Source organism: Corynebacterium sp. AOP40-9SA-29 (assembly GCF_052377405.1).
Taxonomy (GTDB): domain Bacteria; phylum Actinomycetota; class Actinomycetes; order Mycobacteriales; family Mycobacteriaceae; genus Corynebacterium.
Genome location: NZ_JBQSWR010000002.1, coordinates 229,910 through 345,252 on the forward strand (window position 1 = coordinate 229,910; position 115,343 = coordinate 345,252).

104 protein-coding genes and 1 tRNA gene (2 of these 105 running past the window's edge) are annotated in these 115,343 nt (G+C 67.4%); 77 read left to right on the forward strand and 28 right to left on the reverse strand.

The genetic code is table 11. The annotated features are described in order from the left end of the window. The 38 genes from aspS to ACT3SZ_RS05780 form a co-directional block, all read left to right on the forward strand. On the forward strand, nucleotides 1-1,153 hold the 3' portion of the coding sequence (gene aspS / locus ACT3SZ_RS05595; protein WP_444617331.1) for an aspartate--tRNA ligase. The gene continues 632 nt to the left of window position 1, outside the view; the window shows 1,153 of its 1,785 coding nt (coding positions 633-1,785); its start codon lies off the left edge, out of view; it ends in the stop codon at nucleotides 1,151-1,153. 41 nt (nucleotides 1,154-1,194) lie between these two features. Continuing rightward, nucleotides 1,195-2,385: a phosphotransferase family protein gene (locus ACT3SZ_RS05600; protein WP_444617333.1), complete on the forward strand. Its 1,191-nt coding sequence runs from the start codon at nucleotides 1,195-1,197 to the stop codon at nucleotides 2,383-2,385. Beyond that, a complete protein-coding gene (locus tag ACT3SZ_RS05605) occupies nucleotides 2,382-3,797 on the forward strand; it encodes a replication-associated recombination protein A (RefSeq protein ID WP_444617335.1) in 1,416 nt (471 codons plus the stop codon). The genes ACT3SZ_RS05600 and ACT3SZ_RS05605 overlap by 4 nt, the downstream gene beginning before the upstream one ends. 87 nt (nucleotides 3,798-3,884) lie before the next feature. Next, entirely contained in the window at nucleotides 3,885-6,581 is a 2,697-nt protein-coding gene (gene alaS, locus ACT3SZ_RS05610) for an alanine--tRNA ligase (RefSeq protein ID WP_444617336.1), read from the forward strand. After that, entirely contained in the window at nucleotides 6,581-7,090 is a 510-nt protein-coding gene (ruvX, locus tag ACT3SZ_RS05615; RefSeq protein WP_444617338.1) for a Holliday junction resolvase RuvX, read from the forward strand. The genes alaS and ruvX overlap by 1 nt, the downstream gene beginning before the upstream one ends. 141 nt (nucleotides 7,091-7,231) lie before the next feature. Beyond that, a complete protein-coding gene (gene mltG, locus ACT3SZ_RS05620) occupies nucleotides 7,232-8,416 on the forward strand; it encodes an endolytic transglycosylase MltG (RefSeq protein WP_444617340.1) in 1,185 nt (394 codons plus the stop codon). 59 nt (nucleotides 8,417-8,475) lie between these two features. Continuing rightward, a complete protein-coding gene (locus ACT3SZ_RS05625) occupies nucleotides 8,476-9,483 on the forward strand; it encodes a shikimate dehydrogenase (RefSeq protein ID WP_444617342.1) in 1,008 nt (335 codons plus the stop codon). A gap of 41 nt (nucleotides 9,484-9,524) precedes the next feature. Continuing rightward, entirely contained in the window at nucleotides 9,525-9,986 is a 462-nt protein-coding gene (locus tag ACT3SZ_RS05630; RefSeq protein WP_444617344.1) for a prepilin peptidase, read from the forward strand. Between the two features lie 57 nt (nucleotides 9,987-10,043). Further along, nucleotides 10,044-11,270 (forward strand): chorismate synthase, encoded by a 1,227-nt coding sequence (gene aroC, locus ACT3SZ_RS05635; RefSeq protein WP_444617346.1) that lies wholly within the window; start codon nucleotides 10,044-10,046, stop codon nucleotides 11,268-11,270. Further along, nucleotides 11,270-11,878: a shikimate kinase gene (locus tag ACT3SZ_RS05640; RefSeq protein WP_444617348.1), complete on the forward strand. Its 609-nt coding sequence runs from the start codon at nucleotides 11,270-11,272 to the stop codon at nucleotides 11,876-11,878. Before aroC ends, ACT3SZ_RS05640 begins: the two co-directional genes overlap by 1 nt. Further along, nucleotides 11,875-12,975 carry a 3-dehydroquinate synthase gene (aroB, locus tag ACT3SZ_RS05645; protein ID WP_444617350.1) on the forward strand — a complete coding sequence of 367 codons (1,101 nt, stop codon included), beginning with the start codon at nucleotides 11,875-11,877 and terminating at the stop codon, nucleotides 12,973-12,975. Before ACT3SZ_RS05640 ends, aroB begins: the two co-directional genes overlap by 4 nt. A gap of 33 nt (nucleotides 12,976-13,008) precedes the next feature. After that, nucleotides 13,009-13,440 (forward strand): type II 3-dehydroquinate dehydratase, encoded by a 432-nt coding sequence (aroQ, locus tag ACT3SZ_RS05650; RefSeq protein ID WP_444617352.1) that lies wholly within the window; start codon nucleotides 13,009-13,011, stop codon nucleotides 13,438-13,440. A 45-nt stretch (nucleotides 13,441-13,485) separates the two neighbouring features. Then, on the forward strand, nucleotides 13,486-14,550 hold the full coding sequence (locus tag ACT3SZ_RS05655; RefSeq protein ID WP_444617354.1) for a M24 family metallopeptidase: 1,065 nt from the start codon (nucleotides 13,486-13,488) through the stop codon (nucleotides 14,548-14,550). A 59-nt stretch (nucleotides 14,551-14,609) separates the two neighbouring features. Continuing rightward, on the forward strand, nucleotides 14,610-15,173 hold the full coding sequence (efp, locus tag ACT3SZ_RS05660) for an elongation factor P (RefSeq protein WP_444617356.1): 564 nt from the start codon (nucleotides 14,610-14,612) through the stop codon (nucleotides 15,171-15,173). 5 nt (nucleotides 15,174-15,178) lie between these two features. After that, nucleotides 15,179-15,826, forward strand: coding sequence for a transcription antitermination factor NusB (gene nusB, locus ACT3SZ_RS05665; protein ID WP_444617358.1), 648 nt, complete (start codon nucleotides 15,179-15,181; stop codon nucleotides 15,824-15,826). Nucleotides 15,827-15,932: 106 nt separating this feature from the next. Then, a complete protein-coding gene (gene pyrR / locus ACT3SZ_RS05670) occupies nucleotides 15,933-16,529 on the forward strand; it encodes a bifunctional pyr operon transcriptional regulator/uracil phosphoribosyltransferase PyrR (RefSeq protein ID WP_444617360.1) in 597 nt (198 codons plus the stop codon). Further along, nucleotides 16,526-17,509: an aspartate carbamoyltransferase catalytic subunit gene (locus ACT3SZ_RS05675; protein ID WP_444617362.1), complete on the forward strand. Its 984-nt coding sequence runs from the start codon at nucleotides 16,526-16,528 to the stop codon at nucleotides 17,507-17,509. Before pyrR ends, ACT3SZ_RS05675 begins: the two co-directional genes overlap by 4 nt. Further along, the gene (locus ACT3SZ_RS05680) at nucleotides 17,506-18,921 is read left to right on the forward strand and encodes a dihydroorotase (protein WP_444617364.1); all 1,416 of its coding nucleotides are present in this window, start codon (nucleotides 17,506-17,508) and stop codon (nucleotides 18,919-18,921) included. The genes ACT3SZ_RS05675 and ACT3SZ_RS05680 overlap by 4 nt, the downstream gene beginning before the upstream one ends. Next, entirely contained in the window at nucleotides 18,918-20,087 is a 1,170-nt protein-coding gene (gene carA / locus ACT3SZ_RS05685; RefSeq protein WP_444617366.1) for a glutamine-hydrolyzing carbamoyl-phosphate synthase small subunit, read from the forward strand. Before ACT3SZ_RS05680 ends, carA begins: the two co-directional genes overlap by 4 nt. Next, nucleotides 20,088-23,438, forward strand: a complete 3,351-nt coding sequence (gene carB / locus ACT3SZ_RS05690; RefSeq protein WP_444617368.1) for a carbamoyl-phosphate synthase large subunit — start codon at nucleotides 20,088-20,090, stop codon at nucleotides 23,436-23,438. Then, nucleotides 23,425-24,267, forward strand: a complete 843-nt coding sequence (gene pyrF, locus ACT3SZ_RS05695) for an orotidine-5'-phosphate decarboxylase (RefSeq protein WP_444617370.1) — start codon at nucleotides 23,425-23,427, stop codon at nucleotides 24,265-24,267. Before carB ends, pyrF begins: the two co-directional genes overlap by 14 nt. A 274-nt stretch (nucleotides 24,268-24,541) precedes the next feature. Beyond that, nucleotides 24,542-24,862 (forward strand): integration host factor, actinobacterial type, encoded by a 321-nt coding sequence (gene mihF, locus ACT3SZ_RS05700; protein ID WP_038548495.1) that lies wholly within the window; start codon nucleotides 24,542-24,544, stop codon nucleotides 24,860-24,862. A 29-nt stretch (nucleotides 24,863-24,891) separates the two neighbouring features. Then, on the forward strand, nucleotides 24,892-25,473 hold the full coding sequence (gmk, locus tag ACT3SZ_RS05705; RefSeq protein WP_444617656.1) for a guanylate kinase: 582 nt from the start codon (nucleotides 24,892-24,894) through the stop codon (nucleotides 25,471-25,473). 50 nt (nucleotides 25,474-25,523) lie between these two features. Beyond that, on the forward strand, nucleotides 25,524-25,796 hold the full coding sequence (gene rpoZ, locus ACT3SZ_RS05710) for a DNA-directed RNA polymerase subunit omega (protein ID WP_038548496.1): 273 nt from the start codon (nucleotides 25,524-25,526) through the stop codon (nucleotides 25,794-25,796). Nucleotides 25,797-25,959: 163 nt separating this feature from the next. Next, on the forward strand, nucleotides 25,960-27,216 hold the full coding sequence (gene coaBC / locus ACT3SZ_RS05715; RefSeq protein WP_444617372.1) for a bifunctional phosphopantothenoylcysteine decarboxylase/phosphopantothenate--cysteine ligase CoaBC: 1,257 nt from the start codon (nucleotides 25,960-25,962) through the stop codon (nucleotides 27,214-27,216). 185 nt (nucleotides 27,217-27,401) lie between these two features. Continuing rightward, nucleotides 27,402-28,676: a methionine adenosyltransferase gene (gene metK, locus ACT3SZ_RS05720; protein WP_444617374.1), complete on the forward strand. Its 1,275-nt coding sequence runs from the start codon at nucleotides 27,402-27,404 to the stop codon at nucleotides 28,674-28,676. A gap of 82 nt (nucleotides 28,677-28,758) precedes the next feature. After that, nucleotides 28,759-30,780, forward strand: a complete 2,022-nt coding sequence (locus tag ACT3SZ_RS05725) for a primosomal protein N' (RefSeq protein WP_444617658.1) — start codon at nucleotides 28,759-28,761, stop codon at nucleotides 30,778-30,780. Nucleotides 30,781-30,807: 27 nt separating this feature from the next. Then, on the forward strand, nucleotides 30,808-31,311 hold the full coding sequence (gene def, locus ACT3SZ_RS05730) for a peptide deformylase (protein WP_444617376.1): 504 nt from the start codon (nucleotides 30,808-30,810) through the stop codon (nucleotides 31,309-31,311). Next, complete coding sequence (gene fmt, locus ACT3SZ_RS05735) at nucleotides 31,308-32,345, forward strand: methionyl-tRNA formyltransferase (protein ID WP_444617378.1); 1,038 nt, start codon at nucleotides 31,308-31,310, stop codon at nucleotides 32,343-32,345. Before def ends, fmt begins: the two co-directional genes overlap by 4 nt. Then, entirely contained in the window at nucleotides 32,345-33,910 is a 1,566-nt protein-coding gene (locus ACT3SZ_RS05740) for an RsmB/NOP family class I SAM-dependent RNA methyltransferase (protein ID WP_444617380.1), read from the forward strand. Before fmt ends, ACT3SZ_RS05740 begins: the two co-directional genes overlap by 1 nt. A 47-nt stretch (nucleotides 33,911-33,957) precedes the next feature. Then, complete coding sequence (gene rpe / locus ACT3SZ_RS05745) at nucleotides 33,958-34,644, forward strand: ribulose-phosphate 3-epimerase (RefSeq protein WP_444617381.1); 687 nt, start codon at nucleotides 33,958-33,960, stop codon at nucleotides 34,642-34,644. Then, the gene (ribD, locus tag ACT3SZ_RS05750; RefSeq protein ID WP_444617382.1) at nucleotides 34,641-35,762 is read left to right on the forward strand and encodes a bifunctional diaminohydroxyphosphoribosylaminopyrimidine deaminase/5-amino-6-(5-phosphoribosylamino)uracil reductase RibD; all 1,122 of its coding nucleotides are present in this window, start codon (nucleotides 34,641-34,643) and stop codon (nucleotides 35,760-35,762) included. The genes rpe and ribD overlap by 4 nt, the downstream gene beginning before the upstream one ends. Nucleotides 35,763-35,938: 176 nt before the next feature. Further along, a complete protein-coding gene (locus ACT3SZ_RS05755; RefSeq protein WP_444617383.1) occupies nucleotides 35,939-36,154 on the forward strand; it encodes a hypothetical protein in 216 nt (71 codons plus the stop codon). A gap of 136 nt (nucleotides 36,155-36,290) precedes the next feature. Beyond that, entirely contained in the window at nucleotides 36,291-36,704 is a 414-nt protein-coding gene (locus tag ACT3SZ_RS05760) for a hypothetical protein (protein ID WP_444617384.1), read from the forward strand. Between the two features lie 282 nt (nucleotides 36,705-36,986). Further along, the gene (locus ACT3SZ_RS05765; RefSeq protein WP_444617385.1) at nucleotides 36,987-38,192 is read left to right on the forward strand and encodes an RHS repeat-associated core domain-containing protein; all 1,206 of its coding nucleotides are present in this window, start codon (nucleotides 36,987-36,989) and stop codon (nucleotides 38,190-38,192) included. A gap of 15 nt (nucleotides 38,193-38,207) precedes the next feature. Next, nucleotides 38,208-38,798, forward strand: a complete 591-nt coding sequence (locus tag ACT3SZ_RS05770) for a hypothetical protein (protein ID WP_444617386.1) — start codon at nucleotides 38,208-38,210, stop codon at nucleotides 38,796-38,798. A 670-nt stretch (nucleotides 38,799-39,468) separates the two neighbouring features. Then, nucleotides 39,469-40,233 (forward strand): RHS repeat-associated core domain-containing protein, encoded by a 765-nt coding sequence (locus ACT3SZ_RS05775; protein WP_444617387.1) that lies wholly within the window; start codon nucleotides 39,469-39,471, stop codon nucleotides 40,231-40,233. Between the two features lie 468 nt (nucleotides 40,234-40,701). Continuing rightward, the gene (locus tag ACT3SZ_RS05780) at nucleotides 40,702-41,145 is read left to right on the forward strand and encodes a hypothetical protein (protein ID WP_444617388.1); all 444 of its coding nucleotides are present in this window, start codon (nucleotides 40,702-40,704) and stop codon (nucleotides 41,143-41,145) included. Between the two features lie 1,064 nt (nucleotides 41,146-42,209). Here ACT3SZ_RS05780 and ACT3SZ_RS05785 read toward each other — a convergent pair. After that, the gene (locus ACT3SZ_RS05785) at nucleotides 42,210-42,344 is read right to left on the reverse strand and encodes a hypothetical protein (RefSeq protein ID WP_444617389.1); all 135 of its coding nucleotides are present in this window, start codon (nucleotides 42,342-42,344) and stop codon (nucleotides 42,210-42,212) included. A 1,672-nt stretch (nucleotides 42,345-44,016) separates the two neighbouring features. Between ACT3SZ_RS05785 and ACT3SZ_RS05790 the strand changes: the two genes are divergently transcribed. From ACT3SZ_RS05790 to secG, 14 genes are all read left to right on the forward strand, one after another. Next, nucleotides 44,017-44,442: a hypothetical protein gene (locus tag ACT3SZ_RS05790; RefSeq protein WP_444617390.1), complete on the forward strand. Its 426-nt coding sequence runs from the start codon at nucleotides 44,017-44,019 to the stop codon at nucleotides 44,440-44,442. Between the two features lie 434 nt (nucleotides 44,443-44,876). After that, nucleotides 44,877-45,497 carry a riboflavin synthase gene (locus tag ACT3SZ_RS05795; RefSeq protein ID WP_444617391.1) on the forward strand — a complete coding sequence of 207 codons (621 nt, stop codon included), beginning with the start codon at nucleotides 44,877-44,879 and terminating at the stop codon, nucleotides 45,495-45,497. 74 nt (nucleotides 45,498-45,571) lie between these two features. Continuing rightward, the gene (locus ACT3SZ_RS05800; RefSeq protein ID WP_444617660.1) at nucleotides 45,572-46,813 is read left to right on the forward strand and encodes a bifunctional 3,4-dihydroxy-2-butanone-4-phosphate synthase/GTP cyclohydrolase II; all 1,242 of its coding nucleotides are present in this window, start codon (nucleotides 45,572-45,574) and stop codon (nucleotides 46,811-46,813) included. A gap of 38 nt (nucleotides 46,814-46,851) precedes the next feature. Beyond that, nucleotides 46,852-47,334: a 6,7-dimethyl-8-ribityllumazine synthase gene (gene ribH / locus ACT3SZ_RS05805; protein WP_444617393.1), complete on the forward strand. Its 483-nt coding sequence runs from the start codon at nucleotides 46,852-46,854 to the stop codon at nucleotides 47,332-47,334. A 45-nt stretch (nucleotides 47,335-47,379) separates the two neighbouring features. Continuing rightward, entirely contained in the window at nucleotides 47,380-47,913 is a 534-nt protein-coding gene (locus tag ACT3SZ_RS05810; protein WP_444617395.1) for a PH domain-containing protein, read from the forward strand. A gap of 19 nt (nucleotides 47,914-47,932) precedes the next feature. After that, complete coding sequence (uvrC, locus tag ACT3SZ_RS05815; protein ID WP_444617397.1) at nucleotides 47,933-50,026, forward strand: excinuclease ABC subunit UvrC; 2,094 nt, start codon at nucleotides 47,933-47,935, stop codon at nucleotides 50,024-50,026. A 9-nt stretch (nucleotides 50,027-50,035) separates the two neighbouring features. Then, nucleotides 50,036-50,980, forward strand: coding sequence for an RNase adapter RapZ (gene rapZ / locus ACT3SZ_RS05820; RefSeq protein ID WP_301442875.1), 945 nt, complete (start codon nucleotides 50,036-50,038; stop codon nucleotides 50,978-50,980). Next, entirely contained in the window at nucleotides 50,977-52,059 is a 1,083-nt protein-coding gene (locus ACT3SZ_RS05825) for a gluconeogenesis factor YvcK family protein (RefSeq protein WP_444617398.1), read from the forward strand. Before rapZ ends, ACT3SZ_RS05825 begins: the two co-directional genes overlap by 4 nt. Continuing rightward, complete coding sequence (gene whiA / locus ACT3SZ_RS05830) at nucleotides 52,043-53,116, forward strand: DNA-binding protein WhiA (RefSeq protein ID WP_444617400.1); 1,074 nt, start codon at nucleotides 52,043-52,045, stop codon at nucleotides 53,114-53,116. Before ACT3SZ_RS05825 ends, whiA begins: the two co-directional genes overlap by 17 nt. A 77-nt stretch (nucleotides 53,117-53,193) precedes the next feature. Then, nucleotides 53,194-54,201, forward strand: a complete 1,008-nt coding sequence (gene gap / locus ACT3SZ_RS05835; protein ID WP_301442878.1) for a type I glyceraldehyde-3-phosphate dehydrogenase — start codon at nucleotides 53,194-53,196, stop codon at nucleotides 54,199-54,201. A 173-nt stretch (nucleotides 54,202-54,374) separates the two neighbouring features. Beyond that, the gene (locus ACT3SZ_RS05840) at nucleotides 54,375-55,586 is read left to right on the forward strand and encodes a phosphoglycerate kinase (RefSeq protein ID WP_444617402.1); all 1,212 of its coding nucleotides are present in this window, start codon (nucleotides 54,375-54,377) and stop codon (nucleotides 55,584-55,586) included. A 12-nt stretch (nucleotides 55,587-55,598) separates the two neighbouring features. Then, nucleotides 55,599-56,381, forward strand: a complete 783-nt coding sequence (tpiA, locus tag ACT3SZ_RS05845) for a triose-phosphate isomerase (protein WP_444617404.1) — start codon at nucleotides 55,599-55,601, stop codon at nucleotides 56,379-56,381. Between the two features lie 99 nt (nucleotides 56,382-56,480). After that, nucleotides 56,481-59,234: a phosphoenolpyruvate carboxylase gene (gene ppc / locus ACT3SZ_RS05850; RefSeq protein ID WP_444617662.1), complete on the forward strand. Its 2,754-nt coding sequence runs from the start codon at nucleotides 56,481-56,483 to the stop codon at nucleotides 59,232-59,234. A gap of 114 nt (nucleotides 59,235-59,348) precedes the next feature. Next, the gene (secG, locus tag ACT3SZ_RS05855; RefSeq protein ID WP_301442881.1) at nucleotides 59,349-59,588 is read left to right on the forward strand and encodes a preprotein translocase subunit SecG; all 240 of its coding nucleotides are present in this window, start codon (nucleotides 59,349-59,351) and stop codon (nucleotides 59,586-59,588) included. 73 nt (nucleotides 59,589-59,661) lie between these two features. Here secG and ACT3SZ_RS05860 read toward each other — a convergent pair whose 3' ends face one another. The 6 genes from ACT3SZ_RS05860 to tkt form a co-directional block, all read right to left on the reverse strand. Then, nucleotides 59,662-60,945, reverse strand: a complete 1,284-nt coding sequence (locus ACT3SZ_RS05860; RefSeq protein ID WP_444617406.1) for an HNH endonuclease signature motif containing protein — start codon at nucleotides 60,943-60,945, stop codon at nucleotides 59,662-59,664. Nucleotides 60,946-61,085: 140 nt separating this feature from the next. Beyond that, nucleotides 61,086-61,889 (reverse strand): 6-phosphogluconolactonase, encoded by an 804-nt coding sequence (gene pgl / locus ACT3SZ_RS05865; protein WP_444617408.1) that lies wholly within the window; start codon nucleotides 61,887-61,889, stop codon nucleotides 61,086-61,088. Next, entirely contained in the window at nucleotides 61,886-62,938 is a 1,053-nt protein-coding gene (locus ACT3SZ_RS05870) for a glucose-6-phosphate dehydrogenase assembly protein OpcA (RefSeq protein WP_444617410.1), read from the reverse strand. Before ACT3SZ_RS05870 ends, pgl begins: the two co-directional genes overlap by 4 nt. Next, a complete protein-coding gene (gene zwf, locus ACT3SZ_RS05875; RefSeq protein ID WP_444617412.1) occupies nucleotides 62,938-64,473 on the reverse strand; it encodes a glucose-6-phosphate dehydrogenase in 1,536 nt (511 codons plus the stop codon). The genes ACT3SZ_RS05870 and zwf overlap by 1 nt, the downstream gene beginning before the upstream one ends. Then, complete coding sequence (gene tal / locus ACT3SZ_RS05880) at nucleotides 64,470-65,564, reverse strand: transaldolase (RefSeq protein ID WP_444617413.1); 1,095 nt, start codon at nucleotides 65,562-65,564, stop codon at nucleotides 64,470-64,472. Before tal ends, zwf begins: the two co-directional genes overlap by 4 nt. Nucleotides 65,565-65,627: 63 nt before the next feature. Beyond that, the gene (gene tkt / locus ACT3SZ_RS05885) at nucleotides 65,628-67,709 is read right to left on the reverse strand and encodes a transketolase (protein ID WP_444617415.1); all 2,082 of its coding nucleotides are present in this window, start codon (nucleotides 67,707-67,709) and stop codon (nucleotides 65,628-65,630) included. 289 nt (nucleotides 67,710-67,998) lie between these two features. Here tkt and ACT3SZ_RS05890 point away from each other — a divergent pair, with 289 nt between their 5' ends. Beyond that, nucleotides 67,999-68,925 (forward strand): heme o synthase, encoded by a 927-nt coding sequence (locus ACT3SZ_RS05890; RefSeq protein WP_444617416.1) that lies wholly within the window; start codon nucleotides 67,999-68,001, stop codon nucleotides 68,923-68,925. A 268-nt stretch (nucleotides 68,926-69,193) separates the two neighbouring features. Here ACT3SZ_RS05890 and ACT3SZ_RS05895 read toward each other — a convergent pair whose 3' ends face one another. The 4 genes from ACT3SZ_RS05895 to mptB all read right to left on the reverse strand — a co-directional run bounded on the left by ACT3SZ_RS05895 (nucleotide 69,194) and on the right by mptB (nucleotide 73,881). After that, on the reverse strand, nucleotides 69,194-70,249 hold the full coding sequence (locus tag ACT3SZ_RS05895; RefSeq protein ID WP_444617664.1) for a COX15/CtaA family protein: 1,056 nt from the start codon (nucleotides 70,247-70,249) through the stop codon (nucleotides 69,194-69,196). A gap of 154 nt (nucleotides 70,250-70,403) precedes the next feature. Continuing rightward, nucleotides 70,404-71,204 (reverse strand): ABC transporter permease, encoded by an 801-nt coding sequence (locus ACT3SZ_RS05900; RefSeq protein WP_301443552.1) that lies wholly within the window; start codon nucleotides 71,202-71,204, stop codon nucleotides 70,404-70,406. Beyond that, complete coding sequence (locus ACT3SZ_RS05905; RefSeq protein ID WP_444617418.1) at nucleotides 71,201-72,148, reverse strand: ABC transporter ATP-binding protein; 948 nt, start codon at nucleotides 72,146-72,148, stop codon at nucleotides 71,201-71,203. The genes ACT3SZ_RS05900 and ACT3SZ_RS05905 overlap by 4 nt, the downstream gene beginning before the upstream one ends. A gap of 11 nt (nucleotides 72,149-72,159) precedes the next feature. Then, nucleotides 72,160-73,881 carry a polyprenol phosphomannose-dependent alpha 1,6 mannosyltransferase MptB gene (gene mptB / locus ACT3SZ_RS05910; RefSeq protein ID WP_444617420.1) on the reverse strand — a complete coding sequence of 574 codons (1,722 nt, stop codon included), beginning with the start codon at nucleotides 73,879-73,881 and terminating at the stop codon, nucleotides 72,160-72,162. Between the two features lie 190 nt (nucleotides 73,882-74,071). Here mptB and ACT3SZ_RS05915 point away from each other — a divergent pair, with 190 nt between their 5' ends. The 7 genes from ACT3SZ_RS05915 to ACT3SZ_RS05945 are packed head-to-tail and all read left to right on the forward strand — an operon-like array spanning nucleotide 74,072 to nucleotide 80,408. Then, nucleotides 74,072-74,743, forward strand: a complete 672-nt coding sequence (locus ACT3SZ_RS05915; protein WP_444617421.1) for a helix-turn-helix transcriptional regulator — start codon at nucleotides 74,072-74,074, stop codon at nucleotides 74,741-74,743. Between the two features lies 1 nt (nucleotide 74,744). Then, entirely contained in the window at nucleotides 74,745-76,211 is a 1,467-nt protein-coding gene (sufB, locus tag ACT3SZ_RS05920; protein WP_444617422.1) for a Fe-S cluster assembly protein SufB, read from the forward strand. A 3-nt stretch (nucleotides 76,212-76,214) separates the two neighbouring features. After that, complete coding sequence (sufD, locus tag ACT3SZ_RS05925) at nucleotides 76,215-77,417, forward strand: Fe-S cluster assembly protein SufD (RefSeq protein WP_444617423.1); 1,203 nt, start codon at nucleotides 76,215-76,217, stop codon at nucleotides 77,415-77,417. Nucleotides 77,418-77,453: 36 nt separating this feature from the next. Next, entirely contained in the window at nucleotides 77,454-78,218 is a 765-nt protein-coding gene (sufC, locus tag ACT3SZ_RS05930; RefSeq protein ID WP_444617425.1) for a Fe-S cluster assembly ATPase SufC, read from the forward strand. Nucleotides 78,219-78,224: 6 nt separating this feature from the next. Next, on the forward strand, nucleotides 78,225-79,520 hold the full coding sequence (locus ACT3SZ_RS05935) for a cysteine desulfurase (RefSeq protein WP_444617427.1): 1,296 nt from the start codon (nucleotides 78,225-78,227) through the stop codon (nucleotides 79,518-79,520). Beyond that, on the forward strand, nucleotides 79,517-79,960 hold the full coding sequence (gene sufU, locus ACT3SZ_RS05940; RefSeq protein WP_444617428.1) for a Fe-S cluster assembly sulfur transfer protein SufU: 444 nt from the start codon (nucleotides 79,517-79,519) through the stop codon (nucleotides 79,958-79,960). Before ACT3SZ_RS05935 ends, sufU begins: the two co-directional genes overlap by 4 nt. Before the next feature lie 22 nt (nucleotides 79,961-79,982). Then, entirely contained in the window at nucleotides 79,983-80,408 is a 426-nt protein-coding gene (locus ACT3SZ_RS05945) for a metal-sulfur cluster assembly factor (RefSeq protein WP_301442671.1), read from the forward strand. Between the two features lie 2 nt (nucleotides 80,409-80,410). Here the strand turns inward: ACT3SZ_RS05945 and ACT3SZ_RS05950 are convergent, their stop codons facing one another. Then, nucleotides 80,411-81,544, reverse strand: a complete 1,134-nt coding sequence (locus ACT3SZ_RS05950) for a lycopene cyclase family protein (protein ID WP_444617429.1) — start codon at nucleotides 81,542-81,544, stop codon at nucleotides 80,411-80,413. A 465-nt stretch (nucleotides 81,545-82,009) separates the two neighbouring features. On the opposite strand from ACT3SZ_RS05950, the gene ACT3SZ_RS05955 reads away from it, so the two are divergent. Beyond that, on the forward strand, nucleotides 82,010-83,638 hold the full coding sequence (locus ACT3SZ_RS05955) for an ABC-F family ATP-binding cassette domain-containing protein (protein ID WP_444617431.1): 1,629 nt from the start codon (nucleotides 82,010-82,012) through the stop codon (nucleotides 83,636-83,638). Between the two features lie 189 nt (nucleotides 83,639-83,827). On the opposite strand, the gene ACT3SZ_RS05960 is transcribed toward ACT3SZ_RS05955, so the two are convergent. Further along, complete coding sequence (locus ACT3SZ_RS05960) at nucleotides 83,828-84,982, reverse strand: agmatine deiminase family protein (RefSeq protein ID WP_444617665.1); 1,155 nt, start codon at nucleotides 84,980-84,982, stop codon at nucleotides 83,828-83,830. 127 nt (nucleotides 84,983-85,109) lie between these two features. Here ACT3SZ_RS05960 and ACT3SZ_RS05965 point away from each other — a divergent pair, with 127 nt between their 5' ends. Further along, the gene (locus tag ACT3SZ_RS05965) at nucleotides 85,110-86,423 is read left to right on the forward strand and encodes an alpha-hydroxy-acid oxidizing protein (RefSeq protein WP_444617432.1); all 1,314 of its coding nucleotides are present in this window, start codon (nucleotides 85,110-85,112) and stop codon (nucleotides 86,421-86,423) included. Nucleotides 86,424-86,431: 8 nt separating this feature from the next. Here ACT3SZ_RS05965 and ACT3SZ_RS05970 read toward each other — a convergent pair whose 3' ends face one another. From ACT3SZ_RS05970 to acnA, 5 genes are all read right to left on the reverse strand, one after another. Next, the gene (locus ACT3SZ_RS05970) at nucleotides 86,432-87,220 is read right to left on the reverse strand and encodes a hypothetical protein (protein ID WP_444617434.1); all 789 of its coding nucleotides are present in this window, start codon (nucleotides 87,218-87,220) and stop codon (nucleotides 86,432-86,434) included. Between the two features lie 6 nt (nucleotides 87,221-87,226). Further along, nucleotides 87,227-88,597 carry a PFL family protein gene (locus tag ACT3SZ_RS05975; RefSeq protein WP_444617436.1) on the reverse strand — a complete coding sequence of 457 codons (1,371 nt, stop codon included), beginning with the start codon at nucleotides 88,595-88,597 and terminating at the stop codon, nucleotides 87,227-87,229. A 14-nt stretch (nucleotides 88,598-88,611) separates the two neighbouring features. Continuing rightward, complete coding sequence (locus tag ACT3SZ_RS05980; protein WP_444617438.1) at nucleotides 88,612-88,878, reverse strand: ACT domain-containing protein; 267 nt, start codon at nucleotides 88,876-88,878, stop codon at nucleotides 88,612-88,614. Nucleotides 88,879-88,970: 92 nt separating this feature from the next. Next, complete coding sequence (locus ACT3SZ_RS05985; protein WP_444617440.1) at nucleotides 88,971-89,552, reverse strand: helix-turn-helix domain-containing protein; 582 nt, start codon at nucleotides 89,550-89,552, stop codon at nucleotides 88,971-88,973. An 84-nt stretch (nucleotides 89,553-89,636) separates the two neighbouring features. Further along, complete coding sequence (gene acnA, locus ACT3SZ_RS05990; protein ID WP_444617442.1) at nucleotides 89,637-92,438, reverse strand: aconitate hydratase AcnA; 2,802 nt, start codon at nucleotides 92,436-92,438, stop codon at nucleotides 89,637-89,639. 338 nt (nucleotides 92,439-92,776) lie between these two features. On the opposite strand from acnA, the gene ACT3SZ_RS05995 reads away from it, so the two are divergent. Continuing rightward, nucleotides 92,777-93,265, forward strand: coding sequence for an Rv1476 family membrane protein (locus ACT3SZ_RS05995; RefSeq protein WP_444617444.1), 489 nt, complete (start codon nucleotides 92,777-92,779; stop codon nucleotides 93,263-93,265). Nucleotides 93,266-93,861: 596 nt separating this feature from the next. Beyond that, a complete protein-coding gene (locus ACT3SZ_RS06000) occupies nucleotides 93,862-95,712 on the forward strand; it encodes a DIP1281 family NlpC/P60 protein (RefSeq protein ID WP_444617446.1) in 1,851 nt (616 codons plus the stop codon). A gap of 39 nt (nucleotides 95,713-95,751) precedes the next feature. Here the strand turns inward: ACT3SZ_RS06000 and ACT3SZ_RS06005 are convergent, their stop codons facing one another. Next, entirely contained in the window at nucleotides 95,752-96,615 is an 864-nt protein-coding gene (locus ACT3SZ_RS06005; RefSeq protein WP_444617448.1) for a hypothetical protein, read from the reverse strand. A 25-nt stretch (nucleotides 96,616-96,640) separates the two neighbouring features. Between ACT3SZ_RS06005 and ACT3SZ_RS06010 the strand changes: the two genes are divergently transcribed. The 3 genes from ACT3SZ_RS06010 to ACT3SZ_RS06020 are packed head-to-tail and all read left to right on the forward strand — an operon-like array spanning nucleotide 96,641 to nucleotide 99,268. Next, nucleotides 96,641-97,516: a DUF3097 domain-containing protein gene (locus tag ACT3SZ_RS06010; protein WP_444617450.1), complete on the forward strand. Its 876-nt coding sequence runs from the start codon at nucleotides 96,641-96,643 to the stop codon at nucleotides 97,514-97,516. A 12-nt stretch (nucleotides 97,517-97,528) separates the two neighbouring features. After that, nucleotides 97,529-97,966 carry an NfeD family protein gene (locus ACT3SZ_RS06015; RefSeq protein ID WP_444617452.1) on the forward strand — a complete coding sequence of 146 codons (438 nt, stop codon included), beginning with the start codon at nucleotides 97,529-97,531 and terminating at the stop codon, nucleotides 97,964-97,966. 9 nt (nucleotides 97,967-97,975) lie between these two features. After that, the gene (locus tag ACT3SZ_RS06020) at nucleotides 97,976-99,268 is read left to right on the forward strand and encodes an SPFH domain-containing protein (RefSeq protein ID WP_444617454.1); all 1,293 of its coding nucleotides are present in this window, start codon (nucleotides 97,976-97,978) and stop codon (nucleotides 99,266-99,268) included. Here ACT3SZ_RS06020 and ACT3SZ_RS06025 read toward each other — a convergent pair. From ACT3SZ_RS06025 to ACT3SZ_RS06035, 3 genes are all read right to left on the reverse strand, one after another. Beyond that, nucleotides 99,165-99,809 (reverse strand): DNA-binding protein, encoded by a 645-nt coding sequence (locus ACT3SZ_RS06025; RefSeq protein ID WP_444617456.1) that lies wholly within the window; start codon nucleotides 99,807-99,809, stop codon nucleotides 99,165-99,167. The two genes, ACT3SZ_RS06020 and ACT3SZ_RS06025, sit on opposite strands and share 104 nt — an antisense overlap. A 28-nt stretch (nucleotides 99,810-99,837) precedes the next feature. Next, a complete protein-coding gene (locus ACT3SZ_RS06030; RefSeq protein ID WP_444617458.1) occupies nucleotides 99,838-100,512 on the reverse strand; it encodes a TVP38/TMEM64 family protein in 675 nt (224 codons plus the stop codon). A 66-nt stretch (nucleotides 100,513-100,578) separates the two neighbouring features. Continuing rightward, a tRNA-Leu gene (locus tag ACT3SZ_RS06035) sits at nucleotides 100,579-100,667 on the reverse strand. Nucleotides 100,668-100,874: 207 nt separating this feature from the next. Here ACT3SZ_RS06035 and ACT3SZ_RS06040 point away from each other — a divergent pair. After that, nucleotides 100,875-101,429 carry a YbhB/YbcL family Raf kinase inhibitor-like protein gene (locus ACT3SZ_RS06040; RefSeq protein ID WP_444617459.1) on the forward strand — a complete coding sequence of 185 codons (555 nt, stop codon included), beginning with the start codon at nucleotides 100,875-100,877 and terminating at the stop codon, nucleotides 101,427-101,429. A 25-nt stretch (nucleotides 101,430-101,454) separates the two neighbouring features. Here the strand turns inward: ACT3SZ_RS06040 and ACT3SZ_RS06045 are convergent, their stop codons facing one another. Together ACT3SZ_RS06045 and ACT3SZ_RS06050 are read right to left on the reverse strand one after the other, a co-directional pair. Continuing rightward, nucleotides 101,455-102,561, reverse strand: a complete 1,107-nt coding sequence (locus ACT3SZ_RS06045) for a quinone-dependent dihydroorotate dehydrogenase (RefSeq protein ID WP_444617461.1) — start codon at nucleotides 102,559-102,561, stop codon at nucleotides 101,455-101,457. A gap of 25 nt (nucleotides 102,562-102,586) precedes the next feature. Beyond that, the gene (locus ACT3SZ_RS06050; protein ID WP_444617463.1) at nucleotides 102,587-103,714 is read right to left on the reverse strand and encodes a hypothetical protein; all 1,128 of its coding nucleotides are present in this window, start codon (nucleotides 103,712-103,714) and stop codon (nucleotides 102,587-102,589) included. 192 nt (nucleotides 103,715-103,906) lie between these two features. On the opposite strand from ACT3SZ_RS06050, the gene ACT3SZ_RS06055 reads away from it, so the two are divergent. The 3 genes from ACT3SZ_RS06055 (at nucleotide 103,907) to ACT3SZ_RS06065 (ending at nucleotide 106,423) form a co-directional block, all read left to right on the forward strand. Continuing rightward, nucleotides 103,907-104,734, forward strand: a complete 828-nt coding sequence (locus ACT3SZ_RS06055; protein ID WP_444617666.1) for an undecaprenyl-diphosphate phosphatase — start codon at nucleotides 103,907-103,909, stop codon at nucleotides 104,732-104,734. A gap of 61 nt (nucleotides 104,735-104,795) precedes the next feature. Further along, nucleotides 104,796-106,043 carry a cysteine--1-D-myo-inosityl 2-amino-2-deoxy-alpha-D-glucopyranoside ligase gene (gene mshC / locus ACT3SZ_RS06060; protein WP_444617464.1) on the forward strand — a complete coding sequence of 416 codons (1,248 nt, stop codon included), beginning with the start codon at nucleotides 104,796-104,798 and terminating at the stop codon, nucleotides 106,041-106,043. After that, nucleotides 106,040-106,423 carry a hypothetical protein gene (locus tag ACT3SZ_RS06065; protein WP_444617466.1) on the forward strand — a complete coding sequence of 128 codons (384 nt, stop codon included), beginning with the start codon at nucleotides 106,040-106,042 and terminating at the stop codon, nucleotides 106,421-106,423. Before mshC ends, ACT3SZ_RS06065 begins: the two co-directional genes overlap by 4 nt. Nucleotides 106,424-106,428: 5 nt before the next feature. On the opposite strand, the gene ACT3SZ_RS06070 is transcribed toward ACT3SZ_RS06065, so the two are convergent. Next, a complete protein-coding gene (locus tag ACT3SZ_RS06070; protein ID WP_444617468.1) occupies nucleotides 106,429-107,247 on the reverse strand; it encodes a thioesterase family protein in 819 nt (272 codons plus the stop codon). A gap of 48 nt (nucleotides 107,248-107,295) precedes the next feature. Between ACT3SZ_RS06070 and ACT3SZ_RS06075 the strand changes: the two genes are divergently transcribed. The 6 genes from ACT3SZ_RS06075 to ACT3SZ_RS06100 all read left to right on the forward strand — a co-directional run bounded on the left by ACT3SZ_RS06075 (nucleotide 107,296) and on the right by ACT3SZ_RS06100 (nucleotide 112,636). Then, nucleotides 107,296-107,988, forward strand: a complete 693-nt coding sequence (locus ACT3SZ_RS06075) for an HAD family hydrolase (protein WP_444617470.1) — start codon at nucleotides 107,296-107,298, stop codon at nucleotides 107,986-107,988. 69 nt (nucleotides 107,989-108,057) lie between these two features. Beyond that, on the forward strand, nucleotides 108,058-108,321 hold the full coding sequence (locus ACT3SZ_RS06080) for a phosphoribosyl-ATP diphosphatase (RefSeq protein WP_301442571.1): 264 nt from the start codon (nucleotides 108,058-108,060) through the stop codon (nucleotides 108,319-108,321). 50 nt (nucleotides 108,322-108,371) lie between these two features. After that, nucleotides 108,372-109,217 carry an ATP phosphoribosyltransferase gene (gene hisG, locus ACT3SZ_RS06085; RefSeq protein WP_444617668.1) on the forward strand — a complete coding sequence of 282 codons (846 nt, stop codon included), beginning with the start codon at nucleotides 108,372-108,374 and terminating at the stop codon, nucleotides 109,215-109,217. A gap of 54 nt (nucleotides 109,218-109,271) precedes the next feature. Then, nucleotides 109,272-110,789: an aspartate ammonia-lyase gene (gene aspA / locus ACT3SZ_RS06090; RefSeq protein WP_444617472.1), complete on the forward strand. Its 1,518-nt coding sequence runs from the start codon at nucleotides 109,272-109,274 to the stop codon at nucleotides 110,787-110,789. Nucleotides 110,790-110,895: 106 nt separating this feature from the next. Further along, nucleotides 110,896-111,696: a DUF1266 domain-containing protein gene (locus tag ACT3SZ_RS06095; RefSeq protein WP_444617474.1), complete on the forward strand. Its 801-nt coding sequence runs from the start codon at nucleotides 110,896-110,898 to the stop codon at nucleotides 111,694-111,696. Between the two features lie 10 nt (nucleotides 111,697-111,706). Then, the gene (locus tag ACT3SZ_RS06100) at nucleotides 111,707-112,636 is read left to right on the forward strand and encodes a Sir2 family NAD-dependent protein deacetylase (RefSeq protein ID WP_444617476.1); all 930 of its coding nucleotides are present in this window, start codon (nucleotides 111,707-111,709) and stop codon (nucleotides 112,634-112,636) included. A 17-nt stretch (nucleotides 112,637-112,653) separates the two neighbouring features. Here ACT3SZ_RS06100 and ACT3SZ_RS06105 read toward each other — a convergent pair whose 3' ends face one another. The 3 genes in view from ACT3SZ_RS06105 to ACT3SZ_RS06115 are tightly spaced (each overlapping or abutting the next) and all read right to left on the reverse strand, a layout consistent with a single transcriptional unit that may run on beyond the window. Continuing rightward, entirely contained in the window at nucleotides 112,654-113,460 is an 807-nt protein-coding gene (locus ACT3SZ_RS06105) for a RecB family exonuclease (RefSeq protein ID WP_444617478.1), read from the reverse strand. Next, the gene (locus ACT3SZ_RS06110) at nucleotides 113,457-114,863 is read right to left on the reverse strand and encodes an FAD-binding oxidoreductase (protein ID WP_444617480.1); all 1,407 of its coding nucleotides are present in this window, start codon (nucleotides 114,861-114,863) and stop codon (nucleotides 113,457-113,459) included. Before ACT3SZ_RS06110 ends, ACT3SZ_RS06105 begins: the two co-directional genes overlap by 4 nt. After that, nucleotides 114,860-115,343 carry the final stretch of an FAD-binding oxidoreductase gene (locus ACT3SZ_RS06115; RefSeq protein ID WP_444617482.1) on the reverse strand. Its footprint extends 905 nt past the window's final position, so only the last 484 of its 1,389 coding nucleotides appear in the window; its start codon lies beyond the right edge, outside the window — the gene reads right to left on this strand; its stop codon occupies nucleotides 114,860-114,862. The genes ACT3SZ_RS06110 and ACT3SZ_RS06115 overlap by 4 nt, the downstream gene beginning before the upstream one ends.

Genomic DNA, 115,343 nt, shown 5'->3' on the forward strand with positions numbered 1-115,343 from the left:
GCGCTACTTCCAGATCGCGCGCTGCTACCGCGACGAGGACTTCCGTGCCGACCGTCAGCCGGAGTTCACCCAGCTCGACGTGGAGATGAGCTTCGTCGACCAGGAGGACGTCATCGCCCTGGCCGAGCAGATCCTCGCCTCGGTGTGGAAGGAGATCGGCTACGAAATCACCGGGCCGATCCCGCGGATCACCTACGCCGACGCGATGCGCCGCTACGGTTCGGACAAGCCTGACCTTCGCTTCGACATCGAGATCACCGAGTGCGCGGAGTTCTTCGAGAACACCTCCTTCCGCGTGTTCAAGTCCGACTACGTCGGCGCCGTGGTCATGGACGGCGGTGCCTCACAGGCCCGTCGTACGCTCGACGCCTGGCAGGACTGGGCCAAGCAGCGCGGTGCCAAGGGCCTGGCCTACATCCTCGTCGGCGAGGACGGCACCCTGTCCGGCCCCGTCGCCAAGAACATCACCGAGGAGGAGCGTGCCGGCATCGCCGAGCACGTCGGAGCCAAGCCCGGCGACTGCATCTTCTTCGCCGCCGGCGACGTGAAGTCCTCCCGTGCGCTGCTCGGTGCGGCCCGTGGCGAGATCGCTGAGCGTCTCGGCCTGATCAAGGACGGCGACTGGGCCTTCACCTGGGTCGTCGACGCCCCCATGTTCGAGCCGGCCGCGGACGCGACCGCCTCCGGCGACGTGGCCCTGGGCCACTCTGCCTGGACCGCCGTGCACCACGCGTTCACCTCCCCGAAGCCGGAGTGGATCGACAACTTCGACGAGAACCCGGGCGAGGCCACCGCCTACGCCTACGACATCGTGTGCAACGGCAACGAGATCGGCGGCGGCTCGATCCGTATCCACCGCCGCGACATCCAGGAGCGTGTCTTCGCCGTCATGGGCATCACCGAGGAGGAGGCGCGCGAGAAGTTCGGCTTCCTGCTCGACGCCTTCGCCTTCGGTGCCCCGCCGCACGGCGGCATCGCCTTCGGCTGGGACCGCATTGTCTCCCTGCTCGGCGGCTACGACTCCATCCGTGACGTCATCGCCTTCCCGAAGTCCGGTGGCGGCATCGACCCGCTGACGGATGCCCCCGGCGAGATCACCGCGCAGCAGCGCAAGGAGTCGGGGATCGACGCCAAGCCCAAGAAGAACGCCTGAGTCCTTCGCACATGGAGGGACGTCCGAGAGAGGACATCGACGTGCTGAGTATCGACGACGCGCTGGAGAGTGCGGCACACCTGCTGGGGAACCGTTTCGGCGGCACCCCGGAACTGACCCACCCGGAAAACCTCGGTGGGAGCGGTGATTCCCTGGTGGTGCGAGTCCGGGTGTCACCGAACCCGTTCCTCCAGGAGCGCACTGTCGTGATCAAGCAGCTTCCGCCGGTGGCCTCTCGGGGTGATGATTCCGAGGCGATTTCGGCGATGGTCCGCGAGGTGGTGGCTTACCAGTACACCAATACGCTGGCCGAGGAGCACCGTCCGGGCCCGCAGCTGCTGGCCCACGACATCGACACCCGCATCATGGTGCTCTCCGATCTGGGCGACGGACGTAACTACTCCGACATCCTCACCATGGCCGACGAGCGGGAGCGTGCCGCCGCCCTGCGCAAGCTCGGCCGGGCGTTGGGTCGCATGCACGTCGCCACCGCCGACGGCCAGGAAGCTTTCGACACCCTTAACCGTCGTCAGCATTCCCGTCACAACCTGCCGGCCTCCGGCGTCACGGACCGGGACGTGGACGTCGCCGCACTGGTCCAGCAAGGTCTGGATCTGCTGCGTCGCAGCGGGGTGACGGTGGACCCCACCGTCGAGGCTCTCGCCCACGAAGCCGGGGCGCGTCAGTCCCGCAGCCGGGTCCAGGCGTTCACCCCCTTCGACCTGACCCCGGACAACATCATGCTGGCCGACTCGGTCGTCTTCCTGGACTACGAGTGGGCGGGTTTCCGCGATATCGTCTCCGACGTCGCCTGCGTCATCGCCGGGTTCCCCCACGACATCACCACCCCGCTGCTGGATCCCGAGGAGCTCCGCGAGTTCATCGAGTCCTGGTCCTCGGAAGTCTCCGTGGTGTGGCCGGCGGTGCGCGAGGAGGGGCGTCTGGAGAAGGCGCTGATGGCCTCACTGGTCGGCTGGTCGCTGATGAGCCTCTCGCTGCTCTACCACGGCACGCTGGCGGTCATCGAGACCTCAGCCTCGGCTGCCGAGGGTGCCCGCCGCCTCGACCTGATGCCGCGCGAACACCTCGCCGACCTGGCGACCACGGTGGAGGCGGTGCGCCGCTTCGCCGACCGTCACGACATCGACGAGAGCTTCCCGGCCGTGCGCGACTTCGCCGCCGAACTGCTGGCCACCCTGGCCAAGCTCGGGGCGCAGCCGCAAATTCGATGAGTGACGGCGACGGACTCTTCGACGTCCCCGACGCGGCGCCTGGTTCTCCAGGGGCCCCTGGTTCTCCCGGGTCTCCGGGGGACGTCCCGTCGCGGTCGTCGGACTCCTACTTCCACCCCGGGGCGCACGCGCCGTTGGCGGTTCGCATGCGTCCGCGTTCCCTCGACGAGGTCGTCGGCCAGTCCCACGTGCTCGGCGACAACTCCCCGCTGCGCCGTCTGATCGACGGCCGCGGGGACTCCTCGGTCATCCTCTACGGCCCACCCGGCACGGGCAAGACCACGGTGGCCTCCCTGGTCGCCGGGGCGTCCGGCCGGCGTTTCGAAGCGCTCTCGGCGCTCAACGCCGGGGTCAAGGAGGTCCGCTCGGTCATCGACAACGCCCGTCGCCTGCTGGCCCACGGCGAGTCGACGGTGCTGTTCATCGACGAGGTGCACCGCTTCTCCAAAACCCAGCAGGACGCACTGCTCGGCGCGGTAGAGAACCGCACGGTGCTGCTCGTCGCGGCGACGACGGAGAACCCGAGCTTCTCGGTGGTCTCACCGCTGCTGTCGCGCTCGCTGCTGGTGCAGCTCAAACCGCTGCAGGACGCCGATATCGCCATGCTGCTCACCCGGGCCGCGACCGACCGCCGCGGCTACGGTGGCGCGGTCACCCTGGCCGACGACGCCCGTGACCTGCTCGCCGCCCTCGCCGCCGGCGACGCCCGGCGGGGGCTGACCTACCTCGAGGCCGCGGTCGAAGGGCTCGGGGAGATAAGCGAGGACGCTCCCAGCGTCCTGACCGCTGAGGACGTCCGGGCGTCCACGGACCGCGCGGTGGCGCGCTACGACCGCGACGGCGACCAGCACTACGACATCACCAGTGCTTTCGTGAAGTCCTTGCGCGGCTCGGATCCGGACGCCGCACTGCACTACCTGGCACGGATGATCGACGCGGGGGAGGACCCCCGCTTCATCGCCCGCCGTCTGGTCGTACACGCCTCCGAGGATGTCGGCATGGCCGACCCTACGGCCCTGCAGGCAGCGGTCGCCGCGCACCAGGCGGTGAGTTTCATCGGCATGCCCGAAGGACGCATCCCGCTGGCGCAGGCGACGGTACACATCGCCACCGCGGCAAAGTCGAACTCGGTGGTGCAGGGCATCGACGCCGCCCTCGCCGACGTCCAGGAAGGACGTGGCTCGGTGGTGCCGCCGCACCTGCGCGACGGGCACTACTCGGGGGCGGAGTCGCTCGGCAACGCCGTCGGCTACCGCTACCCGCACGACGACCCGCGGGGCGTCCTGCGCCAGGACTACCTGCCGGAGGACCTGGCAGACGCCCGCTACTACCTACCGACCGAGCACGGCCGTGAGCACACGCTCAAGCCCCGCCTGGAGACCCTGCGTGGCATCGTCCGGGGCAGCGGGTAGACTGTTTCCGGTTAAGGCAACGCGATTAAACACCCGCGTCTAAAACACCCGCGTCGACGATTCAGCTATCAAGAAGGTTCCGAAACTGTGCAGACCCATGAGATCCGCGAGCGCTTCCTCTCCCACTTCGTGAAGCAAGGCCACACCGAGGTCCCCAGTGCCTCGTTGATCCTGGACGACCCGAACCTGCTGTTCGTCAACGCCGGCATGGTGCCGTTCAAGCCCTACTTCCTCGGTGAGCAGACGCCGCCGTCCTCGCGCGCCACCTCGATCCAGAAGTGCGTGCGCACCCTGGACATCGAGGAGGTCGGCATCACCACCCGCCACAACACCTTCTTCCAGATGGCGGGCAACTTCTCCTTCGGCGACTACTTCAAGCGCGAGGTCATTCACTTCGCCTGGAGCCTGCTGACCAACCCGGTCGCCGAGGGCGGCTTCGGTTTGGACCCCGACCGGCTGTGGCCCACCGTGTACAAGACCGACGACGAGGCTGCGTCGATCTGGCATGAGGAGATCGGCGTGCCCGCCGAGCGCATCCAGCGTCGCGGTGGCGAGGACAACTACTGGGACATGGGCGTGCCCGGCCCGGGCGGCCCGTGCTCGGAGATCTTCTACGACCGCGGCCCGGAGTACGGCGTCGATGGCGGCCCGGAGGCCGACGAGAACCGGTTCATCGAGATCTGGAACCTGGTCTTCATGCAGGACGTCCGCGGCGAGAAGAGCCCGAAGGCGGGCTTCGAGCCCATCGGTGAGCTGCCGCAGAAGAACATCGACACCGGCATGGGCATCGAGCGCGTCGCCTGCATCCTGCAGGGCGTGGAGAACGTCTACGAGACCGACCTGCTCGCCCCGGTGATCAAGGTCGCCGAGGAGCTCACCGGTGCCGTCTACGGCCGGGTGGAGAACTCGGTGGAGGACGTGCGTTTCCGCGTCATCGCCGACCACACCCGCACCGCCCTGATGCTCATCCTGGACGGCGTGACCCCCGGCAACGAGGGCCGCGGCTACATCCTGCGCCGTCTGCTGCGCCGCATCATCCGTTCCGCCCGTCTGCTGGGCGCCACCGGGGTGACCATGGAGCGCTTCATGGACACCGTGCGCACCACGATGACCCCGTCCTACCCGGAGATCACCGAGAACTGGGAGCGCATCCGCGCCGTCGCCGTGGGTGAGGAGACCGCCTTCCTGAAGACCCTGGAGTCCGGCACCCGCCTGTTCGAGGAGGCCGCAGCCAAGGTCAAGGCACAGGGCCGGACCGAGCTCGACGGTGCCTCCGCCTTCACCCTGCACGACACCCACGGTTTCCCCATCGACCTGACCATCGAGATGGCCTCGGAAGCGGGCCTGACGGTGAACAAGGACGGGGAGAACGGCTTCGACGCCCACATGGCCGAGCAGAAGGCCCGCGCCAAGGCCGATAGCCGGGCAAAGAAGCAGATCCACGCCGATGTGTCGGTGTACCGCTCCTTCGTCGACAACCACCCCACGGTCTTCCTGGGTTACGACTCCACCGACGCCGAGGCCCACATCCTGGGCCTGGTCTCTGCCGGCACCCTGGTCGACCGCGCCCCGGAAGGCTCCGAGGTGGAGGTCATCCTGGACCGCACCCCGTTCTACGCCGAGGCCGGCGGCCAGATGGCCGACCGCGGCACCCTCACCGGACCCGGCGGGGTGGGCGAGGTCCGCGACGTGCAGAAGACCGGACGCAAGGTCTCGCTGCACCGCGTCGCCGTCACCGGCGGTGAACTCGCCGTGGGCGACACCGTCTCCGCCCACGTCGACCACGCGTGGCGCCACGCCGCACGCCAGGCGCACTCCGGCACCCACCTGATCCACGCCGCCCTGCGCGACGTGCTCGGGCCCACCGCGGTGCAGGCCGGTTCGATGAACAAGCCGGGCTACCTGCGCTTCGACTTCAAGTACGGCACCCAGCTCACCGACGACCAGCTGCGCCGCATCCAGGAGATCTCCAACGAGGCCGTGGACACCGACTACAAGGTCAACACCATCGAGACCAGCCTCGAGGAGGCCAAGTCGATGGGTGCGATGGCACTGTTCGGTGAGAACTACGGCTCGCAGGTGCGCGTCGTGGAGATCGGCGGACCGTTCTCCATGGAGCTGTGCGGCGGCATCCACGTCGACCACTCCTCCCAGGTCGGCCCGGTCACCATCCTCGGCGAGTCCTCCGTGGGCTCGGGCACGCGCCGTATCGAGGCCTACACCGGCATGGATTCGATGCGCTTCCTCGCCGGCCAGAACGCTGTGGCCGGCAGCCTGGCCTCGCGGCTGAAGGTCACCTCCGAGGACCTGCCGGAGCGCTTCGCCCAGATCAACGAGCGTCTGCAGGCCGCGGAGAAGCGGATCAACCAGTTCCGCACCGCCGAGCTGACCGCCAAGGTCGGCGACTACGTGTTGCAGGCCGTCACCGTGGACGGCGTGCGTGTGCTCGCCGCCCGGGTGGCCGACGGCATCGCCGGCAGCGATCTGCGCACCATCGCCAACGACGCCAAGGCCCGCTTCGGTTCCGAGCCGGCAGTCGTGCTCTTCGCCTCGGCGGACACCGAGTCCGGCAAGGTGCCGTTCATCGCCGCGGTCACCGACGCCGCCGTCGACCGTGGCCTGTCCGCCGGTGAGGTCGTCAAGGCCGTCGGCCCGCTGGTCGGCGGACGCGGCGGCGGCAAGCCGTCGATGGCGCAGGGCTCCGGCAACGACGCTTCCGGCATCGACGCCGCGGTCGCCGCGGTGCGTCCGCACGTCGAGTCGGTCCTCGCCGGCGGCAAGTGATGCAGGACCCGGACGCCGCAGACGCCGGGGACGCCGGCGCGTCCGACCTGCCCGATCCCGGGCGGGGACGCCGCCTGGGCCTGGACGTCGGCACCGTGCGCATCGGCGTCTCGCTGTCTGACCCCGACGGTATCCTCGCCACCCCGCTGGAGACCGTCGCCGCGGAGAAGGGCAGCGGTCGGCGTCCCGGCAGCGAGTTCTCCCGAGTCCTCGAGCTCATCGAGGAGAACTTCGTGGTCGAGGTCATCGTGGGCCTACCGGTCACCCTGCGCTCCAAGCGCACCGAGAGCACGATCCGTGCCGAGAACTACGCCGCCGCCCTGCGCGAATCCTTGGACGGCATACCGGTGCGCCTGGTGGACGAACGTATGTCGACCGTGGCCGCGACCAGCGCGATGCGGGCCTCCGGTGTCAGCGAGCGCAAGGGTCGTTCGCGCATCGACCAGGCCGCTGCGGTGCATATTCTGCAGGGGTGGCTCGACACCCGCACAGCCCGCCAGAACCGTTAACCACCCCGTAACCGGGTGTCCGATCAAGGATTTCCGGGTGGGACATGCGAGAATAGCGCGCAGCGGAATATGCAATGCTATTCCACAGATTTTTCATGACGTTGTTGCACCAAGTACACAGTAGAGACGTGGGAGTGAACCTTGCCTCGAAAGATCAGTACCGAACCCAGGTACCGTCGGCGCCGCCAGTGGTCGATTGCTATCAGCCTTGCACTGATCCTTCTTCTTGTCTTCGTCGTCGCCTACGTGTACTACCAGCGTGAGGTCGTCGGCACCCGCGACTACGAGGGGGAGGGCAACGGCAACGTGGTGCTCGTCCGCGTTGATGAGGGCGACACCGTCTCCGGCCTGCTGCCGCAGCTGCTGGAGGACAACGTGGTCGGCTCGCGATCGGCAATGCTCACCGCCGCCGACCAGGCGGAGCAGAGCGGCGAGAGCCGCGGGCTCGAGGCAGGCTACTACGCGCTGCAGGAGGAGATGTCCGCCGAGGCGGCGATGACCGCACTGACCGACGACGAGCGTCGCCTGGGTGTCATCGACATCCCCAACGGCTTGACCCTTGAGGACGTCACCGTGGTCGGCGGCGAGACCCGCGACGGCATCTACTCCGCCATCGCCGATAACTCCTGCCGTGAGGGCCTGACCGACGGGCTGGAAGACTGTGTGAGCGTCGAGGACCTGCGCGAGACCGTGGCCTCCACCTCCGCCAGTGAGCTTGGTGTGCCTGAATGGGCCGTCGACGTCGTCGAGGCGCGTGGCGATGACGCCCGTCGCATCGAGGGTCTGATCTCCCCGGGTGTGCACCTCTTCGATCCCACGGCTGGTCCGCAGGAGATCATGAGCACCCTGCTGGAGGATTCCGCGGAGATCTACGAGGGCACCGGGCTGCTCGAGGCGTCCGACAGCGTGGGCCTGAGCCCCTACGACATGATCACCGCCGCCTCACTGGTGGAACGCGAGGCTCCGGAGGGCGACTTCGACAAGGTCGCCCGGGTGATCCTCAACCGTCTCGACGAGGACCAGCAGCTCGAGTTCGACTCCACCGTGAACTACGACGTCTCCGCCCAGGAGGTCGCGACCACCGACGAGGATCGTGCCCGCAACACCCCGTGGAACACCTACGCCAAGAAGGGTCTGCCGGACACTCCGATCGCCTCGCCGGGCATCACCGCCCTGCAGGCCGTGGAGCACCCGGCCGACGGTGACTGGCTCTACTTCGTCACCGTGGATACCGACGGACGCACCGTGTTCAACCGTGAGTTCTCCGACCACGAGGCCGCCATCGAGGAGTCTCGCCGTAACGGCGTCCTCGACAGTGCCCGTTAGTGCCCGCTAGCGCCCCGTTAGCGCCCGACAACCCCAGACAGACGTGAGGTAAGAGGATCATGGACAGCAGCAACGACGCCCCCGAGGTGTACAGCGTCGAGGAGTTCCTCGAACTCGCCGCCCGGCTCCAGGCCGAGTCAGAAGGCACAGAAGACGCAGCAGGCACGCCGGCACAGTTGTGCGCCGTGCTGGGCCGTCCGGTGGGCCATTCCCTGTCCCCGGTGATCCATCTGGGCAGTGCGGCGATGATGGACAACGACGCACTGGTGTACGTGCGCGTCGACGCCGGAGAGCCCTCGGAGGTCCGTCGCTTGATGCAGCACTCGCCGGCCTGCGTGCGTGGTTTCTCGGTGACGATGCCGGGCAAGTCTGCGGCTCATGACCTGGCCGACGAGGTCACCGACCGTGCTGCTTTGATCGGCAGTGCGAATACGTTGGTTCCCCTGCGCGACGCCGACGATGTGCCCACGGGCCGCTGGATGGCCGACAATACCGACGTCGACGGCCTGGCAGCCTGCCTGCGCGCCGTGCTCGGCGAGAACGGGGAAGGTAGCGATGTTGCCCGCGATGCAGGCCACGGTGTCGTCGTCGGCAACGGGGGGACGTCGCGTCCTGCCGTCGCTGCGCTGGCGGCCGAGGGGTTCACCTCGGTCACGGTGCTGGCACGCTCCGAACGGGCGCTGAACCTGCAGAGCCTGGTCGAGTCCTATGGCATGAAGTTCGACTGGCTGCGCCTGGACGATGAGCGCCTGGCGTCGACCTGCGCCACGGCGGACGTGCTGATCTCCACCATCCCGGCCGCTGGAGCGGGTGCGGTGGCAGAGCAGCTGGCCTCGGCGGCGGCAGTGGTCGACGTGATCTACGATCCGTACCCCACACCGCTGATGCTCGCGGCGCGCAGTGCTGGTCACCCCGTGTCGGACGGTCTGCTGATGCTGGCGGGCCAGGGTGTCGAACAGTTCCGGCAGTTCACCGGGGAGACTCCCTCCACCGAGGGCATGTACCGGTTGCTGCGGGCGCACCGCAGGACGCTGGAGTCGGCCGCCGAGTCCGACGCAGGAGCGTAGGGGACGCAGGGGCTTAGGGACTCAGGGGGAGGACGAAGCAGGTGGGGGAGACCGGGGGGTCGGTGTTATTCGGGTCGGTGCTGCTTGTCGCTGTGGCGCTGTGGGCGGGTGCCCTGGTGGTTCACGATCTGCGCTCGCGGCGGTTGCCGAACCACCTGACGCTGCCTGCGGTGCCTGTGGCGTGGCTACTTGCGGTGGTGTGCGGGCAACCGTGGGCGGTGCTCGGCGGGGTGGGGTGGTTCCTCGTGTGCGTGCTGCCCGGACGAGTCACGCCACGCTGGCGCGTCGGCGGTGGGGACGCGAAGCTCGCATTGAGTCTCGGCGTGGTCCCCGCGGCCGCCGGAGGAGTCACCGCGCTACTGCTCGCCGTGGCAGGGGCTTCGCTGGTCACGCTGGTGTTTGCCCTCGTCCCGCGGGGTAGAGCAGGCGGGTTGCCGCACGGTCCCGGCATGCTTGTGGCCACGGCCGTCGTGACGGCCGTGTTCACCGTGGCGGTGACCTGAGCCATAAACCCTGGGTTGTGGTGACGACCAATGGTTGCCCGTGCGACAATGTAGGGCATGCTTCGATGGACGACTGCCGGGGAATCACACGGCCAGGCCCTTGTTTCCGTTGTCGAGGACATTCCCGCCGGGGTGCCAGTCACCCGCGTCGAGGTGTCCCGCCAACTCGCCCGACGGCGCCTCGGCTACGGCCGTGGTGCGCGTATGAAGTTCGAGGCCGACGAGGTGACCTTCCTCGGAGGTGTGCGCCACGGATTGACCATCGGTTCGCCGGTGGCGGTGATGATCGGCAACACCGAGTGGCCGAAGTGGACCACCATCATGTCCGCCGATCCGGTGGATGTGACCGACGAGGCCGTGGCCAAGGAGATGAACTCTGGTCGAGGCGCGCGTCTGACCCGTCCGCGCCCGGGGCACGCCGACTTCCCCGGCATGGTGAAGTACGGACACGACGAGGCGCGTCCGGTGCTGGAGCGCTCCAGTGCCCGGGAGACCGCCGCCCGTGTGGCGGCCGGCACCTTCGCCCGCGCCCTATTGCGTGAGGTCACCGGTGCCGAGGTTGTCAGCCACGTGCTGTCGATCGGCCCGTCGGACACCTACACCGGCCCGCCGCCGAGCGCGGCGGATCTGGATGCGGTGGACGGCTCCCCGGTGCGCGCCTTCACCGCCCACGGCGATAATCACGAGAAGTCGATGATCAGCGAGATCGAGGCCGCCCGCAAGTCCGGCGACACCCTCGGTGGCGTGGTGGAGGTCGTGGTCTCCGGGCTGCCGGTTGGTCTCGGCACGCACGTGAGCTGGGATGGTCGTCTTGACGGCCAGCTCGCCCAGGCGCTGATGAGCATCCAGGCGATCAAGGGTGTTGAGGTTGGCGACGGCTTCGAGGAGGCCCGTCGCCGTGGCTCCGAGGCCCACGATGAAATCGACCGCCTCGACAAGAGTTCGGGTGTGGGGCGTCGGACGAACCGCGCCGGCGGCCTCGAGGGTGGCATGACCAACGGTGAGCAGCTGCGCGTGCGCGCGGCGATGAAGCCGATCTCCACCGTGCCGCGTGCCCTGGCCACCGTGGACATGGACGACGGACGTCCGGCTACCGGCATCCACCAGCGTTCCGATGTGTGCGCGGTGCCTGCCGCCGGCGTGGTCGCCGAGTCGATGGTCGCCCTGGTTTTGGCCCGTGCGGTGATGGAGAAGTTCGGCGGCGACAGCGTCGCGGAAACCCGCCGCAACTACCGCTCCTACATCGATGACGTTGACGCCCGACTGACCTGGGACGAGGCCTGATGGCCGGCGAGAGGGGTACCACAACCCCCCGGGTCGTCCTCGTCGGGCCGCCCGGTGCCGGCAAGAGCACCGTGGGCCACGCCCTCGGCGAGGCGCTGCGCTGCGGGGTCGTGGACTCCGACACCCTGCTGGAGGACGCCAATGGCACGTCCTGCGGTGAGCTGTTTACCGCCTTAGGCGAGCCGGAGTTTCGGACGCGCGAGGAGACCTACGTGGCCGAGGCGCTGGGCTCCACCGGTGTGGTGTCCCTCGGTGGCGGCGCTGTCCTGTCGGCGGCGACCCGCCGCCTGCTCGCCGAGCACACCGTGGTCTACCTGCGGGTGTCGGCGGAGGAGGGGACCAAGCGCACCGCGCACCTGGCAACCCGTCCGGTGCTCGCCGCCGCCGATGGTGCCGACCCCGCCGCGCGCTACCGTGAGATCCTCGCCGAGCGCGAGGACCTGTACGAAGAGGTCGCCACCTACGTCGTCGATGCCGACGGACGCTCACCCCGGCACACCGTGGCCGAGGTGCTCTCCCTGATCGGCGTGCACGATTATGCGGCCGACGATGCTGCAACTGACGCTGCAACTGACGACCCTGAATACACCCCGGAGGCCCAGCAGTGAGTACCTCGACCACCCGCACGGTGCACGTCGCCACGGAGAACCCCTACGACGTTGTCATCGGACGCGACCTGACCTCCCACGTCGCCGCGGCCGTGCCCGGGGCACGCCGCGCCGTGGTGCTGCATCAGCCGCCGCTGGCGGAGCTGGCGTCCCGCGTGGCCGACGGCCTGCGCGCCGACGGGGTCGAGCCCGTCCTGTACGAAACGCCGGACGCCGAGGCGGCCAAGACCGTCGCCGGCGCCGCGCAGTGCTGGGACGTGTGTGCCGACGCCGGGCTGTCGCGCCAGGACATCGTTGTCGGCGTCGGCGGTGGGGCCACCACCGACCTCGCCGGCTTCATCGCCGCAACGTGGATGCGCGGGGTGCGGGTCGTGCAGTACCCCACCACGCTGCTGGCCATGGTCGACGCAGCGGTGGGCGGCAAGACCGGCATCAACACCGCCGCCGGCAAGAACCTCGTCGGAGCCTTCCACGAGCCCTCGGCCGTCCTCGTCGACCTCGACGTGCTCGAAACGCTGCCGCACCAGGAGATCGTGGCGGGCAGCGCGGAAATCATCAAGGCCGGGTTCATCCGCGACGGCCACATCCTCGACCTCTACGAGGCCGACCCGGCTGCGGCCTGCGATCCGCACGGTACCCTCCCGGAGCTCATCGAGGCGGCCATCAGGGTCAAGGCGGACGTGGTCGGTCAGGATCTGCGTGAGTCCTCGCTGCGCGAGATCCTCAACTACGGCCACACCTATGGTCACGCCGTGGAGCAGCACGAGAACTACCGGTGGCGTCACGGTCACGCTGTGGCAGTGGGCATGGTCTTCGAGGCCGAGCTCGCCCACGCTGCTGGCCTGCTCGACGCCGACGCGGTGGCCCGCCACCGACGTATCCTCGACAGCGTGGGCCTGCCCACCGGCTACAGTGATGCCACCCTCGCCGAACTCACCGAGGTGATGGCCCGCGACAAGAAGAATAAGGACGGCAGCCTGCGCGTCGTCGTCGTGGGCGACCGTGACGGTGAGGGCGACGGTTCCTACGTCCCGCAGACATTGGTGAACCCCGCCCAGGCCGACCTGCAGACCGCCTACCGCAACACCACCAGCTAGCCAGCCAGTAGCCAGCCAAGGAGAGACACCACCATGCGCATCGTCGTGCTCAACGGACCGAACCTCGACCGGCTCGGACGCCGCCAGCCCGAGATCTACGGCTCCACCACCCTGGCCGATGTGGAAGAGGGGCTCAGGGCCGATGCCCAGCGCCTCGGCGTGGAGATCGAGACCTTGCAGTCCAACCACGAAGGCGACTTGATCGACCGGGTGCACCAGGCGGCCGATGACGGCGACGCGGTCGTCATCAACCCCGGCGGCTTGACCCACACCTCGGTCGCCTTGCGCGACGCCCTGGTCGAGGTCGCCGACGGCCCCGGTTTCGTGGAAGTGCACATCTCCAATATCCACGCCCGTGAGGCCTTCCGGCACCACAGCTACCTCTCACCGATCGCCCGCGGCGTGATCGCCGGGCTCGGGGTGAAGGGCTACACCATGGCGCTGGAGTACCTCGCGGGAAGCTAGCGAGCGAGCACACTAGGCCCGCAGCAGGCTAGTACCCTGAGGGTCATGACAGATACCCTCACCCGCCGCCGCGCCGTCGCACAGACCGTCGCCGACGCCGGCCACAGCCTCCTGCTCGTCTCCGACCTGAAGAACATCCGCTACCTCACCGGATTCAGCGGCTCTAATGCCGCCCTGCTGCTCGACACCGAAGGTGCGGCGACCCTAGTCACCGACGGACGCTACGACACCCAGGTGCGCCAGGAGACCGCAGACTCCACCAATATCGACATCCGGATCACCCGCGATCTCTTCGGTGAACTGCGCGGAGTGGCTGGCGACAGCGCCTTCGCCATCGAACCGGGCATGAGCGTGGCCGACGCCCGTGAGCTCGGCGACCCGGCGATCCTCACCGGCGTGGTCGAAGGAGCCCGCCTGGTCAAGGACGAGGCGGAACTGAACGCCCTGCGCGAGGCCGGACGGCTGGCGGACTCGGTCTTCACCGAATTCATCACCGCCGGCGGCATCCGCGAGGGCATCACCGAGATCGAGGCCGCGGCCGACCTGGAGTACCGCCTACGCGCCGCGGGCGCGGACGGGCTGAGCTTCGACACGATCCTGGCGTCCGGCGTGAACGCGGCCAAGCCGCACGCCGGTGTGTCGCGCGACGTCATCGTCCCGGGTCTGGTGACCATGGACTTCGGCGTGTGGCTCGACGGCTACGCCTCCGACCAGACGCGCACGGTGTGCGTGGGGGAGCCGGACGCACTGTCGGCGGAGATCTACGACCTGGTGCACCGCTCCTTCAGCGCCGGGGTGGAGGCCGTGCGCCCGGGGGCGGGCCTGTTCGCCGTGGACAAGGTCTGCCGCGACATCATTGACGAGGCCGGCTACGCGGAGTACTTCGTGCACTCCACCGGCCACGGTGTGGGCCTGGACGTGCACGAGGCGCCCTACGCCGCCTCGCGCACCCCGCAGGATAAGGAGCTCGCCGAGTCGATGACACTGACCATCGAACCGGGCGTCTACCTGCCCGGGCGTACCGGTGTGCGCATCGAGAACACCTACATCGTCACCGCCACCGGCGCGGAGTCGGTGAACCCCTCGCCGACCGAGTTGCGTGTGCTCTAGCAGGGGACTGCTAGACTGACCGGCTGACCATCCATCCTCGTTTCCCAGGGAGTAGACACGTGGCGACCACCGCGGATTTCAAGAACGGTCTCGTGCTGAAGATCGACAACAAGCTGCAGCAGATCATCGAGTTCCAGCACGTCAAGCCGGGCAAGGGCCCCGCGTTCGTGCGGACCAAGCTGAAGGACGTCGTCTCGGGCAAGACCCTCGACAAGACCTTCAACGCCGGTGTGAAGGTTGAGACCGCCACCGTGGACCGTCGCGACATGACCTACCTGTACCACGACGGCGAGAACTTCGTGGTCATGGACGACAAGGACTTCGAGCAGTTCGAGGTGCCCTCCGAGAAGTTCGGCGACGCCGGCCGTTTCCTGCTGGAGAACATGCGCGTGCAGCTGTCCTTCCACGACGGTGAGATCCTCTTCGGCGAGCTGCCGGTCTCCGTGGACCTGGAGATCCAGCACACCGATCCGGGCCTGCAGGGCGACCGCTCCACCGGTGGCAGCAAGCCCGCCACCCTGGAGACCGGCGCGGAGATCCAGGTCCCGCTGTTCCTGGAGACCGGCAACGTCGTCAAGGTCGACACCCGCTCGGGCGAGTACCTCTCCCGCGTCAACAACTAGACGTCATGTCCAACGAGAATCATTCCGGCGACAAGCAGCAGGCCGGTGAGGCCTACCGCCGCCACGGGGCCCGCTATAAGGCCCGTCGACGCGCCGTCGACATCCTCTTCGAGGCCGAGTTCCGCGACATCGACCCCGTCGAGATCGTTGAAGACCGCACCGAGCTGGCCAGGGACGAGTCCAACCAGGTCAAGCAGGTGCCGGAGTACACCGCCCGGATCGTGCCGGGGGTGGCATCCTCCCTCGACGAGATCGACCGAGCGATCGCCAGCCACCTGAGCAGTACCTGGCGGCTGGAGCGTCTGCCGGCGGTGGACCGTGCGGTTCTGCGCGTATCCGCCTGGGAGCTGCTCTACAACTCGGAGGTCCCCTCGCGGGTGGCGCTCAAGGAGGGCATCCAGCTCGCCTCGGAGTACTCCCACGACAAGGCCCCCGGCTACGTCAACGCCGTGCTCGACGGCATCGCCCGCGACAAGCGCCTCGCCGACGAGGCGTCCGCCGCCGAGAAGGACGAGCAGGACGCTGCGGCGGCGAAGGCCGAGCGTGACGCCGAGCAGGCGCGCGCCGACGCCCTCGTCGAGGGCATCGTCGATGAACCCGCCGACGAACCGGACGCCGAGCCGTCCGACGAGAACGAGGCACCCCGGGACTGATGTCCCGGGACCGTGCTAGAATTCTGCACGGAAACTGGATCCGGTCCTCGTGCCGGTTCCGACCACCTTTAACGATCCGTCCTGTGAGGCGGGGAAGGAGGTCACGATGAGCACGCAGCATACCGACGGCACCACGGTTACCCTCCTGGGTCCGGACGACGTCGGACGTACTGTCGCACGCATCGCGCACCAGATCATCGAGAAAACGGCACTGGACGCACCCGGCTCTGACCGGGTCGTGCTCCTGGGGATCCCGTCGGGGGGAGTGCCGCTGGCGGCGCGTCTCGCCGTGAAGATCGAGGAGTTCAGCGGTGTGAGCGTGTTCCACGGGGCCGTGGACGCCACGCTTTACCGCGACGACCTCACCTCCACGCCGCACCGTGCCCTGAAACCCACCAGCGTCCCGCGCGACGGGGTGGACGGTGCCACCGTCATCCTCGTCGATGACGTGCTGTTCTCCGGGCGCACCATCCGCGCCTCGTTGGACGCGCTGAGCGACGTGGGTCGCGCCCGCATCGTGCAGCTGGCGGTCCTGGTCGACCGTGGCCACCGCGAGCTGCCCATCCGCGCCGACTACGTGGGCAAAAACATTCCCACCTCCACCAGTGAGGACGTCCGTGTCTCCCTCGCCGAGATCGACGGCGTGGACCGGGTGGAGCTGCTCCACCCGGCCGGCACGGCGCCGGAAGGAGACAACGCATGAAGCACCTGCTGAGCATCGCCGACCTCGACGCCGAGGACATCACCCTGCTGCTCGACGAGGCCGACCGCTTCGCCGAGACGCTGCGCGACCGTGAGGTCAAGAAACTGCCGACCCTGCGCGGTCGCACCGTATTCACCCTGTTCTACGAGAACTCCACCCGCACGCGCTCCAGTTTCGAGACCGCGGGCAAGTGGATGAGCGCCGACGTGATCAACATCTCGGCGTCCTCCTCCTCGGTGAAGAAGGGCGAATCTCTCAAGGACACCGCCTTGACGTTGCGCGCCGTCGGCGCCGACGCGATCATCATGCGCCACCCCTCGTCCGGTGCGGCGCGCCAGGTCGCCAACTGGGTCGGCCAGGGCAGCGACGGCATCAGCGTGCTCAACGCCGGCGACGGCGCTCACGAGCACCCCACCCAGGCTCTGCTGGACGCGGTCACGCTGCGCAAGAAGCTCGGCACGCTCGACGGCGCCCACGTGGTCATCGTCGGCGACATCCTGCACTCGCGGGTGGCGCGCTCCAACGCCCTGCTGCTCACTGCCCTGGGCGCGGACGTGACCTTCGTCGCCCCGCGCACCCTGCTGGCCCCGGGGATCGAGCACTGGGTCAACCCGAACGGCCCCGCCGCCGGCAAGGGCACCGTGCGCGTCAGCCACGACATGGACACCGCCATCGCCTCGGCGGACGCGGTGATGATGCTGCGCGTGCAGGCCGAGCGCATGGACGGCGGTTTCTTCCCCTCGCACCGCGAGTACGCCACGCGCTACGGGCTGTCCCAGGACCGCCTGGCAGCGCTGAAGGACGACGCGATCGTGCTGCACCCCGGCCCGATGCTGCGCGGCATGGAGATCAACGACGCGGTGGCGGACGCCCCGCAGACCGTGGTCCTCGACCAGGTCACCGCCGGTGTGCACGTGCGCATGGCGGCCCTGTTCACCCTGCTCGTCGGCACCGAGACGAACGTGGGGGAGCAGCGATGAGCACAACAACCACCCCTTCCACCACCCCGGAGGAGAACAACGTGAACGACTACCCGGCAACCGGCGTCCTTCACCCGGCCGCCGAGGGGGCCGTGCTGCTGCGCGGCGTCCTGCCCTACGGCGAGGGCGACCCGCAGGACGTGCTGGTGCGCGACGGCGTGATCGCCGAGATCGCCCCGGCCGGGAGCATCAGCGCCACTGATGAGGCTGGCGAAATCGAGGTCATCGACCTCGACGGCCAGGTCCTGCTGCCGGGCCTGGTCGATATGCACGTGCACATGCGCGAGCCCGGCCGTGAGGACACCGAGACCATCGCCACCGGCTCCGCCGCCGCCGCCCGCGGCGGGTTCACCGCCGTGTTCACCATGGCCAATACCGACCCGGTCACCGACACCCCCGCCATCGCCGAGATGGTGTGGCTCAAGGGCCAGCAGAAGAACCTCTGCGACGTGCACCCGGTCGGCTCGATCAGCCGTGGGCTCAAGGGCACCGAGCTCACCGAGTTCGGCATGATGGCCGACTCGGACGCCAAGGTGCGCATGTTCTCCGACGACGGCAAGTGCGTCGACGATCCGCGCCTGATGCGCCGGGCCGTGGAGTACGCCGGGGGACTGGACGTGCTGCTCGCCCAGCACTGCGAGGAGCCCCGCCTGACCGAGGGCGCCGTCGCCCACGAGGGTGAGACCGCCGCACGCCTGGGACTGCGCGGCTGGCCGCGTGTGGCCGAGGAGTCCATCGTGATCCGCGACGCCCTGCTGGCCCGCGACTACGGCGGACGCCTGCACATCTGCCACGCCTCCACCGAGGGCACCGTGGGTTTGCTGGGCTGGGCCCGCGAGCACGACATCCCGCTGTCCGCCGAGGTCACCCCGCACCACCTCATCCTCACCGACGAGAAGCTGGAGACCTACGACGGGCACTACCGGGTCAACCCGCCGCTGCGCGAGACCCGCGACACCCTGGCGCTGCGCCGGGCCCTGATCGACGGCACCGTGGACTGCGTGGCCACCGACCACGCCCCGCACGGCTCCGAGGAGAAGTGCTGCGAGTTCGACAAGGCCCGCCCCGGCATGCTGGGACTGGAGACCTCCCTGGCGATCATCGCCGGGCTGTTCGTCACCGACCCGCCGCAGGACCAGGAGCGCCAGGACTGGCGCTTCGTGGCCCGGGTGATGTCGGAGCGTCCGGCGGAGATCCTGCGGCTGCCCGGCCACGGGCGTCCGGTGGCCGTGGGCGAGCCGGCGAACCTGTGCGTGGTCGATCCTGACCACACCTGGACCGCCCACGGCGAGCAGATGGCCTCCAAGTCGGCCAACACCCCTTACGAGGGGATGGACCTGCCGGTGAAGGTCACCACCACGCTGCTGCGCGGCAAGGTGACCTGGCAGGACGGCCAGGTGAGCGACAAATGACCGATAATACGACAGAGAAGAGTACTGCTGTGAGTTCCTCCCGCACCCCCGCGCTGCTGGTCCTCGGCGACGGACGGGTGTTCCGCGGCCGGGCCTTCGGCGCCACCGGCACCACCCTCGGTGAGGCCGTCTTCACCACCGGCATGACCGGTTACCAGGAGACGATGACCGACCCGTCCTACCACCGGCAGATCGTGGTGGCCACCGCCCCGCAGATCGGCAACACCGGCTGGAACGACGAGGACGGCGAGTCCCACGGCGACCACATCTGGGTCGCCGGCCTGGTCATCCGCGACCTCTCGCGCACCGTGTCCAACTGGCGCGCCGATCGCAGCCTCGCCGAGGAGATGGAGAAGCAGGGCGTCATCGGCATCCAGGGTGTCGACACCCGCGCGATCGTGCGTCATCTGCGCGACAAGGGCTCCGTGGCCGCCGGCGTATTCAGCGGCGAGGCCGCCGAGCGTCCGGTCGAGGATCTCATCGCCGAGGTCAACGCCCAGCAGTCCATGGCCGGTGCCGACCTGGCGACCCAGGTCTCCACCGACGAGACCTACGTGCTGGAGCCCGAGGGGGAGACGCGCTTCACCGTGCTCGCCTATGACATGGGCATCAAGACCAACACCCCGCGCAACTTCGTCGCCCGCGGCGTGCGCACCGTGGTCGTTCCGGCGAACTCGCCGGTCGAGCCGCTCATCGAGCAGTACTCCCCGGACGGCGTGTTCATCTCCAACGGTCCCGGTGACCCGGCCACCGCCGACGTGATGGTCGAGCAGGTCCGTACCGTGCTGGAGCGCAAGATCCCGCTGTTCGGCATCTGCTTCGGCAACCAGATCCTGGGCCGCGCCCTGGGCATGGAGACCTACAAGCTCAAGTTCGGCCACCGTGGCATCAACGTGCCGGTGCTCAACCACCTCACCGGCAAGATCGACATCACCTCGCAGAACCACGGTTTCGCCCTGAGCGGCCGTGCCGGTGAGCCCTTCGACACCGACTTCGGTACCGCCCAGGTCACCCACACCTGCCTCAACGACGACTGCGTCGAGGGTGTCGCCCTCGACAATGGCCTCGCCTTCTCCGTCCAGTACCACCCCGAGGCCGCCGCCGGTCCTCACGACGCCAATCCGCTGTTCGACCAGTTCATCGAACTGATGGAAGGGAACAACTAAATGCCGAAGCGCATCGACATCAACCACGTCCTCGTCATCGGCTCCGGCCCGATCGTCATCGGCCAAGCCTGCGAGTTCGACTACTCCGGCACCCAGGCGTGCCGTGCCCTCAAGGCCGAGGGGCTGCGGGTCTCGCTGATCAACTCCAACCCGGCCACGATCATGACCGACCCGGAGTTCGCCGACCACACCTACATCGAGCCGATCCAGCCCGAGTACATCGAGAAGATCTTCGCCGCGGAGAAGGAGGCCGGCCACCCGGTCGATGCCGTGCTGGCCACCCTCGGTGGGCAGACCGCGCTGAATGCCGCGATCCAGCTGGACCGCGCCGGCATCCTCGACAAGTTCGACGTCGAGCTCATCGGCGCCGACATCGACGCCATCGAGCGCGGCGAGGACCGTCAGAAGTTCAAGGACATCGTCGCCTCCATCGGCGGCGAGTCCGCCCGCTCGCGGGTCTGCCACAACATGGACGAGGTCCACGACACCGTCGCCGAGCTCGGCCTGCCGGTTGTCGTGCGCCCGTCGTTCACCATGGGTGGGCTGGGCTCCGGCCTCGCCTTCACCTACGAGGACCTGGACCGCATCGCCGGCGGCGGCCTGGCGGCTTCCCCGGAGGCCAACGTGCTCATCGAGGAGTCCATCCTCGGCTGGAAGGAGTACGAGCTCGAGCTCATGCGCGATGGCGACGACAACGCCGTGGTCATCTGCTCCATCGAGAACGTCGACGCGCTCGGCGTGCACACCGGCGACTCCATGACCGTCGCGCCCTCGATGACGCTGACCGACCGCGAGTACCAGATCATGCGCGACCAGGGCATCGACATCCTGCGCGCCGTGGGCGTGGACACCGGCGGCTGTAACATCCAGTTCGCCGTCAACCCCGACGACGGTCGCCTGATCACCATCGAGATGAACCCCCGTGTGTCGCGCTCCTCGGCGCTGGCGTCGAAGGCGACCGGTTTCCCGATCGCCAAGATCGCCGCCCTGCTGGCCATCGGCTACACCCTCGACGAGCTGCGCAACGACATCACCCAGGTCACCCCGGCGGCCTTCGAACCGACCCTGGACTACGTGATCGTCAAGGCCCCGCGCTTCGCCTTCGAGAAGTTCCCCGGTGCCGACGACACCCTCACCACCACCATGAAGGCCGTGGGTGAGGCCATGTCCGTGGGCCGCAACTACATCGCTGCCCTGAACAAGGTGCTGCGTTCCCTGGAGACCAAGCCGGCCGGCTTCTGGACGACCACCGACGAGTACTTCGCCGGCGAGCGTGCCGGCGACCTCGCCGCCGTGCTCGACGACCTGGGACGTCCCACCGAGGGCCGTATCTACGACATGGAGCTGGCCCTGCGCCTCGGCGCCACCGTGGACCAGGTCCACCGCGCCTCCGTGGGCGTGGACCCCTGGTTCCTCCACGAGCTCAAGGCTCTGGTGGACTTCCGCTCCGAGCTTCAGGACGCCCCGGTGCTCACCGAGGACCTGCTGCGCGAGGCGAAGTACATGGGCCTGGCGGACACTCAGATCGCCGCGCTGCGTCCCGAGCTCGCCGGCGAGGACGGCGTGCGGTCGCTGCGCTGGTCGCTGGGCATCCGTCCGGTCTTCAAGACCGTGGACACCTGCGCCGCGGAGTTCGAGGCACAGACCCCGTACCACTACTCCGCCTATGAGATGGACCCCGACGCCGAGTCCGAGGTCGCCGAGCAGCGCGACCGCGACAAGATCATCATCCTGGGCTCCGGGCCCAACCGCATCGGCCAGGGCATCGAGTTCGACTACTCCTGCGTGCACGCCGCACTCGAGCTCTCGCGCGTGGGCTACGAGACGGTGATGGTCAACTGCAACCCGGAGACCGTCTCCACCGACTACGACACCGCCGACCGTCTCTACTTCGAGCCGCTGACGTTCGAGGACGTCATGGAGGTCTACCACGCCGAGGCACAGTCCGGCACCGTCGCCGGCGTGATCGTGCAGCTCGGCGGCCAGACCCCGCTGGGCCTGGCACAGCGTCTCACCGACGCCGGCGTGCCGGTGATCGGCACCTCCTCCGAGGCGATCAACCTCGCCGAGGACCGCGGCGAGTTCGGCACCGTGCTGGAGAAGGCCGAGCTGCCCGCCCCGGCCTTCGGCACCGCCACGACCTTCGCCGAGGCCCGCGCCGTGGCCGCCCGCATCGGCTACCCGGTGCTGGTGCGTCCGTCCTATGTGCTCGGCGGACGCGGCATGGAGATCGTCTACGACGAGGCGTCCCTGGAGAACTACATCGACCGCGCCACCGAAATCACCTCGGACCACCCGGTGCTGGTCGACCGCTTCCTGGATAACGCCATCGAGATCGACGTCGACGCCCTGTGCGACGGCGACGAGGTCTACCTCGCCGGCGTGATGGAGCACATCGAGGAGGCCGGCATCCACTCCGGTGACTCCGCCTGCGCCCTGCCGCCGATGACGCTGGGGGAGAGCGACATCGAGAACGTGCGTCGCTCCACCGCCGCGCTGGCTCATGGCATCGGGGTCAAGGGCCTGATGAACATCCAGTTCGCTCTGAAGGACGACGTCCTCTACGTCATCGAGGCCAACCCGCGCGCCTCGCGCACCGTGCCCTTCGTCTCGAAGGCCACCGGTGTGCCGCTGGCCAAGGCCGCCTCGCGCATCATGACCGGTACGCCGATCCGAGAGCTCATCGCCGAGGGCTTGATCCCGGGTGACCGGGACGGCGGCTCGCTGCCGCTGGGCCACCCCATCGCGGTCAAGGAGGCGGTCATGCCCTTCAACCGCTTCCGCAACCCGCAGGGTGAGATGCTCGACAGCCTGCTCAGCCCGGAGATGAAGTCCACCGGCGAGGTCATGGGCCTGGATTCCGACTTCGGCACCGCCTTCGCCAAGTCCCAGGAGGCCGCCACCGGCTCCCTGCCGACCAGCGGCCGGGTGTTCGTGTCCGTGGCCAACCGCGACAAGCGCACCATGATCCTGCCGATCCAGCGTCTGGCGTCGCTGGGCTTCGACCTGGTCGCCACCGAGGGCACCGCGGCGATGCTGCGGCGCAACGGTCTGGAGTGCGAGGTCGTGGCCAAGCAGACCGACATCGAGTCCGGTACCGCCGCCGAGGGCAAGAAGTCGATCGTGGACCTCATCGACCAGGGGTCGATCGACTTCATCCTCAACACCCCGGCCAGCACCGCCGCCGCCCGTGGCGACGGCTACGACATCCGTGCCGCCGCGGTGCGCCAGGGTGTCTCCTGCGTGACCACGGTGCAGGGTGCCGTGGCTGCGGTGCAGGGCATCGAGGCGCTGAAGGGCTCCACCACGGTGGTGCGCGCCATCCAGGACGTGGACCATGACAGCTACTGAGTCCACCCGGGACACCTTCGGCGAGCGTTTCCTCGCCCGTTCCGAGCACCTGGGACGCCTGTGCGTGGGCATGGACCCGCACGCCGGCATCCTGCGTGACTGGGGCCTGGGTGTGGACGTCGCCGGGCTGGCGGAGTTCTCCCGCATCTGCGTGGAGGCCTTCGCCGACACCGCCTGCGTGGTCAAGCCCCAGGTCGCCTTCTACGAGGCCTTCGGCTCCGCCGGGCTGGCCGTGCTGGAGGACGCCCTGGCGGCGCTGCGGGGTGCCGGCACGCTGGTCGTCGCCGACGCCAAGCGTGGCGACATCGGTTCGACGATGGCCGGCTATGCGACGGCCTGGCTGTCGGACGACTCGCCGCTGTGCGCCGACGCCGTGACGGTCTCGCCTTACCTGGGCCTGGACTCCCTGGCACCGGCCCTGGAGGCCGGTGAGGCCACGGGCAGGGGAGTGATCGTGCTCTCCGCGACGTCCAACCCGCAGGGACCGCAGTTCCAGACGCTGACCACCCCGGCCGGGCCGAGTGTGGCCCAGACGGTGGTGGACTGGGCGGCACGGCACAACGCCGCGCACCCCGGCGGCGGCAACGTCGGCGTGGTCGTCGGTGCGACAGTCACCGAACCGCCGGTGCTGGACGCCGTGGGCGGGCTGGTGCTAATGCCCGGTGTGGGCGCCCAGGGCGGTGGTGCGCAGGACGTCCGGCGTATCGCCGGGGCCGCCGAACGATGGGCCAGCCCCAATATCTCGCGGTCCGTGCTCGCCGCAGGCCCGGATATAGGGGCCCTGCGCGAGGCGGCCGCCGCCGCGGCGGCGGAGTTCCCGCAGGTCTAAGCGCTCCGCGCGGGAGCGTCCCGCGGAGCGCGAACTGGGGCTTTGTTCAACTTCCCCCGGTCGTAGTGCTACACTTGGCGCGTTGTTTCATGGTCGCGACCTGCGACACCTCTCCCGTGTAAAACGTGGGGGTTGTTGGCATTCAGCACAGCGCATCGCTAGGATTCGTCGAGGCTGGCGGTCGGGCATTGCGTCCGACTGGCCGAAACACCTGAAGTACCTGAAGTACCCCATAGCAAGTGACATCGAACCACAGAACAAGACGGAGGAACCCGTGGCCCTTCCCCAGTTGACCCCGGAGCAGCGTGCAGAAGCCCTGAAGAAGGCCGCCGAGGCCCGCAAGGCTCGTGCCGAGCTCAAGGAGAAGCTCAAGCGTGGAGGCACCGACCTCAAGCAGGTCCTTGCTGACGCCGACGAAGACCCGATCATCGGCAAGATGAAGGTGTCGGCCCTTCTCGAGGCCATGCCCAAGGTTGGCAAGGTCAAGGCCCAGGAGATCATGACCGAGCTGGAGATCGCTCCCACCCGTCGCCTCCGCGGCCTGGGCGACCGTCAGCGTCGCGCCCTGCTGGAGCGCTTCGGTTTCGAGGTCTAGGAACCTTGTCCCCGCAAGTTCAGGCCGAAGTGCAGAACACCGACGTTCCCTCCCCGCACCTGGTCGTGCTGGCGGGACCGTCGGCCGTCGGGAAGTCGACTGTGGTCGCACAGTTGAAGGCCGCCGTGCCGGACCTGTTCTTCAGTGTGTCGTGGACGACCCGGGACCCCCGTCCCGGTGAGGTCGACGGCAGGGACTACCACTACGTCACCCGGGAGCGATTCCGGGAAGAGGTTGACGGTGGTCTCATGCTCGAGTGGGCGGAGATCCACGGTGGCCTGCAATTGTCGGGAACCCCGGCACAGCCGGTGACCGAGGCCCTGCGTTCCGGGCGTCCGGTTCTGGTCGAAGTGGACCTGGCCGGCGCGCGCAACATCAAGCAGATGATGCCTGAGGCACTCACGGTGTTCCTGGCCCCTCCCACCTGGGAGGAGCTGGTCGAGCGGCTGACCGGCCGTGGTACCGAGAGTGAGGACGTCATCCGGCGTCGCCTGGAGACCGCCCGTGAGGAGCTCGCCTCCAAGGACGAGTTCGACCGAGTGGTCGTGAACCGGGACGTGACCGAGGCAGTCGCCGAGATCAGCGCCCTGCTGACCGGCCACGCAGAGTAAAAGCAAGACAACTCGCGTTTTCCAACGCGGTGAACAAGCAAAGGTGTGGAGTGGAAACCAACGACAACTCAACCGTCTTCGACCCGGCGGTCGGCATCACCAACCCGCCGATCGATGATCTGCTGACCAAGGTGTCCTCGAAGTACGCCCTGGTGATCTTCGCGGCCAAGCGTGCGCGTCAGATCAACAACTACTTCCAGACCGTTGGTGACGGCGTGTTCGAGTTCGTCGGCCCGCTGGTCACCCCGGAAGCCCACGAGAAGCCGCTGTCGGTGGCCCTGCGTGAGATCGAGGGCGATCTGCTGGAGCACACCGAAGGCTGATCCACCCGCTTCCCGGCACCCAGGCCCGCCGTCGGCACCGTTAATTCCCGCACTCAGTGTGGGGGGAGACGGTCGCCGACGGCGGGCCTGAGCCGTTGGTGGGCCCCGGCAGGTCCACGGCACTGGAACATCGCCCGGCGGGCGTGGGCTAGGCTGGTCTCCTGTGAGTGACAACCAACTGAACGTGCTCGTCGGCGTGGGGGGCGGTATCGCCGCCTACAAGTCCGGCGCCCTGGTCCGCTACTTCACCGAGGCCGGGCACGACGTCCACGTCATCCCCACCGAGTCGGCCCTGCGTTTCGTCGGTGCGGCGACGTTCGAGGCCCTCTCCGGCAACCCGGTGTCCACCACCGTCTTCGACGGGGTGGACGAGGTCCGGCACGTGCGACTCGGGCAGGACGCCGACCTGATCGTGATCGCCCCGGCCACCGCGGACCTGCTGGCGCGTCTGGCGCACGGGCGTAGCGACGACCTGCTGACCGCCAGCGTGCTGGTGGCGACGTGCCCGGTGGTGCTGGCGCCGGCGATGCACACCGAGATGTGGCAGAACCCGGCGACCCGCGACAACGTGGCCACACTGCGTCGACGCGGTGTGACGGTGCTCGAGCCCGCCCACGGCCGGCTGACGGGCACGGACTCTGGGGCGGGGCGTCTGCCTGAGCCCGAGCACATTGGCGCGTTGGCCACGGCGGCACTGGAGAAGTTCGGCATCTTCCGTCAGTCCCTGGCGGGTCGGCGGGTCCTGGTGACCGCCGGTGGCACGCACGAGGCCCTGGACCCGGTGCGCTACCTCGGCAACGCCTCCTCGGGTCGGCAGGGTTTCGCCCTGGCCGACATCGCCGTACAGCGTGGTGCGCAGGTGGAGCTCGTCGCCGGGATCACCGAGGACCTGCCGGTGCCCTCGGGTGCCCGCGTCACCCGGGTGCGTAGTGCGCGGGAGATGCAGAGTGCTGTGGCGGAACTGGCCGGTGGGGTGGACGCGGTGGTGATGGCTGCCGCGGTGGCGGACTTCCGTCCCGCGACCACGGCCGGGGCCAAGCTGAAGAAGGGTGGGGAGACCGACCTGACCACCCTGGAGCTGACCGAGAACCCGGACATCCTGCATGGCCTGGTGGAGCGTCGCCGTGGCGGCGGGCTGCCGGAGGACCTCGTTATCGCCGGCTTCGCCGCGGAGACCGGTGACGAGTCTCACTCCCCGCTGGACCTTGCACGGGCCAAACTGGAGCGAAAAGGCTGTGACCTGCTGATGTGTAATGCCGTCGGCGACGGGGTGGTGTTCGGCCAGGCGGACAGCCAGGGCTGGATCCTCACCCCGGGCGAGCGTCCGGGCGCCGAAGAGGTCACCGAGGTTCCGGCATCGTCCAAGCTGGTCGTGGCCTCGTATATCCTCGACGCGCTCGAGGACCTGCTGCCCGGCTGAGACCTCGCCGGGCGCCCCACGGGCATCTCACCGGCACCCACCGCCACCGCCTTACAGACTGCTTGGTCTAGGATGGTGACGTTCGGGCGCGCACCACGGTCACGTACGACAGAAAAAGCAGGATCTCGCCCCGAGATCCACCCAAGACATCATCTCGAAGACAAGTCAGGAAGTCAGCGAAGTCCATGACAGAGAGCACCCCCTCCTCCGCACGTCCCCGCCTGTTCACCAGTGAGTCGGTGACCGAGGGCCACCCCGACAAGATCTGCGACGCGATCTCGGACACGATCCTCGACGCGCTGCTCGCCAAGGACCCGCGCTCGCACGTGGCGGTGGAGACCATGGTCACCACCGGCCAGGTGCACGTGGCCGGCGAGGTCCGCACGGACGCCTACGTGGAGATCCCGAAGCTGGTCCGCGAGACCCTGCTGAGCATCGGTTTCACCTCCTCCTCCGTCGGTTTCGACGGCCGGACCTGCGGCGTCAACATCGCCATCGGCGAGCAGTCGCAGGAGATCGGTGACGGCGTCGACACCTCCCACGAGATCCGCAGCGGCGCGGAGGGAGACAAGTACGAGGACGTCGACCAGGCCGGCGCCGGCGACCAGGGCCTGATGTTCGGCTACGCCTCGGACGAGACCCCGGAGCTGATGCCCCTGCCGATCGCCACGGCCCACCGCCTGTCGCGCCGGCTGACCCAGGTGCGCAAGGAGGGCATCGTCAACCACCTGCGTCCGGACGGCAAGACCCAGGTCACCTTCGCTTATGACGCCGAGGGCCGCCCTTCCCACCTGGACACCGTGGTCATCTCCACCCAGCACGACGAGGAGATCACCCAGGCCGAGCTCACCGAGCAGCTGCGCACCAACGTGGTCGACTGGGTCATCGAGGACGCCGGCCTGCAGGACTTCGTCACTGGCGAGCTGACCCTGCTGATCAACCCGTCGGGCTCGTTCATCCTCGGCGGCCCGATGGGCGATGCCGGGCTGACCGGACGCAAGATCATCGTGGACACCTACGGTGGCATGGCCCGTCACGGTGGTGGGGCGTTCTCCGGCAAGGACCCGAGCAAGGTGGACCGCTCGGCGGCCTACGCGATGCGCTGGGTGGCCAAGAACATCGTCGCCGCGGGCCTGGCGCACCGTGCGGAGGTGCAGGTGGCCTACGCCATCGGCCGTGCCCGCCCGGTGGGCCTGTACGTGGAGACCTTCGGCACCGCCACCGGCGGGCTGACCGATGAGCAGATCCAGCAGGCGGTGAGCGAGGTCTTCGACCTGCGCCCCGGTGCGATCATCCGCGACCTGGACCTGCTGCGTCCGATCTACGCGCAGACTGCTGCCTACGGTCACTTCGGCCGCACGGACATCGACCTGCCGTGGGAGAACACGCAGCGCGCCGACGCCCTGGCAGCAGCCGCCCACAATGCGGCACAGGACGCCGCACAGAACGCGGCCCAGTAGGGGAAAACTGGTGGCCGATTCGACCGGCCCGGTTCAGGGGGAGGTGGACGACCCGGTCGCCCGCGTCCTGCCGTTGCTGGGCATGCCGCAGCTGGACCGGCTGTTCGACTACGCCGTGCCGGCGAAGTTGGACGCCGAGGCCCGCCCGGGGGTGAAGGTGCGGGTGCGTTTCGCTGGGCGTCTGGTGGACGCCCTGCTTGTGGAGCGTCGCCGTACGACCGACCATGTGGGCACCCTGGCCCCGTTGAATCGGGTGGTCAGTCCGCTGCAGGTCGTGCCCCCGCGGATCTGGTCGTTGGTGAACCATCTTGCCGATCGTTACGCCGGTACCCGCTCGGACGTGATCCGCGCGCTGGTGCCGTCGCGGCACGCCTCGGCGGAGAAGGACGGGCTCTTCGGCGGCGGGGTGGACTGGGAGGAGCTCTACGGCCCGCTGGTCGCCCGCGACGATCTCGTCGCTGCCCCACGGACCGCTGCGGCGTCCGGCTGGGCGGGCTACCGCCACGCCGATAGTTTCCTGGGCGCGGTATTGAACGGCCGGGCCGCCCGGGCGTCCTGGCTGTGGACGCCGGGGGAGGACTGGGCCGCGCGGGTGGCAGAGGCCGCCGCGTCGGTCGCCTGGAACGGTGGCGGGGTGCTGATCGTGGCCCCGAACCAGCGGGAGGTCGACCGGGTCGTCGCGGCGTTGCGGGTGTTCCTGTCGGCGGCGCAGATCACCGAACTCAGCGCGAAGGTCGGCCCGGCGGCGCGTTACCGCCGTTATCTGGCGGTACTGGCGGGCCAGGGCCGGGTGGTGGTCGGCACGCGGTCGGCGGCCAGCGCCCCGGTCGCCGACCTGCGCCTGATCGTGCTGTTGGGTGAGGCGGACGACAACCTCGTGGACCCGCGCTCGCCCTACCTGCACGCCCGTGAGGTGTTGCGGCTGCGCTCGGAATTGGAGGAGACCGGCCTGCTCGTGGGCGGGGCGCACCGCTCGGCGGAGATCCAGCGCTGGGTGGAGGAGGGTTTCACCCCCACCCTGCGCCCGCTGCCGGAGTCCCTGCGTGCCCGCATGCCGTGGATCCACGCCCTCGACGACATCCACGACGCCCATGCCACGCACTCTCGTCTGCCCTCGGCCGGGCTCAAGGCGATCCGACGCAGCCTGGACGCCGACATGCCCTGCCTGGTGCAGGTGCCGCGGCGTGGCTACGCCCCGGCGGTGGCGTGTTCGACGTGCCGGACGCCCGCGCGGTGCCGGCGCTGCAACGGCCCCCTGGAGTTGCCGTCCGGCCCCACCGGCACAGAAGAGTCCTCGGTGCCGCGCTGCCGCTGGTGCGGTGCGCTGGAGGGCCAGTTCACCTGCGGGACCTGCGGCGGGCACGCGCTGCGCATGTCGGTGGTGGGCCAGGAGCGCACCGCCGAGGAGTTGGGCCGGGCCTTCACCGGGGTGCCGGTGGTGGTCTCCGGCGGCGGCCAGATGCGCACCCACGTGCCGAACAAGGCGGGCCTGGTGGTCGCCACCCCCGGCTCGGAGCCGGTGGTGGAGGACGGCGGCGGCTACGGCGCGGTGCTGGTGCTGGACACCTGGCTCACCCTGGGCCGAGAGGACCTGCGGGCCGGGGAGGCCGCGTTGCGCCAGTGGATGGAGGCGGCGTGTCTGGCGGTGCCGCGCGAGTCCGGCGGCGAGATGGTCGTCGCCGTCGCGCCGGACGACCCGACGGTGCAGGCCCTGATCCGCTGGGACCCCGAGGGTGCGGCCGCCCGCGAGCTGGCAGGACGCCGCGAGGCGTCCTTCCCCCCGGCGGTGACGCTGGTCGCGGTGGACGGCACCCCGACGTCCCTGGAGCAGTTCGAGGACGCCTGGGCACCGCCGGAGCAGCTCGGCGGGGTCGAACGCCTCGGCCCGGTGGAGTTGCCGCCGGGGGTGCGTAGACCGGCGGGGCTGGGCGAGCCGGAGGCGGCGACCGCACGCCGGCTGATCATCCGCGTCCCGGTCACCGTCGAGCCCGGTGGCTCCGCCGAGATGCTCGGGGCGTCGCTGCGCGCGGCGTTGTCCTTGCGTGCCACGCGACGCCAGTCCGAGCCGCTGCGCATCGTCGTCGACCCGGTGCGGGTGGGGTAGCCGGGCCTGGCGGTAGACTGTGACGCCATGACCGTTCTCGACATCCGTCTCTTCGGCGACCCGGTCCTGCGCACTGTCGCGGACCCGGTCGGCGACCCCACCGGCGACGACACCCTGCCCACCCTCATCGACGACATGCTGGATACCATGGACTCCGCCGGGGGAGTCGGCCTGGCGGCGAACCAGGTGGGCCTGACCCGCCGGATCTTCGTCTACGACTGCGACGGCGACCGCGGTCACGTCATCGACCCGGTGTGGAGCGCCGTCGGCGAGGACGAGCAGACCGCGCGGGAGGGGTGCCTGTCGGTTCCCGAAGCCGGCGGCCCGGTGACCAGGTTCGAACGGGTCCGTCTCACCGGTTCCACGGTGGACGGTACCGCGGTGGACCGCGAGGTCGACGGGCTGATGGCCCGCTGCGTGCAGCACGAGACCGACCACCTGGACGGGGTGATGTTCTTCCAGCGCATGGAGCCGGCGGAACGTCGCGCGGTGATGGGTGAGATCCGGGGAAGCGAGTGGTTCAACCGATGAAGATCCTTTTCGCCGGCACGCCCGAGCCTGCCGCGGTGACCCTGGAGTACCTGCTGGAAGAGTCCGACCACGAGGTCGTCGGTGTGCTGACCCAGCCTGATGCCAAGCGTGGACGTGGCCGCACGCTGCACCCCTCGGCCGTGGCGGAGGTGGCCGCGGCCCACGGTGTGCCGGTGCACAAGTTCGCCTCGTTGAAGCCGGGGCACGAGGAGGCCGAGGTGGTGCGTGAGACGTTGCGCGGTTACGCCGCCGACGGTGTGGAGGCCGTGGCGGTGGTGGCCTACGGGCAGATCCTGCCGCAGGACGTGCTGGGGATCTTCCCGCAGGGGTGGATCAACCTGCACTTCTCCCTGCTGCCGCGTTGGCGCGGTGCGGCACCGGTGCAGGCCGCCATCGCCGCCGGTGACACCACCACGGGTGCCTCGACGTTCCGCATCGTGCCCGGGCTGGACGCCGGCCCGGTCACCGGCGAGGTCACCGAGACGATCGGGGTGGAGGACACCGCCGACGACCTGCTGACACGACTGACGTACTCGGGTCGGGTGCTGTTGTCCCAGACGTTGTCGGGGCTGGCCTCCGGCGAGGTCGTCGCCGAGGAGCAGGACGAGACGGGGTCGACGTACGCATCGAAGATCACCAGTGCGCAGGCGCGGGTGGACTGGCGGCGTCCGGCGGCGGTGGTGCAGCGTACCGCGCGTGCGCACACCCCGGCGCCGGGTCCGTGGACGGTGCTCGACGGCGAGCGCTACAAGCTGGGCCTGATGCTTCCGGTGCTCCCGCGCGAAGACGCAGAGGACGCAGCGGGCGACGCACAGCTGGCCCCCGGTGAGCTGCGCGCCACGAAGGACGCGGTGGTCGTGGGCACCGGCGACGGCGTCCTGGAGATCACCCGGATCCAGCCGCCCGGCAAGAAGATGATGGTCGCGGCGGACTGGGCCCGTGGCCGCGGCGACCTGTTCGAAGCATCCCCGGGCACATTCACGGCCACATTCGAGAGTCCGCTAGAGCAGCACGCAGCAGAGGGAGAGTCCTGATGGCAGGTTTCCGCGCACGGTCGACGTCGGGGGACTCCCCGAAGCAGCGTCCGGGGCAGAAGAAGACGTCCGGCGACCACCGTCAGGGTGGTCAGTCAGGCTACCGGCGGCGCAGCGAGTCGCACCGCCAGGAGCACCGCGACGTGGTGGAGAAGCGGGAGAAGCAGGGCAAGCGCGGCTCGGGCGACAAGGTTCGCGACGCCGTCTTCGGCGTGCTGCGCCAGGTCAGTTCGCAGGACGCCTACGCCAACCTGGTGCTGCCCGGGGTGATCCGCTCGGCTGGGTTGAGCGGGCGCGACGCCGCCTTCGCCACCGAGCTGACCTACGGCACCTTGCGTGCCCAGGGGCTGCTGGACGCCGTGATCGCCGAGGCTGCCGGGCGTCCGGTGGGACGCATCGACGAGACGGTGCTGGACGCGCTGCGCCTGGGTGCCTACCAGGTGCTGCGTACCCGCGTCGACGACCATGCGGCGGTGAACACCACCGTGGAGCTGGTCAAGGCCAACGGTGAGGAGAAGGCCGCCGGCTTCACCAACGGTGTGCTGCGCCGGATCACCCGCTCGACGCCGCAGGAGTGGCTGGGCACGGTCACCGCCGGGTTCACCGACCCGGTGGACGCCCTGGCGTTGCGTTACGCCCACCCGACGTGGATCGCCGAGGTGTTCAACACCGCCCTCGGTGGGGCCGCCGGTGAGCCTGCCGCAGAACTGGAGGCGGCGTTGACCGCCGACGACGAGCGTCCGCTGGTGCACCTGGCGGCGCGTCCGGGCCAGATCACCGCCGAGGAGCTCGCCCTGGTCACCGGTGGTGAGGAGGGACGATGGTCGCCGTACGCGGTGTACCTCTCCGAGGGTGACCCGGGGAAGCTGGAGCCGGTGAAGGAGTCGCTGGCCTCGGTGCAGGACGAGGGCAGCCAGCTCATCGCCCTGGCGATGCTGCGCGCCGAGGTCGCCGACGACCAGGGCCGGTGGCTGGACCTGTGCTCGGGGCCGGGCGGCAAGACGGCGTTCCTGGCGTCCTGGGCGATGGGCGACGGGGCACGGGTCGACGCGGTCGAGTCCGCCCCGCACCGCGCGGAGCTGGTCCGCAAGGCCACGCAGGGGCTACCGGTGTCGGTGCACCTCGGCGACGGCCGTGACCTGGCCGGGGTCGAGGGGCTCGAGGTGCCTGGCTCGAAGGATTCCGATGCCGGACGTGTCGGCTTCGACCGCGTGCTGGTGGACGCACCCTGTACGGGGTTGGGCGCGCTGCGTCGGCGTCCGGAGGCACGCTGGCGCAAGTCGGCCGAGGACGTGGCCCCGCTGGTCACCCTGCAGCGTGACCTGCTGCGCTCGGCCGTGTCGGCGACGGCACCGGGCGGGGTGACGGTGTACTCCACCTGCTCGCCGCACCCGGCGGAGACCAGCGCGGTGGTGCGCGCGGTGGCCGAGGAGACCGGCGCGGTCATCGAGGACGCCACCGCACTGTTCCCGGAGCTGGAGGACGTCTCGGGCCCGTTCGTGCAGCTGTGGCCGCACCGTCACGGTACCGACGCGATGTTCTTCGCGGTGCTGCGGCGGGCCTGACACACCTCGGGGCCACAGAGGGGACAGTCCCGACTAGAGTGGGTGCCATGAGTCCTGCGCGCCGTCAGCCCCAGATCGCCCCGTCCATCCTCGCCGCCGACTTCGCGGACATCAGGGGCAGTGTGGCCCTGGTTCCGGGGGCGGACTGGCTGCACATCGACGTGATGGACGGGCACTTCGTGCCGAACCTGAGCTTCGGTCTGCCGGTGGCGGACGCGGTGCGCCGCTCCACGGACACCTTCCTGGACGTGCACCTGATGATCGAGGACCCGGCCCGCTGGGCACCCGACTACGCCGCGTTCGGCAACGTGACCTTCCACCTGGAGGCCGTGGCGGACGTGGACGCCGCGGTCGCCCTGGCCGCCACGTTGCGTGAGGCGGGCACCAGGGCCGGGGTGAGCATCAAACCGGGAACCGCGGTGGAGCCGCTGCTGGACCACCTCGCCGACTTCGACACGGTGCTGGTAATGAGTGTGGAGCCGGGCTTCGGCGGGCAGTCCTTCATGCCTGAGGTGCTGGACAAGGTCCGTGCCCTGCGTGCCCGTATCGACGCCGACGGGCTGGACACCCTCGTAGAGATCGACGGCGGCATCGGACCGGACACGGTGGGCGTCAGCGCGGAGGCCGGGGTGGACGTCTTCGTCGCCGGTTCGAGTGTGTTCGGGGCGGACAACCCCGAGGCCCGGGTGACCGAGCTGCGGAACACTGCCGCGCAGGCGGTCGCCGGGGCATGACGGACCCGCTCGTCGACCGACTGTCGACTCTGCTTTCCGAGGCAGGTGTCGGGGAGCCTGCGGAGGCTAAGTCCTGGGAGGCCGAGTCACTGGCTGCCGCGGTGCTGCAGGCGGACGCCGCCGGCCAGGAGGTCCGCGGGACGACCTCGCCGAACCCGCCGGTCGGCGCGGTGGTGCTGGACGCCCAGGGGACCGTTGTCGGTGTCGGGGCGACGAGCCCTCCCGGTGGTGCCCACGCCGAGGTCAACGCTCTGACTGCCGCAGGGGAGCGGGCACGTGGGGGAACGGCCGTGGTGACCCTGGAGCCCTGCAACCACACCGGACGCACGGGCCCGTGCAGTCAGGCACTGCTGGCGGCCGGCGTGGCGCGCGTGGTGTTCGTCTTCGCCGACCCGGGCGAGACACAGGGTGGGGGAGCGGAGTATCTCCGCGCCGCCGGGGTGGAGGTCATCGGACCGCTGGTGGGAGACACCGGGCGCCTGGCGGGAGTGCCCGTGTTCAGCGTGGAGCCGTGGTTGGCGGCACAGCGCCTGGGCCGGCCGCACGTGACGGTGAAGTACGCCGCCACGATGGACGGTTTCGCCGCGGCCACGGACGGCACGTCGCAGTGGATCACCGGCGAGGTTGCCCGACAGCGGGTCCACCAGGACCGTGCACGCCGTGACGCGATCCTCGTGGGGACGGGGACGGTAGTCGCGGATGATCCACGCCTCACCGCCCGGCGGGCGGACGGATCCCTGTACGACCACCAGCCGCTGCGGATCGTGGTGGGAACCTCGGACCTGGCCGAGGACGCGTCGATCCGCCCTGCCCTGCACCTGCAGACCCGCGACCTGGCTGCGGTCCTAACGGAATTGTGGGACAGAGACGTGGTGGATGTCCTGGTGGAGGGCGGCCCGCACCTGACGGCGGCATTCGTGGCGGCCGGTCTGGTAGACGCGGTGGAGGCCTACACCGCCCCGGCACTACTGGGGGCGGGTTTGCCGGCGGTCGTGGCACCGCAGGGTGCGACGACCACGATGGCAGGCATCCACCGGTTCACGTTGAGGTCGGCAGAGACCATCGGCGGGGATGTGCTGATCGTGACAACGCGAGATTGCACCTATAGAGATCTCTAAATCTACATCAGAAACAGATTGATGGCAGATGCAACATCAACACGAGAAGTCCCAACATTCCAGGTAACATAATTCCCAACTGTCCGAACTCATCAAGAAAAGCGGGCAGCCAAGTACAGGCAGCGACACCCGGCAATATCGATGGGCTTAAGGCGGAAGTCCAACTCACGCTCTCGATGGTTGCTGCCGATCTTGAAGACAATGAAAGCCTCGGACTGTTAATCGCCGAATCAGAAGAAGAATGGTCACCCCCACTTGTCCGGATGATTTTCCAGTACAAGGATGACGAATGCAGCAATCCGGATGATACTCTGGATCCAATCCAAGGCTGGATCGATTCCCCGCCAGGTTCCGGCTTCCTGGCCGAATCGGCAACAGAGAACGAACCCTAGTTCTCGCTATTGGGATGGACGTCAACGAATAGGCAGTATTAACCACGGACTCCGTCGACAATGTACAAGGAGCTCAATACCCGCCCGTGAGCGACTTTCGGACAATCCACCGAGTAGAGAAATAGATGGTACCAGAATGAATTCCGTACTTAGTCCTTCGACCGTACTACTACTGGACCGGCTGGAAATCGAAGTTGGCGATGAACTCGGGTCGCGACGCCTGCTTCTAAAGTACGCTCAACAAGACGAAGATTTCTACAATGTCTCGGAATTGATCAATTCTTTGAGGGTTGATGGCAGTTCGGGTGTGGTTCATTGTCTGGACTACGAAGACACATACAATATTCTCGCACGCCGCCTCGATGAAGGTGTGCAAAGCGAGAAACAGAGAAGATTCGACGAGATAGCCTTCTCAGTTATAGATGCAGTCGACCAGATGAGAGGGGAAAGAATACCCAAGGATAGGCTTCTAGTATGCGCCGAGGCATTGATAGGGGTGGACTTCGACAAAACTAGACTCGAAAAAGCCCTGGAGGAGATTCTTGAATAAGCGATAGCAGCAACGCGATCATCAATGATGGATACTCAAAATAAGGATAGCTGACTCTTACCCTCGGAGAACAAGCGGCTGTTCGTGTACAAAGTGCGTTGATCCGGTCGCGGAGTTGCCCGGAGTGGATCAGCGACCTCAAGATGTAGTGGTCCAGATTTCGGAACCCCAGTGCAATCGCGCGCAGGTGCTCCAACCTCCCGTTGACGGCGTCGACGGGTTACGTCCTTTAGTGTGGTGTACCTGTAAGTCCTCGTGACCACCCCAGCAAGGACTACGGTGGTGGTCACCAGCCACAGCTCGCGTAAACCCCTGGTCCGCGAGTTGGCCTACGGCGCGACCGGTCAGGTCCGCGACTTCACTTGTTCCGACGAGCCGGGCTACCGGTGGGCGTACATCTACGACGGCCTGGCCCGTCGTGTGGCCAAGGAGAAGATCCACAGCACCAGTGGGGAAGTGGTGCACCGGGTGGCGTTCGTCCACGACGGCGATTCCCTCGTCGCCGAGCAGTCCACCATCGACGACCCCAGCGATACGTCCGCTGGTCACCCGGCAGCTGCTCGTCGCGGCGGGTTGGTGTGGGTCACCGACCCCGCCACCGGCGAGCTGCTCGGCCAGATCACCCTGACAGCCAGCAGGAACAGCGCCCTGGTCGCACCAGTGCAAGGTCGGTGGAGTGGCAGTGGCGCCGCGGGTGCGGCGACCGCACCCCAACACCAGGTGGACGCGGTGTTCCACGCCATGGTCACCGACCTGGCCTCTGCCCCGCGCGAGCTGATCGACCCGGACACCGGGAAGGCGGCCGACCGGGTAGTGCAGTCACTGTACGGCCGACGCACCTGGCATGGTGAAGTCGCCTGCCCGTTGCTGTTCGCCGGACAGTACGAGGACGCTGAGTCGGGGTGGGTGTACAACCGGTTCCGCTACTATGACCCCACAGCCGGAATCTACAGCACCCAAGACCCCCTAGGCGTAGCACCACGCTTAGCTGCGGCCCAAGGATACGTGGGGCACGCTTGGATCACCATCGATGTCTTTGGACTACACGGTTGCGGTGACCAACTCTCCATGTACAGGGACCGTGGAAATCAAGCAAGAGATGAACTAGCAGGAAGATTCCCTGGCTCACAGACGGTAATTTGTATGGACTCAGGACTAAGCGGGACAAAGACAAACGGGCAACACATGACTGGCGAACACTACATCGACGTCTACCTACCAGAGGACGAAGTGGGAATGGAACAAAAGACAGGAAAAGCAACTGGACGATCGTTCATAAAACACCAAGTCGACAAAGACATCGCACTTGTCAACGGAGGACAACTTCAGGAAGCAAGGTGGTACGGTGATCCACTATGCGCCTCGCACGATCCTTCGACCGGACAATATCTACCGGACGACCAATACACTAGGGGAATGAGGGACCACCTCGAGAGCAGTGGATTCGCTTGGAACGGAAACGAAGGCTACTACGCATACAGCAGGTAGAAAGGGGACAGCATTATGACAACCAGTTCTGCGCAAATCGAAAATTTCCTGCAAGAGTACGAACTCTTTTCTCCGGGAAAAGCCCTTGACAATTCGGAAAGCACTCTCAAGGAACGCAAAAACCAGATCGAATACTTCAAGTCAGTAGAGCCCGAACGGATCGAACTGATTGAGCAATGCGTCTCCAACTCGTGTCCAGCCGAGACCCTAGAGAAAAAGATCGAGATACTATTTGACGTAGGTGTTTCCTTGAGGGCGTCTCCCGATTACCAGCAGTCCGGAAGGAAGAGTAGCGACACCACGTTTTGCTTTCACAGCCTAGGATGGGACTTTGGGTTTATATTACATCAATACCTGGCAGTATTTAATGACGCGATCGACTGGCGAACCATTGAAAAAGGAGGGAGAAGGTTTGCCTTCTGGCGACAGACCGTTCTCGCGGTTCCCAACTACACAACCGCCGTCGGATTCATCAATCCCTATCAAAAGTTTATCGCACCGATAAACCACATGTGGAAGAACAATACTCCAACGTTTGTGGATTATTCAGAACGACTGAACAGAAATCTCATTCATTCTTTCGGCATCGCGTTCCCTCAACAATAGTACTCGAGATAACGAATCTCGGCCGCACAACGGGTCTCGTTTCTGACGGTGAGGAAATCCGCGAGTTGTAGGAACTATCCCGGCAGGAATCGCCATTATCTTGCTTCTTCCCAGTTTGCCGGCTCTTCGCGATACGGAGTGCATAGCTGAGGGTGGGGCCGATGCGGTGTGGCACAACATATAGAGGCCCTGGCCGGTACAAGATGAGAGTTGCGAAGCCATCATCTGAAACGAACCAGGACCCTAGAAGTGCACACTACTGGCAGCCTCGACGCCGCACTCTTCACGACGCACCGTTGAAATCGGATTGACCATACCTAACGCCGTCGACGCTGACCCGGTAGCCATCGACGAGCAGTGCCCCTTGCTGCGAACACCCAGGTGTGCGGCGAGATCACCTCACCAGGCAACTGGTGGGCCTACCCGTGGCCGGTTTTCCCGACCAGACTTCACGTCGGTATCGCACGGTTCACCCGCGCCAACGAGGCTTGCTGTCGGAAGATATTCCAGACGTCGCTGGCGCGCGCTGTGCACGGTCACCAAGCCTATCTCGCGTAAACCCCTGGTCCGCGAGTTCGCCTACGGCGCGACCGCGCAGGTCCGCGGCTTCACCTGTTCCGACGCCCCGGACTACCGGTGGGCGTACATCTACGACGGCCTGGCCCGTCGTGTGGCCAAGGAGAAGATCCACAGCACCAGTGGGCAAGTGGTGCACCGTGTGGTGTTCATCCACGACGGCGACTCCCTCGTCGTCGAGCAGTCCACCATCGACGACCCCGGCCATACTTGCGCAGAGCGTCCGGCCACTGCTCGTCGCGGCGGGTTAGTGTGGGTCACCGACCCCGCCACCGGCGAGCTGCTCGGCCAGATCACCCTGACAGCCAGCAGGACCAGCGAGTCGGTCGCACCAGTGCAAGGCCGGTGGAGCGGGGCCGCGGGGGCGGCCACCGCACCCCAACACCAGGTGGATGCGGTGTTCCACGCCATGGTCGCCGACCGGGCCTCTGCCCCGCGTGAACTGATCGGCACAGACACAGGGAGGGTGGCCGGGTGGGTGGTGCAGTCACTGTATGGGAGGCGCGCCTGGCACGGTGAAGTGTCGTGCCCGGTGCTGTTCGCCGGGCAGTACGAGGACGCTGAGCCGGGGTGGGTGTACAACCGGTTCCGGTACTATGACTCCACAACTGGAATCTACAGCGCCCAGGACCCATTGGGCGTGGCACCACGGCTCGCCGGACCACGAAGATACGTCGACAACACGCTCTGTCTGATTGCCTTCTTCGGACTACAGTCTTGCCGAGTGACAATGAAAGAACTCGAAGGTTACGGTGTAGACAAAGCGTCCCAACAGGACGTGGCAGATTATCTCAATCACGAAGGAAACTTCAACAAAAACGACGCCCGCAGAAGTATATTCAGCCGCCGACAGGAATGAAAATATGAATTACGGCGACATAACGAATGATCTGGACCGGAGAGCCATTGAGCACGGAAGCAGATTCGGCTCAGTAATGCGGCCTATGAGTTTTCGATGATGTACTACCCTTCGGCGCAGGGACAGCCTCACACGACACGAGGAATTGAGCAGCATTATATATCCAGCGGCGGAAAGGCGATTGAAGGACTCTTGCTAAATACAGTTAACTCGATCGACGCCAATCGGAGTATATTGCACGGGGCAGAAAAGTGGGCGAGTGAATTCCTCGAAAGGAAGTGAAACGATATGAGACTGCATCAAGTATCCGTACATACTGAGAATGCTAGAGTTCGGCCCACGCAAGGCGCTATCTTAGGTTTTGAGACTTCTATTGGCGAGCTTCACCTCCATATACTTATCGATAAATACCAACGGGGATGGGCTCCGCTTGCCGCAGTCCCGACAAGTCCACACAATCGGACGATTATGGAAAATAACGGCATCATAATTCCGGAAATCTTTCAAAAGTGGCTACTTCCTCCACTGCAGTTAATGAGGGAGTCATTTAGCGCTGGAGGCTGCTTTGTTCGGCGTGGAAAAGGGAGCGAATACAGCCCTCCCAAGAACATCGTTGACCTCGCCGACTGGCCTAGCTATTCGCCATTTATCAACGGATATATTCCTGCGAAGATGTTGGCGGCCGAGGGAGTTTCCGACATCTCCTCCGAACCTGACCGTACGGAATGGAACCTCCGGCTTTGGCAAAGCGGTAGTGGTGCTCGTAAAGCTACGCCCGCAGAAATGCATTATCAGGTGGTACCTGAGATCATATTCTCGCTAGAACTTTTCGACCTCTTCATTGCCAGAATGATCTCATCTCTTGGAAACGATAATCTACCGATCGAAGCTATCGATTCGACCATCCGGTAGATTAAATAGAGATCAGTATCGCAGCATATCACGGACGTCTCTCTGCATAGAGCGATCGCGGAACTTGAGTTTTATCAATATTCAGGACTGTTGCACTATCGGGTGACAGTGTAGTGTCAGGCAGCGAGGCCGATCTTAGTGTTAATGATGGACTCGTATTCGATCGGAAAGGGTAGAGAAGTCACCTTGCTCGACTCAGTCAACCCAACTAGTCAGAATAGAAATATCTTGACTAGAGTCGCGAAGTGATCAGCCGGATTCCTTGGAAAGAATTAGAAGGTAATGAAGCTACATCAAATATCTGTGCACACTGAAAATCCAAGGGTTCTCCCTACTGAGGGTGCGATTTTCAGATTTGAGTCGAATGTCGGAGATCTAAACCTACACGTATTAAGGCAAAAATACCAACGTGGATGGGCGCCGCTGGTTGGCATCCCTGCAAGTCGGAGTAATTGCGAGACCCTCGAATCGGAAGGCCTCCATCTGCCGGACAGATTCTCTGAATGGATACTTCCCCCACTTCAGTTGATGAAAGAATCGTTCGGCCCCGGGACCTGCTTCCTTCGAATAAAGGAAAAGAGCGACAATATTTTCCCCGACAGCTTCATAGACCTTATCGGATGGCCCGCATATTCTCCCTATATTAATAGCTACGTTCCGGCGAGTATAATTAATGAAGCTCAGGGGGCCGATATATCCTCAGGTCCCGACCGCAGTGAATGGGACCTGCGGGTGTGGCAAGGGGGAAGGATCAATCGTCCTGCGAAACCAGACGAAAGAGATCGTCAAGTCGTACCGGCGACGATTTGCTCGTTTGCACTTTTTGATTTTTTTCTCGCAAGATCGCTTGCCAGTATTGGAAGCGAAGATCTTCCCACGCGGGCGATCGACACGAGAATATGAATTAGTGGTTCTGGAGAGATGTTATTTAACGGCGGCGTACCTAGTGCGTTCTCGAATATTTCATGTTAAGGCGCCTTCTGATTTCGAAAACCACTAGCTTATAGCGCCGAGTCGTGGCTGCCCCAGCTGACCCACGCCGATGGCACGGGGATTTGGAGCGCCTACGACGGTGAGGGCAACCTCGTCGCCTCGATCACCGAGATCGGCGCGACCACGACCACCGAGTTCACCGTGTTCGACAACCCGACCGTGGCCACGGATGCCTCCGGGGTGTCGACGAGGTTGGTGTACGGCACTCAGATGAAACCGGCCGCGGTGGTTCACACCGGCGGGCACCTCCGGGACGTCACCCGCGGCCTCGCCGGAATCGTTGTCGCCGGGATTGGTTGCAAGGGATTGCACACAGACTTTGACAGCAAGCAAGCCGAGCGGTAATCCGCCCTGTGCCTCGATGTGCTTTCGGATGCCCCCGGCTGCGCATGGAGGGACGGCTAGCTTCTGTACACCCTCCCGAGAATCCTCTCGTACATCGTGATCGCCTGAGGGGTCGTGGGAACGGTCAACGGCGCGTGAGCGTCCCGGCCCCGTCCCACTGCAGGAAGACAGACGGTATCGGTAATCGCCCCTGAGTCGTTGGCACCGACAGTTGCGACTGTCACCCTCTGCTGGTCCGCCAGCTCGCTCAACTGATGCCCTCGCTGATAGAGCCAACCATGACCCCGGTGATGTTCATCTGCGATCAACAGCACGTGTGTCGACAGGCCGATCGCTGTTGCGATGGTGTCCGGACGGCACGTGAAAGGCGGGTTGATCACCACCGACGGCCACCGGTGCTGTACCCGCCTCACCACCGAGCCAAGCACGTCTGGGAAGATCTCCCCGCGACCGCCCTTCCAACAGCTCAACAACGGAACAGCGCCCTGCCGGTCCACGTAGGACTCGATGGTTCGTCTCGTGAGCTCCCGCTGCGGTGCCAGCGCCAGAGTGATCAGGTCCGCCCCGTCGCCGGCTCCCAGCGGATCCCGGAGCGGTTGATTCACCGCCGAACAGACGACTCCCGCGTCGCCGTCGCTGCTCGTCGCGGCCGGATAGCGTGGGCTATCTTCCCCAGCACCGGCGAGCTGCTGGCCAGATGATCCTGGCTGCCAACGACCTCGGCGCTCCGGTCACACCGACGCCAGGTGGGTGGAGTGGCAGCGGCACTATTGCGGCCACTGCGCACCAGCGCAAAGAGGATGAAGTGTTCCTCCAGATGGTCAGTGATCTCGCCTTTGCCCCGCGCCGGTCGACCGCCGCGGAGAACGAGTAGCTCGTTCGCCGAGGGGCGCAGCGACCTTGCAGGCGTCGTACCTGACAAAGTGAAGTCTGCTTCCTATTGATGTCCGCCGGTCAGTACCAGGATGCAGAGTCGCAGTGGGTGTCCAAGCGCCTCCGGTACTATGACCCCACAGTCGAAATCTACGGCGAGCAAGACGTCCTAGGCCTTGAAGCGAGACTTGCCGCGGCGCAAGGATAGGTCAATAACACCCTGGAATTATTGGACTCACATCACTTAATTCATTGTATAATACCTACGCCGCAAATTCGTAAACCCAAAGGCCTGCCCTGGCTGTTGTTGAATAAATCAATCCGTGGAATCTGTAGTGAGACAAACAAGGCTCAAGAGCACGACTATCGGTAGATTATCAGCCGGAAAGGAGTTCGCATCTTATCGTCGTATCAAAGACAGCAAACGACTCGGTAGTGATACCGTACTGAAATGCCAACGTCCATCAGGCGTATAGCCTTTGAGTCCTGAGATTTCTTTCCGCGACGTTGCGGGATACGAACACGAAGAAGAACTACTCAAATTCTTTCCAAAATGGAGCGACTAAAGAGATCATACGGTGGCCACAACAAGGGCTTCCTTCCGTGGAGCCTGCGCGCCACATACGAGTAATATTTCAGTTCCTGCTAGCATCTCAATTATTGGGAGATACGATCATCGAAATAATGTTGGAATCAGCAACCAAAAAAGTCGCACTCGAACGTCTCGAATCCTTAGGGATTGAAGATGCAATCAAAGCGACTTTACTCAAATTCGTAGCTCACTTCGGAGGTTCCCAAACCACTCAAGAGATAATCGGAAGCATTACGGTAGACCCGAATACGGGAAAGGTGGAGGCAGCCGACTACTACCAGCTCATGATTTCCTTGTCCGAGAAACTCGAGTTCCCCCAGCCGGACTTTGATCAGTTCCTAGTAGATATGGCCGAGAGCGTGGCTCTTCAGCAAATTCCATTAATGAGGAGCCAAGAAACCGACGTTGACAAATACCTGTCCGTTTGCGAGAACCTTGTCAGCTCTTACTTTCCGGAGGAGGAATTACTAAGGCTAATTGACTCTGTAGAGTAATACCGGCACCGTCGTTTCCTTCAAGCCGGTTCGGCGAAATAGGCTCACCAAGCGGACAACTAGCAACGTTCGAAAAGAACGTAGGAATAGGGAAGCGACATCGGATTTTTGCATACTATCGAAAATAGGCTCGCTTGGCATAGATTCGTTGGCAGCAGTGCCCGCAAGCGCTCACAACCGTAGAGTGGCTCTCCGCAAGGCTGAGCGCGAAGGTGTTCCTGACTTCCAATCATTCACAAGATCCCCTGCACCAGCGACCATCCGTTCAGGACTGTGACCAGCGCGTCCAAGAGCAAACCACCACCGACCTGACGGACCGTTCTGCCCGCAGTCGATGCTGCGGGCCGGCGTGGGGTGGAGATCCGACCGGCCACCCCGCAGCCGGTGTGCCCCGCTTCACAGGCACCCCGGCAACTGTCCTACACTGAACAGTTATGTTCACCGGAATCGTCGAGGAGACGGGCACGGTCGCCGAGGTAGACGGCACCGAAGACGCCCAGCGCATCCGCATCGCCTGCAGCAACGTCCTGCAGGACGCCACCCACGGGGCGTCCATCAGCGTCAACGGTGTCTGCCTCACCGTGACCGAGTTCGACCCCACCGGCTTCTGGGCCGACTGCATGAAGGTCACCCTCGACTACACGGCCCTGGGTGCCGCGCACCCCGGCGACCGGGTCAACCTGGAGCGCGCCACGCCGGCCGGCGGGCGTCTCGGCGGCCACATCGTCCAGGGCCACGTCGACGGCACCGCCGAGCTCCTTTCCCGCACCCCGGGCAGCGAGTGGGAGGTCTTCCGCTTCGAACTCACCGGCGCCAGCGCCGAGCTCGCCCGCTACGTCGCCAAGAAGGGCAGCATCGCCGTCAACGGTGTCTCCCTCACCGTGGCTGAGGTGGGCCCCGTCAGCGACCCCTGGTTCGAGGTCTCCCTGATCCCCACCACCCTCGCCGAGACCATGCTCGGCGACCTCAACACCGGCGACACCGTCAATATCGAGTGCGACGTACTCTCCAAGTACCTCGAACGACTGTCCCAGGCAAAAGGAGACGCCCAGTGAGCGACCTCACCAACCCCACCAGCGGCACCCACGGCTCCAGCACGGACCGGAGCCAGACTGGAGACCGCGGCAGCCTGCTCGACCCCGTCGAGGACGCCATCAGCGACATCGCCGCCGGCAAGCCCGTGGTCGTCGTCGACGACGAGGACCGGGAGAACGAGGGCGACATCATCTTCGCCGCCGAGACCGCCACCGCCGAGACCGTGGCCTTCACTGTCCGGCACTCCTCGGGCTACATCTGCGCCGCCGTTCCCGACAGTGAGGCCGACCGGCTCGGCCTGCCGCCCATGGTCGCCCGCAACGAGGACGTCCGCGGCACCGCCTACACCGTCACCGTCGACGCCGCCGAGGGCATCACCACCGGCATCAGCGCCACCGACCGTGCCCGCACCCTGCGCCTGCTCGCCGACCCCACGTCCACCCGCGAGAGCTTCCACCGTCCCGGGCACGTCGTGCCGCTGCGGGCGAAGAAGGGCGGAGTACTCGAACGCGGCGGGCACACCGAGGCCTCCGTGGACCTCGCCCGCGCCGCCGGGCTGCGTCCGGCCGGTGTTCTCTGCGAGGTCGTCTCCGAGGAGGACCCGACCGGCATGGCACGCCTGCCGGAGCTGCGCCGTTTCTGCGACGAGCACGGCCTGTCGTTGATCTCCATCGAGCAGCTCGCCGACTGGCGCCGCGTGCACACCCCGGTGGTGGCCCGCAGCGTGGAGGCCCGCCTGCCCACCCGCTACGGCAACTTCCACGCCGTGGCCTACAACGGCCTGATCGACGGGGTCGAGCACGTCGCACTGGTCGCCGGTGCCACAGGAGACACAGGCAACTTCAACGGCGCCGAGGACGTCCTGGTGCGTATCCACTCCGAGTGTCTCACCGGCGACATCTTCGGCTCCCTGCGCTGCGACTGTGGCGAGCAGCTCTCCACCTCCCTGGACCGCATCGCCGAGGCCGGCAGCGGGGTACTGGTGTACCTGCGCGGCCAGGAGGGCCGCGGCATCGGCCTGGTGCCGAAGCTCAAGGCCTACAACCTGCAGGACCAGGGGCTGGACACCGTCGACGCCAACACCGCCCAGGGACTGCCGGTGGACTCGCGCGAGTACAGCGCCGCCGCCCAGATCCTGCGCGACCTCGGCGTGGGCTCGGTGGCCCTGCTGTCGAACAACCCCGGCAAGCGCCTCGACCTGGAACGCCACGGTATCCCGGTGACCCGCCGGGTGCCCGTGGAGCTGCCCGCCAACCCGGAGAACGAGGCCTACCTGCGCACCAAGCGTGACCGCATGGGCCACCAGATCGACTCGCTGACCCCCGCCGCCCACTAGCACCGCCCACCAGCCACGACACTCCTAAGGAGCCACCCATGCCCTCGGACGGACTCGCCGACATCACCCTCACCCGCGACGCCGGGGCGGGCTACCGCATCGCCGTGGTCACCGCCTCCTGGAACGCCGAGGTCACCGACCGGCTGCACGAGCACGCCGTGACCGCCCTGCGCCAGGCCGGAGCCTACGTCGGGCAGTGGCGCGTCGCCGGTGCCGTCGAACTGCCCGTCGTGGCCGCGGAGGCGGCGAAGAACTTCGACGCCGTCGTCGCCAACGGCTGCGTCATCCGTGGGGAGACCGCCCACTTCGACCACGTGTGCAACGCCGTGACTTACGGGCTGACCCGCGTCTCCCTGGACTGCGGAAAACCCGTCGGCAACGGTGTGCTCACCGTGGAGAACCAGGCCCAGGCCGTCGCCCGCGCCGGCGGCGACGGGGCCGTGGAGGACAAGGGGGCGGACGCCGCCCGCGCCGTCCTGCACTCGCTGCTGGTGCTGCGCGACATCCGCGCGGCACGCTGAGCGCGGTTTCGTCGTGGTCCGTGACCGGGGGTAGGCTGGTGACCCGTGAGCAGCTCTGAATCAGTGTCCCAGTCCGCTGTGGCCGACGGTGCGGTAGACGGCACGGCCACCGGCGCGACCCCCGGTCGCGCGGGCCGTCCGGAGTGGCTGCTGACCGTCACCTCCACCAGCCTGCGGTGGTGGGCGGTCATCGGTGCGGTCGTGGTCATGGCCGTGCACATCTTCATGGCCATCGTCTCCGGGGTGGGGGATACCGGCGCCACGGTCAGCAGCGTGGACCAGTGGGCGTTCATCGGCATCGGCGTGATCATCTCCGCCGCGGTGCTGATGCTGCTGCGCCCCCGGGTGCGCGTCAGCGAGGACGGGGTGGAGGTCCGCAACATCTTCGGCGCCCAGTTCTACCACTGGTCAATCATCCACGGACTGTCCTTCCCCCGTAAGGCCCGCTGGGCCCGCCTGGAACTGCCGGACTTCGAGTTCGTGCCCATGATGGCCTTCCAGGTCGCCGACCGGTCCACGATCGCCAAGAAGGTGGAGGACTTCCGCGTCCTCGAGGACCGCTACATGCCCGACGAGTAGGGGAGTAGGCTCCGAGTCCATGGCCGACCCCGCCTCCTACCGACCCGCCCCCGGCACGATCCCCACCAGTCCGGGGGTCTACACGTTCCGTGACGCCGACGACCGGGTGATCTACGTCGGCAAGGCGAAGAACCTGCGCGCCCGCCTGTCGAACTACTTCCAGGACCCCGGGCACCTGGAACCGCGCATCCGCACCATGGTGCACACCGCCGACCACGTGCAGTGGACCGTGGTGGGCAGCGAGATCGAGGCCCTGAACCTCGAGTACACGTGGATCAAGAAGTTCGCCCCCCGGTTCAACGTGATGTACCGGGACGACAAGACCTACCCCATGCTCGCCGTGAGCGTGAAGGAGACCTACCCGCGGGCGTTCCTCTACCGTGGCCCGCGCAAGAAGGGCGTGCGCTACTTCGGCCCGTACCCCAAGGCCTGGGCCATCCGCGACACCCTGGAGTCGCTGACCCGGGTATTCCCGGTGCGCACCTGCACCGCCGGGGTGTACCGGCGCCACGAACAGCTCGGACGGCCCTGCCTGCTCGGCTACATCGACCGCTGTTCGGCCCCGTGCGTGGGGCGGGTGTCGCCCTCGCAGCACCGCAAACTCGTCGACGAGTTCTGCTCCTTCCTGGCCGGCGGCAACACCGACCGGGTGATCCGCGACGTGCGCGGCGAGATGACGGACGCCGCCGCCGACCTCGACTTCGAACGCGCGGCATCCCTGCGCGACCAGCTCGGGGCGATGGAGAAGACCGTGGAGAAGCAGTCCGTGGTGTTCTCCGACGACACCGACGCCGACCTCGTCGCCGTGGCCAGCGATGAACTCGAGGCCGCCGTGCAGGTCTTCCACGTGCGCGGCGGACGCATCCGCGGCCAGCGCGGCTGGGTGGTGGAGAAGAAGGCGTCCACCGATGATGCCGAAGATTCAGAGGCCGACGGCTGGCCCACGCTGCTGGAGGACTTCCTCACCCAGTTCTACGGGGAGAACGCCGAACTCGCGAACGCCACCGAGTCCGCCGTCGGCGGCAACTCGCGCGCCGACGTCGCGTCCGGCGGTGGTGTCGGCGGTACCGGTACCGGCACCGAGCCGGACGCCGTGGCCCTGGAGCCCGTGCCCCGCGAGATCCTGCTGCCCGTCCTGCCCACCAACCGGGAGCGGCTCACCGACTGGCTCACCGTCCTGCGCGGCGCCCGGGTCACCCTGCGCGTCCCGCAGCGCGGCGACAAGCGCTCGCTGATGGAGACCGCCACCACCAACGCCACCCAGGCGTTGCGCCAGCACAAGATCGCCCGCGCCGGCGACCTGACCACCCGCTCGGCGGCCCTGCAGGAACTGCAGGAGGCGCTGTGGATGGACGATTCCCCGCTGCGCATCGAGTGCACCGACATCTCCCACATCCAGGGCACCGACGTGGTCGCCAGCCTCGTGGTCTTCGAGGACGGCCTGCCGCGCAAGTCCGACTACCGTCGTTACCGCATCCGCGAGGCCGCCGGCGACGGGCACTCCGACGACGTCGCCTCGATCGCTGAAGTCGTCCGGCGCCGTTTCAAACGCCACCACAAGGACCGCACCGCCGTGCCCGAGGGCGACGACGGCGGCGACCTGTTGGACGGCGAGGTCACCGTGGAGCAGGCCGAGGCCGGCTCGAAGAAGTTCGCCTATCCGCCGCAGCTCTTCGTCGTCGACGGTGGCAAGCCCCAGGTCAACGCGGCCCAGGAGGTGCTCGACGAGTTGGGCGTCACCGACGTCACCCTGGTGGGGGTGGCCAAGCGGCTGGAGGAGCTGTGGGTGCCCGGCGACGAGTACCCGGTGATCCTGCCACGCAACTCCCAGGCGCTGTACCTGATCCAGCAACTGCGCGATGAGGCGCACCGTTTCGCGATCACCTTCCACCGCTCCAGCCGCGGCAAACGCATGACCCGCTCCGCCCTCGACGAGGTCACGGGGCTGGGTCCGAAGCGTCGGGCCGAGCTGGTGAAGACCTTCGGCTCGGTGGCCAAGGTCCGGGAGGCCGGGGTGGAGGGCATCACCCAGGTGCCCGGCTTCGGGCCGGCACTCGCCGAGGCCATCGTGGCGGCGTTGGAGCGGCAGACACCACCGGAGTCTTCGGTCTAGAATCGTGGCATGAACGATGCCACCCGAGACACGGGAACGCGACCTGACCGGCAGGAGGCGTCGCTGGTCCTCATCACCGGGATGTCCGGCGCCGGCCGCAAGGAGGCGGCCACCGTCCTGGAGGAGATGGGCTGGTACGTCGCCGACAACCTGCCCCCGGAACTGATCATGCGCATGGTCGAGCTCAGCTTCGAGTCCGACTCGCCCGTCGAGCGCCTGGCCGTGGTGACCGACGTACGTTCGCGCGACTTCGTCGGTTCGCTCACCGAGGTGCTCTCCAGCCTGCACGAGTCCGGCCGGCGGCCCGTGGTGCTCTACCTCGACGCCGACGACCGCACCCTGATCCGCCGTTACGGCCGGGTGCGCCGCACCCACCCGCTGCAGGACGGGGAGACGCTGCAGGCCGGCATCGACCGGGAGCGCGAGATGATGGAGGGTATCCGCCAGCGCGCCGACCTGGTCATCGACACCTCCGGCACCAGCGTGCACGACCTGCGCCGCAGCATGGAGGGCTACTTCGAGGCGCTGTCGGACCGGCGTGAGCACGTGACCGTGCAGTCCTTCGGCTTCAAGAACGGCATCCCCAACGACGTGGACGTGATGCTGGACGCCCGCTTCCTGCCCAACCCGTACTGGGACGAGAACCTGCGCGACTACAGCGGGCTGGACGCCCCGGTCGCCGAGTTCGTCCTGTCGCGCCCGGAGGCCTCCGACTACCTCGACGCGGTCGAGACCCTCGTGTCCACCGCGCTGCCCGGCTACCGCAGGGAGGGCAAACGGTTCCTCACCGTCGCGATCGGCTGCACCGGTGGCCAGCACCGCAGCCCGGCGGTCGCCGAGGCGCTCGCCGCGCGCCTGGCGGCGAACCCGGAGCTGGACGTCCGCACCGTCCACCGCGACCTGGAGCCGGGCCGTCCCGGCCGCACCGCCACCGGTGAGGGGGCCTCGGCATGAGCGAGATGAACGATTCGGCCGAAATGAATATTGACCGCATCACCGCCCTCGGCGGCGGCCACGGCCTGTTCGCCACGCTGCGCTCGGCGCGGGCCGCGGCCGAGCACGTCACCGCGGTGGTGACCGTCGCCGACGACGGCGGTTCGTCCGGACGCATGCGCCGCGAGCTCGGCTCGCTGCCCCCGGGCGACCTGCGCATGGCGCTCGCCGCCCTGGTACGCGACACCCCGCGCGGGCACCTGTGGGAACGCACCCTGCAACACCGGTTCTCCGGGCACGGCGCTCTCGCCGGCCACGCCGTGGGCAACCTGGTGCTCACCGGACTGTCGGAGGTGCTGGGCTCCAGCATCGAGGCGCTCGACGAACTCAGCGACCTGCTCGGCATCCGCGGCCGGGTGCTGCCGATGTCCCCGGAGCCGCTGGACCTGGAGGCCGAGGTGCAGGGCATCGGCGACGACCCGCGCGAGGTCAACTCCGTGCGCGGGCAGGTCGCCGTCGCGTCCACCCTGGGCCAGGTGCGTCGCGTCCGGCTGATCCCGCAGAACCCGGAGGCCTCGCCGGAGGCGGTGCAGGCCATCCTCGACGCCGACCTGGTCACCCTGGGCCCGGGGTCCTGGTTCTCCTCGGTGATCCCGCACCTGCTGATGCCCGGCATCGTCGAGGCGCTGGCCGAGACCACCGCCACCCGCGCGGTGATCATGAACCTCGTCGCCGAGCCGGGGGAGACCAGCGGGTTCTCCATGGAACGCCACATCCACATGCTGCTGCAGCACTGTCCCACCCTCACCATGGACGTGGTGGTGGTCGACACCTCCGTGCTGCTGCCCGGCAATGAACGCCGCCACATGGAACGTGCCGCCGCCCGGCTGGGCGCCACCGTGCTCTACCGCGATGTGCGCGAGGACGACGACCGCGGCCGGTGGACCGACCGGCACTCCTCGGCCAAGCTCGCCGGGGTGTTGCGTGAACTCGCCGACTGGGACCGCACCGCTACCCCCACGGTAGGATCACCCGGAACACACGACGAGCCGGGGCACCCGGAGGAAAGGGGCGACAGCCACAGTGGCACTGACGTCTGAGGTGAAGGATGAGCTGGCCCGGGTCAACGAGACCCGGCCGGAGGTCATGACCGCCGAGGTGTCCGGCCTGCTGCGCTACTGCGCGGGCCTGCACCTGGTGGCCGGACGCATCGTCGTCGAGGCCGAGATCGACAACGGCGCCACCGCGCGCCGTATCTCCCGCTTCGTCGAGGAGCTCTTCGACCTCACCGCCGAGATCCAGGTCGTCGGGGGAGGGAACCTGCGCACCTCCTCGCGCTACGTCCTGCGCTGGGCCGAGGGCGGTACAGAACTCGCCCGCCGCACGGGGCTGATCGACCGCGCCGGACGCCCCGTCCGCGGTTTGCCTCCCTACATCATCGGCGGCACCGCCGAGCAGTGCACCGCCGCCTGGCGCGGCGCGTTCCTCGCCCGCGGCTCGCTGACCGAGCCGGGCCGCTCGTCCTCCCTGGAGGTCACCACGCCCGGCAATGAGGCGGCGCTGGCGCTCGTCGGGGCGGCGCGTCGGATCGGGGTCACCGCGAAGACGAAGGAGACCCGCGGGATCATCCGGGTGACCATCCGCGACGGGGAGACCATCGGCGACCTGCTGACCCGCATGGGTGCTCAGCGCACCCGGTTGGACTGGGAGGAGCAGCGTATGCGCCGCGAGGTCCGGGCCACCGCCAACCGGCTGGCGAACTTCGACGACGCCAACCTGCGCCGGTCCGCCCGCGCCGCCGTCGTCGCCGCCGCACGGGTGGACCGGGCGTTGACGATCCTCGGCGAGGACGTGCCCGAGCACCTGGTGCAGGCCGGTACGCTGCGGGTGCAGCACCGGCAGGCCTCGCTGGAGGAGCTCGGCCAGCTCGCCGACCCGCAGATGACCAAGGACGCCGTCGCCGGACGCATCCGCCGCCTGCTCACCATGGCCGACCAGCGTGCCGGCGAGGTCGGGATCCCCGACACCCACGCCGCGGTCACCGACGATATCTTCGATCTTGATGATCTCGACGACATGGAGGCTATGGAGGACGTGGACGGTACGGGGGAAGCCGAAGATAAGCGGTTGACCGCGGAAGATCAGGGCACAGAATAGCTCCACGGCGGGCTGCCGGATTCCGCTGTACTCTGGACAACGGCAACTCACCACTCATCGAGAACAGGAGCTTTACCGTGACGGTACGGGTAGGAATTAACGGGTTCGGCAGGATCGGCCGCAACTTCTTCCGGGCACTCCGCGAGAGCGGGGCTGACCTCGAGGTCGTCGCCTTCAACGACCTCACCGACAACAAGACCCTGGCCAACCTCCTGAAGTACGACTCCATCCTGGGTCGTCTGGACGCTGAGGTCAGCTACGACGAGGAGTCGATCACCGTCGACGGCAAGCGCCTCGTCGTCACCGCCGAGCGCGACCCGCAGAACCTCAAGTGGGGCGAGCTGGGAGTCGACATCGTCATCGAGTCCACCGGCTTCTTCACCGACGCCACCGCCGCGAAGGCACACGTGGACGCGGGCGCGAAGAAGGTCATCATCTCCGCTCCGGCGAAGAACGAGGACGCGACCTTCGTCGTCGGTGTCAACCACACCGACTACGACCCGGCAGCGCACACGATCATCTCCAACGCATCGTGCACCACCAACTGCCTGGCACCGATGGCCAAGGTCCTCGACGAGGAGTTCGGCATCGTCAAGGGTCTGATGACCACCATCCACGCCTACACCGGCGACCAGCGTCTGCACGACGCACCTCACAAGGACCTGCGTCGCGCCCGCGCCGCGGCCCTGAACATCGTGCCGACCTCCACCGGTGCGGCCAAGGCCGTCTCGCTGGTGCTCCCGCAGCTCAAGGGCAAGCTGGACGGCTACGCACTGCGCGTGCCCGTGCCCACCGGCTCGGTCACCGACCTGACCTTCGAGGCATCCAAGGAGGTCAGCGTCGAGGCCGTGAACGCCGCCATCAAGAAGCACGCCGAGGGTGAGCTCAAGGGCGTGCTGTCCTACTCCGACGATGAGCCGCTGGTCTCCACCGACATCGTCGGCGACTCGCACTCCTCGATCTTCGACTCGGGTCTGACGAAGGTCATCGGTAACCAGGTCAAGGTCGTCTCCTGGTACGACAACGAGTGGGGCTACTCGCGCCGCCTCGTGGACCTCGCCGCCTACGTGGGCGAGCGTCTCTGATCCACCTCCGGGTGGTCCAGTAGTCTGGAGCAGTACCGGCCGGTTCCACCGGTCCCACGGCGGGTCGGCACATGCCGACCCGCCGTTACCCTGTCTGCTTCCGTCCGGCCACCAGATTTTTCCACCCCTCACGAACGATCCCCGTCAACCACCTAATCACAGGAGACTGAGCCATGACCGTGAAGACCATCGACGACCTCATCGCCGACGGTGTCGAAGGACGTCACGTCCTCGTCCGCGCCGACCTGAACGTGCCCCTCAAGGACGGTGACATCACCGACCCGGGCCGCATCGACGCCTCGCTGCCCACCCTGCGCCGCCTGATCGACGCCGGTGCCCGCGTCATCGTCACCGCCCACCTCGGCCGCCCGAAGGGCGAGGTCAACCCCGAGTTCTCGCTCGCCCCCGTCGCCGAGGCACTCGCCGAGCGTCTCGACCAGTGGGTACCGCTGGCCCAGGACGTCACCGGCGAGGACGCCCACGAGCGTGCCAACGGCCTCAACGACGGCGACGTCCTCCTGCTGGAGAACGTCCGCTTCGACGCCCGCGAAACCTCCAAGGACGAGGCCGAGCGTCAGGCCTTCGCCGCCGAGCTCGTCGCACTCACCGGCGACAACGGGGCCTTCGTCTCCGACGGCTTCGGCGTTGTCCACCGTCGCCAGGCGTCCGTCTACGACGTCGCCGCCTTGCTGCCGCACTACGCCGGCGGTCTGGTGCAGTCCGAGCTCGAGGTCCTGCGCACCGTGTCCGAGGACCCGGCCCAGCCCTACGTCGTGGTGCTCGGCGGCTCGAAGGTCTCCGACAAGCTCGGCGTGATCGAGGCGCTCGCCCCCAAGGTCGATACGCTGATCATCGGCGGCGGCATGTGCTTCACCTTCCTCGCCGCCCAGGGTCACTCCGTGGGCAGCTCGCTGCTGCAGGAGGACATGATCGACACCTGCCGCGACCTGCTCGAGCGTTTCGGTGACGTCATCGCCCTGCCGTCCGACGTCGTCGTCGCCCCCGAGTTCGCCGCCGACGCGCCGGCCACCACCGTCGCCGCCGACGCCATCCCGGACGGCCAGATGGGCCTCGACATCGGCCCGGACTCCGTCGCCGCGTTCTCCGAGACCCTCGGTGCCGCCAAGACCGTGTTCTGGAACGGCCCGATGGGCGTGTTCGAGTTCGCCGCCTTCGCCGACGGCACCCGTGGGCTCGCCGAGGCGATCATCAAGGCCACCTCCGCCGGCGCCTTCTCCGTGGTCGGTGGTGGCGACTCCGCCGCCGCCGTGCGCACCCTCGGCCTGAACGAGGACGGCTTCAGCCACATCTCCACCGGCGGCGGTGCCTCCCTCGAGTTCCTCGAGGGCAAGGAACTGCCCGGCATCACCGTTCTCGAGAACTGAGGAGTACCCACCATGTCACGCACCCCGCTCATCGCCGGCAACTGGAAGATGAACCTCAACCACCTGGAGGCCATCCAGGTCGTCCAGAAGTTCGCCTTCGCCCTGCCGAAGGACTACTACGAGCACGTCGACGTCGCCGTGATCCCCCCGTTCACCGACATCCGCAGCGTGCAGACCGTCGTGGACGGCGAGAAGATCCCGCTGACATACGGTTCTCAGGACGTCTCCGTCTACGAGTCCGGCGCCTACACCGGCGAGGTCTCCGCCTCGATGCTGGCCAAGTTGGGCTGCAGCTGGGCCGTCGTCGGACACTCGGAGCGTCGTCAGTACCACGGGGAGGACGACGCCACCGTGGCCGCCAAGGCCAAGGCCGCGCTCGGTTCCGGGCTGTCGCCGATCGTGTGCGTCGGCGAGCCGCTGGAGGTCCGCGAGTCCGGTGAGCACGTCGACTACGTCGTCGCGCAGACCCGCGCCTCGCTGGACGGCCTGTCCTCGTCCGACCTGGCCAACGTGGTCATCGCCTACGAGCCGGTGTGGGCCATCGGCACCGGCAAGGTCGCCTCGGCGTCCGATGCGCAGGAGGTCTGCGCCGCGATCCGCGTGCTCGTCGCCGAGCTCGCCGACCAGCAGACCGCCGACGGCGTCCGGATCCTCTACGGAGGTTCGGTGAAGACCGATTCCGTCGCCGAGATCGTCGGCCAGCCCGACGTTGACGGCGGACTCGTCGGCGGGGCCAGCCTCGACGGCGAGGATTTCGCACGTCTGTGCGCAGCGGCTGCAAAGGCTGCCGGCTAGAGGCACAATGGGGGAATGACATCTCCCATTGAAGAGTCCGACACCACGGTCCCCGGCACCGCCATCCCCGTCGTCCCACCGGACCGGGACGAGCCGGAGATCGTGCCGGGTCTGCGTCAGGAACTGCGCTACCTCGGTTCCATCCTCGGCGACGTCATCCGCGAACAGGAGGGTGAGGACGTCTTCGCCCTCGTCGAGGAGACCCGCCAGGCGGCCTTCGGCATCCGCCACGGCGATGGCGACGTTGCCGACCTCGCCGACCGGCTCCGCGACCTCTCCGCGGACAAGGCACTGCCCGTAATCCGGGCCTTCTCCCACTTCGCTTTGCTGGCCAACCTGGCCGAGGACCTGCACGAGGAGCGCCTGCGCGAGCGCCTGGCCGATGAAGGCGCCGCCCCGCCGCGCGCCACCCTGCAGGCCGCCTGGAAGGCCCTCGACGAGGGCGAGGTCAGCGCCGCGGAGGTCTCGAAGGTTGTGGAGTCGGCCTACGTGGCGCCCGTACTCACCGCACACCCGACCGAGACGCGTCGGCGCACCGTCTTCGACGTCCAGTGGGACATCACCCGCCTGATGCGCAAGCGCGGCCGCATCCTCAACGCCGGACGCACCGCCCGCAGCGACGACCGGCTCGCAAGCATCGACCGCGACATCCGCCGTCGCGTGACCATCCTGTGGCAGACCGCCCTGATCCGCTCGGTGCGTCCGCGCATCGAGGACGAGATCAACGTGGGCCTGCGCTACTTCACCATCAGTCTGCTGCAGGAGATCCCGCAGATCAACCGTCGCGTCACCGTGGAGCTGCGGGAACGCTACGGGCAGGACGTCCCGGCCACCCCGGTGGTACGCCCCGGCAGCTGGATCGGCGGCGACCACGACGGCAACCCCTTCGTCACCGGTGAGACGGTGGACTACGCGTCCTCGCGTGCCGCCCAGACCGTCTTCGACTGGTACCTCGCGCAGCTGCACGACCTGGAGCACGAGCTCAGCCTGTCCAGCCGGTTGACCTCGGCCACCCCGGAGCTCGACGAGCTCGCGGACCGCGGCCACAACGACGTCCCGTCCCGCGTCGACGAGCCCTACCGTCGGGCCGCCCACGGCATCCGCGGACGGATCGCAGCCACCGCCGCCGCCCGTCTCAGCGACGCCGTCGACCCGGACCGCACCGCCGGACCGCACGAGCCCTACGCCGACGCCACCGAGTTCCTCGCCGATCTGGAGACCGTGGACGCCTCCTTGCGAGCCAGCGCCGACGACCTCATCGCCGATCACCGTCTCGGCACCGTCATCGCCGCCGCCCAGTCCTTCGGCTTCCACCTGAGCAGCCTGGACCTGCGGCAGAACTCCGAGAGCTTCGAGGCCATCCTCAGCGAACTCTTCGCCCGCGCCGGCGTGGTCGGCGACTACACCACGTTGGATGAGGCGGCCCGCGTCGAACTGCTCGCCGCGGAACTGCACTCGCCGCGTCCGCTGACCGACCCGCGTGCCACGTGGAGCGAAGCGACCGAGCGCGAACTCGGCATCTTCCGTTCCGCGGCCGCCGCCGTCGCACGCTTCGGCCCCGACGCCGTGCCGCACTGCATCATCTCCATGGCGTCCAGCGTCTCCGACATCCTGGAGCCGATGATCCTGCTCAAGGAGGTCGGCCTGATCGACGTCACCGACGGTGTGGTCACCGGCGGGATCGACGTGATTCCCCTGTTCGAGACCATCGACGACCTTGCCAATGGGTCGGCAGTGATGGCGGAACTGTGGGGCCACGGTTTCTACCGTGACTACGTCGCCCAGCGCGGCGGCGTGCAGGAGGTCATGCTCGGCTACTCCGACTCGAACAAGGACGGCGGCTACTTCGCCGCCAACTGGGGCCTCTACGACGCCGAACTGTCACTCGTCGCCGCGGCGAAGGACGCCGGGGTGGGCCTGCGCCTGTTCCACGGGCGCGGCGGCACCGTCGGACGCGGCGGCGGCCCCAGCCACGAGGCGATCCTCGCCCAGCCGGAGGGCGCGGTGCAGGGCAGCGTCCGGATCACCGAGCAGGGCGAGATCATCTCCGCGAAGTACGGGGTGCCCTCGGTGGCACGCCGGAACCTCGAGGCGCTGGTGTCGGCGACGCTGGAGGCCAGCCTGCTCCCCGTCGACCGCATCGACGACCCGGACGACGCCTACGCCGCCATGCGCGAGATCGCCGAGTTGTCCCGCAAGGCCTATGCCACGCTGATGCACGAGGACGATGGCTTCATCGACTACTTCACCTCCTCCACACCGTTGGCGGAGATCGGGAACCTGAACATCGGCTCGCGTCCGAGTTCGCGCAAGCAGACCAGCAGCATCGCTGACCTGCGCGCGATCCCGTGGGTGCTGTCTTGGTCGCAGTCGCGCATCATGCTGCCCGGTTGGTTCGGCGTGGGCTCGGCACTGCGCGATTGGGTCGGCGAAGACGAGTCGGGGGAGAAGCTGGCGTACCTGCAGGAGCTGCACCGCTCCTGGCCGTTCTTCCGCTCGGTCCTGTCGAACATGGCGCAGGTGATGGCCAAGGCCGACCTGTCCGTGGCGAAGCTGTACTCCGGTCTAGTGCCCGACTCCGACGACGCCGAGCGCATCTACGACACCATCGTCGACGAGTTCCACCTCACTTTGGAGATGTGCCTGAAGGTCACCGGCCAGGACAGCCTGGTCACCGACAACCCGGCACTGGCGATGTCCGTGCGCAATCGCTTCCCGTACCTGCTGCCGTTGAATCTGCTGCAGCTGGAACTGCTGCGCCGCTACCGTGCCGGGGATCGCAGTGAGGACGTCCTCGACGGCATCCGCTTGACCATGAATGGGCTGGCCACGGGGCTGCGTAACTCGGGTTAGGGTTCATGGGACTCCCTCGTTCCCGCTGCGGGGTGTCGTGGGTGTCACGATGTCCGGCGGTGGGCTATGATGGTGTGGTTATCGCATGGCCCCGACCGACGTAAGGCAGTTCGCATGGTTCTCACCCTCCAGATCCTTCTGGTGGTCACCAGCCTCATTCTGGGACTCTCCGTTCTTCTCCACAAGGGGAAGGGCGGCGGCCTGTCCAGCCTGTTCGGTGGCGGTATGCAGTCGAGCCTGTCGGGCTCCACGGTCGTGGAGAAGAACCTCGACCGGTTGACGGTCACCACCGCCGTGATCTGGATCGCCGCCATCATTGGACTGAACCTGGTCGTCCACTACAACGTGGGCTGAGCCAGCCACTAGCTGGCCCGCACGTCCGGCCCCTGCACCATCAAAGGTGTGGGGGCTTTCGTGTGCGCGGGTGTTAGTTCTCGTCGGGAGGTTCCTCGGTGTCGGTGGTGTCGTCTGTGTCGTCAAAGGTGGGCGCGGGGCCGGTGTCCTTGACATCCGGGCCATAGACCTGGGCCAACGGGCCGGTCGCGTGCGTGGTGTAGCGCACCCCGCCCGGGCCTTGCCAGTGGATCGTGAACCCGCCATCGGGGGAGGAGCACCGCCAGGAACCCTCGGTTTTCAGCCGGTGGTGTGGGCGGCAGAGTTTCTGCCCATTGCTCGGGTGCGTGGCCCCGTCGCTGGTGGGGTCAGTATGCGGGGAATTGATGATGTGGTCGTTGTCGCAGAGTGTGGCCGGCACGTCACAGTACGGGAACCGGCAGGTCGCGTCCCGGCCTTCCATGTACGTGCGGTGGCCCAGCAGGAACGGGTAGCCCGGCGATTCGGGGTAGTCCTGCGGGTCGATGGGGATTTCCTTGACCTTCTTCGGATCGCAGGCCCCTTCGAAGCGTTCGGCGGTGGCAGGGTTGATCCACCCAACCCCGGCGACGTAGCCCGCCCCGGTGCCGTGCACGCCGTCTATTGTCGCGCGGTAGAGATGCACCCGGATTTCCATCGAGTTCGGGTTGTCGCCGAGCTGTTCGAGCATGACCTGTGCTTTGAGCTGGGAGCGGGTCGGAAGCTCGGAGCGTTCTTCTTCGGGGAGGTTTTCCTGAAGGCGGCGGGCGTCGGCGAGCATGACGCGGGCTTTCTTGTCGAGTTCGTCGTCGATGGCCGCCAGGGTGACGATGTCGCCGCCGGTGAGGATCATCTTGTTGCCCCGGCGCTTGAGGGTGACGGTGTCTTCCTGGGCCAGGGCGGTGTTGTCGGCCAGCACCGGTGCGGCATCGAGTATCGCCGCGCGCACGCGGTCGCGGAGTTCTTGCAGGGTGACCAGTCGGGTGGTTTCGCGCAGCCACGGGGTGACGTGGGTGTTGATTGCCGCGTCGAGGCAGGCGGTGATCTCGTCGTGGCGGCCCTTGGGCACGGTGGACAGTTGGGCGTTGATCATCCGGCGGATCAGGGCGAGGTGGTCGGCGGCGAGGATGCCGGTGGTGACGACGGCGCAGAAGAGTTCGAGGTTGCGTGCGGCGAGTTCGCCTGCGTGTGCGAAGCGGGTGGCGTCGTGTTGGGAGCGTCCGCGCAGGGCGAGTGCTGAGCCGAGGCGTTCGCTGGCCGGTAGTTGGCGCAGGTGGATGATCAGGCCCATCTCTACGACGTTGATGTGGCGCTGCAGGGCGTCGATGTCGACTGTGGCTGGTTCATCGGTGGTGGTCATGTCCCTGGTTCCCCCTTCTTCCATTTGTTGGATGAAGTGTATACCAAGGCCCGGACATGAAACGCGCGCCTGTTCGAACAGTGCACAAAAAAGAAGGCCCACCAGGCATGAAACCTGGTGGGCCGGACTGCAGGAAGCCGCTAGCGCGGGTCCGCAGCGGCGTCGACGTGCAGCACGGTCCGACGCGAACCGGAGACCCCGGCCGCGGGCCACTGGGCGGGATCCTCGCCGGAGACAACCTCGCCGGCTGCCTCCCGCTTCGCCTCGCCGGTGACGAGCAGCCACACCTCGGACGCGGTGGCGATGGCCTCACGGGTCAATGACACCCGCTCCGACGGCGGCTTCGGGCATTCGCGCACCGCCACCACGGAGGTGCCCGCGGCAGGGGAGAGCTCGGCGGTATGGGGGAACAGGGAGTTCACATGCCCCTCCGGCCCCATACCGAGCAGGTGCAGGTCGAAACCGTCCGGCGCAAAGGCGGCCACGGCCTCACCGTAAGCCTCCGCCGCAGCGTCCAACCCGGACCCGTCGACCGGCTCGTCGTCGCGGGGAACGCCCACGCGGTGGACATTGGCCTCCGGGACGTCGACGTGGGAGAGCAGTTCAGCGTCCGCCAGGTCGTCGTTGCGCGCCGTGGCACCGGTGGTGCCGGTCGGCACGAAACGCTCGTCGCCGAAGAAGACGTGGACCTTCGCCCAGTCGATCGCGGTGACGGGGAAGGAGTCGGCGGACGCACGGGCGGCGTGGTCAAGGGCGGCAAGCTGGCGCAGCACCGCACCGCCGGCGCCACCGCCGGTCAGCACGATCCTGGCGAAGCCGTCCTCACTGACCCCGCCGTCGCGCTGGACACCGGCGACGAGGTCCACGATGTCGCGGGCCACGCCGGCGGCCAGGGCGTCGCCGTCCTGCCAGCCGATGACCTCGAGGTTCCTACCGGCGCTCATCGGGTGCTCTCCTGAGCAGAGAACGGCATCGAGGCCGTCATACCGTCGCGCGGGGTGCGCACACGGGGCAACCCGTGCAAGGCCTGACCGAAAGCACGGTCGGGCTCCAGGTGGCGCAGCTCCTCGGCGAGGCAGTCGCCGACCTGACGTCGCGCCAGATTCACCAGCGTGTCCGTACCCACGCCGGTGCTGACTCGCACCGAGCGGTGGTTGATGACGGTGAGTTCCACCGACCCGTTGGCGCAGGTGATCACCGTGCGCTGGATCGGGGACATTGGCTTGCCCTCGTCGTCGAGCGGGACCGACGGCGAGCCGTCTGCGCACCGGGTCACCGGCACATTGAGCCGGTCGGCCAGCCACCCGGCGGCGATGTCCACCGCCGGATCGTCGGCAGGCCCGGAGACCTCCGCGGACAGGAAAGTGTCGCCGACGCGCTGGTCCAGCGCGCTGGACAGCAGGCCGCGCCACGGGGTGATACGGCTCCACACCAGGTCGGAATCGCCGAGGGAGTAGCCGATGCGTCGGCGGAAGATCGCCTCGGCACCGCGACCTGCGGCCGCGTCGGCGAAACTGTCGGTGATCCGTCGGGTCGCCAGCGCACCGAGGGAATCGGCGGCCGGGTTGCGCGGAGAGGTGAACGGCCACCAGACAACCACCGGGGTGTCCGGCAGCAGCAGGGGCATCACCGCGTGGTCGGCGTGATCAGCCAACGCGCCGTGCAGGCGCATCAGGATCATCTCCGAGGCACCGGCGGTACCGCCCAGGTGGATCGCCGCGTCCATGCTGACCTCGTCGGTCGAGCGGTCGTGCACGACGAAAATCACCCGGGCCGGGTGCTCACGTGAAGCATCCACGGTGGCGTTGACCACCGTGTCCAGGTCTTCCTCGGAGCGCACCGACACGATCAGCGTGAGCACGCGGCCGGTGGCGATTTCGCCCCGGTCCTCACGAAGCTGGTGCAGCCGGTCGGTCAATTCACTTGTGGTCGTCGTACCGAGGTCGACGACCGTGGCGTGGTCACCGGCATCGGTGAACGTCTTCCATGGCATCAGGGACGCCTCCAATTCCTGCCGTGTCGGGACAGCATCCGGTCGGCCCCGGAAGGACCCCAGGTGCCCGGATCATAATCTTCGGGGCGTCCGGCGTCGGCCCAGTAGTTGAGCACCGGGTCCAGGATCCGCCAGGACTCCTCGACCTCCTCATTGGTGGGGAAGAGGCTCGCCTCGTCCAACAATGCGTCGAGGATCAACCGCTCATAAGCCTCCGGTGACTGCTCGGTGAACGCCTCCGAGTAGGAGAAGTCCATGTTCACGTCGCGCACATCCATCGCCGAACCCGGCACCTTCGAGCCGAAGCGCAGCAGTACACCCTCGTCGGGCTGCACGCGGATCACGAGCACATTGGACTGCTGTGCCTCGGTCTGCTCCGGGCTGAACGACTGGTGCGGGGCCTCCTTGAACACCAGGGCGATCTCGGTCACCCGGCGTCCCAGACGCTTACCGGTGCGCAGGTAGAACGGCACACCGGCCCAGCGCCGCGAGTTGATCTCGAAGGTCGCCGCCGCGAAGGTCTCCGTCGTCGAGGACGGGTCGAAACCAGCCTCATCGCGCAGTCCGGGGACGTGCTCGGAACCCTGCCAGCCGGAGGTGTACTGGCCACGCGCGGTCGTCTGCGCGAAGGGCCCCACCGGGCGGGTGGCCTTGAGCACCTTGAGCTTCTCGGCCTTGAGTTCATCGGGGGAGAAGGTCACCGGCTCATCCATCGCCACCAGGGCCAGCAGCTGAAGCAGGTGGTTCTGCATCACGTCGCGGGCGGCACCGATGCCGTCGTAGTAGCCGGCACGCCCGCCCAGGCCGATGTCCTCGGCCATGGTGACCTGCACATGGTCGATGTAGCCGGAGCTGAACAGCGGCTCGAACATCTGGTTGGCAAAACGTAGCACCAGGATGTTCTGGACGGTTTCCTTGCCGAGGTAGTGGTCGATGCGGAACACCGAGGACTCCGGGAAGACGGAGTTCACGATCCGGTTCAGTTCGGTCGCGGACTCCTCGTCGTGTCCGAAGGGCTTCTCGATGACCACGCGCTTCCAGCCGTCGGTCGAGTCGGCGAGACCCGAACGCTCCAACTGGTTGCAGACCTCGGAGAAGTACTGCGGCGGGACGGAGAGGTAGTAGGCCCAGTTACCGCCGGTGCCACGCTCCTCGTCCATCTTCTTGGTCATCGCGGCGAGGTCGTCGAAGGCGGAGTCGGTGACGAAGTCGCCCTTGACGAACTGGATGCCTGCGGCGAGCTGCTCCCACACGGCCTGACGCCAGGGGGTACGCACCCGCTCGCGGACGGCGTCGAGAACCTCGGCCTCGAACTCCTCCTTCGTCCAGTCCCGACGCCCGTAGCCGATCAGGCTGAAGCCCGCCGGAAGCAGGCCCCGGTTGGCCAGGTCGTAGACTGCCGGCAGAAGCTTGCGCCGAGCCAGGTCACCGGTGACCCCGAAGATCACCAGGCCACTGGGCCCGGCGATCCGCGGGACGCGCCGGTCGGCAGCGTCGCGCAGCGGATTCGTCCACTCTGCTGACTCAGAACTCACAGACGCTCCCCGATGGTGTCGAGCAGCTCCTGCCAGGAGCTGACGAACTTGTCGACGCCCTCGTGCTCCAGCACGAGGAAGACGTCCTTGAGGTTCACGCCGAGATCCTCGAGGGCGGCGAAGATCTCGCGGGAGTCCTCACCGGTACCGCTGAGCGTGTTCCCGGAGACCGTGGCGTGGTCCAGGGTGGCGTTGAGGGTGTCTTCCGGCATGGTGTTCACCGTGTCCGGGCCGACGAGGCCGGTGACGTACAGGGTGTCGGGGTAGTCGGGGTTCTTCACGCCGGTGGACGCCCACAGCGGACGCTGCGGGTGCGCGCCGGCGGCCTCGAGCTGCTGCCAACGCGAGTCCTGGCGCAGCTCGGTCTCGAAGGCCTCGTAGGCCAGGCGGGCGTTGGCGAGACCAGCCTTGCCACGCACTGCCAGGGCAGCGGCGGTGCCGATCTCGTCGAGGCGACGGTCGATCTCGGTGTCCACGCGGGAGACGAAGAAGCTGGCCACCGAGTGGATCTTCGACACGTCGTGGCCGTTGGCCTGGGCCTGGGCGATGCCCTCGACGAAGGCGGCGATGACCTGGCGGTAGCGCTCCACGCTGAAGATCAGGGTCACGTTCACGCTGATGCCGTCGGCGAGCACCTCGGTGATCGCCGGCAGGCACGCCTCGGTGGCCGGGATCTTGATCATCACGTTCTCGCGACCGACGTCCTTGTACAGCTGGCGCGCCTGCGTCACCGTGCCCTCGCGGTCGTCGGCTAGACCCGGGTCGACCTCGATGGAGACCCGGCCGTCGACGCCGTCGGAGGACGCGTAGACCTCGGAGAAGACGTCGCAGGCGTTGCGGACGTCCTGCACGGCCATGGCGAACACGGCGTCGGAGACGTCCGAGCCGGACGCCTTGAGCTCGGCGACCTGGGCGTCGTAGGCGGTGCCGACGGACATGGCCTTGGCGAAGATCGCCGGGTTGGTGGTGACCCCGACGATGCCGGAGTCGGCGATGAGCTCGGCAAGGTTACCGGTGTCGAGACGGTCGCGGGAGAGGTCGTCCAGCCATACGGAGGTTCCGGCGGCGGCGAGTTCGGTGACGTGGTTCACGGGTGATCAACCAACTTTCTTCGAAAAGTGTGCGTGGTTCTCTGCGGGGGTTCTCTGGGGGTGTTAGAGGATGTCGCGGGCGGCGGTGGCGACCGCCTCGGCGGTGATGCCGAACTCGCGGTAGAGGGTCTTGTAGTCGGCGGAGGCACCGAAGTGCTCCAGCGAGACATTGCGTCCGCCGAAACCGGTGTAGCCCTTCCACGGCATCGCGATGCCCGCCTCGACGGAGACGCGCGCCGTGACGCCGGACGGCAGGACGGACTCGCGGTACTCGGCGTCCTGCTGCTCGAACCACTCCATGCAGGGCACAGAGACGACGCGGGTACCGATGCCCTCGGACTCCAGCGCGGCGGCGGCTTCGACGGCCAGCTGCACCTCGGAGCCCGAGCCCATCAGGATCACCTGCGGGGTCTCGGTGGACGACTCGACGAGCACGTAGGCACCGCGGGCGACACCCTCGGCGGCCTTCTCCTTCGAGCCCTCCAGCACCGGCACGCCCTGACGGGTGAGGATCAGTGCCTTCGGAGCGGCCGGGGCCTTGAGCGCGGCGGACCACGCCTGTGCGGTCTCATTGGCGTCCGCGGGACGGATCACCGAGAGGTTCGGGATGGCGCGCAGCGCGGCGAGGTGCTCGACGGGCTGGTGGGTGGGGCCGTCCTCGCCGAGGCCGATGGAGTCGTGCGTCCACACGTGGTAGACGTCGCTGCTCATCAGCGCGCCGAGGCGCACCGCGCCGCGGGCGTAGTCGGAGAACTGCAGGAACGTCGCGCCGTAGGGACGCGTCGCGCCGTGCAGGGCGATGCCGTTGAGGATCGCGGCCATGCCGTGCTCGCGGATGCCGAAGTGCAGGTTACGGCCGTAGGGGGTCGCCGACCAGGCGTCGGTGGAGATGGACTCCGGGCCCACGCTCTTGTCGCCCTTGATGATGGTGTTGGTGGAGCCGGCGAGGTCGGCGGAACCGCCCCACAGCTCCGGCAGCGTGGCGCCGAGGGCCTGCAGGGCAGCCTCGGAAGCCTTGCGGGTGGCCAGGTTGTCGCCGGCGTCCCAGGTGGGAAGCTCGGCGTCGAAACCTTCCGGCAGCTCGCGGGCGGCCAGCCGCGCGTGCAATGCGGCACCTTCCGGGTTGCGCTGCGCCCACGCGTCGTAGTCCGCCTGCCAGGAGGCGTGCGCCTGCTGGCCGCGCTCCACGAGCCCGCGGGAATGAGCGATGACCTCGTCCTCGACGGGGAAGTCGACGTCGGAAGGGAAGTCGAGGGCCTTCTTCACCCCGGCGATCTCCTCGCCGCCGAGGGCGGCACCGTGGGCGGCACCGGTGTTCATCTTCGTCGGCGCGGGGTAGCCGATGACCGACCGCACGCGCACGAACGTCGGACGCACCGTGTCGGCCTTCGCCTCCTCGACGGCGGCGAGGATCGCCGTAACGTCCTCCGCATTGACCTCCAAGGTCTGCCAGCCGTAGGCCGCGTAGCGGGCCACGACGTCCTCGCCGAAGGCGATGTCGGTGTTGTCCTCGATGGAGATACTGTTGTCGTCCCAGAAGACGACCAGGTTGCCCAGCTGCTGGGTGCCGGCGAAGGACGACGCCTCGGAGGTCACGCCCTCCTGGAGGTCACCGTCGGAGGCGATGACGTAAATGTGGTGGTCGAACGGGGAGTCGCCCTGCTCAGACTCCGGATCGAACAGACCGCGCTCACGGCGCGACGCCACGGCCATGCCCACGGCGGACGCCAGGCCCTGGCCGAGCGGGCCGGTGGTGATCTCCACACCGTCGGTGTGGCCGACCTCCGGGTGCCCCGGGGTCTTGGAAACCCAGGTGCGCAGTGCCTTGATGTCGTCGAGCTCCAGGCCGAAGCCGCCGAGGTACAGCTGAATGTACTGCGTCAGCGAGCTGTGCCCGGCCGACAGGACGAAGCGGTCGCGTCCGGCCCAGTTGTGGTCGGACGGGTCGTGGCGCAGGACGCGCTGGTACAGCGTGTACGCCAGGGGAGCGAGGGACATCGCGGTGCCCGGGTGGCCGGAACCGCATTTCTCCACGGCGTCCGCCGCGAGGACGCGGGCGGTGTCCACCGCACGGGTGTCCAACTCCGACCAGTCGTCCGGGTACTTCCGGACCGTACGGGCTTCGAGGTCCTTGGGGAGTGTCACGCTGGGTAGCCTTCCTGTCGTCGGGGGACATAAAGAGGACACGGGCGCGGTGACCACAGTTGGTCGCAGGACGCGGCCCGTGTAACCCCGACCAGTGTAGTGGTCTGAGGTCGACCGTGTCACTGACGGATCACCGGCAGGGCACTGGGTAGGCCACTGGGCGGCCCAGAGGCGACAGCGGTTTCCGGTCCCACCGTCGGCTCGGGTAACCTGTCCGTTTGGCAGATCCGTGTGTCCCGACAATCAGGAACACACGGTGACGATGGCGTTTATGGAGGCGGACTGACCGGTGGACAAGATCAAGGCGTATATCTCGCTGACGAAACCCCGTGTCATCGAGCTGCTGCTTGTCGCCGCTATCCCGTCCATGCTCCAGGCACAGCGCGGTGAGGTAAATCTCGGGCTGATCCTGCTGACACTGGTCGGCGGATGGATGGGTGCCGCCGCGGCGAATACCTTCAACATGGTCGCCGACTACGACATCGACCAGAAGATGCGGCGCACGCACCGCAGGCCGCTGGCCAAGCACACGGTGAACAAGACCGAGGCCCGCATCTTTGCCTGGGCACTCACCATCGGCAGCGTGCTGTGGCTCGGCCTGCTGTGCCACTCCTGGCTGGCCGCCGGGTTCATCCTGCTGACCATCTGGTTCTACATCTTCGTGTACACCAAGTGGCTCAAGCGTCGGACCTGGCAGAACGTGATCTGGGGCGGGGCGGCCGGCTGTATGCCGGTGATGGTCGGCTGGGCCACCGTGACCGAGGCCAACGGCGGTTCCTTCAACGCCGGCTGGGCCTCCTGGGGCCAGGCGCTGCTGCTGTTCCTGATCATCTTCTTCTGGACGCCGCCGCACACCTGGGCGCTGGGCATGCGTTACCGCGAGGACTACGAGGCCGCCGGCGTGCCGATGATGCCCGTCGTCAAGCCTCCGCTCGAGGTCACCCGCCAGATCCTCTGGTACACGTGGGCGACGGTGATCACCTCGCTGCTGCTCGTCCCGGCGACCGGTTGGGTCTACGCCGTGGTGGCGCTGCTCAGCGGTGCGTGGTTCATCCTGCGCGCCCACGGGCTGCACAACGGGGTGAAGAAGGGCGTGAAGGTCAAGCCGATGAACCTCTTCTTCCTCTCGAACAACTACCTCTCGGTGCTCTTCGTTGGTCTGTCGGTGGACGCCGTCCTCGGCCTGGAGACCATCCAAGAGATGGTGGGCTTCTAGGGCCCCAACCCCAGCGTTCAACCCCACAGGACGGTCAGCGACCACCCTGTGGGGTTGTTCTCTGCCCGGCGCAATCTCTGCATTTCGGCCCGTTCACTGGCAGCAATCGGGCCGAATTGCAAGGATTGCGCCGGCGGTGGGGACGGGGAGGGACGCGCGAGAGGCCTGGAGGGCTCCAGCAACAAGCAACCCCCAGGCCGAATGAATCGACCTGGGGGTTGCCACGTGCCCGTGGGGAGTCTGTATCGGCGGGGACTACCGCCGGACGCTACGAGGCGTCTGCTGTGTCCGCGGCGCCTGCCGCGTCCACCGCGTCTTCGGTGTCGTAGTCGCGGTCCGCGGCGTCATCGCCCCGGCGGAAGCGCATCGCCCACAGCAACCCGGTGGCTGCGGTCACGACCGCGGAGCCGAGGACGTGCGGAGGCACCGTCCAACGCGGCACACCGAGGTTGTACTGCACCACGCCGACCACGCCCTGGATCACGATCCCGGCGATCAGCACCAGCGCGGCGGTCTTGATCCGACGGTCCACGTGCACGGCCAGCAGACCGGCGAGCAGGCCGATGGTGATGCCCATGTACAGGTACATCGCGTGGGCGTGCATATTGGCGATTTCGAACAGGGCGATCTGCAGTCGGTCGCCCTCCTGGATCGCCTCATCGCCGGCGTGCGGGCCGGAGCTGGTGGTCATCGTGCCGGAGACCAGGGTCAGCGCCAGGCCCACCGCGGAGCCCCAGGTCGCCCAGCGCAACGGGCGGGGCATGGTGGCGCGGCGCGGGGCCTCGTCGTCCTCACCAATCTTGACGACCATCACCGCGGCGAAGAAGACCAGCACCATCGACGGCAGGAAGTGGAGCATCACGATCCACCACGCCAGGTCCAGGTGCACGGTGATTCCGCCGATGACCGCCTGGGCGATGATGCCGATGCCCTGCAGGAAGGCGATGTGCAGGATCGTATTGCGCCGGGCCGCCCGCAGGACAGTCAGGAAGGCCACCAGGGCGGCGACGATGAGCACGAAGGTCAGCATCCGGTTACCGAACTCGATGGCCTGGTGGATCGCCGGGGTCGTCCCGGACTCCGGCACCAGCGAGCCGGGGTGGCACTGCGGCCAGGTGGGGCAGCCCAGACCGGAGCCGGTGACACGCACCAGCGAACCGGTGAAGGTGATGCCTCCCTGGCAGACCATGAGGATGATCGCGTACAGGCGCTGGCGCTTCACCGTGGGGACCGGCGACCATGCGCACAGGGCGAGGATCGCGGTGTAGAAGCGCAGGAACCCCCGGTTCACCGGCTTCTCGGTGTGTTGCACACGGTCGCGCATCGCCACCAGTGTGGTGTCTCTCACCCGGGGCACGACCCCTGGGTCTGTGCTGGTTGTCGGGCTGCCGTCCTGGGGTTTCTGCGAGACCTTCACGGTGCCCCAGTCTATCGCTACAGGGCGCGACGGCCGTAATCTGAACGGCTCAGTATTCGTCTCAGTCGTCGTCCATGGTGAAGGAGAAGAACCGCACGGCCAGTGCGCCGCCCACCACACCCCAGGCTGCGAGGACGAGCAGGGCGGGCAGGTTCATCGTGCCGGCGGAGGCGTCCACCAGCCCGTCGGTCAGCGCCACGGACGGCAGGACGCGCAGTCCGGCGTGCACCGGGCCGGGCAGGTCGGTGTCCATCGCCGCGACGACGGCCGCGCCCATCAGTACGAACCAGATCGTATTGCCGAGCGCGAGCACCAACTCCGAACTCAGCGTCCCGCCGAGCAGCAGTCCCAGGGCGGTGAAGGTGGCCACACCCACGAGGATGAACAGGGCCGCGGGCAGGGCGCCGGCCGCGCTCGGCGACCAGCCCAGCAGCAGCGCCACGGCGGTGAGGACGACGAGCTGCACGAGCACCGCGGCACCGACGGCCATGATCTTGCCGGCGATCAGGACGCGGCGCGGCACGCCGCACGCGCCGATACGTTTCAGCGCCCCGTAGCGTCGGTCGAAGGCCACGGCGATGGCCTGCCCGGTGAATCCGGCGCTCATCAGCGCGATGCCCACGGTCATCGGGTAGACGTTCTGCACCGCGTCGTCCAGCGGGACCACGGGAATCAGGCTGAGGGCCACGAGCAAGCCCAGCGGGATCACCAGCGACAGGAGCTGCTGTTCGCCGTGGCGCAGGAAGAGCAGGGTCTCGATGCGGGCCTGGGCCAGCAGCATCCGGCCGGTCGGCGCCTGGTGCGGGTCGGGCGTGAACTGGCCGGGGGCGAAACGTCCGGAGGTCTGACGGGACCGGATCATGCGCGGATCTCCCTTCCTGTGATGTCGAGGAATACGCTCTCCAGGCTGCGCTGGTCGACCTCCAGGGAGGTCACGAGCACGTCCTGGCGGGCTGCCTCGGCGGTGATCTCGGCGACGAGCGCGGGGGTCACCGTCGCGGACACGGAGATCTGCGCCGGCCGGGTCACCGAGACAGTGGCGCCGGACGGTGCGAGCCGGTCGGCCAAGGCCGCCACGTCCAGCTCGCGGTCGGTGCATACGGTAATCCGCGGGTCGGAGGTGCTGGTGAGTTCACTGATCGTGCCCTGGGCCACCGCCTTACCGTGGTCGATGATGACCACGTGGTCGGCGAGCGCCTCGGCCTCGTCCATGAGGTGGGTGGTGAGCACCACCGACACCCCGTCACCGCGCAGCGCGGTGATCAGGTCCCACACCGCCAGACGCGACTGGGCGTCCAGCCCCGCGGTCGGTTCGTCGAGGAAGACCAGCTCGGGACGTCCTACCAGGGCCAGCGCCAGCGAGAGGCGCTGCTGCTGGCCGCCTGACAGGCGGCGGTAACTGGACTTCTCGTGGCCGGTCAGGCCCACAGTCTCAAGCAACCAGGCCGGGTCGAGGGGATCGGCGGAGTAGGACGCCGCGAGGTTGAGCATCTCGCCGACGCGGATGCCCGGATACGCCCCGCCGCCCTGCAGCATCACGCCGATGCGTCCGCGCAGCCGGTCCGTGTCGCGCGAGGGGTCGGTGCCGAGCACCTCGACGGTGCCCTCGTCGGGGGCGAGGAAGCCCTCGCACATCTCCACCGTCGTCGTCTTGCCTGCCCCATTGGGGCCCAGCAGGGCAAGGACCTCGGCCTGCCCGACGGTGAGGTCCAGGCCGTCCACCGCGGTGACATCCCCGTACCTCTTGACGACCCCGCGTAAACGGAGTGCAGCCCGGCTGCCCGCGTCCTTCCCTGCGCTAACCACGGTGCCAGAGTCTATCCGTTGCGCTGACGGCGTTGGTAAAGCAGCCAGCCCACCACGATGAACACCACCGAGAACAGCGCCGACATCAGGTACATCACCGCCACCGTCGCCGGCGGCAGGTTCAGCCCGCGCGGCAGAATGAAGTAGCTAAGGATCGCCGTATAGGCCACCACGGCCACTCGGAATGTGCCGCGGTTGGCCCACGCTGCCAGCGGCATCACCGCCCACAGCACGTACCAGGGGTGCACGACGGGGAAGAAGACGACGAGGAAGAACGTCGCCACGCCGAGTCCACCGACCGGGTGCACACGTCCGCGGAAGGACGCCCACAACATGCGCACCACCCAGAACCCGCCGATCATCAACCCGATCAGCCGGGCGGTGGACAGGGCGGCGTCGGTGTGATCGCCCAACCCCAGTCCCATGCCGGTATTCGCGGTGAGCAGGCCGATGTCGGTGGTCACCGACATCCAGCTGATCACCTCGGTCGCCCCGCCCTGCACCGTGATCCAGCCGAAGCCGAGCCCGGTGAACAGCGACACGGCGGCAACCACCACGCCCGTGCCGACGGCGTAGATCGCCGCGGCGGCGAAGAGGTCGCGGAAACGTCCCCCGAGGTAGCGGGCCAGCGCCACACCGACGAAGCCGAGGGCGAGAAAGGCGGTGACCTTGACCATGCCTGCCGCACTGATCAGCACGATGCCGGACGCCCCCCACAGCCACCGGCGCACGGCCGGCACGGGGCCAGCGTCCACGGCGCGCAGGCCGCATTCCACGCCGGCGAGCAGCATACCCATCATCACTGCCTCGTTGTGCACCCCGGCCACCAGGTGCAAGTAGACCAGCGGATTGAGGATGCCCAACCACAGGGCCGCCTGCGGGTGCACTCCGCAACGGCGTGCCAGACGCACCACCGCCCACGCCGCCACGAACACCCCAACCACGGAGATCAGCCGGTGGGCGATCACGCCCAAGGCGATGACATCGCCGGTGAGTTTGGAGATCACCGCCGCCATGCCCACCGCGACCGGGCCGTAGGGGGCAGGGGAGTGCGACCATTCAAAGGGCACGGAGCGGGCCAGGTCATTGTCCACGCCGAGCAGGTCCACCGGCCCGGCGGAGTAAGGGTCCATCCCTTGAGCGGCGATGGATCCCTGGGCCAGGTAGGAGTAGATGTCCTGGGTGAACATCGGTGCGGTGGCCAGCAACGGCAGCACCCACAGCACGCCGATGCGCACCAGCGACGCCGTCGGCAGCAGCGGCACATCAGCGTCCTGCCGCGGTACGCAGTAGCGCCAGAGCAACAGCCAGCCCACGATGAGCAGGCTGATACCCACGAACACCGCCACGGTGGTGGTGTGCAGCATGCGGGAGAGGAAACCACTGATCGGCAACGACCACAGGGTATTGCCGACCACGGGCAGCGCGCCGGCCCCGACTCCGCCGATGCCGATCAGTACCGAGCCGATGATGCCGGTGAACACGCCGAGACGCAGCCGGAGCAGTTCACTGCCGGTGAATCGCCGGACGGGGGCCGCCGGGCTGGGCGTGTGCAGGGTGGCACTGCGCGAGCCGGCCGTGCCGATATTCGGCAGCAGGCCGACCATCCGCCGGAGGCCCCGGCCACCTGCCTGCCGCTTCTGCAGCTGCTCCCGCCGCTCATCCTGCTGCTCCGGGGACTCCTGCGCCGGGTCGTCGGTCACAGGGCTGTCGGAGGCGGGTGGCTGAGTCACACCGGCATTCTACGGGTCGGGGGCCGCGACCCGCGGCAGACACCCTGTCGTTGCGAAAATAGGCCTATCGGTAGCGCGGAGAAACAACAGGTCAGGCTGTCCTTATTAGACAACGGGAATGATTTAAGCGACACTCGTGTTGTCTAATCATGACCCGCTGTCACAACTGTCGTCGAGGAGGGAACAGCTCATGAGCGAACGGGACACCCGCCGCGAAGTTCTGGCGCAGATCCTCCGGAACGGTCCGATCAGCGCCACCGACATCAGCGACGCGCTCGGATTGAGCGCCGCCGGTGTCCGACGGCACCTGGACAATATCGTCTCGGACGGTCTCGCAGAGACCGAGGAGGCCCCGCGATCCGCCACTGGGCGGACCCGAGGTCGCCCGGCCAGGCAGTATCGCCTGACCGACGCGGGACGGGGACGTTTCGGCCATGATTACGACACACTCGCGCTCCTGGCCCTGCGGGCCCTCCGGGAGACCGGAGGGGACGACGCGGTCGCCGCGTTTGCCGATCAGCGCATGCAGGAACTGTTCGGGTCGGTGGAAGACGATGAATCTGGGGACGAACCCGGAGCCGTCGTGGACCGCGCCGGACGCATCGCCGAGGCGTTGACGGACCGCGGCTATGCCGCGACGGTCAACGAGGCGGCGACCGGCGTGCAGATCTGCCGCCACCACTGTCCGATTCAGGATGTCGCCCATGAGTTCCCGGAACTCTGTGCGGCGGAGCACCGGGTGGTCACCGAACTCCTCGGCCACCACACCCAACCCCTGGCGACCATCGCCGACGGCAACGGAATATGTACGACCCACATCCCGCTGACCACAATCCACCCTTCATCCACGAAGGAGAGCTGACATGACTCAAGCTGCACAACTACCTGACAACAAGCCCCAAAACGCGCCCCAGAACGCACCCCAGACCGATGACGAGATCATCGACTCGATCGGTGCCTACGGCTACGGCTGGCACGACTCGGACGCCGCGGGTGCCGCGGCCGAGCGTGGCCTGTCCGAGGCCGTCGTAAGGGATATCTCCGCCAAGAAGAACGAGCCCGAGTGGATGCTCGAGCGTCGACTCAAGGCGTTGAGCACCTTCGACCGTAAGCCGATGCCGACCTGGGGCGCGGACCTCGGCGGAATCGACTTCGACAACATCAAGTACTTCGTGCGTTCCACGGAGAAGCAGGCCCAGACCTGGGAGGACCTGCCGGACGACATCAAGGAGACCTACGACAAGCTGGGTATCCCCGAGGCGGAGAAGCAGCGTCTGGTCGCCGGTGTGGCCGCGCAGTACGAGTCCGAGGTCGTCTACCACCAGATCCGTGAGGACCTGGAGAGCCAGGGCGTGATCTTCCTGGACACCGACTCCGCACTCAAGGAGTACCCGGAGCTGTTCAAGGAGCACTTCGGCACCGTGATCCCCGCCGGTGACAATAAGTTCTCCGCGCTGAACACCGCCGTGTGGTCCGGTGGCTCGTTCATCTACGTGCCCAAGGGTGTGCACGTCGACATCCCGCTGCAGGCCTACTTCCGGATCAACACCGAGAACATGGGCCAGTTCGAGCGCACGCTGATCATCGTCGACGAGGACGCCTACGTCCACTACGTCGAGGGTTGCACCGCGCCGATCTACAAGTCGGACTCCCTGCACTCCGCGGTCGTGGAGATCGTGGTGAAGAAGGGCGGGCGTTGCCGCTACACGACCATCCAGAACTGGTCGAACAACGTCTACAACCTGGTCACCAAGCGCACCCGCGCCGAAGAGGGCGCCACCATGGAGTGGGTCGATGGCAACATCGGTTCCAAGGTCACCATGAAGTACCCCGCAGTGTGGATGACCGGTCCGTACGCCAAGGGTGAGGTGCTCTCCGTGGCCTTCGCCGGCGAGAACCAGGTGCAGGACACCGGTGCGAAGATGGTCCACATGGCCCCGCACACCTCCAGCAATATCGTCTCCAAGTCGGTGGCACGCTCCGGTGGCCGTGCGGCCTACCGTGGTCTGGTGCAGATCAACAAGGAGGCACACCACTCCAAGGCGAACGTGGAGTGTGACGCCTTGCTGGTCGACTCGATCTCGCGGTCGGACACATACCCCTACAACGACATCCGCAATGACCACGTGACCCTCGGTCACGAGGCGACGGTCTCGCAGGTGTCCGAGGACCAGCTGTTCTACCTCATGAGCCGTGGGCTCGAGGAGGACGAGGCGATGGCGATGATCGTGCGCGGCTTCGTCGAGCCCATCGCCAAGGAGCTCCCGATGGAGTACGCCCTGGAGCTCAACCGACTGATCGAACTGCAGATGGAAGGATCCGTGGGTTAACCGATGACCACTCCTGTCACCACCCCTGAAGACAACGCCGTTACCCCGGCGAACAGCATGCCGACGAAGGGCGACCGCTACCAGTCGGCCGACCCGGCGTCGTTCCCCGTGCCGCACGGCAAGGACGAGGACTGGCGGTTCACCCCGCTGCGTCGTCTGCGCGGCCTGGAGGACACCTCCGCGGGCAAGGCTGCCCCGGCGGCCCGCACGAACATCTCGGTGGACACCGGCGACCAGGCTGGCGTGAGCTACTCCGAGCTCGCCATGGATGATGAGCGCACCGGACGCGCTGGCCTGCCGGTCGACCGCCCCGCGGCGGAGGCCTGGGTCAACAGCCCGGTCGCCGACCACGTGCTGGTCGCCAAGGACACCGTGCTGGCCGAGCCGGTCACCGTGACCGTCACCGGTTCCGGCGACGAGGTGACCACCTACGGCACCACCGTCATCGAGCTCGAGCCCCACGCCGAGGCCATCGTGGTGCTGCGGTACCAGGGTGAAGGCGCGCACTCCGACAACCTGGAGTTCGTCGTCGGCGACGGCGCCCACCTGACCACCGTGGTGTGGGAGGACTGGGGCCGCACCGCGGTGCACCTGTCCAACTCGCACATCCTCGTCGGACGCGACGCTACGGTGCGCCACACCGTGGCGACCTTCGGCGGCGACGTCGTCCGCTCCGTCCCGCACGTGCGGTTCACCGGCCCGGGCGGCGACGCCGAGCTGCTGGGCGTGTCCTTCGCCGACGCCGGCCAGTACTTCGAGCAGCGCCTGCTGGTCGACCACAGCGAGCCGAACTGCCGCTCCAACGTGCTCTACAAGTCCGCACTGCAGGGCGAGACCGGGCGCCACGGGTCCGAGGCCCGCACCGTGTGGATCGGTGACGTGCTGATCCGTCCGGAAGCGACCGGCACGGACACCTACGAGACGAACAAGAACCTGGTGCTCACCGAGGGTGCGCGTGCCGATGCGGTGCCGAACCTGGAGATCCAGACCGGTGAGATCGTCGGTGCCGGCCACGCCGCCACCGTCGGACGCTTCGACGACGAGCACATGTTCTACCTGATGTCGCGCGGCATCCCGAACCACGAGGCCCGCCGCCTGATCATCCGCGGCTTCTTCACCGACGTCATCCGTCGCGTCCCCGTCGACGGCGTCCGCGAGAACCTCGAGGACGTCGTCGAGCAGGAACTCGCCAACACGGTCCTCTGATCCACCCCACACCCCGGTAAGGAACTAGAAAGAACAATGAGCACTCTCGAAATCAAGAACCTGCACGCACAGGTCGTCCCGCAGGACGAGAACGAGGAGCCGAAGCCGATCCTCCACGGTGTCAACCTCACCGTGAACTCCGGCGAGACTCACGCCATCATGGGCCCGAACGGCTCCGGCAAGTCCACGCTGTCCTACGCCATCGCCGGTCACCCGCGCTACGAGATCACCGAGGGCGAGGTGCTGCTCGACGGCGAGAACCTGCTGGACATGGACGTCTCCGAGCGCGCCCGCGCCGGCCTCTTCCTCGCGATGCAGTACCCGGTCGAGGTCCCCGGCGTGTCGATGGCCAACTTCCTGCGCTCCTCGGCCACCGCCGTGCGCGGCGAGGCCCCGAAGCTGCGCCAGTGGGTCAAGGAAGCACGCACCGCCATGGACGAGCTCGAGATCGACCCGGCGTTCTCCGAGCGTTCGGTCAACGAGGGTTTCTCCGGCGGCGAGAAGAAGCGCCACGAGATCCTGCAGCTCTCCCTGCTCAAGCCGAAGTTCGCCATCCTCGACGAGACCGACTCCGGCCTCGACGTGGACGCCCTGCGCACCGTCTCCGAGGGCATCAACCGCTACAAGGAGCGTGAGGATGGTGGCCTGATCATGATCACCCACTACCAGCGCATCCTGAACTACGTGAAGCCCGACTTCGTGCACGTCTTCGCCAAGGGCCGTGTCGTGGAGTCCGGCGGCCCCGAGCTCGCCCAGGAGCTTGAGGAGCACGGCTACGAGCGATTCACCGCAAAGGCCTGATATCGAATGACCCCACTGGACACCGCCGCCATTAGGGCGGACTTCCCGATCCTGTCGCGCACGGTGCGGGACGGTCGTCCACTCGTGTACCTGGACTCCGGTGCGACCGCGCAGCGGCCGCTGCAGGTCCTCGATGCCGAGCGGACCTTCCTCACCGAGCACAACGCACCAGTGCACCGGGGCGCCTACGAGATCGCCGAGGAGGCGACGGACTCCTACGAGTCCGCGCGCGACGCCGTGGCGTCCTTCGTCGGTGCCGCAGGCAACGAGATCGCGTTCACCAAGAACGCCACCGAGGCACTCAACGAGGTCGCCTACGTCCTGGGCGACCCGCGTGCCGGTGACCTGTGCGTGGGCGCGGACGACGAGATCGTGATCTCCGAGCTCGAGCACCACGCGAACCTGGTGCCGTGGCAGGAACTCGCCCAGCGCACGGGCGCGACGTTGCGCTGGTACACCGCGACCGCCGACGGGCGCATCGACCTCGACAGCCTCGAGCTCTCGGAGCGCACGAAGGTCGTCGCCCTGTCCCACCAGTCCAATGTGACCGGTGCGCAGCTCGACGTCGACGAGGTCGTGCGGCGCGCCCGCGCCGTCGGCGCCCTGGTGGTGCTGGACGCCTGCCAGTCGGTGCCGCACATGCCGGTGGACTTCCACGCCTTGGACGTGGACTTCGCCGCGTTCTCCGGGCACAAGATGCTCGGGCCCAACGGCGTGGGTGTGCTCTACGGCAAGGCGAACCTGCTGGAGGCGCTGCCGCCCTTCCTCACCGGCGGCTCGATGATCGAGATCGTCACCATGGAGAAGACCACCTTCGCCGAGGTGCCGCAGCGTTTCGAGGCCGGTACCCAGATGACCTCGCAGGTCGTGGGTCTGGGCGCGGCGGTGCAGTACCTGCAGGACGTGGGCATGGACAACGTCGCCGCCCACGAGCATGCGATCACCGGCTACGCGCTGGAGCGGTTGTCCTCGGTAGAGGGGCTGCGAATCGTGGGGCCGGCCGAGAACGTGGACCGTGGTTCGGCAGTGAGTTTCGTCGTCGACGGGATCCACCCGCACGACCTGGGTCAGGTGCTCGACGATAACGGCGTGTGCATCCGGGTCGGCCACCACTGCGCGTGGCCGGCGCACCGCGCGCTCGGCGTGCAGGCCACCGCGCGGGCGAGCTTCTACCTGTACAACACCACCGCGGAGGTCGACGCCCTGGTCGACGCCATCCGTACCGCCCAGCGGTTCTTCGGCACGGTGGAGGACCAGGGCAGCGAAGAGAACGTGAACGAGAACGTGAGGCAGCCGCAGTGAAACTGGAGCAGATGTACCAGGAGGTCATCCTGGACCACTACAAGCACCCGCAGCACGCGGGGCTGCGCGCCCCCTTCAACGCCGAGGTCCACCACGTGAACACCTCGTGTGGCGACGAAGTGACCCTGCGGGTCACCCTGTCGGAAGATCTGGGCACCGTCGCCGACATCTCCTACGATGCGACCGGCTGCTCAATCAGTCAGGCGGCGACCTCGGTCATGGCCGAGGAGCTCACCGGGCTCAGCGTGCCGGACGCGATGGCGAAGCTGGCGGAGTTCGAGACCATGGTCACCTCGCGTGGCACGGTCGAGGGTGACGAGGACGTGATCGGCGACGGCGTGGCCTTCGCCGGTGTCTCCAAATACCCCGCCCGTGTGAAATGTGCACTGCTCGGCTGGAAGGCCTTCGAGGCCGCCACGAGCGAGTCAACCAACAAGTAAGTACGAGTAGTAAGGACGCACCATGAGTGACGACACCACCACCGAACCCACCTCCCCGCAGATGGACCCGAACCCGCTGGACGCCGTCCCGGAGCCTCCGAAGGACATCCCGCAGGAGGACGTGATGCTCTCCGACCAGATCGAGGAGGCGATGCTCGACGTCATCGACCCCGAGCTAGGGATCAACGTCGTGGACCTCGGGCTGGTCTACCAGGTGTGGGTCGAGCACACCGACGTCGGCACCGAGGCTGTCATCAACATGACCCTGACCTCGCCGGCGTGTCCGCTGACCGACATGCTGGAAGACCAGGCGAACACCGCCGTGGTCGACGGGATCGAGAAGGTCTCCGCCCTACGCATCAACTGGGTCTGGTCGCCGCCGTGGGGCCCGCACATGATCAACGCCGACGGCCGTGAGCAGCTGCGCTACCTCGGCTTCAGCGTCTAACCTCAGCGTCTAACCAGCCGCCGCAGCGCGGCGGGGGTGTTGCGCAGAAACGGCAGGACGCGGCGGGGGTGGCGCGCCAGGGCGAGCATCGCCAGCGCGACGCGTCCTGCGTCCTGCCCGGCGAGGTAGGACGTCTGCCGGTGGGTGGGGAGCTCGAAAAAGGCATCGAAGAAGCTGCGCAGCGTGGGGGCATCGGCGAGGACGAGGAGTTCGGCGCCGAAGGCCCGCAGCCGGTAGGCACACGCGGCCGTTAGGCGTTCACGCCGGGGGAGTGCACCGTGGCTGAGCAGGTGCAGCATGCGGTCGACCGTGGCTGCTGAGGCCGCGACGGAGTAGCCGGTGGCCGGGTGGGTCAGCCCGCCGGCCGCACCGAACACGGCGACCCCGTCGCGCACCCCGGTGTACCAGCCGCGGACGCGCCGGTCGGTGGGGAAGTGCACGGTCTCTGTGGCTGTGGCTGTGTGGGTTTCTCCCAGGCGTTCTTTTAGGCGCCGTTGCAGCACCTCCAGCGTCTCCCGTGTATGTGCCCGAGTCACCAGGACTGTTTCCTCGTACAGGGTGCCGCCGGCGACGGGCTGGACGTAGAGGAAACTCGGCGGCCCGGCGTCCTGCGCCCCCGGGACGGCCGTGACGGACGCAGGACGCCAGTCCATGAACACCGACGGTGCGTCCTGCGCGTCCTGCATCCCGGGGACCACCACCCCGTAAGCCACCTGCCTGATGGCCCCAGGGCGGTCGACCACGCCTCGGCAATCCACGACCATGTCGACACCCAGCGCGCGGGGATCCGGGGCGTCCACCTTGCGTCGGTGCAGGCGGAGGTTCGGGTGATGCAGGCGCTGCGTGGTGGCGTCGCAGTCGACCATCGCGTAGGTGCGCCCACGCAGCCGACGCTCACGCGCGGTGTGCACCTGCGGCTCCGGCACGACCGCCGAAAACGCAAGGATCTCGCGGGCCCACACCGGGAGGTCCTCCAGGAACAGGCCGTAGGTATTGCGCCACTTCGGCAGCGTCGCGCACGCGTCCGTCCCGGTTCCGCAGGCGGGGTCATAACCGTCGACGGTCCAGCCCAGGCTTGCCGCTCGGTGGGCGAGTAGGGCACCGGCGGGGCCGAGACCGAGGACGGCGATGTGCACGGGGACCTCCTGAACTGGCTGAACTGGATCGGTTCACTGGGTTGGGCGACATGGACGGGGGCCACCGGGGACCACCCCCGCGCTTTCGACCTTCGCACAGCCTCCCCTGACATGAACAATAGTTATGCTCACTAGGAGGGATGCAGGTCAACGGGCGCGGGAGCCGCCATGTGGGATGATCGGGATTCTACCCCCGACGTTAAGCCGGTAAGTAAGTACCATTCACGAAACACTATTCAAACAGGACTTAAAAGTTTATATTGATATCTGTCCAACAGGCCCCGGCCGAACGGACCGGACGTCTGGGGTCATCCCGTTCGCCGGAAGATTCAGCGGAAGTGGCGGGTGGGACGCCCTCGGCCCTCAATCCTTGAGGACCGACGCGGCTCTCTCCTCTCGGGGGGAGAAGGAGAGCGCGGTGCCCACCTCCACAACTGCTGACCCGCGGTGTTAGGATATGCCGTTGTGATTGTTACTCAAGACCTCGAGGTGCGCGTGGGGGCCCGCACCCTTCTCAACGCGCCAGGCCAACAGCTTCGTGTGCAGCCCGGAGACCGGGTCGGCCTCGTCGGCCGCAACGGTGCCGGAAAGACGACGTCGATGCGCATCCTCGCCGGTGAAGGTGAGCCCTACGGCGGCACGGTGACCCGTGCCGGCGAGATCGGCTACCTCCCGCAGGACTCCAAGGAGGGCGACATCAACCAGTCTGCCCGCGACCGGGTGCTTTCTGCACGCGGGCTGGACGAACTGCGTTCCTCGATGGACCGTCAGCAGGAACTGATGGAGAGCGGCACCGACTCCCAGCGCGACGCCGCGATCCTCAAGTACAGCCGGTTGGAGGAACGCTACTCCGCACTCGGCGGCTACGAAGCCGACTCCGAGGCCGCCCGGATCTGTGATGGCCTCGGCCTGCCGCAGCGCGTGCTCGACCAGCAGCTCCGGACCCTCTCCGGCGGTCAGCGCCGCCGCGTGGAACTGGCGCAGATCCTTTTCGCTGCAACGTCCGGCTCCGGACGTTCGGCGACCACACTGCTGCTCGACGAGCCCACCAACCACCTCGACGCCGACTCCATCACCTGGCTGCGCGACTTCCTGCAGCGCCACGAGGGTGGACTGGTCATGATCTCCCACGATGTGGACCTACTGGCCGCGGTGGTCAACAAGGTCTGGTTCCTCGACGCCGTGCGCGGCGAGGCCGACGTCTACAACATGACGTGGAAGAAGTACCTCGACGCCCGCGCCACCGACGAGGCACGTCGTCGCCGCGAGAAAGCCAACGCCGAGAAGAAGGCCGGTGCACTGCGCCAGCAGGCCGCAAAGCTGGGCGCCAAGGCCACCAAGGCTGCCGCAGCCAAGCAGATGATCGCCCGTGCCGACCGGATGATCGACGACCTCGACGACGTCCGTCAGGACGACAAGTACGCCAGCATCTCCTTCCCCGAGCCCGCACCCTGCGGCAAGACCCCGATGAACGCCACGGGTCTGACCAAGATGTACGGCTCCCTGGAGGTCTTCGCCGGCGTGGACCTGGCGGTGGACCGCGGTTCACGCGTGGTCGTCCTCGGCTTCAACGGTGCCGGCAAGACGACTCTGCTCAAGCTGTTGGCCGGGGTGGAGCGCACCGACGGCGAGGGCGGCATCGTGTCCGGCTACGGGCTGAAGGTTGGTTACTTCGCCCAGGAGCACGACACCATCGACCCGGACGCCAGCGTGTGGGACAACGCCATCAGCGCCTGCCCGGAAGCCGGCGAGCAGGACCTGCGTGGCCTGCTCGGCGCGTTCATGTTCTCCGGCGAGCAGCTCAACCAGCCGGCCGGCACGCTCTCCGGTGGTGAGAAGACTCGCCTGGCCCTGGCCACGCTGGTCAGCTCGCGGGCGAACGTGCTGCTGCTCGACGAGCCGACAAACAACCTCGATCCGCAGTCCCGCGAGCAGGTGCTCAACGCGCTGCGTACCTACACCGGCGCGGTCATCCTGGTCACCCACGACCCGGGCGCGGTGCGTGCCCTGGAGCCGGAGCGCGTGATCGTGCTGCCCGACGGCGACGAGGATCTCTGGTCGGATGCCTACATGGATATCGTCGAGCTGGCCTAGCTAAACCCCAGATAGGCCGGGTTTCCCATGATCAGCACCATCCCCTGATCCCGCAGCCATCCCTCCCTGGATGGGCTGATGTCACCTGAGTCATGCCCCAGGGCGTATTTTGCCCGTTTTCTGCCCTGGGGCATGACTCAGGTGACATTGGTGTCTTCAGAGCACCCCCGAAGCCCCGCCAGCGCCGCCTCAGGCGGGCTGCTGTTGTGTGGCGCAGTGGATGCCGCCGCCACCGGCGGCGATCGCGTCGATGTTGAGCTGGACGACCTCGCGCTCCGGGAACAGCCGACGCAGCAAGTCGCGTGCGGCGGTGTCGGTGTCCTCGGCGCCGAACTCCGGCACGATAACGGCACCATTGCACAGGTAGAAGTTGATGTAGCCGGCGGCGAAGTCCTCGCTGTCGTACTCCTCCCGCACGCTCGACGGGCTCTCCAGCACCTCGACCTGCAGTTCGCGTCCGGCAGCATCCGTCGCCCCGCGCAGAATGTCCAGGTGGGTGCGCGTCACGTCGTAGTCGAAGGAATCCGGGTCGGTCTCCAGGCCGGCCACGACGACGCCAGGGCGGGCAAAACGGGCGTAGAAGTCGGTGTGCCCGTCGGTGATGTCCATGCCGGCAATACCGGGCAGCCAGATGACGGTGGTCACGCCGAGCAGTCGCTCGAGCTCCTCCTCGACATCCTGTTTGGACCAGCCGGGGTTGCGGTTGTCGTTGAGCACGCAACTCTCGGTGATGATTGCGGTACCTTCACCGTCGACCTCCAGTGCGCCACCCTCCAGGACGAGGTCGGTGCGCAGATGCTCCACCCCGGCCTCACCGGTGACGAAGCCGGCAACCTCACGGTCGCCGCGGTGCTCCTGCTTGTCGCCCCAGCCGTTGAAGTTGAAGTCCACTCCAGCGCTGACTTCTCCACCGTCGACCGGGCGCACGAAGACCGGACCGGTGTCGCGGACCCAGAGGTCATCCAGCTCGCAGGCGACCAGGTCCACGTTTGCCGATCCGGTGAGTTCGCGGGCCAGGTCCATCTCGTGCTCGGGCACGAGCAGGGAGACGGGTTCGAAGGCGGCGATGGCGGTGGCGATGCCTGCCAGGTCGCGCTTCACCCCGGAGGCGAGGTCCCGGCCCCAGATGTCCTTCTCGGCGACGAAGGCCATCCACGTGCGGGCGTGGCGGTCGCCCTCGTCGGGCATGAGCCAGAGGCGCGTGTCGTCCGGGTCGACGACACTCGAGGAATCGGAGGAGTCAGAGGATCCAGAAGAGTCAGAGGATCCCAGCCCGCACGAGGCGAGGAGAGCACCTCCAAGCGCGGTGATCGAGGACTGGAGGAAGATCCGGCGGCGCACGATGCGTGTTCCTTTGGGTCGAAGGATGTCGTCAGGGTACTGACCTGCATAAGCCTAGCGCGAGGCACGGACAGGACCGAATACGCCCGAAACCGACCACAGCAGCTTTCGTAGCCGATACCATCGCGGAATGAGGATCACGGACAACACCCAGGGCCCTGGGCGCGCCCGACAGGACAGCATCTACCGAGCAGGCGTCGCCGGCCTGCGTCCACGGGTTCCGACGGATGCGGCGGAGTTGGAGCGCGCTGCGCGCCGTCGGATGTCGCGCAGGGCGTGGGCGTACGTGAACGGAGGAGCGGGGGAGAACCGCACCGCGGTCAACAACCGGCAGGCATTCGACAGGTACCGGATCGTGCCACGCATGGCTCACGGGGTCAAGGAACGCGACTTGTCAACGACCTTGTTCGGCAGGACGCACGCCTCGCCGTTGCTGCTGGCGCCGGTGGGCGCCGGCGCGCTCGTCCACCGAGACGCCGACCTGCGCGTTGCCCGCGCCGCCGGTGCCGCGGGCGTCCCGTACGTGGTCAGCAACCAGGGATCCTCCCCGCTGGAGGACACCGCCGCTGCGTGGAAATCCTCTACTACGTCAAGTGACATACCTGGACACTGGTTCCAGCTGTACTGGTCGACGGATGAGGACCTTGTCGACAGTCTCATCGCCCGCGCAGAGGCCAGCGGCGCCGGTGCACTGGTGGTCACCCTCGACACCACGGTGCTCGGCTGGCGTCCGCGGGACCTGAACCTGGGCTCCTTGCCGTTTTCCCGCGGGATGGGCATCAGCCAATACACCTCGGACAGCCGCTTCCTGCGCATCGTGCGCGACCGGCTCGACCGCGGACTGGCCGGCGGGACGGGCGGGGTGCGCGTCACCCCGGCCGCCGCGGCGTCCCTGCTGTCCATTGCACGCCACCACCCGGGCTCCACGCTGCGCAATCTCATCGCGCCGGAGCCTCGTGCGGCGGTGGAGACCTTCCTCGACGTCTACTCCAACCCAGGGCTGGACTGGGACCTGCTGGCGACGCTGAGGGACCGCACGTCGTTGCCGGTGGTCTTCAAAGGCATCCTGCACCCCGATGATGCCGAGCGTGCCTTCGAGGTCGGTGCGGACGCCATCGTGGTCTCCAATCACGGGGGACGCCAGGTCGACGGTTCCATCGCCTCCCTGGATGCACTCGTGGAGATCCGCGAACGGATTGGCGACGACCGCACCGTCCTGCTCGACTCCGGGGTACGCACGGGACGCGACGTGGCCGTGGCACTGGCCCTGGGGGCGGACGCCGTCCTACTGGGCCGTCCCCACCTCTACGGGCTCGCGGTGGCGGGACAGCGCGGCGTGCAGGAGGTCATCGACAACGTACTCGCCGACCTCGACCTGACGATGGCTCTCACCGGAGCCCGCGATGTCGCGGGGCTACGCGAGCTGGAGCTGCGGCGCGCCTAGAAGCGCGCTCAGCGCACCCCGGCGGCGCGCAATGCGGCGCCGATCTGGTTCAGCGAGAGGTTCGTGGTGATCGTGGCAGAAGCGCTGGCGATCTCATGGTCGCCGGCGAGGTAACGCACCACCGTCCAGCCGTTGGAGTACTCCGGCTCGAAGACGTCCACCGGGTTCGGCGCGCTGACCAGGTCGTGCGGCGTGCCGGCGTGATCGGCGAGCGCCTGGAAGGGCGCGGTGGTCACGGTGAAGACCGGTGAGCCGTCGGTGGGGTGGACCTCCACGAGCGCCCGGAACCAGTAGCGGTTGTCCTGGTTCGCACCCTGGCTGTTCGCCCGCCCGTGCGTGACCAGACGGTCGACCCACACTGCGCCGACACGGGCCGGGGCGAAACGCAGCCAGCCATTGCGCCATGCCGCGGCCAGCGCGAGTAGGCGACGCCGACGGCTGCGCGCGGTGATCAGCGACAGTCCCGCCAGTCCAGCACCCAGCAGGATCAGCACGATGCCTACGCCCGTGCCCGAGACCGAGCCGGCGCCGAGCAGCAGCACGCCCACCAGGACCACCGCCACCGCACAGGCCACCAGCACCAGCTGGGCGGTCGCCAGACCGAACAGGCGGGCGCCGGCGACCGGCATCGTGCCGTTGGCCGACAGCGCGTCGGTCACCGCCTCGTCATCGGACGGGAAGGGGCAGGCGGCGTCGAAGCGTCCTGCGCTGTAGCCGTCCTCGACGAGCCCGTCGGGGTCGGCGATGGTCGTGGCGCTACGCGCGTGGGTGAAGATCCGGGGCACGTCGACTGGCACCGCCTCTCAGTTACGGAAGCCGTGGACGGGGGCGGGGATGTAGCCGCCGCGGGAGATGAACTCCGAGGCGTCCACCGTACTGACGGGCATGACGGGCGCGTGGCCCAGCAGGCCGCCGAAATCGACGTCGTCGCCGGGCTCACAGCCCACGGCAGGCACAACGCGCACGGCGGTGGTCTTGTGGTTCATCACGCCGATAGCCGCCTCGTCGGCGATCATGCCGGCGATGGAGGACGCCGGGGTGTCGCCCGGGATGGCGATCATGTCCAGACCCACCGAGCAGATCGCGGTCATCGCCTCGAGCTTCTCGATGGTCAGGTTTCCGGCCCGTACCGCGTCGATCATGCCGGCGTCCTCGGAGACCGGGATGAAGGAGCCGGAGAGCCCGCCAACGCGCGAGCAGGCCATCATGCCACCCTTCTTCACCGCGTCATTGAGCAGGGCGAGTGCGGCGGTGGTGCCGTGCCCGCCGACCTGCCCCAGGCCCATGTGCTCCAGGATGTGGGCCACGGAGTCGCCGATGTCGGCCGTCGGGGCCAGCGAGAGGTCCACGATGCCGAAGGGCACGCCCAGACGCTCCGCTGCCATGGTGCCCACGAGCTGGCCGGTGCGGGTGACCTTGAACGCCGCGCGCTTGATCTCCTCGGCGATCTCGTCGAGCCGGGCCTCCGGGCCCAGGGCGGCGACTGCGCGGTCCACGACGCCGGGGCCGGAGACGCCGACGCTGATCACGCAGTCCGGCTCCTCGATGCCGTGGAAGGCACCGGCCATGAAGGGGTTGTCGCCGACCGAGTTGGCGAAGACGACGAGCTTGGCACAGGCGATCGAACTGCGGTCGGCGGTGGCCTCGGCGCAGTCCTTGACGACCTGGCCCATCTCAGCCACGGCGTTCATGTTGATACCCGCGCGGGAGGACGCGATGTTGACCGAGGAGCAGACGACGTCCGTCTCGCTCAGCGCCTCCGGGATGGAACGGATCAGACGCTTGTCGCCGGCGGAACCGCCCTTCTCCACGAGCGCGGAGTAGCCGCCGATGAAGTTCACGCCTACGGCGACCGCGGCACGGTCAAGCGCGCGGGCGATGTCGACCGGGTCGCAGCCGGGCACCGCGGAGGACACCAGGGCCACCGGGGTGACCGAGATGCGCTTGTTCACGATCGGGATGCCGAGCTCCTCCTCGATGCCGGAGCACACCGGGACGAGGTGCTCGGCACGCGAGGTCACCAGGTCGTAGACCGCCTCACAGGTGGCCTCAGGAGTCGCCCGGACGGCGGGCAGGAGGTTGATCCCCATGGTCACCGTGCGGATGTCCAGACGGTAGCGCTGGATCATCTCGATGGTCTCGAGGATCGAGGACGAGGGCAGGAATGCAGTCATGGTGTCCCGGAACCTCAGATCTCGTGCATCGCGTCGAAGATGGCCTGGGACTGGATGGTGATGACCAGCTTCTCCCGCTCTTCCACTTCGCTCATCCGCGCATTGACCTCGGTGACCGACAGGTCCTCGGGGAGTTCGACGTGCAGGATCATCGTGAACCAGTCGTCCATGATGGTCTGGGAGACGTTGCGGATATTGATCTGCAGGTCAGCACATGCGGTAGACACGGCTGCGATGATTCCGGTGTGGTCTCGCCCGGTAACGGTCATGATCGCGATCATGAGACACCATGCTACTTGCCGGACGCGACGAAGCACCCACCGGGCCAGGGGCCTGGCCGGTGGGTGCTTCACACGCATTCACGCACGCACACTCACGCGCTGTCGCGGACCTCCGCAGAACGCAGGGACTGCTCAACGATGTCGAGCGCCTCCGGGAGGAGCCCGCTCTCACGATCGGACACCAGGTGCGCCATAACGCCCTCCAGCACGAGCTCCAGGAGTTGCAGCGTGGTGGCCGTGGAGATATCGGTGCGCAGTCGGCCTGAGTCGCGCTGCTCCTCGAGGCGTTCGGTGACCGCCCCTCGCAGCGCGTTCTGGTCGGCCTCCCACACGCCCCGGAGTTCGTCGTCGAGCCGGATCCGTCGGGTGATCTCCACCCGCAGGCCCCACCACTCGGCGAGTTCGGGGTCCTCCAGGAGGTACCTGATCAGACCGATCATTCCCCGGTTGCCGGCGAGGTCGGTCATGCGCACCATGTCGCGGTGGGCGACCTCCCGGAAGAGGGTCTCCTTGTTGCGGAAGTGGTGGAAGATGGCTCCCCGGGACTTCCCGGTTTCCTTCTCCAGTCGTGACACCGTCGCCCCGTCGTAACCGTAGGTCACGAAGCAGGTCCTGGCTGCGCGGAGAATGTCGGTGCGCCGCTCGGTGAGATCAGTTTCACTGACCTTAGGCATGGACGGGCACCCCTCTCCGGTACACGTCCGCCCGCCTCACGGAGTCCGCGGGGCGGGCGGGAATGGACTACGAAACTAGTCGGACTAGCTGTTTTCCATCATGTTGCGCAGGACGAACTGCAGGATGCCGCCGTTGCGGTAGTACGCAGCCTCACCGGGGGTGTCGATGCGGGTGACCGCGTCGAACTCGATGACGTTGCCGTCCTCCTTGGTGGCGGTGACGTGGACGCTGTCCGGGGTGGTGCCCTCGTTCAGTGCCTCGATGCCGGCCAGGTCGAAGGTCTCGGTGCCGTCCAGGCCCAGGGACTTCCAGGACTCGCCCTCCGGGAACTGCAGCGGGATGACTCCCATGCCGACCAGGTTGGAGCGGTGGATGCGCTCGAAGCTCTCGGCGATGACGGCCTTGACGCCCAGCAGCAGGGTGCCCTTGGCAGCCCAGTCACGCGAGGAACCGGTGCCGTACTCCTTGCCGCCGAGGACGACCAGCGGGGTCTCCTGCTCGCGGTAGTTGACGGAGGCGTCGTAGATGAACGACTGCGGGCCACCCTCCTGGGTGAAGTCGCGGGTGTAGCCGCCGGTCACGCCGTCCAGCAGCTGGTTCTGCAGACGGATGTTGGCGAAGGTACCGCGGACCATGACCTCGTGGTTACCACGACGGGCACCCAGCGAGTTGTAGTCCTTGCGCTCGACACCCTTGGAGTCCAGGTACTGGGCTGCCGGGGTGCCGGGCTTGATGGAGGACGCCGGGGAGATGTGGTCGGTGGTGACCGAGTCGCCCAGCAGGGCCAGGACGCGTGCGCCGCTGACGTCGGAGACGGGGGCCGGAGTGGGCTCCATGCCCTCGAAGTACGGTGCCTTGCGGATGTACGAGGAGGCGTCGTCCCAGGCGAAGGTCTTACCCTCCGGCACGGGCAGGGACTGCCAGCGCTCGTCGCCCTTGAAGACGTCCGCGTAGTCCTCGGAGTAGAGCTCCTTGGTGATCGAGGACTTGATGACCGACTCGATCTCCTCGGTGGCCGGCCAGATGTCGCGCAGGAAGACGTCGTTGCCGTCGTTGTCCTGGCCCAGCGGCTGGGTCTCGAAGTCGAAGTCCATGGTGCCGGCGATGGCGTAGGCGATCACGAGGATCGGGGACGCCAGGTAGTTCATCTTGATGTCGGGGGAGATACGTCCCTCGAAGTTACGGTTACCGGACAGCACGGCGGTAGCCGCGAGGTCGGCCTCGTTGATGCCCTCGGAGATAGCCTCCGGCAGGGGACCGGAGTTACCGATGCAGGTGGTGCAGCCGTAACCCACGAGGTAGAAGCCCATGGCCTCGAGGTCCTTCCACAGGTCGGCCTTCTCGAAGTAGCCGGTGACGACCTGGGAGCCGGGGGCGATGGAGGTCTTGACCCACGGTGCGGAGTGCAGGCCGAGCGCCGCAGCCTTGCGGGCCAGCAGGCCGGCACCGACCATGACGGAGGGGTTCGAGGTGTTGGTGCAGGACGTGATCGACGCGATGCCGACCATGCCGTGGTCCAGGACCATGTCCTTGCCGTCGTAGTTGATCTCGATCGGGTTGGACGGACGACCCTCGTTGCCGGTGGCGGCGGACGGCAGGTTGCCCTTGGCGTCCGCGGCGGTGGTCGGGTTGCCGGTGTGGCCCCCGACGTTGCCACCCTCGGCGACGAAGTTCTGAGCGTCAGCGTTGCCGGAGTTGCTATCGGCGTAGTTGTGCAGGTCCTTGCGGAACTGTGCCTTGGAGTCGGAGAGCTCGATGCGGTCCTGGGGACGCTTCGGGCCGGCGATGGAGGGCACGACGGTGGAGAGGTCGAGCTCGAGGTACTCGGAGTACTCGGCGTCGTTCTCCGGGTCGAGCCACATGCCCTGCTCCTTGGCGTAAGCCTCGACGCGGTCCAGGGTCTCCTGGTCGCGACCGGTCAGAGCCAGGTAGTCGACGGTCTCCTTGTCGATGGGGAACATCGCGGCGGTGGAGCCGAACTCCGGGGACATGTTGCCGATGGTGGCACGGTTGGCGAGCGGCAGCTCGGCGACACCCTTGCCGTAGAACTCGACGAACTTGCCGACCACGCCGTGCTGGCGCAGCATGTCGGTGATGGTCAGCACCACGTCGGTGGCGGTGACGCCCACGGGGATCTCACCGGAGAGCTTGAAGCCGACGACGCGGGGGATAAGCATGGAGATCGGCTGACCGAGCATTGCAGCCTCGGCCTCAATGCCGCCAACGCCCCAGCCCAGGATGCCCAGGCCGTTCTCCATCGTGGTGTGAGAGTCGGTACCGACACAGGTGTCGGGGTAGGCCATGCCGTCCTTGTCGAAGATCGACCGGGCCAGGTACTCGATGTTGACCTGGTGGACGATGCCGGTTCCGGGGGGCACAACGCGGAAGTTGTCGAAGGCACCGGTGGCCCAACGCAGGAGCTTGTAACGCTCTTCATTGCGCTGGTACTCGATGGCCACGTTCTGCTCGAGGGCGTTCTCGTCACCGAACGCCTCGATGATGACCGAGTGGTCGATGACCATCTCAGCCGGGTTCAGCGGGTTGACCTGGTCAGCGTCGCCGCCGAGGGCCACGACCGCGTCGCGGATGGTGGCGAGGTCGACCACGCAGGCCACACCGGTGAAGTCCTGCATGACCACACGTGCCGGGGTGAACTGGATCTCGATGCTCGGGTCGGCGGACGGGTCCCAGTTGGCGATGGCCTGGATGTGCTCGGGGGTGACGTTCGCGCCGTCCTCGTTGCGGAGAAGGTTCTCTCCGAGGACCTTCAGCGAGTAGGGCAGCTTCTCCATACCCGGGACCGCGCTCAGGCGGTACATCGTGTAGGACCGGTCACCGACCTCCAGAGTCCCCTCTGCTCCAAAAGAATTCTTGCTGTCAGTCACGGCAGTACTCCTGAATCTCTTCTCGTTATCGTCGTCAGTTGTGTTGACGTTCGTCTGACGTCATCCCGCGGCGCGGACCTCATGGACCTCGTCTGGACCTGGTCCCCGGCACCGGGCACGATGGTGCCGTCGCGGACTACCACTATTGTGTCAGCAGTTGTCGCGGATTCCGTCGGAACTACTATAACAGTACGACCGTAATGCTACATAACCGCAGGACGTAGAGATTTATGCGTCCAAACCCCGCGTGTCGACACCCCCAGACGGCGGTGTTGGATGCTAGAAATCTATACAGTCAGATAACCAACCCGCCCAGCCTCCAGCGAAATGAGCACGCCGTGGACTTCGAGAACGTCGACCTGCAGGCGGTCCTCGACGACATCGCCGAGACCGGCTACTCAACCTCGCAAGCGGGGGAGGAGCCCCCCTCCTCCGACCTGGCCGGATACCAGGCTCTCGCCGATGACGGAGTGGAAGTCGTGATCATCGACACCGACGCGCTCCAGTCCACACAACTGCGCAACCTGGCGCAGACTGTCAAAGACTCCAGCGAGGACTCCGCCGAGGACGGCGCAGAAGCATCGACGGTCATCGTCCAGGCCCCGAACAACACTCAGGTCGTCAGCGACGTAATGTCGCGCTATCAGATCGAGTCGAACCAGGGCGAGCTCCACAGTTCGACGGGGCCCCAGGGAGTTGCCGACTTCCTCAATTCGGCCGACGAGGCGGAGCCCGCCTTCTCCTGGATCTACGTGCTGGCCATCGTGGGCATCCTGCTCGCCGTCGCCGCCACCGCCGCGTTCGCCCGCATCACCTACCGCCGCTGAGCGTAGATACCGAGCGCAAGCACTCGGCAGAAATACCGGACGACAGCGCTCGCCGGAAGGTCCGCAGAGCGCCCCGGTGGCGCGCAAACAGTTCTACAGCTAGAAGCTAGCGTGAGACATCATTAATAGGGGCGGAGAGCCGAGCACATACGCCAGTCAAGGCACATGGCTTGTCTATGCTCAAGTCAAGGTTCAGAGTTTGAGTTGACCTCGGACGATCATTGCAATGAGACACGCCGAAGTTGCTATGTTTGTGACGAAGATCACAATTAAGGAAGCGGCTCCCGTGGTCGCAGGTCAAGGCATTCAGCGTGACAAGTGTGCCTGCTGATTCTTATGTGGTTAGTGGGATTCGGGTTTCGCATGGGTCCCGAGTGGCTTACGGTTCAGTTGTCGTCAATTGGTAACGATCCGATATCGGAACGAGACCTGTTCGTGACATTTCCGTCGGTGACTAACCGGGCCGGCGGAGCCTGGGCCCGGGCCCTGGACCACCTCGCGGGGAAGCGCGGTGGACAGGTGGCCGAGACAGGATGACATCAAGAATGACGACTTGACCGTAATGACCGGTACGCCATTGCAAGGAGAGACTCACCGTGGCACTTAGGCTGAAAACCCGCGGCACCGCCCGCAGGTCGACCGTCCGGTCCACTCGGGCGCTGCTGTCCTTCGCGGTGGCCGCAGGACTCGCCGTCCCCGCCGCCACTGCCGTCGCCGCCCCGTCCGACAGCGCCTCGAGCGCCGAAGACCAGACCGCCGAGGCCTACCTCGCTGACCTTGTCGGCACCGTTTCCTCAACTGAGGGTGAGGTGTCCTCCCTGGAACTCGAGCTCGGTGGGCTCCGCGAGTCGGTGAACAAGGCACGCGTCGACGTTGACCGTAGCCAGCGCGCAGCCCAGGAGGCACAGGACAACGTCACCGAGGCGCGCAGCCGTCTCGATGGCTCCGACTCCGAGGTGAAGGACGCCCAGTCCACCCTCGACGAACTCGCGCGCTCGGCCTACACCCGCGGCGGCGACTCGGCACCGATCGCCCTGGCCTCCGGTTCGGATGCCACGGGCGACACGATCGACCGGGCGACGTACATGCGGATGGCAGCTGAGAAGCAGCAGTCCGACATCGACAAGCTCGATCTCGCTCGCACGCAGGCTGCCAACGAGGAGTCCTCACTGCGCGTCTCCCGCGATGACGCCGACGGTCTCGTCACCGCAGCGCGGGACGCTCACTCTTCGGCACAGAAGGCTTACACCGACGCTCAGTCCACGATCTCGGAGAAGTCCGCGGAACTGGAACGCGTCAAGAACACGCTGTCTGATGCCCAGTCACGTCTTGCGGCCGCGAAGAAGGCCGTGGACAAGGTCTCCGAGAACGCCGGTGCCAGCTCCTTCGACAAGCGCCGTGCCGCCGAGGCGGCCGTCGACAACGTCGAGTCGACGCCCACCGTTGACACGAAGGTCGACGTCGACGACGGCAATGGTGAGAGCGACGAGGTCGCCGGGCCGGTTGCTCCGCTCGCTGACGAGGCACCCGAAGAGGCGGCTGAAGAGGTCACCGAGGACGCAGAGGTCGCCACGGATGAAGCCACTGGTGAGGAAGCGGTAACCGAGGAGCCGCTCGACGATGAACTCGTCGACGACGTCCCGGAGGAAACAGACGAGGCCGACGAAGCCGCGGAGATCCCCGACATCGAGTCGATCCCGGGGAGCTTCGAGGGCAGCACCGAAGGTGACGCGTTGAGGCAGGCTGCCATCGACGGGCTTATTGGTGCCGCTGGCGATGCCGCATACGCCGGTATCAACTCCCACCTCTCCGGGGACCCGGATGGGGCCCTCGAGGCTGCTGCCAACGCCGGTCGTGAGTCCGCCGCGAACGCCTACGCGAACCTGCCCGCGGGCACGGAAGGCGCAGAAGGCACTGAAGGTGTCGAAGGTGCAGAGGGCATCGAGGGCGAGGAAGGCATCCTGCCGGAGATCAACCCCGGTGAGGGCGAGCAGCCGGCGGAGCCGGACTCCTCCGGTACCAGCGAGGAGCAGATCGAGCGGGTCATCGAGCGCGGCATGGGCCAGTTGGGCGTGACCTACGCCTGGGGCGGCGGTAACGCCGACGGTCCCACCATGGGTGTGCGCGACGGCGGTGTCGCCGACTCTCACGGCGACTACTCCAAGGTCGGTTTCGACTGCTCCGGCCTGATGGTCTACTCCTTCGCCGCGGCCGGCATCCAGTTGGAGAAGTATTCGGGCTACCAGTACACCTCCGGAAACCAGGTCCCGGTCGGCGACGCTAAGCGTGGCGACATGCTCTTCTGGGGTATTGGCGGAAGCTCCCACGTGGCGCTCTACCTGGGCGACGGGACGATGCTCGAAGCCCCGCAGTCCGGCGACGTGGTCAAGGTCTCGCCGGTCCGCTGGGACGGGATCGAGCCGATGGCCGTGCGCATGATCGAGTAGCACCCCGGTTACACCGGCTACACCGGCTACACCGAGAAATCACCGCAGGAGTTCACGCATTGCGTGATCGACTGCGGTGATTCTCGCTGTGCGCACCGCCCCGGACAGCGGCAGCAGCTGCGGGTCGAGAGAGGCACCGTGGTCGGTCGCGCGGGTGACCTCGATGACGGAGGCGACCACGTCGGCGCGGGCCATCAGTTTCTCCGCGCGCGGCGAGACCCCGGACGGAAGTCCGGGCAAACCGAAGAAGTCGCTCAGCGCTCCGACGGCCAGACGCGGGGAGTGGTGGCGCACCGTCCCGGTGCCGGACGCTTCGACGAGTGCGGCCGCGGCCTCCGTCGCCTCGCGCAGCCGGGTGTCCGCCTCACCGGGGCCGTAGAACTCGCCGGCGCGCACGCGACCTTCGCACTGGTACCACACCCACTGCACCAGGGAATTGTCCACGACCGTGGGGACGAGGACATGGGTGATGAGCGGGTCGGCGTCGGCAATGCTGATGCCGGCTCCGGCTCGTGACACCGCGGCCGCCCCGCGGCTTCCCGCGGGCAGTGCCGGCGGGTCGCCGGGCCCGGCGAGGACGAGTCCGACGAGGGGACGCGAGGACAGCTCGACGGGGAGGTCGCGGGTGACCTCGCGCACGGCGTGCAGCAGGTCGACCAGGCCGGTGGCGCGGTCGTCGAAGCGTCCGGCGAAGGGGTCGTCGCCGCCGGGGTCGACGATCAGGGAGTGCGCCGGGCCCTGGACGTCCTGGAAGGCGTCGATGACGTCATCGGCGGAAACGAGGCCGTGCAGCCACCATCCGAGCCAGACGGTGGTGTTCTGCACCGGGGACCACAGTTGTTCGCGCAGCGGGGTGGCCCGCCTTGTGCCGGTGGCGTCACCGGCGGGGTTTCTGGACGACATTGCACCTAGCCTAGAGTTGGAGCCCATGAGCTTCAACGACAGGTACGGCCGTGACATCCTCGGGGGTTCCGGAGACGGACAGGGGGCAGCCGGGGGCCACCGCGCCCGCCAGGCCCCACCGGCTCCGGAACTGCCCGCGAAGCCGGGCACCGTCGTCGAGGTCGCCGACGGGGGTTGGGTCGGCGCCGTCGTCGGTTTCGAGAAGACCTACGACGGCCAGTTCGTCCGGCTGGAAGACCGGCATGGCCGGGACCGTCTGTTCAAGTTGCGTCCCGGTGGCTTCCTCGTCGACGGCCGGCCGGTCACCCTCACTCGCTATGTGGCCCCGTCGCAGACGCCCCAGGACCAGCAGCGCTCGAACTCGGGCTCGCGCAGGGTCCAGGACGTACGTGCCAAGGTTGCCGCCCCCTCGCGAATCTGGGTCGAAGGGTTGCACGACGCCGCCATCGTCGAGCAGGTATGGGGCCACGACCTGCGCGTGGAGGGTGTCGTGGTGGAGTTCATCGAAGGCCTCGACAACCTCCCCGCCATGCTCAAGGAGTTCCGTCCGGGGCCTGGCAGGCGGGTCGGCGTACTCGCCGACCACCTGGTGGAAGGCTCCAAGGAGACCCGGCTGACCCAGGGTCTCGGACCGGACGTGATGGTGACCGGTCACCCCTACATCGACATCTGGGAGGCGGTGAAGCCGGCGACCGTCGGCATCAGCGCCTGGCCGAAGGTGCCCTACGGGGAGGACTGGAAGACCGGCGTATGCCAGCGTCTGGGGTGGGGGACGCCGACCGACGGGTGGCGGCACGTGTACTCCAAGGTGCGCACATTCCGGGATCTCGACGCCACCCTCATCGGGGCTGTCGAGCGTCTCGTGGACTTCGTCACAGAACCCGGGAACCCCGCGAACTGATATTCTGCGGGCATGGGCCCGATTATCTGGTTGATTGCAGCGGCCGTCCTCGCGGTCGGCGAATTCCTGATCATGGACTTCACGTTGCTGATGCTCGCGGTCGCCGCCCTCACCACCGCCGGGGTCGCCTTCGCGGACATCCCGGTATGGGCGGAGGTTGGTGTCTTCGGGGTCTCTTCCGCGGCCACGCTACTGCTGTTGCGCCCGGTGCTACGGCGCCGCTACATCGCCCAGGGCGAGGTCCGGGAGTTCACCACCAAGGAACTCGAGGGGCAGCCGGCGCAGGTCCTGACCGACGTCACCTCCGAAAACTCGTCGGGCCAGGTGCGCATCGCCGGCGAGATCTGGTCAGCCCGGGCGGCACACCCCGGGTCCTCATTCAGTGAAGGGGACCGTGTGCAGGTCGTCTCCATTGACGGCACCACAGCCGTGGTGTGGAAAGGAGTGTGACCCGTGGAGATGATCTCGATCCTTCTGATCCTCCTCGTCATCCTCGTCGCAGTAGCCCTATTCAAGTCCGTGGCCTTGATCCCGCAGGGGGAGGCGGCGGTCATCGAGCGACTCGGCCGCTACACCAGGACGGTGTCCGGCGGGCTGACGATCCTCGTGCCCTTCATCGACCGGGTCCGCGACCGGGTGGACACCCGTGAGCAGGTCGTGTCGTTCCCGCCCCAGGCCGTGATCACGCAGGACAACCTGACCGTGGCCATCGACATCGTCGTGACCTTCCAGATCAACGACGCCGCACGGGCGATCTACGGTGTCAACGACTACATCATCGGCGTCGAGCAGATCTCCGTGGCCACGCTGCGTGACGTCGTCGGCGGCATGACGCTGGAGGAGACACTGACCTCCCGTGACGTGATCAACCGTCGGCTGCGCGGCGAGCTGGATGCCGCCACCACCCGCTGGGGCCTGCGCATCAGCCGCGTGGAGCTCAAGGCCATCGACCCGCCGCCCTCCATCCAGCAGTCCATGGAGATGCAGATGAAGGCGGACCGTGAGAAGCGCGCCATGATCCTCACCGCCGAGGGCCAGCGCGAGTCGGACATCAAGACCGCCGAGGGTAAGAAGCAGGCCCGGATCCTCGGCGCCGAGGGTGACAAGCACGCCCAGATCCTCTCGGCCGAGGCCGAGCGACAGGCGCGCATGCTGCTCGCCGAGGGTGAGCGTGCCGCGAAGTACCTCGAGGCGCAGGGTCAGGCGAAGGCGATCCAGAAGGTCACCGCCGCCATCAAATCCTCCCAGGTCACCCCGGAGGTGCTGTCCTACCAGTACCTGGAGAAGCTCCCGGAGATGGCGCAGGGCGACGCGAACAAGGTGTGGATGCTGCCGATGCAATTCGGCGACTCCCTGGAGCAGTTCGCAAAGGCCTTCGCCAACAAGGACGAAGACGGCACCTTCCGTTACGAGCCGACCCCGGTCGACGAGTCCTTCCGCGACGTCGCCAACGAGACGACCTCGGAGAACTGGTTCAACACCGAGTCCGCCCCCGAGATCGCCAAGGCCGTGGCCGAGGCCAATGCGGTGGCCAACCGCTCGGTCGACGAACCGACCGACATTCCCACCCCATCCTCGACATCTCCGTCCGCCGCGTCCTCCGCGTCCGCCGCATCCTCCGCTGCGACCGAGGAGTCAGCGGCGGCGATCACCCAAGAGGAAGAGTCTCCGTCCTGGCCAACATATGCACAGCCAGAAGCCAACCAGCCTGCTCAGCCTGCCAACCCGCAGCAGAAAGACGCTGAGACATAGCCTGTTTCGAGATGCCCAGCATCTCCGCCGCCTCACTTTGAAGGTGGCCCTGCCGGACCAGAGCCGTCGCCTCCCGCCCTTCGGCGGTGCGGCGGCTCAGTACGTGGGAGACCAGGGTGAATGCCGCAGCGATGTCCCCGGCCACGTCCGCACCCCGCCCCGCAGCCTGTACACCTCCGGGTCCGGCCTGCTCGACCCTGGCGCTGATCATGCCCGCACGTCGGGAACCTCGCACCGCGCGGCCGGACGCGGCCACGAGCTGATCGCGCATCACGGCGTCCGGCGCGTCCTCCCGCCCGTCTGCCTCGCCGTCCCCGCCGACCACGGCACCAATCCCGATGGCGAAGTCGCCGGCCTGGATAAGGTTCATCACCACGCCCGAGGCGCTGTCCGCGTCGTCGGCGAGGACGGCGAGTTCGCCGGGCCCCTGGAGGCGGACGTCGACGACGTTGTGGGCGTTCCCCAGGGCGTCGGCGACCTGTCGGACATAGTCGGCCCGCCGGAGGGATGTTCCGCGGTATGTGGCGTGGACGGAGTACATGACCGCCACACTACAGATGTGTCTACTGTCAGGGCTTGACCGGTGTGCTTTCTGCCGCAGAAAGTTCAGCCCGCACGCCACGAAGTGCACCGGCGGTGAGAGCCAGCCCCACCACAGCGAGCACCACGCTGAGCACCAGGAACCACGGTTCGCCACCACCGGCCAGTGTGTCCGCGGAGACCACGAGGGCGACGGTGAGCGGGGCGGAGCCAACCACGGTCGCCAGCACGCAGGACACCAGCGGGATGCGGCTCAGCCCGCAGGCGTAGTTCAGCAGACTGAAGGGGACCAGGGGGACCATGCGCAGCCCGAGCACCGCGAGCCAGCCGCGGGCCTCCAGGGCACGCTGCAGAGCGCGCACGCGCGGCATAGTCTCGGCACGACGCACGGCCGGACCGCCGATCCAACGCACGAGGAGAAGCGACAGTGTCACCGATAGAGCCATGCCAATCAGAGCCAGCACGCTGCCGATGAGGGGACCGAAAAGCACGCCAGCAGACACCGTCCAGATGGTGCGGGGGACAGGCAGCTGAGTGGCCCCGACCATCAGGGCCAGGAAGGTCACCCACGCGATGCTCCCGCTGTTTTCAACGGTGGTGCGCACCGTGTCGAGGTCCGGGGTGGGAAGGAGCACGGCCGCGACGATGACGGAGATCCCCAGAGTCACGAGCCCGGCGAAGGGGAGCAGGTGGTCTCTGGACATATCGGGTACGCCTTCGCGAGGGTCAGTTGAAACGAAGAAAAGGCCCACCGTAGTGGGCCTTCTCTGTGGTGTCCGGAGGGGGACTTGAACCCCCACGTCCGTTAATAGGACACTAGCACCTCAAGCTAGCGCGTCTGCCATTCCGCCACCCGGACATGGATGCGGACGCCGAACACGGTTGCGGTTGATATCCAACCCTGTGTCCGTCGCACTCCGGTAACTATAACGAGTCCGCGCCGCGGTGACAAATCTGCATAAAATGCCCAGCTCGGCGGGCAGATCACGTCCCGAGACGGCCCGTCACAGACTATGACTTCAGAGTCTTTCTGCGGGGCACAAAACACTGCGGCATACTGGTTGCCATGAGTGACACGACCCACCACCAGCCCACGTATCTCGACGACCGGTTTCCCGCGGCGGATCCCTACGCCCCCTTGACCGACCTGCCGCGCCTGGAGCTCTCCAGCGCAGACTTCAACGACGGCGATCGCCTGCCCTCCGCTCAGCTGGGCGGCAGCGACGTTTCTCCGCAGTTGTCCTGGTCGGGCGCGCCGGAGGGGACGGTGTCCTATGCGGTGACTTGCTACGACCCTGATGCGCCGACGACCTCGGGCTACTGGCACTGGGCAGTGTTCAACATCCCGGCCTCGGTCACCTCCTTGGAGGCCGGCACCGGCGACGCCGAGCTCGCCGGCCTGCCGGACGGGGCAATGGCCCTGCCGGGCGATTCTGGTAGCCGCGGCTATTACGGTGCGATGCCCCCGGCCGGTCACGGTCCCCACCGCTACATCTTCGCCGTGCATGCCCTCCCGCAGTTCCTGGAGATCAACGATCGCTCCACCCCGACGATCCTTGGCTTCAATCTGAACTTCACGGCCACCGCCCGTGGCCTGCTCTGGGGCTGGGCCGAGAACTAGGCGGCCGACCACCCCGCCGGACTAACTAGTCCTTCCAGGGCAGTTCGGCGCCAACGGCCTCGGAGAGGTTCGTTAGACCGTGCGCGCGCACCTGGCGGGCGATCCCGAGGTGGATGTCCCGGATCCAGTCGGGGCCGCCGTAGATGAAGCCGGTGTAGCCCTGCAGCAGGGTTGCCCCGGCACCGATGCGTTCCCACGCCTGCTGCGGGGTCTCGATGCCGCCGACGCCGATGAGGACGAGACGGTCACCGGCGCGCTGCCGGATACGGCGCAACACCTCTAGCGCCCGTTCGGCGACCGGGGCACCGGAGATCCCGCCGGCACCGAGCGCCTTCACGTCGGAGGCTCCGGTGGCGAGGTTGTCCCGGCTGATGGTCGTATTGGTGGCGATCAGGCCGGTGAGGCCGAACTCCAGGGCCATGTCGGTGACCGCGTCCACGTCCTCGTCGGTGAGGTCGGGGGCGATCTTCACGAACAGCGGCCGGTCGCTGACCTGGCGCACGGACTCCACGATCGGCCGCAGGCTCTCCACGGCCTGCAGGTCGCGCAGCCCAGGGGTATTGGGCGAGGACACGTTGATCACCAGGTAGTCGGCGACATCGTCGACGGCGCGGGCGGACTCGAAGTAGTCGGCCGGAGCGCACTCCGCCGGCGTGTTCTTCGTCTTGCCCAGGTTCACTCCCACCGGCTCGGGAGAGACGCGGGTCCCCAGGCGCTTGGCCGCGGCCAGCGCACCGTCGTTATTGAAGCCCATCCGGTTAAGCAGTGCCCGGTCGGCCGGAAGGCGGAACAGACGAGGGGTCGGGTTACCCGGCTGGTGCACCGCGGTGACGGTGCCGACCTCGGCCGAACCGAATCCGAGCGGGCCCCACACGTCGACCTCGGTGGCGTTCTTGTCGAAGCCGGCGGCCAAGCCCAACGGGCGAGGGAAACGGACCCCGGCGACAGTCTGGGCGAGCACCGGGTCGGTGACCACGAAGCAGCGACGCAGTGCGGCACGCGCCGCGGCGGACCGGGCCGCCACGGACAGCGCAGAGGTCATCAGCCCGTGGATGCGCTCAGCTCGCAGCGTGAACAGCACACGCAGGGAGGAGTCGTAGACGGCCCCGCGGAAGGCACGGAAGGTAGTCATGGAGTCTGGTGTCCTCTCGGGAGATCTAGCTGGGGAGGTCGTCGGCGGGGATGAGTTCACGAGTCCCGTCGGCGGCGACGAGCAGCAGGTCGCCGCTACCGTCGTCGATGATGTGGCGTACGTCCGAGGTCGTCGGCACCTGGCCGACCTCCTCCGGTGTGCCGGTGGACAGATCGTAGCCGGTCAGCATGTTGTCGCCGGTGGTGGACACCCACATGACCTCACGCTCGGAGTCCCACAGCACCGCCCACGCGCCCTCGCCGGTGGGCACCGCCTGGGTGTGCCGGATGACGTCGGTGAGGGTGTAGACCAGCGCCTGGCCACGACGGGCGTCGGAGGCGACGAGCACCCCGTCGGGCTGCGTGCCGGCGGAGACCGTCCCCACGCCCTGGCCGATGCGCAGCGCGGCCACACGCGACTCATCGGCGATGTTGATGTCGGTGACGCTGGTCTGCTGCGCATCGATAAGCGCGGCGCGCCACTCCGCGTCACCGTCCTCGCTATCGGCGTTGCGGGTATTGCCGACGAGCTGCATGGAACTGCCGGTGGCGGTCATGTCCTCGGAGTTGGTCTCCTCGCCGTCGGCGTCGAACCAGTGGACGTCGCTGTCGGACTCCACGGTCAACGCCACCTTGCCATCGGGGTGCACCGCGGCGGCGGTCACGTCGCCGGGGGCCTCGAAGCTGCGGACCTCCTGGCCTTCGGCGTCGAGGATGCGCACGGTCGTCCCGCAGCCCAGGACGAGGCCGTCGACCGCACCGGTCAACGTTGTGCACGTGTCGTCAACGTCCACCGACGGCGCGGAGCCGGACGCCACGTCCTCCAACGGGCCGATCACCAGACGGCCCTGCTCCAGCGCGGCGATGGGGGCGGGGGAGTCTTCGGTGACGGACGTCCCCACGCCGGCGCGGACCAGGCCCAGCAGCGCCTCGCCGGAGTCGAGCGTGCCGGTCACGTCGGCGTCGTCGGAGATGTCGGGGGAGTCCAGCGGCTCGGCGGCGACGCCGACCACGGTCTCGCCGTCCTCGGAACCGTCGGTCCCGATCATCTGCTCGGCGCACCCCGACAACGTCACCAGCGGCACCATGGCCAGGGCCGCGACGGTCAGGGGCTTGGCCGGGCTCATCCGCGGCTGTGTCAACAGGCTTCTCACGCCAATTACGCTACTACACGCGGTGTGGGACTCCAGTCGGTGTCCAGCCGGTGTCTAGGCGGGGGGCTGTCGCGAAGTGATCGCGAAGTGACGACGAAGTGATGACGGGGTCGCGGCAAGGTACTCTCGTCAGCCATGGAGTTTTCCTCACATCTCGCCTCCGACGCCGGCGACGTCGTCACCACCACCGACATGGGGTGGTTGCAGACCATCATCCTCTCGATCGTCCAGGGGCTCACCGAGTTCCTGCCGGTGTCCTCCTCAGGGCACATGCGCATCGTCTCCCAGCTGATCTGGGGGGAGGACGCGGGCGCCTCCTTCACCGCCGTGATCCAGCTGGGTACCGAGCTGGCGGTGCTCGTCTTCTTCGCCAAGGACATATGGATGATCCTGTCGGCCTGGTTCGCCGGCGTCTTCGACCCGGCCAAGCGCGACAACCAGAACTACCGCATGGGCTGGATGGTCATCGCCGCGACGATCCCGGTCGGTCTGATCGGTTTCCTCGCCAAGGACCTCATCCGCGACAACCTACGCAACCTGTGGATCACCGCGATCGTGCTGATCCTGTTCTCCTTCGTCTTCATCTGGGCGGAGAAGGTCGGCACCCACCAGCGCAGCTACGACAAGCTCACCATGAAGGACGCCCTGCTCATGGGCTTCGCCCAGTGCCTGGCGCTGATCCCCGGGGTGTCCCGCTCGGGTGCCACGGTGTCCGCCGGCCTCTTCCTCAACCTCGACCGTGAGGTCGCCACCCGGTTCTCCTTCCTGCTGGCCATCCCCGCCGTCCTGGCGTCCGGCTTGTTCAGCCTGCCGGACGCCTTCGACCCCGCCGCCGGGCAGGCCGCCAGCGCACCCCAGCTGGTCGTGGGCACCGCCATCGCCTTCATCCTGGGCTATGTCTCGATCGCCTGGCTTCTGAAGTTCGTCGCCAACCACTCCTTCGCCTGGTTCGCTCTGTGGCGTATCCCGGTGGGTGTGATCGTGCTGATCCTGCTGGCCACCGGCATGATCAACGCCTGATCCCCACACCGGCCCCACCGGTGGCACGTTGCTGCGACCGGGGTGACTAGACTCAGGCCCCATGCGTTCCTGGCCCACCCCCGACGTCCCCACCCTCGCCGGTGACGGTGTCCCACTCTCTCTCCACGACACCGCCGCCGACCGCGTCCTGCCGGTCGACACCGGCACCCTGACCCCCTCCGGCGAGGTCGGTGTCTACGTCTGCGGGATCACCCCGTACGACTCCACCCACCTCGGCCACGCCGCCACTTATGTGACCTTCGACCTGGCGATCCGCCAGCTGCTCGACAACGGTCACGGCGTGCACTACGTGCAGAACATCACCGACGTCGACGACCCGCTGTTCGAGCGGGCCGAGCGCGACGGGGTGGACTGGCGCGAGCTCGGCGATAGCCAGATCGACCTCTTCCGTTCGGACATGGAGACCCTCTCCGTGCTTCCGCCGCGCGACTACATTGGCGCGATGGAGTCGGTCGATGAGGTCATCGACATGGTGGAGCGTCTGCTCGCCTCCGGTGCCGCCTACCGTCTCGACGACGAGTTCCCCGACGTCTACGTCGACTACACCTTCACCGAGCAGTTCGGTTACGAGTCGCGCTACGACGCCGAGACGATGGCCCAGTTCTTCGCCGAGCGTGGCGGCGACCCGGAGCGTCCCGGCAAGCGGCACCCGATGGACGCACTGGTCTGGCGCGTCCACCGCGACGGCGAGCCCGCCTGGGAGTCGCCCTTCGGCGCCGGACGTCCCGGCTGGCACGTGGAGTGCTCCGCCATCGCCACCAACCGCTTGGGCGCTTCCTTCGCTGTCCAGGGCGGCGGCAGCGACCTGCGCTTCCCGCACCACGAGTTCTCCGCGGCCCACGCCGAGGCCGCCCACGGTGTGGAGCGTATGGCCGGGCACTACGTGCACACCGGCATGATCGGTCTCGACGGCACGAAGATGAGCAAGTCGCTGGGCAACCTGGTGTTCGTCTCCCGCCTGACGGAGCAGGGCCACGACCCGGCGGCGATCCGTCTGGGCCTCTTCGAGGAGCACTACCGCAACGACCGCGACTGGTCGGACGCGGTGCTCGCCCGCGCCGAGCAGCGCCTGGCGCACTGGCGCACGGCGGCGGACGCCGCACTGGACGCCGAGACCGTCACCGCGGTGCGCGCCGCACTCGCCGACGACCTGGACACTCCGGGCGTCCTGCGCCTGCTCGACTCCTGGTGTATCGCCTGGAGTGATGCCGGGAGCAACGAGACACCGGAACCGGACGCACCGACGCTGCGCACCGTGTGCGCGGCCCTGCTGGGGGTGGCACTGTGAGCGAGTTCGTCGCCGCGACCGACGCGGCCCGTCAGGAATTCATCGGAAATCTGCGGTCCATGGCCACCGGCAGTTACCTGCGCGACGAGGACCGGGAGTTCTGGGAGGCCCCGTTCCCGGAGTCCGTGGTCGACGAAGCCTCCGAGATCCTGCACCGCCTGGTCTCCGGCGTGCGCGCCGACCCGACCGGGGAGGTCGTGCTGCAGGTCATCTCCGCGCACGACGCCCTGCGTGCCCTCAGCGACCGGCACGCCGGCGCGGTCTACGAGGACGAGGAGGTCGAGGACTTCCGTGCGCTGGTGACCGTGCTGTGCGAGGAGGTCGGCGCGGACTCCCACGAGGTGCTCGACGACCTCGACAGCATCATCGAGCAGGAGTAGCTAGCTCATCCGACCGGCTGCAGCAGCAGCGACTGGTTCGTCGAGCCGAGGGGGCCGCGGGCGTCGTGGAGGCGTCCGATGGTCAGCCCGATCCCGTCGGGTCCGAGGTTGGCCTCGGCGTGCACTCCGGTCCACCCGTCGCCGGCCCAACCCTGCCCAGGCAGGCGGTGCAGCGACACCGTGAGGTCGGTGTTCATGAACTGCCACTCGCGCGGGTCAAGGACGCGGTCGACGCCGTTGGTGGCATCCGCCACGGCCATCAGGGCGGTCCAGGGGGAGTCGGGGACACCGGCGACGACGGGGATCGTGCTGCGTATCCAGGCCTGGCTTCCTGAGCCGTACATCTCGATCGTGTCGATGTAGGGGCTCGCCCAGGCCTCGAGGAACTCGGTGGCGTCGGTGCACCGATCGCGGGGAAGCATCTCTGCGGCGCTGGGCACCTGCGGGTTCTCCACGGCGGTGGTGTCGGCCGTCCTTATCCACCACGCACTGCCACGCACGACCTCGCGGCCGGAAGTATCGGTGACGATGGCCTCCAGGTAGCTGATCCGGCGACCCGGGCGCACGACCCTGGCGGTGGTGCGCAGCCGTGCCACCGGCACGGCACCGAGCAGTTCGGTGGTGACGCGTACGAGGCGTCCTCCCTGCGGTGCGGCCTGCTCGAGGACGTGGGTGACCAGGGCGGACGGGGGAGCGCCGTGCTGCAGGTCCGGGCCCCAGGGGCTCACGGTGTGCGCGGTGGCGACGTAGTCGGTCCAGGTGGTCCCGAGATCGTCGGTGGTCACGGCGGCTGGCTCGAAGTAGGCAGGAGTGACGGAGGTCATGGAGGGCGATTGTATCGGCCGGTCACGTTGGCGGGCATGATGGGAGGAATGAAGGCGATTCTCTGGGACATGGACGGCACACTCGTCGACACCGAACCGCTGTGGGGTGAAGCGACGTATGCGATGGCCACGGCGATGGGCCGCGATCTGACCCCGGAGGTCCGGGAGTCGACGGTGGGCGGCACCGCCGACGGCACGGTGCGTCTGATCGCCCAGTGGGCCGGGCTGGAGCCCTCCGACGACGAGGTCGACGGGTGGATCACCTGGCTCTACAACCATGTCTCCGCCCTCTTCGCCAAGGGTCTGGAGCTGCGTCCCGGGGTCGCCGACCTGCTGGCCGAGGGCCACCGCGCCGGTCTTCCGATGATGGTGGTGACGAATACGTTCCGCACGTTGACGAACCAGGCGCTGGGGTCGATCGGCCACGAATTCTTCGTCGACTCGGTGTGCGGCGACGAGGTCGCCACGGGCAAGCCCGATCCCACGCCGTATCTATTGGCTGCCGACCGGCTGGGCCTGGCCCCCGACGACTGCCTGGTGATGGAGGACTCCACCAACGGCATGACCTCGGCAGTCGCCGCAGGGTGCCGGGTCGTAGGCCTGCCGGCCGACGGGACGGTAGTGCCGGCCGGCGCGGTGCCGGTGGCGGCGCTGCGTGGTGGGGAGCCGAATCTCGGGGGACTGGCCGTCGACGACCTGCGCGGCTTCTGGGAGCAGCTCGGTCGCACCCGGGTGCGGTGAGCTGGTGGGGTGAGCGGTCGGGGTGACCACATCGGCGCGGGAGTGCAGCTCTGTGACAGAATGAGTGCCGTGAAGAACTTCGACTCCCTGTTTGAGGAACTGTCCCAGCGCGCCGCGGATCGCCCCGCCGGCTCCGGAACCGTGGAGGCACTCGACGCCGGGGTGCATTTCCAGGGTAAGAAGATTGTCGAGGAGGCCGGTGAGGTCTGGCTCGCTGCGGAATACCAGTCCGACGACGAGCTCTCCGAGGAGATCTCCCAGTTGATCTACTGGCTGCAGGTTGTGATGGTCGGTCGCGGCCTGAACCCTGCCGACATCTACAAGTTCCTCTGAGAGGCGGCGTGAGTAATCCAGTGAGCAATCCAGAAAGCACCCAACCCGAGCTGCTGCGTGTCGCGGTCCCCAATAAGGGCTCGCTCTCGGAGACCGCCACGGATATCCTCTCCGAGGCCGGTTACCCGGGCCGCGGCGACTCCAAGTCCTTGACCGTGGTCGATGCCGAGAACGGTGTCGAGTTCTACTTCCTGCGCCCCAAGGACATCGCCATCTACGTGGCCAGCGGCCACCTGGACATGGGCATTACCGGCCGGGACCTGGCCGCCGACACCCGTGAGGAGACCGAGGAGCTCCTCGAGCTCGGCTTCGGCGACTCCACGTTCCGTTACGCCGCCCCCGCCGACCAGGAGTGGACGGTGGCGGGCCTGGAAGGACGCCGCATCGCGACATCCTACCCGAACCTCGTGCGCCGCGACCTGGAGTCCCGGGGCATCGACGCCACCGTCGTGCGCCTGGACGGCGCGGTGGAGATCTCGATCCGCCTCGGCGTGGCGGACGCCATCGCCGATGTGGTGTCCACCGGCCGCACGCTGCGCCAGCAGGGTCTGCGTCCTTTCGGAGACCCGGTGATCAGCTCGACGGCGGTCGTCGTGGGGCGTCGGGGTGCGCCTGTCGACGACCGTCAGCAGGTGCTGCTCAAGCGCATCGAGGGCATCCTGCACGCCCGTAACTACGTGATGCTCGATTACAACTGCTCCCGCGACATCCTCGACAGCGCCGCCGCGGTCACCCCGGGCCTGTCGGCACCCACGGTCTCCCCGTTGGCCCAGGACAACTGGGTGGCGGTGCGCGCCATGGTGCCGCGCAAGGATGCCAATACCCTGATGGACAATCTCTCGGCGCTGGGTGCCGAGGCGATCCTCGCCAGCGACATCCGCATCGCCCGAATCTGACCCTCTGCCCCTTTTATCCCTTTCACCCCTTTTCCCGAAAGGCCACGACCTCCCATGACCGTCCCCGAGTACCGCCCCGAGTCTTCACCGGTCACGTCCTCGACCCAGCTGATCACAGCGGCTGAGACACATTCGCTCAGCGCCCACGCCGCCGATACGTTCCGCACCGAGGAGGATCTGCTGGGCACCATGCAGGTGCCCGAGCACGCCTACTACGGTGTTCACGCACTGCGTGCGGTGGACAACTTCCAGATCTCGCGGACCACGCTGAACCAGCTGCCGGAGTTCATCCGCGGCATGGTGCAGGTCAAGAAGTCGGCGGCGCTGGCCAACCAGCGCCTGCACACCCTGCCGACCTGGAAGGCCGACGCGATCGTCTGGGCGTGTGACCGGATCCTGCTCGACCACCGGTGCATGGACCAGTTCCCGATCGACGTCTACCAGGGTGGCGCGGGCACGTCGACAAACATGAACGTCAACGAGGTCGTGGCCAACCTCGCCTTGGAGTACCTCGGCAAGCCCAAGGGCAGCTATGACGTGATCAACCCCAACGATGACGTCAACATGGGTCAGTCCACCAACGACGCCTACCCGACGGGCTTCCGCCTGGGCATCCACACGGCCTTCCAGGACCTGATCCGTCACCTCAGCGCGCTGGAGCGCGCCTTCTCGAATAAGGGCGACGAGTTCCGTGACGTGATCACCATGGGCCGTACCCAGCTGCAGGACGCCGTGCCGGTGAGCCTGGGCGACGAGTTCACCGCCTTCGCCCAGAACCTGTCGGAGGAGCAGTCCCAGCTCGATCGGGCCGCCGGTTTCATGCTGGAGGTCAACCTCGGCGGTACGGCGATCGGCACGGGTGTCAACGCCCACTCCGGTTACCGCGCCGAGGTCATCGAGGCGCTGCGTGAGGTCACCGACCTGGACATTGTCTCGGCCAATGACCTCCTCGAGGCCACCAGCGACACCGGCGCGTACGTCAATGCCAGCTCGGTGGTTAAGCGTGTGGCGATGAAGCTGTCGAAGATCTGCAACGACCTTCGCCTGCTGTCCTCGGGCCCGCGTGCCGGGCTCAACGAGATCAACCTGCCGGAGCGTCAGGCGGGGTCGTCGATCATGCCGGCGAAGGTGAACCCGGTGATCCCGGAGGTCGTCAACCAGATCTGCTTCAAGGTCTTCGGCAATGACGTGACCATCTCGATGGCCGCGGAGGCCGGCCAGCTGCAGCTCAACGTGATGGAGCCGGTGATCGCGCAGTCGTTGTTCGAGTCGATCCGTCTGCTCGCCCGCGCCTGCACCACGCTGCGCACGCTGTGCGTGGTCGGTGTCACGGCGAACGAGGAGGTGTGCCGTTCCTACGTGGAGCACTCCATCGGTATCGTCACCTACCTGAACCCGCTGATCGGCCACCACAACGGCGACTTGGTCGGCAAGGAGTGCGCGCGGACCGGAAAGTCGGTGCGCGAGGTCGTACTGGAGCGCGAGCTGCTCGATGCCGAAACCGTCGACCAGGTGTTGAGCAAGGAGAACCTGCTGCACCCGGTGTGGCGCGGAAAGCTCTACGACAACTGACACCGGGCACCGCCTCACTACGGGGGTGTTCCCCAGGTGTCCCCAGTCGGGGGTGAGATACCACACTGCGCCCACACGATTGGTTTTCATGACTAATATTATGGGCGTGACAAACCCTGCCGACACCACTGCCAGCACCAACAACACCATACCGAGCTACCGATCAGCACTGGGGGAAATTCCCTGGTCACGGCGACACGTCGCCGTTGTCCGGGACGAGGGGAGGTCGGACGACTCGGCCCGATCATGGGCCCTCAGCCTGCCCCACGGACTCACCGAGGGCCGGGTGCTCGACGGCCCCGCCGCCGCACACCCCCCGAACGCGGGGTTCCAGAAGATCTTCGTCGTCGACCCCGGCGAGACCCACCGCCATCACCTGGCCCGCGTCTTCGGCATCCGCTCCGGCGATGATGCCCTCGAGGCCGTCGACCACCGGCTCTCTAGTGCCGGGGACCCCGCCTATCAGTCACAACACGGCACCCTGGTTGACCTGTGCGCCACCCCGTGGTCGGAGCGTCCGGCGGCCCATACGGTGCTTGGCCCGGTTGCTCCCGAATCCCACCACGTGATCGTGCCCTTCCTGCAGCCCGAGGCACATCAGGCTCTTCCCCCGACCCCGCCGCAGGACATCTGCGCCTGGGACATCTCCGTCGCCGTGCACCTGCTGTGGTTGGCCCACGGTGGGGGACTGCTCACGGAAGAGCAGTGCGCCGGGCCGCTGAGCCGCGCACTAGCGATGGCACAGGACTCCTACGACAACTGGGCGGACTACGCCGACGGCGTGGTCGTCGGCAGGGCGGTGTCCGACGGCCGGCTCGACGACTCCTGCCACCGCATGGTCCAGGACACCGCCCTGGCCCTGAACCACCCGGACTCGCCGTGGTTCCGCCTGAACCTGCAGGGGTAACCTGGCGGTCATGCTCCCTGACCTCGTGACCCCGGTCCATCGGTCCGCACTACGCTCGATCGCCCGGGTCGTCGACGAGACCGCCACACCCACCCCGCAGGACGAGGCACTGCAGGCGGTCACCACGCAGCTGCGCGCCACCCCGGCGCTGGTACTCACCGGTGCCGGGGTGTCCACGGATTCCGGGGTCCCAGACTACCGCGGCCCGTCGGGGTCGTTGACCCGCCACCGGCCGATGACCTACCAGGAGTTCCGCCACGACCCGGACGCCTCACACCGCTACTGGGCGCGCTCCTTCGTCGGCTGGCGTCGTATGGCCGCCGCACGGCCTAATCTCACCCACTACGCGCTCGTCGAGCTTGAGCAGGCGGGTTTGGTCACCGGGGTGGTCACACAGAACGTCGACGGACTGCACGCCGCCGCCGGCTCGCACAACCTGCTCAGCCTGCACGGGGACCTAGCGCGGGTGACCTGCCTGGACTGCGGGCACCTCGAGGACCGCCCGTCGTTGGACGCCCGACTGGAGGAACTCAACCCGGGCTACGCCGAGAGCATCCGGCTGGACCCCTCACAGGTCAACCCGGACGGCGACGTCAGCCTCGACGAAGCCCACGTCCGCGAGTTCCGCATGGCCGGGTGCCGGCGGTGCGGCAGTATCCTGCTCAAGCCGGACGTCGTCTACTTCGGCGAGCCGGTGCCGGCCGAGCGCAAGCACCGTGCGAGCGCCATGCTGGACGCGGCGTCCAGCCTGCTGGTCGTCGGCTCGTCACTGGCGGTGATGAGCGGGTACCGCCTGGCGTTGGACGCCGCGCGCCAGGGCAAGACGGTCGCGGTGATCAACGGAGGGCCGGGCCGCGCCGACCGCCGGGCCGACGTGCTGTGGCGCACCCCGGTGGCCCCGGCGTTCCTCTCGCTGCTCGACGCTCTCGACCTCTCCTGAGCGCTCAGGCGAACTCCTCAGGCAAACTCCTCCGGCACCCCGGGGTACTCCGGCGGGGTGCCGCCGAAGGCGGGGCAGATGGACTGGAAGGTGCACCAGCCGCAGAGCTTCGAGGTCTTCGGCGCGAAGTTCCCACTGCGTGCGTCGGCCCCGATCCTCGACCAGAGATCGCCAAGGTCGCGTTCCACGTAGTTGAGTTCCGCCGGGGTGGGGGAGAGCACCATGTCATCCTGCACCTTCAGGTACATCAGGCGCAGCTGCTCGGGGATGTGGTCGAACAGGCGCCACCACACCAGCGCGTAGAAACGCATCTGGAACACCGCCTGCGCAGAGAACCGGGGGATGGGTTTCTTGCCGGTCTTGTAGTCGACCACCCGGACCTGGCCGGTGGGGGCCACATCGACACGGTCGATGAACCCGCGCACCGGCACACCATTGGGCAGGGTGGTGTCCACGAACTTCTCCACGGAGTCGGCGTCGAACCCGCCCGGGTTCTCCATCTGGAAGTACCCCTTGACCAGGGAACGGGCCTCCACGAGGAAGTCCATGGTGGTGTCCTCGGGCACCAGCTCGTCGAGCTGTGGGTCCTCTGCCTTCATCTGCGTCCAGTGCGGGGAGAGCATCTTCACCGCCGCCGGGTAGGTGCGTTCCTCGCGCGGCATGCCGTGCAGGTCCTCGAGCACGGCGTGCACGAGCGTGCCCTTGACCTGGGCGACGGTACTCGGTTCGGGCAGGCGGTCGATGGCGCGCAGCCGGTAGAGCAGCGGGCACTGGCGGTAGTCGCCAACGCGCGACGGGGACAGGGCGAGGGGACGGCGGCTCACAGGTGTTCCAGCATCTTTCCGGGGTTGAGAATTGCGGTCGGGTCGAGGGCGCTCTTGACCGCGCGGTGCAGGGCGCGGTTGCCCGCGTCGATCTCGGAGGGCAGCCAGGCGGCCTTCAGCGCGCCGACGCCGTGCTCGCCGGTGATCGTGCCGCCGAGTTCCAGGCCCAGGGCCATGATGCGGTCGAAGGCGGTGGTTGCCGCGGCGACGGAGGCCTCGTCGGCGAGGTCGTAGAACACCGAGGGGTGGACGTTGCCGTCGCCGGCGTGGGCGACCAGACCCACGGAGGTTCCGGTGTCGTCGCGGATGGCCTCCACGCCGGCGCAGAAGTCTGCCAGCCGACTGCGCGGGACGCACACATCGTCGATCATTTGCCCGCCGCCGTGGGTGGAGGCGTAGCGCTCATTGGCAACCTGCACGGCACGCCGGGCGGAGACGAGCAGATCGGAGTCGACCGGGTTGTCGGCGAAGGCGACGTCCACCGCGCCGTGGGCCTCGGCGACGGCGGCAAAGGCGCGGGTGTCGTCGGCGGCGGTGGTGGCGTCCGACTGCATGAGCAGCACGGCGCCCACGGAAGCGTCCAGCCCGAAGTCACCGACCTCACCGAGCAGCCCGATGGTCATGCCGTCCATCATCTCCAGCATCGACGGGGACGCCCCGGTCGCCATGTAGGCGGCCACGGTCTGCACCGCGGCACCGACGCTGGGGAACGTAGCCAGCGCGCTCAGCGGGTCGGTCCCTAAGGGCACGACCTTCAAAGTAGCCTCCACGATCACCCCGAGGGTTCCCTCGGACCCGGTGAGCAGGGACACCAGGTCCAGGCCCGCCACGCCCTTGACGGTGCGCTGGCCCAGCCGGGTGAGGGTGCCGTCGGCGAGCACCACGGAGATCTCGCGGACGTACTGGCGGGTCACGCCGTACTTCACGCAGCACATGCCGCCAGCGTTGGTGGCGATATTGCCGCCGACCGAGGAGATCGCCACCGATCCTGGGTCCGGCGGGTAGGCGAGACCGCGGGGACGCAGCGCGTCCTTCAGGTCCTTGTTGATGATGCCGGGTTCCACGGTGACGGTCATATTCGCCTCATCGACCTCCAGCACCCGGTCCATGGAGGCCACGGACAGCAGGATGCAGCCGTCCACCGCGCATGCGCCACCGGACAGCCCGGATCGCGCACCCTGCGGCACCACGGGGACGCCGAGGGCGTGGGCGAAACGCATGGTCGCGACCACGTCGTCGACGCACCCGGCGCGCACGAGGGCCAGTGCCGCGCCGTCGGCGCGGTGCGCAGACTGGTCGGTGGCGTAGGACGCCAGGACGTCGGCGTCGGTGCTCAGCGAGCCGGTGAGCCGGCCGCGCAGCTCGGCGAGACCAGTATCGAGACCAGTAGCAGTGTCCGTCACAGGTGCTCCAGCATCTTGCCGGGGTTGAGGATCCCGGTCGGGTCCACGGCGGCCTTGATATCGCGGTGCAGGCGTCGGCTGCCCTCGTCGAGTTCGGTGGCCAGCCAGTGACTCTTCAGGTTGCCGACGCCGTGCTCGCCGGTGATGGTGCCGCCGAGTTCGAGGCCCAGCGCCATGATGCGGTCGAAGGCGTCCTGCGCGGCGGCGACGGAGGCCTCGTCGGAGGTGTCGAAGAAAACTGACGGGTGCATGTTGCCGTCGCCGGCGTGGCCGATCACGGTGACCTGGGCGCCGGTGGCGGTGCGCACGTCCTCGATACCGTCACAGAACTCCGCCATGCGGGAGCGCGGCACGCAGACGTCGTCGAGGAGCTGTCCGCCGCCGTGGGCGCGGGCGTAGTGCTCCCAGGCGGGCTGGGCGGAGCGCCGGGCGGCGACGAGGAGTTCGGAGTCCACGGCGTTGTCGGCGAAGGCCACGTCG

What these genes read in the sequence shown, in the direction of transcription:
- ACT3SZ_RS05860 (WP_444617406.1), bottom strand. Translation starts at nt 60,945, where the DNA reads ATGACCACCACCGATGAACCAGCCACAGTCGACATCGACGCCCTGCAG.
- ACT3SZ_RS05755 (WP_444617383.1), top strand. Translation starts at nt 35,939, where the DNA reads ATGGTTGCTGCCGATCTTGAAGACAATGAAAGCCTCGGACTGTTAATC.
- ACT3SZ_RS05895 (WP_444617664.1), bottom strand. Translation starts at nt 70,249, where the DNA reads ATGCGCGACCGTGTGCAACACACCGAGAAGCCGGTGAACCGGGGGTTC.
- ACT3SZ_RS05675 (WP_444617362.1), top strand. Translation starts at nt 16,526, where the DNA reads ATGAAGCACCTGCTGAGCATCGCCGACCTCGACGCCGAGGACATCACC.
- uvrC (WP_444617397.1), top strand. Translation starts at nt 47,933, where the DNA reads ATGGCCGACCCCGCCTCCTACCGACCCGCCCCCGGCACGATCCCCACC.
- metK (WP_444617374.1), top strand. Translation starts at nt 27,402, where the DNA reads ATGACAGAGAGCACCCCCTCCTCCGCACGTCCCCGCCTGTTCACCAGT.
- ACT3SZ_RS06075 (WP_444617470.1), top strand. Translation starts at nt 107,296, where the DNA reads ATGAAGGCGATTCTCTGGGACATGGACGGCACACTCGTCGACACCGAA.
- ACT3SZ_RS06020 (WP_444617454.1), top strand. Translation starts at nt 97,976, where the DNA reads ATGATCTCGATCCTTCTGATCCTCCTCGTCATCCTCGTCGCAGTAGCC.
- ACT3SZ_RS05935 (WP_444617427.1), top strand. Translation starts at nt 78,225, where the DNA reads ATGACCCCACTGGACACCGCCGCCATTAGGGCGGACTTCCCGATCCTG.
- carA (WP_444617366.1), top strand. Translation starts at nt 18,918, where the DNA reads ATGACCGATAATACGACAGAGAAGAGTACTGCTGTGAGTTCCTCCCGC.
- ACT3SZ_RS05780 (WP_444617388.1), top strand. Translation starts at nt 40,702, where the DNA reads ATGGAAAATAACGGCATCATAATTCCGGAAATCTTTCAAAAGTGGCTA.
- ACT3SZ_RS06030 (WP_444617458.1), bottom strand. Translation starts at nt 100,512, where the DNA reads ATGTCCAGAGACCACCTGCTCCCCTTCGCCGGGCTCGTGACTCTGGGG.
- nusB (WP_444617358.1), top strand. Translation starts at nt 15,179, where the DNA reads ATGTCCAACGAGAATCATTCCGGCGACAAGCAGCAGGCCGGTGAGGCC.
- ACT3SZ_RS05975 (WP_444617436.1), bottom strand. Translation starts at nt 88,597, where the DNA reads ATGACTGCATTCCTGCCCTCGTCCTCGATCCTCGAGACCATCGAGATG.
- ACT3SZ_RS05900 (WP_301443552.1), bottom strand. Translation starts at nt 71,204, where the DNA reads ATGATCCGGTCCCGTCAGACCTCCGGACGTTTCGCCCCCGGCCAGTTC.
- ACT3SZ_RS05680 (WP_444617364.1), top strand. Translation starts at nt 17,506, where the DNA reads ATGAGCACAACAACCACCCCTTCCACCACCCCGGAGGAGAACAACGTG.
- ACT3SZ_RS05965 (WP_444617432.1), top strand. Translation starts at nt 85,110, where the DNA reads ATGAGGATCACGGACAACACCCAGGGCCCTGGGCGCGCCCGACAGGAC.
- ACT3SZ_RS05725 (WP_444617658.1), top strand. Translation starts at nt 28,759, where the DNA reads ATGCCGCAGCTGGACCGGCTGTTCGACTACGCCGTGCCGGCGAAGTTG.
- pyrF (WP_444617370.1), top strand. Translation starts at nt 23,425, where the DNA reads ATGACAGCTACTGAGTCCACCCGGGACACCTTCGGCGAGCGTTTCCTC.
- ACT3SZ_RS06070 (WP_444617468.1), bottom strand. Translation starts at nt 107,247, where the DNA reads ATGACCTCCGTCACTCCTGCCTACTTCGAGCCAGCCGCCGTGACCACC.
- ACT3SZ_RS05625 (WP_444617342.1), top strand. Translation starts at nt 8,476, where the DNA reads ATGGACAGCAGCAACGACGCCCCCGAGGTGTACAGCGTCGAGGAGTTC.
- tpiA (WP_444617404.1), top strand. Translation starts at nt 55,599, where the DNA reads ATGTCACGCACCCCGCTCATCGCCGGCAACTGGAAGATGAACCTCAAC.
- ACT3SZ_RS06010 (WP_444617450.1), top strand. Translation starts at nt 96,641, where the DNA reads ATGAGCTTCAACGACAGGTACGGCCGTGACATCCTCGGGGGTTCCGGA.
- secG (WP_301442881.1), top strand. Translation starts at nt 59,349, where the DNA reads ATGGTTCTCACCCTCCAGATCCTTCTGGTGGTCACCAGCCTCATTCTG.
- ACT3SZ_RS05985 (WP_444617440.1), bottom strand. Translation starts at nt 89,552, where the DNA reads ATGCCTAAGGTCAGTGAAACTGATCTCACCGAGCGGCGCACCGACATT.
- ACT3SZ_RS05980 (WP_444617438.1), bottom strand. Translation starts at nt 88,878, where the DNA reads ATGATCGCGATCATGACCGTTACCGGGCGAGACCACACCGGAATCATC.
- fmt (WP_444617378.1), top strand. Translation starts at nt 31,308, where the DNA reads ATGAAGATCCTTTTCGCCGGCACGCCCGAGCCTGCCGCGGTGACCCTG.
- ACT3SZ_RS05740 (WP_444617380.1), top strand. Translation starts at nt 32,345, where the DNA reads ATGGCAGGTTTCCGCGCACGGTCGACGTCGGGGGACTCCCCGAAGCAG.
- ACT3SZ_RS06100 (WP_444617476.1), top strand. Translation starts at nt 111,707, where the DNA reads ATGCTCCCTGACCTCGTGACCCCGGTCCATCGGTCCGCACTACGCTCG.
- ACT3SZ_RS05770 (WP_444617386.1), top strand. Translation starts at nt 38,208, where the DNA reads ATGACAACCAGTTCTGCGCAAATCGAAAATTTCCTGCAAGAGTACGAA.
- ACT3SZ_RS05870 (WP_444617410.1), bottom strand. Translation starts at nt 62,938, where the DNA reads ATGCCATGGAAGACGTTCACCGATGCCGGTGACCACGCCACGGTCGTC.
- ACT3SZ_RS06055 (WP_444617666.1), top strand. Translation starts at nt 103,907, where the DNA reads ATGGGGTGGTTGCAGACCATCATCCTCTCGATCGTCCAGGGGCTCACC.
- ACT3SZ_RS06025 (WP_444617456.1), bottom strand. Translation starts at nt 99,809, where the DNA reads ATGTACTCCGTCCACGCCACATACCGCGGAACATCCCTCCGGCGGGCC.
- ACT3SZ_RS05760 (WP_444617384.1), top strand. Translation starts at nt 36,291, where the DNA reads ATGAATTCCGTACTTAGTCCTTCGACCGTACTACTACTGGACCGGCTG.
- ACT3SZ_RS06040 (WP_444617459.1), top strand. Translation starts at nt 100,875, where the DNA reads ATGAGTGACACGACCCACCACCAGCCCACGTATCTCGACGACCGGTTT.
- ACT3SZ_RS05640 (WP_444617348.1), top strand. Translation starts at nt 11,270, where the DNA reads ATGGCCGGCGAGAGGGGTACCACAACCCCCCGGGTCGTCCTCGTCGGG.
- ribD (WP_444617382.1), top strand. Translation starts at nt 34,641, where the DNA reads ATGACGGACCCGCTCGTCGACCGACTGTCGACTCTGCTTTCCGAGGCA.
- ACT3SZ_RS06005 (WP_444617448.1), bottom strand. Translation starts at nt 96,615, where the DNA reads ATGTCGTCCAGAAACCCCGCCGGTGACGCCACCGGCACAAGGCGGGCC.
- def (WP_444617376.1), top strand. Translation starts at nt 30,808, where the DNA reads ATGACCGTTCTCGACATCCGTCTCTTCGGCGACCCGGTCCTGCGCACT.
- pgl (WP_444617408.1), bottom strand. Translation starts at nt 61,889, where the DNA reads ATGAGCGCCGGTAGGAACCTCGAGGTCATCGGCTGGCAGGACGGCGAC.
- ACT3SZ_RS05825 (WP_444617398.1), top strand. Translation starts at nt 50,977, where the DNA reads ATGAGCGAGATGAACGATTCGGCCGAAATGAATATTGACCGCATCACC.
- aroC (WP_444617346.1), top strand. Translation starts at nt 10,044, where the DNA reads ATGCTTCGATGGACGACTGCCGGGGAATCACACGGCCAGGCCCTTGTT.
- ACT3SZ_RS05655 (WP_444617354.1), top strand. Translation starts at nt 13,486, where the DNA reads ATGACAGATACCCTCACCCGCCGCCGCGCCGTCGCACAGACCGTCGCC.
- ACT3SZ_RS05945 (WP_301442671.1), top strand. Translation starts at nt 79,983, where the DNA reads ATGAGTGACGACACCACCACCGAACCCACCTCCCCGCAGATGGACCCG.
- ACT3SZ_RS05840 (WP_444617402.1), top strand. Translation starts at nt 54,375, where the DNA reads ATGACCGTGAAGACCATCGACGACCTCATCGCCGACGGTGTCGAAGGA.
- aroQ (WP_444617352.1), top strand. Translation starts at nt 13,009, where the DNA reads ATGCGCATCGTCGTGCTCAACGGACCGAACCTCGACCGGCTCGGACGC.
- sufB (WP_444617422.1), top strand. Translation starts at nt 74,745, where the DNA reads ATGACTCAAGCTGCACAACTACCTGACAACAAGCCCCAAAACGCGCCC.
- sufD (WP_444617423.1), top strand. Translation starts at nt 76,215, where the DNA reads ATGACCACTCCTGTCACCACCCCTGAAGACAACGCCGTTACCCCGGCG.
- sufC (WP_444617425.1), top strand. Translation starts at nt 77,454, where the DNA reads ATGAGCACTCTCGAAATCAAGAACCTGCACGCACAGGTCGTCCCGCAG.
- ACT3SZ_RS06045 (WP_444617461.1), bottom strand. Translation starts at nt 102,561, where the DNA reads ATGACTACCTTCCGTGCCTTCCGCGGGGCCGTCTACGACTCCTCCCTG.
- ribH (WP_444617393.1), top strand. Translation starts at nt 46,852, where the DNA reads ATGCCCTCGGACGGACTCGCCGACATCACCCTCACCCGCGACGCCGGG.
- ACT3SZ_RS05915 (WP_444617421.1), top strand. Translation starts at nt 74,072, where the DNA reads ATGAGCGAACGGGACACCCGCCGCGAAGTTCTGGCGCAGATCCTCCGG.
- aspA (WP_444617472.1), top strand. Translation starts at nt 109,272, where the DNA reads ATGACCGTCCCCGAGTACCGCCCCGAGTCTTCACCGGTCACGTCCTCG.
- ACT3SZ_RS05795 (WP_444617391.1), top strand. Translation starts at nt 44,877, where the DNA reads ATGTTCACCGGAATCGTCGAGGAGACGGGCACGGTCGCCGAGGTAGAC.
- ruvX (WP_444617338.1), top strand. Translation starts at nt 6,581, where the DNA reads ATGCAGGACCCGGACGCCGCAGACGCCGGGGACGCCGGCGCGTCCGAC.
- ACT3SZ_RS06015 (WP_444617452.1), top strand. Translation starts at nt 97,529, where the DNA reads ATGGGCCCGATTATCTGGTTGATTGCAGCGGCCGTCCTCGCGGTCGGC.
- rpe (WP_444617381.1), top strand. Translation starts at nt 33,958, where the DNA reads ATGAGTCCTGCGCGCCGTCAGCCCCAGATCGCCCCGTCCATCCTCGCC.
- rapZ (WP_301442875.1), top strand. Translation starts at nt 50,036, where the DNA reads ATGAACGATGCCACCCGAGACACGGGAACGCGACCTGACCGGCAGGAG.
- ACT3SZ_RS05605 (WP_444617335.1), top strand. Translation starts at nt 2,382, where the DNA reads ATGAGTGACGGCGACGGACTCTTCGACGTCCCCGACGCGGCGCCTGGT.
- carB (WP_444617368.1), top strand. Translation starts at nt 20,088, where the DNA reads ATGCCGAAGCGCATCGACATCAACCACGTCCTCGTCATCGGCTCCGGC.
- mshC (WP_444617464.1), top strand. Translation starts at nt 104,796, where the DNA reads ATGCGTTCCTGGCCCACCCCCGACGTCCCCACCCTCGCCGGTGACGGT.
- pyrR (WP_444617360.1), top strand. Translation starts at nt 15,933, where the DNA reads ATGAGCACGCAGCATACCGACGGCACCACGGTTACCCTCCTGGGTCCG.